Annotated in this window: 117 protein-coding genes, 4 tRNA genes, 3 pseudogenes and 1 riboswitch (2 of these 125 only partly in view); of the genes and pseudogenes, 60 read left to right on the top strand and 64 right to left on the bottom strand. The window is 67.6% G+C overall.

The window, feature by feature from the left end; translation table 11 throughout:
• Positions 1-375, bottom strand: partial view of a folate-binding protein YgfZ gene (locus C6A86_RS24505; protein WP_311100904.1) — the beginning only. It extends 705 nt beyond the left edge of the window; the window shows 375 of its 1,080 coding nt (coding positions 1-375); the start codon lies at positions 373-375; the stop codon falls past the left edge of the window.
• Between the two features lie 31 nt (positions 376-406).
• On the opposite strand from C6A86_RS24505, the gene C6A86_RS24500 reads away from it, so the two are divergent.
• The gene (locus C6A86_RS24500; protein ID WP_105364829.1) at positions 407-1,207 is read left to right on the top strand and encodes an aminodeoxychorismate lyase; all 801 of its coding nucleotides are present in this window, start codon (positions 407-409) and stop codon (positions 1,205-1,207) included.
• 264 nt (positions 1,208-1,471) lie between these two features.
• On the opposite strand, the gene C6A86_RS24495 is transcribed toward C6A86_RS24500, so the two are convergent.
• The 8 genes from C6A86_RS24495 to lmeA all read right to left on the bottom strand — a co-directional run bounded on the left by C6A86_RS24495 (position 1,472) and on the right by lmeA (position 5,785).
• Positions 1,472-1,789 (bottom strand): hypothetical protein, encoded by a 318-nt coding sequence (locus C6A86_RS24495; protein ID WP_105364830.1) that lies wholly within the window; start codon positions 1,787-1,789, stop codon positions 1,472-1,474.
• Between the two features lie 94 nt (positions 1,790-1,883).
• A complete protein-coding gene (locus C6A86_RS24490) occupies positions 1,884-2,540 on the bottom strand; it encodes an FABP family protein (protein ID WP_105364831.1) in 657 nt (218 codons plus the stop codon).
• Between the two features lie 180 nt (positions 2,541-2,720).
• Complete coding sequence (locus tag C6A86_RS24485) at positions 2,721-3,023, bottom strand: DUF1416 domain-containing protein (RefSeq protein WP_087027293.1); 303 nt, start codon at positions 3,021-3,023, stop codon at positions 2,721-2,723.
• 1 nt (position 3,024) lies between these two features.
• Positions 3,025-3,858, bottom strand: coding sequence for a sulfurtransferase (locus C6A86_RS24480; RefSeq protein WP_105364832.1), 834 nt, complete (start codon positions 3,856-3,858; stop codon positions 3,025-3,027).
• A gap of 35 nt (positions 3,859-3,893) precedes the next feature.
• A complete protein-coding gene (locus C6A86_RS24475) occupies positions 3,894-4,343 on the bottom strand; it encodes a DUF4395 domain-containing protein (protein WP_105364833.1) in 450 nt (149 codons plus the stop codon).
• An 88-nt stretch (positions 4,344-4,431) separates the two neighbouring features.
• Positions 4,432-4,551, bottom strand: a complete 120-nt coding sequence (locus tag C6A86_RS29225) for an Ms5788A family Cys-rich leader peptide (RefSeq protein ID WP_372513088.1) — start codon at positions 4,549-4,551, stop codon at positions 4,432-4,434.
• Positions 4,551-4,973, bottom strand: coding sequence for a thioredoxin family protein (locus tag C6A86_RS24470; protein WP_105364834.1), 423 nt, complete (start codon positions 4,971-4,973; stop codon positions 4,551-4,553). The genes C6A86_RS29225 and C6A86_RS24470 overlap by 1 nt, the downstream gene beginning before the upstream one ends.
• Positions 4,970-5,785 carry a mannan chain length control protein LmeA gene (gene lmeA, locus C6A86_RS24465; RefSeq protein WP_105364835.1) on the bottom strand — a complete coding sequence of 272 codons (816 nt, stop codon included), beginning with the start codon at positions 5,783-5,785 and terminating at the stop codon, positions 4,970-4,972. The genes C6A86_RS24470 and lmeA overlap by 4 nt, the downstream gene beginning before the upstream one ends.
• A 164-nt stretch (positions 5,786-5,949) precedes the next feature.
• On the opposite strand from lmeA, the gene C6A86_RS24460 reads away from it, so the two are divergent.
• Both C6A86_RS24460 and mshD read left to right on the top strand, forming a co-directional pair.
• Positions 5,950-6,753 (top strand): response regulator transcription factor, encoded by an 804-nt coding sequence (locus C6A86_RS24460; RefSeq protein ID WP_199196312.1) that lies wholly within the window; start codon positions 5,950-5,952, stop codon positions 6,751-6,753.
• A complete protein-coding gene (mshD, locus tag C6A86_RS24455; RefSeq protein WP_105364837.1) occupies positions 6,750-7,631 on the top strand; it encodes a mycothiol synthase in 882 nt (293 codons plus the stop codon). The genes C6A86_RS24460 and mshD overlap by 4 nt, the downstream gene beginning before the upstream one ends.
• Here the strand turns inward: mshD and C6A86_RS24450 are convergent.
• On the bottom strand, positions 7,596-7,955 hold the full coding sequence (locus tag C6A86_RS24450) for an Rv2640c family ArsR-like transcriptional regulator (RefSeq protein ID WP_105364838.1): 360 nt from the start codon (positions 7,953-7,955) through the stop codon (positions 7,596-7,598). The two genes, mshD and C6A86_RS24450, sit on opposite strands and share 36 nt — an antisense overlap.
• Positions 7,956-8,057: 102 nt before the next feature.
• Here C6A86_RS24450 and C6A86_RS24445 point away from each other — a divergent pair, with 102 nt between their 5' ends.
• Positions 8,058-8,543 (top strand): ArsI/CadI family heavy metal resistance metalloenzyme, encoded by a 486-nt coding sequence (locus tag C6A86_RS24445; RefSeq protein ID WP_105364839.1) that lies wholly within the window; start codon positions 8,058-8,060, stop codon positions 8,541-8,543.
• Here the strand turns inward: C6A86_RS24445 and arsA are convergent.
• From arsA to C6A86_RS24410, 6 genes and pseudogenes are all read right to left on the bottom strand, one after another.
• Positions 8,540-10,309 (bottom strand): arsenical pump-driving ATPase, encoded by a 1,770-nt coding sequence (gene arsA / locus C6A86_RS24440; protein WP_105364840.1) that lies wholly within the window; start codon positions 10,307-10,309, stop codon positions 8,540-8,542. The two genes, C6A86_RS24445 and arsA, sit on opposite strands and share 4 nt — an antisense overlap.
• Positions 10,310-10,313: 4 nt before the next feature.
• A complete protein-coding gene (arsD, locus tag C6A86_RS24435) occupies positions 10,314-10,688 on the bottom strand; it encodes an arsenite efflux transporter metallochaperone ArsD (protein ID WP_105364841.1) in 375 nt (124 codons plus the stop codon).
• Positions 10,685-12,198, bottom strand: a pseudogene (gene arsB / locus C6A86_RS24425) (ACR3 family arsenite efflux transporter). The gene arsD and the pseudogene arsB overlap by 4 nt, the downstream one beginning before the upstream one ends.
• On the bottom strand, positions 12,195-12,578 hold the full coding sequence (locus tag C6A86_RS24420; protein WP_105364843.1) for a metalloregulator ArsR/SmtB family transcription factor: 384 nt from the start codon (positions 12,576-12,578) through the stop codon (positions 12,195-12,197). Before C6A86_RS24420 ends, arsB begins: the two are co-directional and overlap by 4 nt.
• Positions 12,579-12,634: 56 nt before the next feature.
• Complete coding sequence (locus C6A86_RS24415) at positions 12,635-13,309, bottom strand: arsenate reductase ArsC (RefSeq protein ID WP_105364844.1); 675 nt, start codon at positions 13,307-13,309, stop codon at positions 12,635-12,637.
• A 14-nt stretch (positions 13,310-13,323) separates the two neighbouring features.
• Positions 13,324-13,998: a helix-turn-helix domain-containing protein gene (locus C6A86_RS24410; protein ID WP_105364845.1), complete on the bottom strand. Its 675-nt coding sequence runs from the start codon at positions 13,996-13,998 to the stop codon at positions 13,324-13,326.
• A 203-nt stretch (positions 13,999-14,201) separates the two neighbouring features.
• Here C6A86_RS24410 and pstS point away from each other — a divergent pair, with 203 nt between their 5' ends.
• The 4 genes from pstS (at position 14,202) to pstB (ending at position 18,074) form a co-directional block, all read left to right on the top strand.
• Positions 14,202-15,332 (top strand): phosphate ABC transporter substrate-binding protein PstS, encoded by a 1,131-nt coding sequence (pstS, locus tag C6A86_RS24405; RefSeq protein WP_105364846.1) that lies wholly within the window; start codon positions 14,202-14,204, stop codon positions 15,330-15,332.
• Positions 15,333-15,428: 96 nt separating this feature from the next.
• Positions 15,429-16,397 carry a phosphate ABC transporter permease subunit PstC gene (gene pstC / locus C6A86_RS24400; RefSeq protein WP_105364847.1) on the top strand — a complete coding sequence of 323 codons (969 nt, stop codon included), beginning with the start codon at positions 15,429-15,431 and terminating at the stop codon, positions 16,395-16,397.
• Positions 16,394-17,296: a phosphate ABC transporter permease PstA gene (gene pstA / locus C6A86_RS24395; RefSeq protein WP_105364848.1), complete on the top strand. Its 903-nt coding sequence runs from the start codon at positions 16,394-16,396 to the stop codon at positions 17,294-17,296. Before pstC ends, pstA begins: the two co-directional genes overlap by 4 nt.
• Before the next feature lie 7 nt (positions 17,297-17,303).
• Positions 17,304-18,074: a phosphate ABC transporter ATP-binding protein PstB gene (gene pstB, locus C6A86_RS24390; protein ID WP_105364849.1), complete on the top strand. Its 771-nt coding sequence runs from the start codon at positions 17,304-17,306 to the stop codon at positions 18,072-18,074.
• Between the two features lie 130 nt (positions 18,075-18,204).
• On the opposite strand, the gene phoU is transcribed toward pstB, so the two are convergent.
• The 5 genes from phoU to C6A86_RS24365 all read right to left on the bottom strand — a co-directional run bounded on the left by phoU (position 18,205) and on the right by C6A86_RS24365 (position 24,087).
• Positions 18,205-18,870: a phosphate signaling complex protein PhoU gene (gene phoU / locus C6A86_RS24385; protein ID WP_105364850.1), complete on the bottom strand. Its 666-nt coding sequence runs from the start codon at positions 18,868-18,870 to the stop codon at positions 18,205-18,207.
• 84 nt (positions 18,871-18,954) lie between these two features.
• Complete coding sequence (locus C6A86_RS24380; RefSeq protein WP_105364851.1) at positions 18,955-20,988, bottom strand: LCP family protein; 2,034 nt, start codon at positions 20,986-20,988, stop codon at positions 18,955-18,957.
• A gap of 212 nt (positions 20,989-21,200) precedes the next feature.
• Positions 21,201-22,286 (bottom strand): tRNA dihydrouridine synthase DusB, encoded by a 1,086-nt coding sequence (gene dusB, locus C6A86_RS24375; protein ID WP_396834217.1) that lies wholly within the window; start codon positions 22,284-22,286, stop codon positions 21,201-21,203.
• An 80-nt stretch (positions 22,287-22,366) separates the two neighbouring features.
• Positions 22,367-23,371 (bottom strand): acyl-ACP desaturase, encoded by a 1,005-nt coding sequence (locus C6A86_RS24370; protein ID WP_105364866.1) that lies wholly within the window; start codon positions 23,369-23,371, stop codon positions 22,367-22,369.
• Between the two features lie 131 nt (positions 23,372-23,502).
• Entirely contained in the window at positions 23,503-24,087 is a 585-nt protein-coding gene (locus C6A86_RS24365; protein ID WP_105364853.1) for a TetR/AcrR family transcriptional regulator, read from the bottom strand.
• Positions 24,088-24,158: 71 nt separating this feature from the next.
• Between C6A86_RS24365 and C6A86_RS24360 the strand changes: the two genes are divergently transcribed.
• Both C6A86_RS24360 and C6A86_RS24355 read left to right on the top strand, forming a co-directional pair.
• Complete coding sequence (locus C6A86_RS24360; RefSeq protein ID WP_105364854.1) at positions 24,159-25,169, top strand: oxygenase MpaB family protein; 1,011 nt, start codon at positions 24,159-24,161, stop codon at positions 25,167-25,169.
• Positions 25,170-25,192: 23 nt separating this feature from the next.
• A complete protein-coding gene (locus C6A86_RS24355) occupies positions 25,193-26,314 on the top strand; it encodes a serine/threonine-protein kinase (protein WP_105364855.1) in 1,122 nt (373 codons plus the stop codon).
• Positions 26,315-26,323: 9 nt separating this feature from the next.
• On the opposite strand, the gene C6A86_RS24350 is transcribed toward C6A86_RS24355, so the two are convergent.
• A tRNA-Lys gene (locus C6A86_RS24350) sits at positions 26,324-26,399 on the bottom strand.
• Between the two features lie 136 nt (positions 26,400-26,535).
• On the opposite strand from C6A86_RS24350, the gene C6A86_RS24345 reads away from it, so the two are divergent.
• The 3 genes from C6A86_RS24345 to C6A86_RS24335 all read left to right on the top strand — a co-directional run bounded on the left by C6A86_RS24345 (position 26,536) and on the right by C6A86_RS24335 (position 26,846).
• A tRNA-Glu gene (locus C6A86_RS24345) sits at positions 26,536-26,608 on the top strand.
• Between the two features lie 45 nt (positions 26,609-26,653).
• Positions 26,654-26,730: transfer RNA gene (locus tag C6A86_RS24340), tRNA-Asp, on the top strand.
• Between the two features lie 39 nt (positions 26,731-26,769).
• Positions 26,770-26,846, top strand: a tRNA-Phe gene (locus C6A86_RS24335).
• A 7-nt stretch (positions 26,847-26,853) separates the two neighbouring features.
• On the opposite strand, the gene C6A86_RS24330 is transcribed toward C6A86_RS24335, so the two are convergent.
• Positions 26,854-27,924, bottom strand: a complete 1,071-nt coding sequence (locus C6A86_RS24330) for an alanine/ornithine racemase family PLP-dependent enzyme (protein ID WP_105364856.1) — start codon at positions 27,922-27,924, stop codon at positions 26,854-26,856.
• A complete protein-coding gene (locus C6A86_RS24325; protein ID WP_199196310.1) occupies positions 27,921-29,084 on the bottom strand; it encodes a DUF1611 domain-containing protein in 1,164 nt (387 codons plus the stop codon). The genes C6A86_RS24330 and C6A86_RS24325 overlap by 4 nt, the downstream gene beginning before the upstream one ends.
• A 210-nt stretch (positions 29,085-29,294) precedes the next feature.
• On the opposite strand from C6A86_RS24325, the gene C6A86_RS24320 reads away from it, so the two are divergent.
• Entirely contained in the window at positions 29,295-29,885 is a 591-nt protein-coding gene (locus C6A86_RS24320) for a YdcF family protein (RefSeq protein WP_396834213.1), read from the top strand.
• A gap of 19 nt (positions 29,886-29,904) precedes the next feature.
• The gene (locus tag C6A86_RS24315; RefSeq protein WP_105364858.1) at positions 29,905-30,489 is read left to right on the top strand and encodes a TetR/AcrR family transcriptional regulator; all 585 of its coding nucleotides are present in this window, start codon (positions 29,905-29,907) and stop codon (positions 30,487-30,489) included.
• 1 nt (position 30,490) lies between these two features.
• On the opposite strand, the gene C6A86_RS24310 is transcribed toward C6A86_RS24315, so the two are convergent.
• From C6A86_RS24310 to C6A86_RS24300, 3 genes are read right to left on the bottom strand one after another with little or no spacing between them, the layout of a single operon-like run.
• Complete coding sequence (locus C6A86_RS24310) at positions 30,491-31,264, bottom strand: MBL fold metallo-hydrolase (RefSeq protein WP_105364859.1); 774 nt, start codon at positions 31,262-31,264, stop codon at positions 30,491-30,493.
• Entirely contained in the window at positions 31,261-31,884 is a 624-nt protein-coding gene (locus C6A86_RS24305; RefSeq protein WP_105364860.1) for a TetR/AcrR family transcriptional regulator, read from the bottom strand. The genes C6A86_RS24310 and C6A86_RS24305 overlap by 4 nt, the downstream gene beginning before the upstream one ends.
• Positions 31,881-32,339, bottom strand: coding sequence for an ester cyclase (locus tag C6A86_RS24300; RefSeq protein WP_105364861.1), 459 nt, complete (start codon positions 32,337-32,339; stop codon positions 31,881-31,883). Before C6A86_RS24300 ends, C6A86_RS24305 begins: the two co-directional genes overlap by 4 nt.
• Before the next feature lie 100 nt (positions 32,340-32,439).
• Between C6A86_RS24300 and C6A86_RS24295 the strand changes: the two genes are divergently transcribed.
• Both C6A86_RS24295 and C6A86_RS24290 read left to right on the top strand, forming a co-directional pair.
• Positions 32,440-33,045, top strand: a complete 606-nt coding sequence (locus C6A86_RS24295) for a TetR/AcrR family transcriptional regulator (RefSeq protein ID WP_105364862.1) — start codon at positions 32,440-32,442, stop codon at positions 33,043-33,045.
• A gap of 46 nt (positions 33,046-33,091) precedes the next feature.
• Complete coding sequence (locus C6A86_RS24290; RefSeq protein WP_105364863.1) at positions 33,092-34,657, top strand: NAD(P)/FAD-dependent oxidoreductase; 1,566 nt, start codon at positions 33,092-33,094, stop codon at positions 34,655-34,657.
• Here C6A86_RS24290 and C6A86_RS24285 read toward each other — a convergent pair.
• Genes C6A86_RS24285 through zwf form a run of 3 tightly spaced genes read right to left on the bottom strand, consistent with a single transcriptional unit; the run spans position 34,654 to position 36,711 of the window.
• Complete coding sequence (locus C6A86_RS24285; protein WP_168143342.1) at positions 34,654-34,809, bottom strand: hypothetical protein; 156 nt, start codon at positions 34,807-34,809, stop codon at positions 34,654-34,656. The two genes, C6A86_RS24290 and C6A86_RS24285, sit on opposite strands and share 4 nt — an antisense overlap.
• A gap of 53 nt (positions 34,810-34,862) precedes the next feature.
• The gene (locus tag C6A86_RS24280; RefSeq protein WP_105364864.1) at positions 34,863-35,204 is read right to left on the bottom strand and encodes a UBP-type zinc finger domain-containing protein; all 342 of its coding nucleotides are present in this window, start codon (positions 35,202-35,204) and stop codon (positions 34,863-34,865) included.
• A 10-nt stretch (positions 35,205-35,214) separates the two neighbouring features.
• Positions 35,215-36,711: a glucose-6-phosphate dehydrogenase gene (gene zwf, locus C6A86_RS24275; RefSeq protein ID WP_311100903.1), complete on the bottom strand. Its 1,497-nt coding sequence runs from the start codon at positions 36,709-36,711 to the stop codon at positions 35,215-35,217.
• Between the two features lie 56 nt (positions 36,712-36,767).
• On the opposite strand from zwf, the gene C6A86_RS24270 reads away from it, so the two are divergent.
• From C6A86_RS24270 to C6A86_RS24245, 6 genes are all read left to right on the top strand, one after another.
• Positions 36,768-37,208 (top strand): SRPBCC family protein, encoded by a 441-nt coding sequence (locus C6A86_RS24270; RefSeq protein ID WP_105361568.1) that lies wholly within the window; start codon positions 36,768-36,770, stop codon positions 37,206-37,208.
• On the top strand, positions 37,205-38,314 hold the full coding sequence (locus C6A86_RS24265) for a CaiB/BaiF CoA-transferase family protein (RefSeq protein ID WP_105361569.1): 1,110 nt from the start codon (positions 37,205-37,207) through the stop codon (positions 38,312-38,314). Before C6A86_RS24270 ends, C6A86_RS24265 begins: the two co-directional genes overlap by 4 nt.
• A gap of 91 nt (positions 38,315-38,405) precedes the next feature.
• Positions 38,406-38,843, top strand: coding sequence for an SRPBCC family protein (locus C6A86_RS24260; RefSeq protein WP_105361570.1), 438 nt, complete (start codon positions 38,406-38,408; stop codon positions 38,841-38,843).
• A 53-nt stretch (positions 38,844-38,896) separates the two neighbouring features.
• Positions 38,897-39,595 carry a GntR family transcriptional regulator gene (locus C6A86_RS24255; protein WP_105361571.1) on the top strand — a complete coding sequence of 233 codons (699 nt, stop codon included), beginning with the start codon at positions 38,897-38,899 and terminating at the stop codon, positions 39,593-39,595.
• Positions 39,596-39,674: 79 nt separating this feature from the next.
• Positions 39,675-41,222, top strand: a complete 1,548-nt coding sequence (locus C6A86_RS24250) for an NCS1 family nucleobase:cation symporter-1 (protein ID WP_311100902.1) — start codon at positions 39,675-39,677, stop codon at positions 41,220-41,222.
• On the top strand, positions 41,219-41,935 hold the full coding sequence (locus tag C6A86_RS24245) for an aspartate/glutamate racemase family protein (RefSeq protein ID WP_105363078.1): 717 nt from the start codon (positions 41,219-41,221) through the stop codon (positions 41,933-41,935). The genes C6A86_RS24250 and C6A86_RS24245 overlap by 4 nt, the downstream gene beginning before the upstream one ends.
• Before the next feature lie 96 nt (positions 41,936-42,031).
• On the opposite strand, the gene C6A86_RS24240 is transcribed toward C6A86_RS24245, so the two are convergent.
• The 6 genes from C6A86_RS24240 to C6A86_RS24215 all read right to left on the bottom strand — a co-directional run bounded on the left by C6A86_RS24240 (position 42,032) and on the right by C6A86_RS24215 (position 48,350).
• Positions 42,032-43,339 (bottom strand): HNH endonuclease signature motif containing protein, encoded by a 1,308-nt coding sequence (locus tag C6A86_RS24240; protein ID WP_105363077.1) that lies wholly within the window; start codon positions 43,337-43,339, stop codon positions 42,032-42,034.
• A gap of 267 nt (positions 43,340-43,606) precedes the next feature.
• A complete protein-coding gene (gene puuE / locus C6A86_RS24235; RefSeq protein WP_105363076.1) occupies positions 43,607-44,515 on the bottom strand; it encodes an allantoinase PuuE in 909 nt (302 codons plus the stop codon).
• Positions 44,512-45,474, bottom strand: coding sequence for an allantoicase (alc, locus tag C6A86_RS24230; protein ID WP_105363075.1), 963 nt, complete (start codon positions 45,472-45,474; stop codon positions 44,512-44,514). The genes puuE and alc overlap by 4 nt, the downstream gene beginning before the upstream one ends.
• Complete coding sequence (locus C6A86_RS24225; RefSeq protein ID WP_105363074.1) at positions 45,471-46,682, bottom strand: DUF6986 family protein; 1,212 nt, start codon at positions 46,680-46,682, stop codon at positions 45,471-45,473. Before C6A86_RS24225 ends, alc begins: the two co-directional genes overlap by 4 nt.
• A gap of 17 nt (positions 46,683-46,699) precedes the next feature.
• The gene (locus C6A86_RS24220; RefSeq protein WP_105363073.1) at positions 46,700-47,860 is read right to left on the bottom strand and encodes a pyridoxal phosphate-dependent aminotransferase; all 1,161 of its coding nucleotides are present in this window, start codon (positions 47,858-47,860) and stop codon (positions 46,700-46,702) included.
• A 10-nt stretch (positions 47,861-47,870) separates the two neighbouring features.
• Positions 47,871-48,350, bottom strand: coding sequence for a MarR family winged helix-turn-helix transcriptional regulator (locus C6A86_RS24215; protein ID WP_105363072.1), 480 nt, complete (start codon positions 48,348-48,350; stop codon positions 47,871-47,873).
• Positions 48,351-48,395: 45 nt separating this feature from the next.
• On the opposite strand from C6A86_RS24215, the gene C6A86_RS24210 reads away from it, so the two are divergent.
• A complete protein-coding gene (locus C6A86_RS24210; protein ID WP_105363071.1) occupies positions 48,396-48,824 on the top strand; it encodes a Rid family hydrolase in 429 nt (142 codons plus the stop codon).
• Positions 48,824-49,738, top strand: a complete 915-nt coding sequence (locus tag C6A86_RS24205; RefSeq protein ID WP_105363070.1) for a zinc-binding dehydrogenase — start codon at positions 48,824-48,826, stop codon at positions 49,736-49,738. The genes C6A86_RS24210 and C6A86_RS24205 overlap by 1 nt, the downstream gene beginning before the upstream one ends.
• Before the next feature lie 9 nt (positions 49,739-49,747).
• Here C6A86_RS24205 and C6A86_RS24200 read toward each other — a convergent pair whose 3' ends face one another.
• Positions 49,748-51,169, bottom strand: coding sequence for an APC family permease (locus C6A86_RS24200; RefSeq protein ID WP_105363069.1), 1,422 nt, complete (start codon positions 51,167-51,169; stop codon positions 49,748-49,750).
• 41 nt (positions 51,170-51,210) lie between these two features.
• Positions 51,211-52,308: an alcohol dehydrogenase catalytic domain-containing protein gene (locus C6A86_RS24195; RefSeq protein WP_105363068.1), complete on the bottom strand. Its 1,098-nt coding sequence runs from the start codon at positions 52,306-52,308 to the stop codon at positions 51,211-51,213.
• A 129-nt stretch (positions 52,309-52,437) separates the two neighbouring features.
• Here C6A86_RS24195 and C6A86_RS24190 point away from each other — a divergent pair, with 129 nt between their 5' ends.
• The 8 genes from C6A86_RS24190 (at position 52,438) to C6A86_RS24155 (ending at position 63,715) form a co-directional block, all read left to right on the top strand.
• Positions 52,438-53,886: a CdaR family transcriptional regulator gene (locus tag C6A86_RS24190; RefSeq protein ID WP_105363067.1), complete on the top strand. Its 1,449-nt coding sequence runs from the start codon at positions 52,438-52,440 to the stop codon at positions 53,884-53,886.
• A gap of 113 nt (positions 53,887-53,999) precedes the next feature.
• Complete coding sequence (locus tag C6A86_RS24185; RefSeq protein ID WP_105363066.1) at positions 54,000-55,115, top strand: alkene reductase; 1,116 nt, start codon at positions 54,000-54,002, stop codon at positions 55,113-55,115.
• 185 nt (positions 55,116-55,300) lie between these two features.
• Positions 55,301-56,509 (top strand): acetyl-CoA C-acetyltransferase, encoded by a 1,209-nt coding sequence (locus C6A86_RS24180; RefSeq protein ID WP_105363065.1) that lies wholly within the window; start codon positions 55,301-55,303, stop codon positions 56,507-56,509.
• 9 nt (positions 56,510-56,518) lie between these two features.
• Complete coding sequence (locus tag C6A86_RS24175; protein WP_105363064.1) at positions 56,519-58,666, top strand: 3-hydroxyacyl-CoA dehydrogenase NAD-binding domain-containing protein; 2,148 nt, start codon at positions 56,519-56,521, stop codon at positions 58,664-58,666.
• A 249-nt stretch (positions 58,667-58,915) separates the two neighbouring features.
• Positions 58,916-59,878: a GlxA family transcriptional regulator gene (locus C6A86_RS24170; protein WP_105363063.1), complete on the top strand. Its 963-nt coding sequence runs from the start codon at positions 58,916-58,918 to the stop codon at positions 59,876-59,878.
• A gap of 152 nt (positions 59,879-60,030) precedes the next feature.
• On the top strand, positions 60,031-61,248 hold the full coding sequence (locus tag C6A86_RS24165; RefSeq protein WP_311100901.1) for a hypothetical protein: 1,218 nt from the start codon (positions 60,031-60,033) through the stop codon (positions 61,246-61,248).
• A 22-nt stretch (positions 61,249-61,270) separates the two neighbouring features.
• The gene (locus C6A86_RS24160) at positions 61,271-62,728 is read left to right on the top strand and encodes a class I adenylate-forming enzyme family protein (protein WP_105361560.1); all 1,458 of its coding nucleotides are present in this window, start codon (positions 61,271-61,273) and stop codon (positions 62,726-62,728) included.
• A gap of 15 nt (positions 62,729-62,743) precedes the next feature.
• Positions 62,744-63,715 (top strand): GGDEF domain-containing protein, encoded by a 972-nt coding sequence (locus tag C6A86_RS24155; RefSeq protein ID WP_105361559.1) that lies wholly within the window; start codon positions 62,744-62,746, stop codon positions 63,713-63,715.
• Here the strand turns inward: C6A86_RS24155 and C6A86_RS24150 are convergent.
• Positions 63,701-64,909, bottom strand: a complete 1,209-nt coding sequence (locus C6A86_RS24150; RefSeq protein ID WP_105361558.1) for an FAD-dependent monooxygenase — start codon at positions 64,907-64,909, stop codon at positions 63,701-63,703. The genes C6A86_RS24155 and C6A86_RS24150 overlap by 15 nt on opposite strands.
• A 76-nt stretch (positions 64,910-64,985) precedes the next feature.
• On the opposite strand from C6A86_RS24150, the gene C6A86_RS24145 reads away from it, so the two are divergent.
• On the top strand, positions 64,986-65,525 hold the full coding sequence (locus C6A86_RS24145) for a TetR/AcrR family transcriptional regulator (RefSeq protein WP_105361557.1): 540 nt from the start codon (positions 64,986-64,988) through the stop codon (positions 65,523-65,525).
• On the opposite strand, the gene C6A86_RS24140 is transcribed toward C6A86_RS24145, so the two are convergent.
• Complete coding sequence (locus C6A86_RS24140) at positions 65,522-65,947, bottom strand: pyridoxamine 5'-phosphate oxidase family protein (protein ID WP_311100900.1); 426 nt, start codon at positions 65,945-65,947, stop codon at positions 65,522-65,524. The two genes, C6A86_RS24145 and C6A86_RS24140, sit on opposite strands and share 4 nt — an antisense overlap.
• Positions 65,948-65,950: 3 nt before the next feature.
• Positions 65,951-66,631, bottom strand: coding sequence for a hypothetical protein (locus C6A86_RS24135; protein WP_105362199.1), 681 nt, complete (start codon positions 66,629-66,631; stop codon positions 65,951-65,953).
• A gap of 88 nt (positions 66,632-66,719) precedes the next feature.
• On the opposite strand from C6A86_RS24135, the gene C6A86_RS24130 reads away from it, so the two are divergent.
• Together C6A86_RS24130 and C6A86_RS24125 are read left to right on the top strand one after the other, a co-directional pair.
• Positions 66,720-67,709, top strand: a complete 990-nt coding sequence (locus C6A86_RS24130) for an LLM class F420-dependent oxidoreductase (protein ID WP_105362200.1) — start codon at positions 66,720-66,722, stop codon at positions 67,707-67,709.
• A gap of 13 nt (positions 67,710-67,722) precedes the next feature.
• Positions 67,723-68,067: a cupin domain-containing protein gene (locus C6A86_RS24125; RefSeq protein WP_105362201.1), complete on the top strand. Its 345-nt coding sequence runs from the start codon at positions 67,723-67,725 to the stop codon at positions 68,065-68,067.
• A 15-nt stretch (positions 68,068-68,082) separates the two neighbouring features.
• Here the strand turns inward: C6A86_RS24125 and C6A86_RS24120 are convergent, their stop codons facing one another.
• On the bottom strand, positions 68,083-68,496 hold the full coding sequence (locus tag C6A86_RS24120) for a DUF5313 domain-containing protein (protein ID WP_105362202.1): 414 nt from the start codon (positions 68,494-68,496) through the stop codon (positions 68,083-68,085).
• 45 nt (positions 68,497-68,541) lie between these two features.
• Between C6A86_RS24120 and C6A86_RS24115 the strand changes: the two genes are divergently transcribed.
• The 4 genes from C6A86_RS24115 to C6A86_RS24100 all read left to right on the top strand — a co-directional run bounded on the left by C6A86_RS24115 (position 68,542) and on the right by C6A86_RS24100 (position 70,695).
• The gene (locus C6A86_RS24115; protein ID WP_105362203.1) at positions 68,542-69,021 is read left to right on the top strand and encodes a MarR family winged helix-turn-helix transcriptional regulator; all 480 of its coding nucleotides are present in this window, start codon (positions 68,542-68,544) and stop codon (positions 69,019-69,021) included.
• A 79-nt stretch (positions 69,022-69,100) separates the two neighbouring features.
• The gene (locus C6A86_RS24110) at positions 69,101-69,859 is read left to right on the top strand and encodes an EspA/EspE family type VII secretion system effector (RefSeq protein ID WP_105362204.1); all 759 of its coding nucleotides are present in this window, start codon (positions 69,101-69,103) and stop codon (positions 69,857-69,859) included.
• 2 nt (positions 69,860-69,861) lie between these two features.
• Positions 69,862-70,191 carry a type VII secretion target gene (locus C6A86_RS24105; protein ID WP_158263240.1) on the top strand — a complete coding sequence of 110 codons (330 nt, stop codon included), beginning with the start codon at positions 69,862-69,864 and terminating at the stop codon, positions 70,189-70,191.
• A gap of 18 nt (positions 70,192-70,209) precedes the next feature.
• Complete coding sequence (locus tag C6A86_RS24100) at positions 70,210-70,695, top strand: secretion protein EspD (protein WP_105362206.1); 486 nt, start codon at positions 70,210-70,212, stop codon at positions 70,693-70,695.
• Positions 70,696-70,709: 14 nt separating this feature from the next.
• On the opposite strand, the gene C6A86_RS24095 is transcribed toward C6A86_RS24100, so the two are convergent.
• From C6A86_RS24095 to C6A86_RS24080, 4 genes and pseudogenes are all read right to left on the bottom strand, one after another.
• Positions 70,710-71,225, bottom strand: coding sequence for an MmpS family transport accessory protein (locus tag C6A86_RS24095; protein ID WP_105362207.1), 516 nt, complete (start codon positions 71,223-71,225; stop codon positions 70,710-70,712).
• Between the two features lie 79 nt (positions 71,226-71,304).
• Entirely contained in the window at positions 71,305-71,652 is a 348-nt protein-coding gene (locus C6A86_RS24090; protein WP_105362208.1) for a VOC family protein, read from the bottom strand.
• Positions 71,649-73,297, bottom strand: a pseudogene (locus C6A86_RS24085) (DNA repair helicase XPB). The gene C6A86_RS24090 and the pseudogene C6A86_RS24085 overlap by 4 nt, the downstream one beginning before the upstream one ends.
• Positions 73,298-73,351: 54 nt before the next feature.
• Positions 73,352-75,628 carry a helicase-associated domain-containing protein gene (locus tag C6A86_RS24080; protein ID WP_105362210.1) on the bottom strand — a complete coding sequence of 759 codons (2,277 nt, stop codon included), beginning with the start codon at positions 75,626-75,628 and terminating at the stop codon, positions 73,352-73,354.
• A 65-nt stretch (positions 75,629-75,693) separates the two neighbouring features.
• Between C6A86_RS24080 and C6A86_RS24075 the strand changes: the two genes are divergently transcribed.
• The 4 genes from C6A86_RS24075 to C6A86_RS24060 are packed head-to-tail and all read left to right on the top strand — an operon-like array spanning position 75,694 to position 77,307.
• Positions 75,694-75,873: a hypothetical protein gene (locus C6A86_RS24075; RefSeq protein ID WP_199196088.1), complete on the top strand. Its 180-nt coding sequence runs from the start codon at positions 75,694-75,696 to the stop codon at positions 75,871-75,873.
• A gap of 45 nt (positions 75,874-75,918) precedes the next feature.
• Entirely contained in the window at positions 75,919-76,347 is a 429-nt protein-coding gene (gene moaC / locus C6A86_RS24070) for a cyclic pyranopterin monophosphate synthase MoaC (RefSeq protein WP_233212907.1), read from the top strand.
• Complete coding sequence (locus tag C6A86_RS24065) at positions 76,347-76,823, top strand: molybdenum cofactor biosynthesis protein B (RefSeq protein WP_199196089.1); 477 nt, start codon at positions 76,347-76,349, stop codon at positions 76,821-76,823. Before moaC ends, C6A86_RS24065 begins: the two co-directional genes overlap by 1 nt.
• Complete coding sequence (locus C6A86_RS24060) at positions 76,813-77,307, top strand: molybdenum cofactor biosynthesis protein MoaE (RefSeq protein WP_105362214.1); 495 nt, start codon at positions 76,813-76,815, stop codon at positions 77,305-77,307. The genes C6A86_RS24065 and C6A86_RS24060 overlap by 11 nt, the downstream gene beginning before the upstream one ends.
• A gap of 52 nt (positions 77,308-77,359) precedes the next feature.
• On the opposite strand, the gene C6A86_RS24055 is transcribed toward C6A86_RS24060, so the two are convergent.
• From C6A86_RS24055 to C6A86_RS24040, 4 genes are all read right to left on the bottom strand, one after another.
• Entirely contained in the window at positions 77,360-78,679 is a 1,320-nt protein-coding gene (locus C6A86_RS24055) for a transglycosylase family protein (RefSeq protein WP_311100899.1), read from the bottom strand.
• A gap of 9 nt (positions 78,680-78,688) precedes the next feature.
• Positions 78,689-78,904, bottom strand: a riboswitch (cyclic di-AMP (ydaO/yuaA leader).
• Between the two features lie 215 nt (positions 78,905-79,119).
• Entirely contained in the window at positions 79,120-79,377 is a 258-nt protein-coding gene (locus C6A86_RS24050) for a MoaD/ThiS family protein (RefSeq protein ID WP_105362109.1), read from the bottom strand.
• 2 nt (positions 79,378-79,379) lie between these two features.
• Positions 79,380-80,435, bottom strand: coding sequence for a GTP 3',8-cyclase MoaA (gene moaA / locus C6A86_RS24045; protein WP_105362108.1), 1,056 nt, complete (start codon positions 80,433-80,435; stop codon positions 79,380-79,382).
• The gene (locus C6A86_RS24040) at positions 80,432-80,830 is read right to left on the bottom strand and encodes a YccF domain-containing protein (protein WP_105362107.1); all 399 of its coding nucleotides are present in this window, start codon (positions 80,828-80,830) and stop codon (positions 80,432-80,434) included. The genes moaA and C6A86_RS24040 overlap by 4 nt, the downstream gene beginning before the upstream one ends.
• Before the next feature lie 120 nt (positions 80,831-80,950).
• Here C6A86_RS24040 and C6A86_RS24035 point away from each other — a divergent pair, with 120 nt between their 5' ends.
• Together C6A86_RS24035 and C6A86_RS24030 are read left to right on the top strand one after the other, a co-directional pair.
• Positions 80,951-81,361 carry a cold-shock protein gene (locus C6A86_RS24035; protein WP_105362106.1) on the top strand — a complete coding sequence of 137 codons (411 nt, stop codon included), beginning with the start codon at positions 80,951-80,953 and terminating at the stop codon, positions 81,359-81,361.
• Positions 81,362-81,449: 88 nt separating this feature from the next.
• Positions 81,450-82,454, top strand: a complete 1,005-nt coding sequence (locus C6A86_RS24030) for a glutathione S-transferase family protein (RefSeq protein ID WP_105362105.1) — start codon at positions 81,450-81,452, stop codon at positions 82,452-82,454.
• Here C6A86_RS24030 and C6A86_RS24025 read toward each other — a convergent pair.
• Both C6A86_RS24025 and C6A86_RS24020 read right to left on the bottom strand, forming a co-directional pair.
• Complete coding sequence (locus C6A86_RS24025) at positions 82,439-82,975, bottom strand: DUF2771 domain-containing protein (RefSeq protein ID WP_105362104.1); 537 nt, start codon at positions 82,973-82,975, stop codon at positions 82,439-82,441. The two genes, C6A86_RS24030 and C6A86_RS24025, sit on opposite strands and share 16 nt — an antisense overlap.
• Complete coding sequence (locus C6A86_RS24020; protein WP_105362110.1) at positions 82,972-84,576, bottom strand: MFS transporter; 1,605 nt, start codon at positions 84,574-84,576, stop codon at positions 82,972-82,974. Before C6A86_RS24020 ends, C6A86_RS24025 begins: the two co-directional genes overlap by 4 nt.
• A gap of 150 nt (positions 84,577-84,726) precedes the next feature.
• Between C6A86_RS24020 and C6A86_RS24015 the strand changes: the two genes are divergently transcribed.
• Positions 84,727-85,512, top strand: coding sequence for a DUF3027 domain-containing protein (locus C6A86_RS24015; RefSeq protein ID WP_396834192.1), 786 nt, complete (start codon positions 84,727-84,729; stop codon positions 85,510-85,512).
• 34 nt (positions 85,513-85,546) lie between these two features.
• Here C6A86_RS24015 and C6A86_RS24010 read toward each other — a convergent pair whose 3' ends face one another.
• Positions 85,547-86,002 (bottom strand): SRPBCC family protein, encoded by a 456-nt coding sequence (locus tag C6A86_RS24010; protein ID WP_105362102.1) that lies wholly within the window; start codon positions 86,000-86,002, stop codon positions 85,547-85,549.
• 16 nt (positions 86,003-86,018) lie between these two features.
• On the bottom strand, positions 86,019-86,270 hold the full coding sequence (locus C6A86_RS24005) for a DUF2530 domain-containing protein (protein ID WP_105362101.1): 252 nt from the start codon (positions 86,268-86,270) through the stop codon (positions 86,019-86,021).
• A 44-nt stretch (positions 86,271-86,314) separates the two neighbouring features.
• Between C6A86_RS24005 and C6A86_RS24000 the strand changes: the two genes are divergently transcribed.
• From C6A86_RS24000 to C6A86_RS23990, 3 genes are read left to right on the top strand one after another with little or no spacing between them, the layout of a single operon-like run.
• On the top strand, positions 86,315-86,749 hold the full coding sequence (locus C6A86_RS24000; protein ID WP_105362100.1) for a MarR family transcriptional regulator: 435 nt from the start codon (positions 86,315-86,317) through the stop codon (positions 86,747-86,749).
• Positions 86,736-87,566: an RNA methyltransferase gene (locus C6A86_RS23995; protein WP_105362099.1), complete on the top strand. Its 831-nt coding sequence runs from the start codon at positions 86,736-86,738 to the stop codon at positions 87,564-87,566. Before C6A86_RS24000 ends, C6A86_RS23995 begins: the two co-directional genes overlap by 14 nt.
• Positions 87,563-87,832, top strand: coding sequence for a DUF2537 domain-containing protein (locus tag C6A86_RS23990; protein ID WP_105362098.1), 270 nt, complete (start codon positions 87,563-87,565; stop codon positions 87,830-87,832). Before C6A86_RS23995 ends, C6A86_RS23990 begins: the two co-directional genes overlap by 4 nt.
• Here the strand turns inward: C6A86_RS23990 and C6A86_RS23985 are convergent.
• From C6A86_RS23985 to C6A86_RS23975, 3 genes are read right to left on the bottom strand one after another with little or no spacing between them, the layout of a single operon-like run.
• Complete coding sequence (locus C6A86_RS23985; protein ID WP_105362097.1) at positions 87,829-88,614, bottom strand: TIGR03620 family F420-dependent LLM class oxidoreductase; 786 nt, start codon at positions 88,612-88,614, stop codon at positions 87,829-87,831. The genes C6A86_RS23990 and C6A86_RS23985 overlap by 4 nt on opposite strands.
• A gap of 18 nt (positions 88,615-88,632) precedes the next feature.
• Positions 88,633-90,825, bottom strand: a complete 2,193-nt coding sequence (gene helR / locus C6A86_RS23980; RefSeq protein ID WP_311100898.1) for an RNA polymerase recycling motor ATPase HelR — start codon at positions 90,823-90,825, stop codon at positions 88,633-88,635.
• Positions 90,826-90,854: 29 nt separating this feature from the next.
• A complete protein-coding gene (locus C6A86_RS23975) occupies positions 90,855-92,036 on the bottom strand; it encodes a glycosyltransferase (RefSeq protein WP_105364627.1) in 1,182 nt (393 codons plus the stop codon).
• A gap of 245 nt (positions 92,037-92,281) precedes the next feature.
• Here C6A86_RS23975 and C6A86_RS23970 point away from each other — a divergent pair, with 245 nt between their 5' ends.
• The gene (locus C6A86_RS23970; RefSeq protein ID WP_105364626.1) at positions 92,282-93,979 is read left to right on the top strand and encodes an HNH endonuclease signature motif containing protein; all 1,698 of its coding nucleotides are present in this window, start codon (positions 92,282-92,284) and stop codon (positions 93,977-93,979) included.
• Positions 93,980-94,013: 34 nt separating this feature from the next.
• On the opposite strand, the gene sepH is transcribed toward C6A86_RS23970, so the two are convergent.
• The 3 genes from sepH to C6A86_RS23955 form a co-directional block, all read right to left on the bottom strand.
• Positions 94,014-94,958 carry a septation protein SepH gene (gene sepH / locus C6A86_RS23965; protein WP_105364625.1) on the bottom strand — a complete coding sequence of 315 codons (945 nt, stop codon included), beginning with the start codon at positions 94,956-94,958 and terminating at the stop codon, positions 94,014-94,016.
• Between the two features lie 78 nt (positions 94,959-95,036).
• The gene (gene serC / locus C6A86_RS23960) at positions 95,037-96,143 is read right to left on the bottom strand and encodes a phosphoserine transaminase (RefSeq protein ID WP_105364631.1); all 1,107 of its coding nucleotides are present in this window, start codon (positions 96,141-96,143) and stop codon (positions 95,037-95,039) included.
• Between the two features lie 28 nt (positions 96,144-96,171).
• Positions 96,172-97,164, bottom strand: a complete 993-nt coding sequence (locus tag C6A86_RS23955) for an SPFH domain-containing protein (RefSeq protein WP_105364624.1) — start codon at positions 97,162-97,164, stop codon at positions 96,172-96,174.
• A 243-nt stretch (positions 97,165-97,407) separates the two neighbouring features.
• Here C6A86_RS23955 and C6A86_RS23950 point away from each other — a divergent pair, with 243 nt between their 5' ends.
• Both C6A86_RS23950 and C6A86_RS23945 read left to right on the top strand, forming a co-directional pair.
• Positions 97,408-98,439: a diiron oxygenase gene (locus tag C6A86_RS23950; protein ID WP_105364623.1), complete on the top strand. Its 1,032-nt coding sequence runs from the start codon at positions 97,408-97,410 to the stop codon at positions 98,437-98,439.
• A gap of 3 nt (positions 98,440-98,442) precedes the next feature.
• Positions 98,443-100,089 (top strand): 4Fe-4S binding protein, encoded by a 1,647-nt coding sequence (locus C6A86_RS23945; RefSeq protein WP_105364622.1) that lies wholly within the window; start codon positions 98,443-98,445, stop codon positions 100,087-100,089.
• Here C6A86_RS23945 and C6A86_RS23940 read toward each other — a convergent pair.
• Complete coding sequence (locus tag C6A86_RS23940; RefSeq protein WP_233213106.1) at positions 100,086-100,511, bottom strand: nuclear transport factor 2 family protein; 426 nt, start codon at positions 100,509-100,511, stop codon at positions 100,086-100,088. The two genes, C6A86_RS23945 and C6A86_RS23940, sit on opposite strands and share 4 nt — an antisense overlap.
• Positions 100,512-100,593: 82 nt before the next feature.
• Between C6A86_RS23940 and C6A86_RS23935 the strand changes: the two are divergent.
• Positions 100,594-102,891, top strand: a pseudogene (locus tag C6A86_RS23935) (family 1 glycosylhydrolase); the annotation flags it as partial.
• A 183-nt stretch (positions 102,892-103,074) separates the two neighbouring features.
• On the opposite strand, the gene C6A86_RS23930 reads toward C6A86_RS23935, so the two are convergent.
• The 3 genes from C6A86_RS23930 to C6A86_RS23920 all read right to left on the bottom strand — a co-directional run bounded on the left by C6A86_RS23930 (position 103,075) and on the right by C6A86_RS23920 (position 105,352).
• A complete protein-coding gene (locus C6A86_RS23930; RefSeq protein ID WP_105364620.1) occupies positions 103,075-103,527 on the bottom strand; it encodes a VOC family protein in 453 nt (150 codons plus the stop codon).
• Between the two features lie 92 nt (positions 103,528-103,619).
• Positions 103,620-104,228, bottom strand: a complete 609-nt coding sequence (locus C6A86_RS23925; RefSeq protein ID WP_105364619.1) for a maleylpyruvate isomerase N-terminal domain-containing protein — start codon at positions 104,226-104,228, stop codon at positions 103,620-103,622.
• Entirely contained in the window at positions 104,225-105,352 is a 1,128-nt protein-coding gene (locus C6A86_RS23920) for a citrate synthase 2 (RefSeq protein WP_396834185.1), read from the bottom strand. The genes C6A86_RS23925 and C6A86_RS23920 overlap by 4 nt, the downstream gene beginning before the upstream one ends.
• A 54-nt stretch (positions 105,353-105,406) precedes the next feature.
• Here C6A86_RS23920 and pdxH point away from each other — a divergent pair, with 54 nt between their 5' ends.
• The 6 genes from pdxH to C6A86_RS23890 form a co-directional block, all read left to right on the top strand.
• Positions 105,407-106,066: a pyridoxamine 5'-phosphate oxidase gene (gene pdxH / locus C6A86_RS23915; protein ID WP_233213105.1), complete on the top strand. Its 660-nt coding sequence runs from the start codon at positions 105,407-105,409 to the stop codon at positions 106,064-106,066.
• Positions 106,067-106,106: 40 nt separating this feature from the next.
• Entirely contained in the window at positions 106,107-106,796 is a 690-nt protein-coding gene (locus C6A86_RS23910) for a TetR/AcrR family transcriptional regulator (protein WP_105364618.1), read from the top strand.
• Complete coding sequence (locus C6A86_RS23905) at positions 106,789-107,484, top strand: TetR/AcrR family transcriptional regulator (protein WP_105364617.1); 696 nt, start codon at positions 106,789-106,791, stop codon at positions 107,482-107,484. The genes C6A86_RS23910 and C6A86_RS23905 overlap by 8 nt, the downstream gene beginning before the upstream one ends.
• A gap of 72 nt (positions 107,485-107,556) precedes the next feature.
• A complete protein-coding gene (locus C6A86_RS23900) occupies positions 107,557-108,858 on the top strand; it encodes a citrate synthase (RefSeq protein ID WP_105364616.1) in 1,302 nt (433 codons plus the stop codon).
• 95 nt (positions 108,859-108,953) lie between these two features.
• Positions 108,954-110,375 (top strand): DHA2 family efflux MFS transporter permease subunit, encoded by a 1,422-nt coding sequence (locus C6A86_RS23895; protein WP_396835387.1) that lies wholly within the window; start codon positions 108,954-108,956, stop codon positions 110,373-110,375.
• Positions 110,368-110,489: the start of a MarR family winged helix-turn-helix transcriptional regulator gene (locus C6A86_RS23890; protein WP_105364614.1), read on the top strand. Its footprint extends 289 nt past the window's final position; only the first 122 of its 411 coding nucleotides appear in the window; the start codon lies at positions 110,368-110,370; the stop codon falls past the right edge of the window. Before C6A86_RS23895 ends, C6A86_RS23890 begins: the two co-directional genes overlap by 8 nt.

The raw sequence follows: 110,489 nt of genomic DNA, 5'->3' as shown, positions 1-110,489 counted from the left end.
GGGGTCGACGGTGACATCGGCCCAAAAGATCATCTTGCGCAGGAAGGCCAGCAGCGGCTCGCCGCGCCACGGTTCGGTGTCCAGCACGGTGACTCCGTCGAGCTCGGTCTGGATCCAGTGATCTTCGACACGACCTTGCCCGTCCAGGCTCAGATTCTGTGCGACAGCCCCGTCGGGCAGGTCACTGACGTGCTGGCTGGAGATGGTGTGCAACCAGCTGCGGCGCTCCGGGCCGGTCAGTTGCAGAACCGCGCGGTGCGAGCGGTCCACCACGACGGCGGCGCGCTGGGCGGCGCGTTGTTCGCCGAACGGGTCGCCGAAATGCCAGACGGCGCCGGCGTCGGGTCCGGTTTCAGGTGCGGGAACTGCAGACATACCGCCACCTTACGGCGGTTACGCTCGGGCCATGACTGCCCGATCCGCGGATGTGGTGGTGGATCTCGACGGCGTCCGGCATGGGCCCGCGGCCCCGCTGATACGGGCCGCCGATCCGGTGCTGACCCGAGGCGACGGTGTCTTCGAGACCATGCTGCTGCGCGCCGGTCGTCCGTGTCTGCTGGACGCCCATCTGGCGCGTCTGGAGCACTCCGCGTCGGTCACCGGGCTGCCCGGGCCGGACCCGGACCGCTGGCGTGCGGCGGTGGATATCGCGGCCGTGCAGTGGGGCCGATCCGCGGACGGTGTGCTGCGGCTGGTGCACGGGCGGGGGGCGTCGTTCGTGACCGTATCTGCGGTGCCGGCCCGCGCCGTCGCGGCCCGCCGGGGCGGGCTGGCTGCGGTGACGCTGGACCCCGGTCCGCGCGGTGCGCTGACGGGCGCGAAATCGTTGTCCTATGCGCTCAATGTCGCTGCGCTGCGCGAGGCGGCGCGCCGCGGCGCCGGCGACGCGATTTTCGTCGACCACGACGGGTGGGTGCTGGAGGGGCCGCGCTCCTCGGTGGTGATCGCGGAGAGCGAAATTCTGCTGAGCCCGCCGCCGACGCTGCCGATCCTGGCCGGCACCACGGTCGCCGCGCTGTTCGAGATCGCGCCGCGCAGCGCCTACCGGCCGCTGTGTGTGGCGGATCTCCTTGCCGCCGAGGGGGTTTGGCTACTCTCAGCGGTGACGCTCGGCGCGCGTGTGCACACCCTCGACGGGGTGGCGCTGCCGCCGGCGCCGGCCGCCGGCGAGCTGGCCCGTCTGGTGGACCTCGCGGTGTCGCGCTAAATCGGTTGTCGGGTCACGGTTTCGGGAGTACGGTCGCTCGTACACAGGAGAGGAGGTGGTCCGAGAAATTGAGTGACATACGGACAAGTGAGGTGGCTGCTAGCTAGCAGCACCAGGAGTGTGACGGAGCTCTTGGCTCTTTCGCACATGCGCATCGTGCATCCTGCGAGCGCTGGCGAATTCCAAGCAGCCACCCGGCCCCCGAGCCCTTGGTTGGTCCAACCAAGAACAACGGCTCGGGGGCTGCTCCGTGTCCGGGGCCGGTCAGCGGGTCGGCGGCGCGGGCGCCAGCGATCGGCAGGCCTGCATGGCGCCGTCCCAGGTGCTCTGATCGATTCCCGGTGGGGCCGGCGGTGTCCCGCCATTTCCGGGCGACCCGGATGGCGGCGGACCGTCCGGCTGACCACCGGGGCCCGGCGGTGCGCCGTCGGGTGGTGCGGGCACGCCGTGGTCGGACAGGCACTGCTCGAACGCGGCGTGATCGGGGGCCGCGGCGGCCTCCGACGAGCACGCCACCGCCGCGGCCAACAACGCCGCCCCGGCAACGCCGAGGACGGCGGTGCGCAGCGATGACTTGGTCATGTTCTCCTCCTCTACGGATCAGGTGCGATCGACGTTAAGGAGGCAATCTGGGCGGCAGATGGCAGCGAGCTTGGTGCCGGCTATGTCTTGACGGTCAGCCGATGAAGCGGACCAGCCGAGCCGACAGGTGCGGCACCAGGCCGCCGTCGGCGTCCACCCGCTCCTCGACATAGGCGAGGTCACCGCCCTCGACGATCCCGTAGAGCCGTTTGGCGCCGCCGACGAGCGCGCCGGACTTGCTGCGGGCCAGGGCGTCGGTGGCCAGCTCCCAGGACGCCTGGTTGAGGGGGCTGCCGTAGAACAGTTCGACGAAGCCCGCCGAATGGGCGAGCAGCAGCTCGATGGCCTGGGTTTCGTCGAGATCGGACGGGTCGTTGACGAACCGCCAATATCCGGTCTCGCGGAGGTCGGGTGCCTGGAAGTCTCCGCCCTCGGTCAACCGCCAGGACCGGGAATCCCAGTTCAGGTAGTCGCCGCCGTCGTGGGAGACGATGATCTGCTGTCCGAAGCGGTAGTCACCGTCGGCATCGTGGCCCTCGCCCTCACCGCGCCACACGCCGACGAGCGGCAACAGGGCCAGCAGGGCGGGATGCAGGTCGGCGCCCGCGCGCAGATTCGCGGTGTCCGCGGCGATCGGCAGGTCGTCGAAGGCGGGGATGTTGCGGGCCGCGGTGATCTTGGCCCGCTCCAGCGCAGAGGCGACCGCCCGGTCACCCGAGCCGGGAACGACTGCGTCGCTGTCGGAGCTCACCCCTCGTCGGTGACGAGCCGATAGACGGCGTACAGCGCAAACCAGGTGATGACGACGACGGCCACCACGAGAAGGAATTCGAAGAACAACACCACGGAAAAGATCCTAACCGCCAGAGGTCACCGCGCTCGAGTCGAGGCCCGAGCGCGGTGACCGGTGGAGTGATTGAGTGCCCTTGGCCTAGGCGACCTTGACGTCGATCTCGTGGATGCCGGCACCGGTGGGGGCGATGCTGGCATCGCCGTTGCCGGCGGGGGACAGCGCACGCAGCGTCCAGTTGCCGGGGGCGGCGAAGAACCGGAAGTCACCGGTGGCCGACGCGACGACCTCCGCGGTGAATTCGTCGGAGCCGTCCAGCAGGCGCACGAACGCACCGCCTACGGCCTGGCCGGAGCCGTCCACGACACGGCCGGTGATGACCGTTTCCTTCTCCAGGTCGACGCCGGCGGGCAACGTCAGTCCTTGCTTCGGTGCAGAGCACATATCAACTTCCCAACTCGATCGGGGCACCCACGAGGGAGCCGTATTCCGTCCAACTACCGTCGTAGTTCTTGACGTTCTTATGACCCAGCAGCTCCTGCAGCACGAACCAGGTGTGCGAGGAACGCTCACCGATGCGGCAGTAGGCGATGGTCAGCTTGTCGCCGTCCAGACCGGCCTCGGCGTACAGCTTGGCCAGGTCTTCGTCGGACTTGAAGGTGCCGTCCTCGTTGGCCGCCTTGCTCCACGGCACGCTGATGGCGGTGGGGATGTGGCCGGCGCGCTGGCTCTGCTCCTGCGGCAGATGCGCCGGGGCCAGGATCTTGCCGGAGAACTCGTCGGGGGAGCGGACGTCGACCAGGTTCTTCTCACCGATCGCGGCGATGACCTCGTCGCGGAAGGCGCGGATGTCGTTGTTGGGAGCTGCGGCACTGTACGAAGTAGCAGTACGGGCCGCGACTTCTGTCACCAGGGGGCGCCCGTCGAGCTCCCACTTCTTGCGTCCGCCGTCGAGCAGCTTGACGTCCTCGTGCCCGTACAGCTTGAAGTACCAGTAGGCGTAGGCGGCGAACCAGTTGTTGTTGCCGCCGTACAGGATGACGGTGTCGTCATTGGCGATGCCCTTGTCGGACAACAGCTTCGAGAACTGCTGCTGGTCGACGAAGTCGCGCTTCACCTGATCCTGCAGCTCGGTCTTCCAATCCAGGCGCACGGCGCCCTGGATGTGACCGCCCTCGTAGGCGGACGTGTCCTCGTCGACCTCGACGAAGACCGTTTTCGGTGCGTCGAGATTGCTCTCGGCCCAGTCGGTGGAGACCAGGACGTCGGAGCGTGCCATGAAGTGGTTCCTTTCGGTTGTGTGGTGCGTGAAGGTCAGGCGGGAACGCGGCGGAACCGCGCGACGAGCGGGTAGATCTGGCAGCCCAGGCAGATGCCGAAGGCCGCGTTGAGAAATGCGGCGAACAGTGCGAAGCCGGTGGCGATCAGGCCGGCCGGCGCAACGTTCAGCGCGAAGCCGGCGGTGCCGACGGCTCCGAAGACGAATCCGACCAGCTGCGCGAACTGCAGTGGAGCGACCGGTTCGCGCTCGGTGACCGGGCCCAGCCGCGGTGCGATGAACGTGGCGAACACCGCGCCGTAGGGGTGTCGCCGTGGACCCCGTGCGGCACCGATGGCGAAAACCACCGTCTGCAGACCCAGGATGGTGGCGGAGGCGGGCACGCTCACCGCCGAGACGAGCAGGGTGACGATCAGGACGGCCGTGGTGATCCAGGCGACGAACCGGGGTCCGCGGACGTCCACCTGGTCGGTATCGACTGACATGTGAATGCTCCTGTTGCTTGGCTGGGCTGGGCTGGCAGACCACGAAGGCGCCGGGTGAAAGCGGCGCACCAAGATGAGGGCGCGGCTATCAGCAGCTACAACAACAGCAACAACCCGCGGTGCGGCACAGATCAACTGCGCGGCGTTTGGTGAGCAGCAGCTCAAGACGGGCGGTCACGACGCACACAATACCCGTAGGGACCGGCATCAAGCCAATAGCGGTTCGAGCGCCGAGCGCAGGTCAGCGGCTTTCGGGACGCCGGTGGTCCGGTACCGCGGCCGCCCGTCGCCGCCGAAGATGACAGTGGTCGGCAGGGACAACACCGAAAGCCTGCGCGCAGCTTCGGGATTCTCGTCCATATCGATCTCGACATGGGCCACCGCCGGAAGGTCGGCACACACCTGGTCGACGACTCGGCGCACCGCCGCACACGGGCCGCACCACGTCGCGGTGAAATGCAGGATGGTCGGTCCGGTGGTGGACAGGCCGAGTCCGCTGGTGTCGATATCGGAGGCCTCGGCCGCAGCCCGCATCATCCCCGACCGCAGCGTGATCATCTTGCCCACCAGGTACCCGATGCCGAGCACCGCGATCACGATCACGATGACGAGCGTCAGCGAGGTGTTCATGACTGTCTGAACTCGTCCAGTCGCACGGTCAATCCCTCCGTGATGCCCTCGACGATGATGTCGGATCCGCGGGCGCCCGCCGTCGTGGGCGTCAGGCCGAACGGCAACCGCTGACCCGGGATGCGGGTACTGAACGCCTTCAGCACGGCGGCGGTCTTGTCCTCGGGTACCGCCTCGTCCGCGGTGCCGGGGCCGGTCAGCACCCCGGTTGCGGTCAGGACCAGCGTGCTGCCGTCGGGATCGGCGACCGTCAGGTCGACCGCGACGCTGACCCGCTCGTCCAGGTCCGCGGCCGTCGGGGTGCCGGTGAACACCAGATCCTTGCCGCTGGAGATGCCCGACTCGGTGACGCCCTTGAGGCCGTCCTCGGTCTCCCGGGTGGGTGCCTCGACCAACAGGTCCTTGATGCCCATGAACTTTCCGACGTGCGTCGAGTCGATGATGATCCGGGCCTCGGCGACGCCGACCGGCAGCGTGGCGTCCGGGCCGATCAGCCAGGTCGAGTCCACCAGGTCGATCGAGTGCAGCGTCGCCTCCAGCGACACCTTGCCGGTCACCGGGTGCGGCACGCCGTTGGCGCGGATCTCGATCTCGCGGTAGCGATGCGCGCGTGCCTGGGTGATGAACGGGAATCCCAGGATGCTGGCCCACGGGTCGAAGTGCAGCTGCGCGGCGGTGCGCACGCTGCGGGCCAGCCGGTATTCGGCGTAGATGGCCGCGCCGAAATCGGTTCCGACGGCGCCGAGAACCACCGCCAGGATCGTGGCGAGGACACCGGTCAGCAGCTTGCGCACCGCCACATTCTGTCGCACCCACCGGGGCGCCGGGCGGACACCTACCGGTTCCGGTCTGCTAACCAGCAGGTAGCACGGTATCGTGATGCGATCGTCGGTCGTAACGGCCACGTGTCAACCATGAATCTGGAAGATGACCTCCGACACCGATGTCCCGGGGATGATCCAGGACTCAGGAGGACATTTTGGAACTACTACTTCTGACCGTTGACCCGCACCCGGACACTGTGCTGCCTTCGCTGTCGCTGCTGGCGCACAACGTACGGACGGCACCGACCGAAGTATCCTCCCTGCTCGAAGCCGGAACGGCCGACATTGCGATCGTCGACGCGCGCACCGACCTGGCCGCCGCGCGTGGCCTGTGTCGCCTGTTGGGCACCACCGGGACCTCGATCCCCGTGGTGGCTGTGGTGAATGAAGGCGGCCTGGTCGCCGTCAACGTGGAATGGGGACTCGACGAGATCCTGCTGCCCGGTACCGGGCCCGCCGAGATCGACGCGCGGCTGCGGCTGTTGGTCGGTCGTCGCGGCGGGGTCGCCGACCAGGAGAGCGTGGGCAAGGTGACGCTCGGCGAGCTCGTCATCGACGAGGGCACCTACACCGCGCGGCTGCGCGGGCGCCCGCTCGATCTCACCTACAAGGAGTTCGAACTCCTCAAGTACCTGGCCCAGCACGCGGGCCGGGTGTTCACCCGGGCCCAGCTGCTGCAGGAGGTCTGGGGGTACGACTTCTTCGGCGGCACCCGCACCGTCGACGTGCACGTGCGACGGCTGCGTGCCAAGCTCGGGCCCGAGTACGAATCGTTGATCGGGACCGTCCGCAACGTCGGGTACAAAGCGGTTCGGCCGGCGCGTGGGCGCACGCCGGCCCCGGCGGCCGATGATCTCGATGACGCCGACGACTACGACGGCGAGCTCGACGGGGACCTTGGCGAATCCGACTTCGGTTCGGCCGCAGGTTCGTTCGGCCCGCTGCACAGCCAGTGATCGAATGGCGCACCGGGCTGTCCACCGAGGATAGGGCCGCGATCACCGACATCGTCACGTCGGCGACCGCACGCGACGGCGTCGCCCCGGTCGGTGATCAGGTACTGCGTGAGCTGGGCCGCGACGACACCCGGCACCTGCTCGCTCGCGACGGTGACACGGTGCTCGGCTATCTGAACCTCGCGCCGGGCATGGCCGAGGCCGTGGTCCATCCCGACGCCCGGCGCCGCGGTATCGGAACCGAGTTGGTTCGCACCGGGCTCGCCGAAGGCGGGCCGCAGACCCGGATCTGGGCGCACGGAGATCTACCGGCCGCCCGGGGCCTGGCCTCCGCGCTGGGGCTGCTCCCGGTCCGGGAGCTACTGCAGATGCGGCGAGCGCTCAACGACCTTCCACCCGTCGCTGGGACGCACGAGATCCGCACCTATGCCGGACGCGACGACGACACCGAGTTGTTGCGGGTCAACAACGCGGCCTTCTCCTGGCATCCCGAGCAGGGGGGCTGGACCGAGGCCGACATCGACGAGCGCCGCGCCGAACCGTGGTTCGATCCCGCCGGACTGTTCCTGGCCTTTGAAGGGCCGCGGCTGTTGGGTTTTCACTGGACGAAGGTCCATTCCCGGGATCTCGGCGAGGTGTACGTCGTCGGCGTGGACCCCGACGCGCAGGGACGCGGCCTCGGTGCCGAGTTGACGTTGCTGGGGCTGCATCATCTCGCCGCGCGACTGGGCCCCGAGGCCGATGTCACGCTGTACGTGGAGGGCGACAACACCGCCGCGGTGAAAACCTATCGGCGGCTGGGGTTTGTCGTCTACAGCGCCGATGTCGCCTATGCCGGCAGCTCAGGTGCAGCAGTGGGGATCGAGCACCGCGCATAGCGCGGCGACGGCGTCGCGACGGGCTGTATGAAACACATTCATGCCGCGCCGCTGGGACTCCACCAAGCCCGCCTTCCGGAGCTGGGAGAGATGATGACTGACGGTCGACTCGGCGAGCCCGAGGGCGCGGGCGAGATCGCTGCTGTTCTCCTCGTCGGCCGAACTGCTGAACAGTAGGGACATCAGCTTGACCCGCGCCGGGTCGGCGAGAGCCTTCAGGCGCAGGGCGATCTCCAGCGCCGCCTGATCGCCCATCGGGCCCGCGGCCACGGGTGCGCAACACACCGGCGCGGACATGTCGACCAGCGGTAGTGACTTCGGCATGACGTCAACTGTACCCATGGCATTGACATATGTCGAAAAGGTGGCATCCTGATGTCGGCGCGCCAATTCGATATAAGTCACACAGGTATGGAGGTATCTGAAATGTCCCGTGTTCAGCTCGCTCTCAACGTCGATGACCTCGATGAGGCCATCACGTTCTACTCCACGCTCTTCAACACCGAACCGGCCAAACGGAAGGACGGCTACGCGAACTTCGCGATCGCCGATCCGCCGCTGAAGCTGGTTCTGTTCCAGAATCCCGGTCAGGGCGGCACCATCAACCATCTCGGTGTCGAGGTGGAATCCAGTGCCACGGTGCACTCCGAGATCGCCCGACTCAGCGCTGAGGGCATGTTCACCGATGAGGAGATCGGCGCCACGTGTTGCTTTGCCAAGCAGGACAAGGTCTGGGTGACCGGCCCGGCCGGCGAGCGGTGGGAGGTCTACACCGTGCTGGCCGATTCGGAGTCGTTCGGGACCAGCCCGCAGCATTCCGACGATCGCGGTCCCGAAGGCGAAACCTGCTGCGGCAGTGTGGCCCCGGCGAGCGATGATGACAAGGTGGGGGTGACCGCGGGCTGCTGCTAGCCCACCGCGGCGGCACCGGAAGCGGTGAGCGCCTTCAGTGCGGGGATGCCGACAGGTTCGGTCGCCAGTAGCGGTACGACTGCTACCCGACCGGCCTGTTCGGCTCTCACCGTGTCGATCTCGACCAGTTCGGCAACCGCCCTGCGGCGAAGCAAGGGTGAGGTGGGGCGCGCGGCGGCAAGCGAGTTGTCGATGACCCACGCCCACGGGTGTATCTGTGCGCGTTCGAGTTCGCGCTGCAGGCCCGCTGCTTCGAGCACCGGGGTCGTCTCGGCCAGCGTGACGATGATGACCTTGGTCAGCTCAGGATCCTGCAACCGCATCAGCGGGGTGGTGAAGTGCCGGTCGCCCAATTGTCGGGCGATCTCGCGGTGGTAGGAGCCGGTGGCATCCAGCAGCAACAGCGTGTGGCCGGTCGGGGCGGTGTCGACGACCACGAATGTGTTGCGTGATTCGCCGATGGCACGCGAGAAGGCCTGGAACACGGCGACTTCCTCGGTGCAGGGCGAACGGAGATCCTCTTCGAGCAGTGCCTTTCCCCGGTCGTCGAGGGCGGCGCCTTTGGTGGCCAGCACATGATCGCGGTAGGCGCGGGTCGCCTCGACCGGGTCGATGCTGGAGACGTGCAGGTTGTCCATGCTGCCGTGCAGCATGTCGGCGAGGTGGCCGGCGGGATCCGTGGTGGTCAGATGCACGGAATGGCCACGCTCGGCCAGGGCGACGGCGATGGCGGCGGCAATGGTGGTCTTGCCGACGCCACCCTTTCCCATGCACATGATCAAGCCGTGGTCGCCACGGGCGAGTTCGTCGACCAGAGCGGCCAGCGGGGCATCGGCCACGTCCAGGGCAATGTCCTCGGCGGCGGCCGGTGCGCCCGGCTCGCGGCTGAACAGTGACGTGAGTGCGTCGAGTCCGACGATGTTCGTGGTTTTGAGATCCACCAGATCCGTGGGCAGTGAACGAAGTTCCTCGGGCAGATCGGCGATGGCGCGCTGCTCGCGGGTGCGGATCGCCTCGGCGAGCGGGTCGCCGTCGGTGGCAGCGGCGGGCAGCACCCCGTTGATCACGACGTACTGGTGGGTGAGCCCTATTGCCGCGAGTTCACGGTGTGTACGGGTGATTTCGGCCAGGGTGGACCTTTGCGCGCGAGCGACGAGCACCAAGCGGGTGCGCTGCGGGTCGGCCAGGGCCGCCACGGCCCCGGCGTAGAGCGCGCGCTGTTTGTCGAGTCCGGACAGCGGCCCCAGGCACGAGGCGTCGCCCTTGCCCTCGTTGAGAAAGTCGGTCCACGAGCCGGGCAGTTGCAGCAGCCGGATGGTGTGCCCGGTCGGCGCGGTGTCGAACAGCACATGATCGAACTGCGCCATCGGGCCGTCCGAATCGGTGAGCAGTTCGGTGAATTCGTTGAAGGAGGCGATCTCGGTGGTACACGACCCGGAGAGCTGCTCGGTGATCGATTGTATTTCCTTGTCGGGCAACAGGCCGCGCACCGGAGAGATGATGCGCTCGCGATACGCCTCGGCGGCCTGATCCGGGTCGATTTCCAGGGCCGACAGGCCTTCGATAGCGGGGATGTCGGTGACGGTGTTGCCGATGGTCAGCCCGAAGACCTGGCCCACGTTGGACGCCGGGTCCGTGCTGACCAGCAGCACCCGCCTGCCCTGGCGAGCCAGGTGGATCGCGGACGCGCAGGCGATCGAGGTCTTGCCGACCCCGCCCTTGCCGGTGAAGAACAGGAACCGCGGGGACGCCGCCAGGAACTTCACGAGTTCAGCAACAACCCGAGTCGTCGGAAGCGCTGCTGCCACAGCAGCTGTCGCCGAGCAGGTTCGGTGCGGCCACCTCGACTCCGGCCCAGGTGGCGAGCTGGTTGCGATCGGGATAGCGGCCCGTCATCGCGGTGACGCCATCGACCAGAACCAACGGTAGGCCGCCGGATCCGGCGACCTGAAGAAATGCGCGCACGGTCTCGTTCTCGGCGAAGGAGCCCGGCTCGCTGGCCAGGTTGTAGCGGGTGACATCGCCGCCGCGGCCGGCGACGAAATCCAGGTCGGCGGAGAACATCACCAGTGCTTGATCCACATCCTCGCCGCAGACACCGGTCGCACAACACAGCGCGGGTTCGAATACTTCAACCTTGCTCATCGGACTGTCTCCTTCAGTTGGGCGAGAAGCTCGTTGACCCGGATCGCGATGTCATCGCGCACCAGGCGCATGCGTTCGATGCCGTCGATACCGCGCTCGGAGGGCTCGTCGGTGTCCCAGTTCTGGAATTCGGTGCCGGGGACGGGTTCCAGCCGTGCCTCACTGCCCAGAATCACGACCACGTCGACATCTCGAACACGCTGTGGATCGACCGGTTTCGGTGTCTCGCCGCTGATGTCTATCCCGACTTCGAGCAGACTCTCCGCCGAGAGTGCGTTGACCGCCGCAGCGGGTTTGGTGCCGGCGGAATATACGTCCACGTCGTCGCCGGCGAGTTGGCGCATCAGCCCGGCGGCCATCTGCGATTTGCCACCGTTCTTCGCGCAGACGAACAGCACGGCGGGTTTCCGGGTCACTTCTTCTCCTCGGTCACGGCGGGGGCCCGGTTCGTGAATCGCCCGCGCAGCGCCAGGGACACGTACACCAGGGCGACCAGCACGGGGACTTCGATGAGGGGGCCGACGACCCCGGCCAGCGCCTGGCCGGATGTCACACCGTAGGTGGCGATGGCCACCGCGATGGCCAGCTCGAAGTTGTTGCCGGCAGCGGTGAACGCCAGCGTCGTGGTGCGCTCGTAGCCCAGGCCTATCGCGGCTCCGAGGAGGAACCCGCCGCCCCACATGATGGCGAAGTAGGCCAACAGTGGCAGCGCGATCCGGGCGACGTCCCACGGGCTGGAGATGATCTGATCACCCTGCAGCGCAAAGAGGATCACGATGGTGAACAGCAGACCGTAGAGCGCCCACGGGCCGATCTTCGGCAGGAAGCGAGATTCATACCACTCACGGCCCTTGGCCTTTTCGCCGTACCGGCGGGTGAGGAAGCCGGCCACCAGAGGGATGCCGAGGAAGATGAGCACCGACTTGGCTATCTGCCACACCGACGTATCGATGGTGGTCTGCTCCAGGCCGAGCCAGCCCGGCAGCACGGAGAGATAGAACCAGCCCAGTGCCGCGAACATGAAGACCTGGAACACCGAGTTGATCGCCACCAGCAGCGCGGCGGCCTCCCGGTCACCACAGGCCAGGTCGTTCCAGATGATCACCATGGCGATGCAGCGGGCGAGGCCGACGATGATCAGTCCGGTGCGGTACTCGGGCAGGTCCGGGAGCATCAGCCACGCCAGTGCGAACATCAACGCGGGACCGAACACCCAGTTCAGTACCAGCGAGGACAGCAGCAGTTTGCGGTCGCCGGTCACCGAGTCGAGGCGGTCGTAGCGCACCTTGGCCAGCACCGGGTACATCATCACCAGCAGGCCGATGGCGATCGGGAGCGAGACGCCGTCGAGTTCCACGGCTCCGAGCGCATTGCCCAGGCCGGGAACGAGCCTACCGAGCAGCAGGCCGGCCACCATGGCGATGCCGATCCAGACGGGCAGCATGCGATCCAGCGCGGACAGTTTCTTGACCACCGGGGACTGATCGGCGGTGGTGGGGGTGGTGCTCATTGCACGGTCTCCTCGGCACAGGCATCGGATGGTGTGGGGGTTCCGCTCTCGACCTGCAGGATGATCGAAAGCTGGTGTAGTGCTTCGGGAATGGCCCGGTAGTACACCCACGAGCCGCGCCGCTGGCTGTCCAGGATTCCGGCGGAGCGAAGCACCTTGAGATGGTGGGAGATGGTCGGCTGGGAAAGATCGAACGTGCTGGAGATGTCGCAGACGCAGGCTTCGCCGCCGGCACTGCTGGCGATCAGGCTCAGCAGGCGCAGCCGGACCGGATCGCCGAGGGCCTTGAACATCTGGGCAAGTGGCGCACATGCGCTCTCGTCGAGTGCTGCGCGTCCGATGGGCGGGCCGACCTGAATCAGTGACAGCCACTTCGACATTTATCTATATTGACATCGATCGAATCCGGACACAACACACCGGGCCCGCGGCATACCTACGCGTGCACCGGCACCTCGAGCTCGGCGAGCAGGACGCGGACCCGTCGCTCGATCTCGTCGCGGATCGGCCTGACCGCGTCGACACCCTGGCCGTGCGGGTCTTCGAGCACCCACTCCTCGTAGCGGCGGCCCGGGAAGATCGGACAGGCATCGCCGCAACCCATGGTGATGATCGCGTCGGCTGCCTGCACGATCTCGTCCGTCCACGGCTTGGGGTACTCACGGGAGATGTCGATGCCCCGTTCGGCCATGGCGGCGACCGCGGCGGGGTTCACTTCGTCGCCGGGTTCAGAACCGCCCGACCATGCGACCGCGGCATCGCCGGCGAGGTGGGTGAAGAAGCCCAGCGCCATCTGCGAGCGGCCGGCGTTGTGGGTGCACAGGAACAGCACGATCGGCTTTCCGTCGTTGGCCTTGCCCTCGACCTTGGCCAGTGCGCGCAGGCGTTGGCGGGCGAAGCGCTCGGCGAGCAGGGGAAGAAAGTTGGGCACGCTGGCGCGGCCGGCGAACTGCTCGTAGGACGTGTGCAGGAACAGCTCGATCGTCTCGGTGCCGAACATGCTCTCGAAGTCCTTCTGAAGCCGTGTTGCGGCCGTCTTCAGGGCCAGTCGCTGGTCGATCGACAGGTCGTGACGCACGTGCGGATGGCTCTCGGTGATGTTGTCGCTCATGTGCTTCTCCCGAATCAGAGGGGTTGGAGGGTGGGTGTGAGGCGGTCGATGCGGTCGGTGAGTTCGTGCACCGCGTCGTCGAAAGCGGCCGGCAGGGCGGTCCGTGCAGGATCGCGGATCGACCAGTGGATGCGGGTGAGCGCGGGCGGCAACTCTTCGTGAGCGTTGTCGCACACCGCGATCACGAGATCCGACGGAGTCAGAATCTCGTCGAGATGCCGGGGTGTGGTCGGACGCAGGTCGAGGTTGTTGCGCCGCGCCGCGTCCACGGCGCCGGGGTGTACCTGCCGGGCCGGTTGTGTGCCGGCCGAGGTGGCCGGCACTGGGCTGTGCCGGTTCCAGATGGCCGCGGCCAGCTGGCTGCGAGCGGAATTCTGGGTGCACACGAAGACCACGCGATGTGCCCGATGGCTCACCGACGGAACCAGGGTCTCGAGCGCGGCGTGATTGAGCCTGAGATACATGCGTCGGCGGTCGGCCTCCGAGCGGGACCTCTCGACGACACGAGCGCGCTCCAGCACCTTCAGGTGGTGCGCCAACAGGTTGGAGGGCATCGACAGCATTGCCTGCAGTTCGGACGGTGAGGCGTCGGCGCCGAGCAGGTGATCGACGATGGCCAGTCGTGCCGGATCGGCGAGCGCGCCGAACACGGCAACCCGGTCAATAGTCCCGTTCAACTCAGTAGACATTGACTCAATCAGTACTGAGTCAATTCGCTGGTGTCAACACCTCGGGCGTGTTCTTCCCGGTCGGCCCTTGTCGGTTCATCTCTCGTTCACCATCCATAGGGCATCGGTTCACGGGCGGCCCCTAGGTTCACAGCCGAGCGGCGAAAGATCTGCTCGACGCGACATGCGTTTCCTCCCCCCATATCCGTATCTGAAGGAGCTTCGTGAAGGCCAAACGAACTGGTGCCGCGCTGAGCATGTTGGCCGCCGGTACCCTGCTGCTGTCCGCGTGTGGAAGCGACAACAACGCCTCTTCGTCGGGGTCGGGAGACACCGGTTCTGCTCCGGCCGGCGATTGCGGCGGCAAGGAAGCACTGAAGGCCAGTGGTTCATCTGCGCAGGCCAATGCCATGACGCGCTTCATCAACGCCTACGAGAAGGACTGCCCCGGGTTCACGCTGAACTACACCTCCAGTGGTTCGGGTGCCGGTGTGTCGGAGTTCCTCGGCGGACAGACCGACTTCGGCGGCTCCGACTCGCCGCTGAGCGCGGACAAGGGTGAGTACGAAAAGGCCAAGGAGCGTTGCGGCGGCAGTGACGCCTGGAATCTGCCGGCAGTGTTCGGCCCCATCGCCATCACGTACAACGTCGAAGGCGTCGACGGCCTGGTGCTCGACGGCCCGACCGCGGCGAAGATCTTCAACGGCACCGTCAAGACCTGGGACGCCCCGGAGATCGCGGCCCTGAACGAAGGCGTGACGCTGCCCGCACAACCCATCAATGTGGTCTTCCGCAGCGATGAGTCCGGAACCACCGACAACTTCCAGAAGTACCTGGACGCGGCGTCCGCCGGTGCGTGGGGCAAGGGTGCCGGCAAGTCGTTCGCCGGTGGAGTCGGTGAAGGCGCCAAGGGCAACGAGGGCACCTCGGCCGCCATCGGCAGCACCCCGGGCTCGATCACCTACAACGAATGGTCGTTCGCCAAGGCCCAGAACCTGTCGATCGCCAAGATCATCACGTCGGCGGGTCCGGAGCCGGTTGAGCTCAGCACGGAGTCTGCCGGCGTCGCCATCGACGGCGTCAAGTTCAAGGGCGAGGGCAACGACCTGGTGCTCGACACCACGACGTTCTACACCCCGACCGAGCCGGGTTCCTACCCGATCATGCTCGCCGCGTACGAGATCGTCTGCTCGGAGTACCCCGATCCCGAGGTGGCCACCGCGGTCAAGGCGTTCATGCACTCGGCGCTCGGCAACGGGCAGACCGGGCTTGAGGACAACGGCTACATCCCGGTGCCCGAGGCGTTCAAGACCCGCCTGACCGAGGCCGTCGATGCCATCAACGCGACCAGCTAAGTAGCCACATCAGACATGGCCGTGACACCGGACTCGACCGCGGTGAGCTCGTCGGCAACCCCGACGAGCTCACCGCAGATCGGGGATAATCCCCAAATGCCCACCACACCCATGAAGGAGTCGGCGTTGAAGCGGGGTGAGGGGCGCTGGGGAGACAAGATCTTCAAGTCCATCGCCATCGCGGCCGGCGCCACCATCATCGGGGCAATCGCGTTGATGGCGCTCTTCCTCATCATCAAGGCGGTCCCGTCGCTGCAGGCCAACCAGGCCAACTTCTTGTTCAGCACCGAGTTCCTGACCAGCGATTCGGACAATCTGCGCTTCGGCATCCGTGATCTGTTCATGGTGACGGTGCTCAGCTCGGTGTTCGCCTTGGTCATCGCCGTCCCCATTGCCATCGGGATCGCGGCCTTCCTGACCAATTACGCGCCCAAGCAGCTGGCGCGGCCGTTTGCGATGCTGGTCGATCTGCTGGCGGCGGTGCCCTCGATCGTCTTCGGTCTCTGGGGCATCTTCGTGCTGGCGCCGTGGCTCACCCCGGTGGCCACGTTCCTCAACGAGAACCTCGGTTGGTTCTTCCTGTTCTCCCAGGGCAACGTGTCGCTGGCCGGAGGCGGAACCATTTTCACCGCGGGCATCGTGCTCGCAGTGATGATTCTGCCGATCATCACCTCGGTGACTCGCGAGGTTTTCGCGCTGACCCCCCGCGGTCACGTGGAGGCCGCGCAGGCCCTCGGTGCCACCAAGTGGGAAGTCATCCGGATGACGGTGTTCCCGTACGGGCGCAGCGGAATGATCGCGGCGTCCATGCTGGGCCTGGGCCGCGCGCTGGGTGAGACGATCGCCATCCTGATCATCCTGCGCACCGCCGCGCAGGCGGGCAGCTGGTCGCTGTTCGACGGCGGTTACACGTTCGCATCCAAGATCGCCTCGGCCGCAGCGGAGTTCAGCGCTCCGCTACCGACAGGTGCATATATCGCCGCCGGATTCGTGCTCTTCGCGCTGACCTTCGTGGTCAACGCGCTGGCGCGGGCCGCGGCCGGCGGAAGGGTCAGTGGAGGATGACGGTCACATTCGACGAGTCGGTGAAGGCACCCACCTTCCACCCACTCAGCGCCAGCCGCAAGATCAAGAACAACGTCGCGACAACGCTGTTCACCGCGTCGTTCGTGGTCGCCATGATCCCACTGGCGTGGCTGCTCTACACCGTGCTGTCCAAGGGTTTCACCGCGATCATCTCCTCGACCTGGTGGACCAACTCCCTTGCCGGCGTGCTGCCGGAAGAGATGGCCGGCGGCGTGTATCACGCGATCTACGGCACCGTGATCCAGGCGGCCATCGCCGCGGTGCTGTCGGTGCCGCTGGGTGTGATGGCGGCGGTGTACCTGGTCGAGTACGGCCGTGGCCGGTTCGCCAAGGTCACCACGTTCATGGTCGACATCCTGGCCGGTGTGCCATCGATCGTGGCCGCACTCTTCATCTTCGCACTGTGGATTTCCACGCTGGGCTTCGAGCAGAGCGCCTTCGCCGTCTCGCTGGCCCTGGTGCTGTTGATGCTGCCGGTGGTTGTGCGCAACACCGAGGAGATGCTGAAGCTGGTCCCCGACGAACTGCGCGAAGCGTCCTACGCGTTGGGCATTCCGAAGTGGAAGACCATCGCGCGGGTCGTGGTGCCCACGGCCTTGCCGGGCATGCTCAGTGGCATTCTGCTGGCGCTGGCCAGGGTGATGGGCGAGACGGCGCCGGTGCTGGTGCTGGTCGGTTACAGCCGTTCCATCAACATGGACGCACTGGAGGGCAACATGGCCTCGCTGCCGCTGTTGATCTTCACGGAACTGATCAACCCGGAAGCGGCTGGCGCGCTGCGGGTCTGGGGCGCGGCTCTGACCCTCATCCTGATCATCGCAGCGCTGTATCTGGGCGCCGCATTCGTCAACCGATACCTGACACGGAACCGAGTTTAGGAGCCTCATGGCCAAGCGGCTGGATCTCAAAGATCTCAATATCTACTACGGCAACTTCCATGCGGTAGCCAACGTGGGGCTCTCGGTGATGCCGCGCAGCGTGACGGCCTTCATCGGACCGTCCGGGTGTGGCAAGTCGACGGTGCTGCGCACCCTGAACCGCATGCACGAGGTCATCCCCGGCGCGCGCGTCGAGGGTTCGGTGCTGCTCGACGGGGAGGACATCTACGCCTCGGGCATCGACCCGGTGAGTGTCCGCAAGACCATCGGCATGGTGTTCCAGCGGCCGAATCCGTTCCCCACCATGTCGATTCGCGACAACGTGGTGGCAGGCCTGAAGCTGCAGGGGGTGCGCAAGAACCTCGACGAGGTCGCCGAGCGTTCGCTCAAGGGTGCCAACCTGTGGAACGAGGTCAAGGACCGCCTCGACAAGCCCGGCGGCGGGCTTTCCGGCGGCCAGCAGCAGCGTCTGTGCATCGCCCGCGCCATCGCGGTGCAGCCCGATGTGCTGCTGATGGACGAGCCGTGTTCGGCGCTGGATCCGATCTCGACGCTGGCGATCGAGGACCTGATCTCCGAGCTCAAGCAGGATTACACCATCGTGATCGTGACGCACAACATGCAGCAGGCCGCCCGGGTCAGCGATCAGACCGCGTTCTTCAACTTGGAGGCGACGGGCAAGCCGGGCATGCTCGTCGAGATCGACGAGACCGAGAAGATCTTCTCCAACCCCACCCAGAAGGCCACCGAGGACTACATCTCCGGCCGCTTCGGCTGAGCAGAATCCCGCTGCGCGGCATCGGCCAAGAGGCCGGTGCCGCGCACTGCTTTCCCGGCACCGAGTGCGCCGCAACGACAAAGGCCGATCCCCCGCGTGGGGACCGGCCTTCGTCGTATGCGGCTGCGGGCTACTGGGGTTCGGCGAGGTTGTCCTCGGGAAGTTCGCCCGTGGCGGTGAAGATCACCCGGCGGGCTACCTCGACGGCGTGGTCGGCGAAGCGCTCGTAAAAGCGGCTCAGCAACGTCACATCGACGGCTGCGGTGACGCCGTACTTCCAGTCCTTGTCCATCAGCACCGTGAACAGGTGGCGATGCAGATCGTCCATCGCGTCGTCTTCTTCGCGGATCCGGGAGGCCTTCTCCGGGTCCAGGGTCTCCAGCACCTCTTGCGCGCTGCGACTCAATTCGACTGCCACACGACCCATTTCGGCGAAGTACCCGTTGACCTCCTCGGGCAGCGCGTGCTGCGGGTGGCGGCGACGGGCGATCTTGGCGACGTGCAGGGCGAGCGCACCCATCCGGTCGACATCGGCGACGATCTGGATCCCGCTGACGATCGCGCGCAGATCTCCGGCAACCGGACCCTGCAGGGCCAGCAGCAGGAATGCGGCTTCCTCTGCGCGGGCGCTGATCTCGCTGATACGGTCGTGGTCGGTGATGACCTGTTCGGCGAGCGCCAGATCGGCCTGCAGCAGGGATTGGGTCGCACGCTCCATGGCCACGCCGGCCAGGCCGCACATCTCGCCGAGTTGATCGGTCAAGGAAGACAGCTGTTCTTGATACGCAGTACGCATGCACTTACCTTACGGTTGCCGGGCCCGAAGGTCACGATGCCACAGATGAACGAACGGTGAATGCCCTTCGTGTGCGGGACCGAACTATTCGCAGGTGGTGTCGGCGGCGTTGGTGACGGTGAGATCCTCGGGGAGTTCGGTGGTCGGCGAGCTACTGGTTCCGCGCACCATGTGCACCTGCACCGGCGATCCGCTCGGCGAAGGCGGGGTCACGGAGCTGAAATCGGAGCCGAGCACCACCCGCACCACGTCGCCCATCCCCGTCACCCGCTCGATGGTGGCGTTGTCGAATGACGATGCCACGGTCGCGGCGGCTTGCTCGTTGCCCGGCGAGAAGAACACCGTCGTCGAGCTCAGCGGGCCGGGGTAGTCGTCAGGGGTGTCGATGTTGAATCCGTGTTGCTGCAACACATCGGCCGCATTGCTGGCCAGTCCGGATTCGCCGGTCGAATTCGACACCCGCACCGTGACCGCGCCGGGTTCGGTGGCCACCGCGTCGACCAATTCGCCGTCCGCGTCGGCCGATGACGTTGAGCCGCTGCCGGATTCGTGTGTGTCGGGCACCGGGGTGTTGTCCGCGTTGCGCTCCTCGGGCAGCGGATCATCGTTGATGATCGCCTCGAACAGCGCGGCCATGTCGTCGACCCGGGGCTGCTCATTGCCGTAGTCGTCGGCGTACCCGGTGGTGGGTACCGTGACGAAGGTGATCCGGCCGGCGTTCACACCCTGCACGGACTGGCCGAGGTCGACGAGATCCTTGGTCCTGATGTTGTCGACGAAACTGTCCTCGATGAACATGTTGACGACGTTGTTGAGCTTGCTGAGGCTGAAGAACACCTCTTTGGAGATCAGGGAGCGCAGCAGCGAGGACAGGAACAGCTGCTGGCGCTTGATACGGCCGTAATCGCCGTTGACCTCGGTGGTCACCTGGCGGGCGCGCACGTAGTTCAGTGCGGTATGTCCGTCGACCATCTGCCGGCCCGGGTTGGCCAGCACGGTGCCCAGTTCGTAGTCCTCCAGCGGGGTGGTGCTGCACACCTCGACGCCGCCGAGCGCGTCGACCATCTTGGCGAAGCCGGTGAAGTCGACGGCCATGAAGCGGTTGACCGACAGGCCGGAGAGCTTCTGGATCACCTTCACCAGGCACTTGGGTCCGCCCACGGCGTAGGCGGAGTTCAGCTTGGTCTCGGTCCAGGCCTCGTCCATGCCGTACATCGGAGATTCTTCGTCGGTGATCGGCCCGTAGACCCCGGTCTCGGGATCCCACGGTTCGCACTTGATCGGTGTGATCGCCAGATCTCGCGGGAACGACACGGCGACAACACGTTTGCGGTCAGCCGGAATGTTGACCAGCATGATGGTGTCCGACCGGGCGCCTGCCGCGTCATCGGTGGTGCCCGCGCCCACCTCACTGTTCTGGCCGATGCGGGTGTCGGTGCCGACGATCAGGAAGTTCTCGTCGCCGAACTGGGCGTTGGGGTCGACGATATCGCGCGAATTGGGGTCCAGCGCGGACACCTGGTTGAGGCTGTTGTTCTTCATCGACTGCCATTGCCAGGCGCCGCCGGTGAGCGCCAGCGCACACACCGCGATCAGGGCGGCGGCCACCCGGCCGACGGTGCGGGCTCGATGATGCTGCACCGGCGCCGGGCGCGAGGTGTGCAGGGGGCGCGGCGGCCGGACCGCCGCCAGGTCGGGCAGTTCCGCGGCGTATGCCGAGGGCACGTGCATGACCTCGGTGACGGGCTCGGCCGGGTCGCGCCGGATCGGGTCATCGGACGCGGAGGGCGCGAAGATCACGGCGTCGACCGGTTCGACCGGGTCGGTGATCTCGGCGGCACTCTCGGGGGCGGGTGTTTCGTCGTCCTCGTCGGGGTCCGCCCGGCGCCGTTTACGGCCGGTGCCGGTGGGCTGGTCGGCCGCCAGTTTGGCGATCAGGTCGGCGACGGTGACGCCGTCGGTGTGATTGCCCGTCGCGGTGTCCGGCGGAGCGGACTGCTGAGCGCGTTCCCACGGCGTGGCGCCTGGTGTCGATCGTGGGGATCGGGTAAGCCATTGATTGTCCCCCCCGGGCGCGCGGTCGGGCCGGTCAGGAGTGGCGTTATCGCCGTCACTCATGTCCTACCGGCCTTTGGCTCGTGGGGTCGTGCGCGCCGTTGCACACGTTCTCATCGGTGCTTAATGAAAAGCTGCTGCTAATCCTTTTAGCAGCACTGCACGTGGCTCCGCCACCGGAGCCCGGTCAGGTGGCCTTTCATCGTACTGAGACAACCTGAGAGTCCGACAGCGCGATGACATGACGGAGCGGTCTCGGGAGCATCTCGGAAGAGTCAGCCGCCGGAGTTCATCACGTCCGCGCCGGTGGGCACCGTCAGGTCGTCGGGATCATCGAGCCAGCCCTGCGGAAGGCTGACCGATCCGGGGGAGCCTTGGCGGCCGCGTGGCCCGCCCGCGACCTCCGGGAACGGCACCTCCGCGTCGAGTTCACCGAGCAGCGCGTCGAGCTCACGCATGGTCTTGACCAGTGCCAATGCCCGACGCAGGTCGGCACCGGCGGGGAAGCCGTGCATGTACCAGGCGACATGTTTGCGGATGTCCCGCATGCCCTTGTCCTCACCGAAATGGGCCGAGAGCAACTCGCCGTGGCGGCGCACGATATGGGCGACCTCACCGAGCGTCGGTGGGGTCGCGATCGGGCGCCCGTTGAAGGCCGCCGACAGTTCGGCGAACAGCCATGGCCGGCCCAGGCAGCCGCGGCCGATGACGACTCCGTCACACCCGGTCTGTTCCATCATCGCGAGCGCGTCGGCGGCGTCGAAAATATCGCCGTTGCCGAGCACCGGGATGGTGGTCACGTGCTGCTTGAGCGCCGCGATCTGGCTCCAGTCGGCGGTCCCCGAATACCGCTGTGCGGCGGTTCGGGCGTGCAGTGCCACGGCCGCTGCACCCTCGGACTCGGCGATGCGGCCGGCGTCCAGGTGGGTGTGGTGGTCGTCGTCGATGCCGATCCGGAACTTCACCGTGACCGGGATATCGGTGCCCTGTGTCGCCCGTACGGCGGCCGCGACGATCTTGCCGAACAGCTTGCGCTTGTACGGGATCGCGGACCCGCCGCCGCGCTTGGTGACCTTGGGGACGGGGCAGCCGAAGTTCATGTCGATGTGGTCGGCCAGATTCTCGTCGACGATCATCTTGGCCGCCGCGTAGGTGGTGTCCGGGTCCACGGTGTAGAGCTGCAGCGACCGCGGCGACTCGTCGGGCGCGAAGGTCGTCATGTGCATGGTCACCGGGTGCCGCTCGACGAGGGCGCGCGCGGTCACCATCTCGCAGACGTAGAGTCCGCTGACGGTGCCGGCCCGGGCGACCTTGAGTTCACGGCACAGCGTGCGGAACGCGACATTTGTCACACCCGCCATCGGCGCCAGCACGACCGGGCTGCGCAACGCGAGCGGCCCGATCTGTAAGCCAGACCGGGCCGTTTCGCTGGGTGCTGGGGCTAGGAGGCTGCCGATGATGTCACCAACAGGTTCTTCATGGCCTTCTTCTCGGCGACCTTGCGCTCGCGTTCCAGGCGACGTTCCTTGGCCACCTCGAACTTCACGCAGGTCTCCTCGAGCTCCTTGACCAGCTCGCCGAGGTCGTCACGCAGCCGGGCGCCCTCGCCGGTGAAATCCTCACGTTCGAAGATGCGCCACTTCTTGAGCACCGGCATCACGACGTCCTCGAGGTGGATGCGCGGGTCGTACACGCCGCCGACGGCGATGGTGACGGCCTTTCGGCGGAACTCCGGCACGGTGTACCCGGGCATCTTGAAGTTGCGCAGCACCCGGTGCAGGGACTTCATCGCCTGGTTGGGCACCATGTCCAGACCGGCGGCGCTGACGTCGCGGTAGAAGATCATGTGCAGGTTCTCATCGGCGGAGATCCGGCCCAGCAACTGATCGGCGACGGTTTCTTCGCAGGCCTTGCCGGTGTTGCGGTGCGAGACGCGGGTGGCCAGTTCCTGGAAGGTCACGTAGACCACGGAGTCGAACAGCGTGGACGCGAACAGGTCGCCCTGCTGGTTCTGGCCCGGAGAGAAGCCACGGGTGACCTGCTCGACGCGCAACTCTTCGAGCTCGACGGGATCGATGGCGCGGGTGACCAGCAGGTAGTCGCGCAGCGCGATCCCGTGCCGGTTCTCCTCGGCGGTCCAGCGGTTCACCCACCAGCCCCACGGGCCGTCCATGGTGAAGTTCATCGCGATCTCGCGGTGATAGGAGGGCAGATTGTCCTCGGTCAGCAGGTTCTGCACCATCGCGGTCTGGGCGACCTCGGAGAGCTTGGACTGCTCGGGGTGCCAGTCCTGCCCGCCCAGGGCGTAGAAGTTCTTGCCGTCCGACCAGGGGATGTAGTCGTGCGGATTCCAGTCCTTGCGCATGGCGAGGTGCCGGTTGATGTTCTTCTCGACGACAGGTTCGAGCTCGCGCAGCAATTGCACGTCGGGTAGGTCTTGCGACACGTTCACTCCCAGTTATCTGTACCTGTTGGTAGCACTCAATATATCTGTGCCCCCTAGTGACATCAAGTTACGCCGCCTGTGCGTCTGGTAACGGTTCCACATCGACCCGAGGCGCTCCCGCTGGCAAAGGCTCAGCGCACGGTAGCGCGGCTGAGCAGCATGTCGGTGCAATAGTCGACGAACTGCTCGCGCGTGGCTGCCAGCCTGCCGTTCAGGTAGGCGGTGAACAACGCCGTCAGTGCTCCGACGAGGCCGGTCGCGACCATCGCCTGCAAAGCCGGATCGGTGATCTCGGTGAGCTTGTGCTGCAGCAGCGCGATGAAGTTGGGCATCCATTCCGCGCCGGACTTGGTGAGCACCGGTTCCCGCTCGGGGGCCAGCAGCAGCACCCGGCCGCGGCTCGGATCGTCGACCATCAGCGCCACGAACGCCTCGACGGCGTCACGGGGCGTCTGCGAGGACAGCAGCGCCTTCATCGCGGTGCTGCACACGTCGTCGTAGACGGCGCGCACGAATTCGTCGCGGTCGGTGAAGCTCTCGTAGAAATACCGCTCGGTGAGGCTCGCTTGGCGGCAGACCGCGCGCACCGTCAGCGCCGGGCCGGACGCCCCGCCGAGCAGGGTCACCCCGGCTGCGATGAGTTCACCGCGCCGCAGTGTCTGGCGATCCTGCAGGGGAACGCCGGACCATCGACCGCGTCGTTGACCGGACGGCACATCACTCCTAAGCTGCGTAGTGACAACGAGTGTAGTCAGAATTGTTTCTGACCGGGACGGGAAGTTCGCCAGTGACTCAAGATACGTCCGAGACGTGCCCGGTGACCAGCGCATCCGCCGAGGTGGCGGCGGGTTGCCCCGTCAGTTCCGGCGGCTACGACGCCCCCGCGATGCCGCTCGGGCCGGACTCGCTGACCTGGAAATACTTCGGCCAGTGGACGGGCCTGTTCCAGGGCACCTGGGCCGGGTCGATGCAGAACATGCACCCACAGCTCGGCGCGGCGGTCGAAGAACACTCCATCTTCTTCATCGAGCGGATCCCGCGGCTGCTGCGCTCGATCTACCCGATCGGCGGCGTGGTCTTCGACGGCGACCGCGCGCCCAAGACCGGCGCCGAGGTCCGCGACTACCACATCGGTATCAAGGGTGTGGACAAGCAGGGGCGCCGCTACAGCGCGCTGAATCCCGACGTCTTCTACTGGGCGCACGCCACGTTCTTCAAGTCCACCCTGCTGGCCGCCGAGAAGTTCGGTGGCGGGATCTCGCTGGCCGACAAGCGTCAACTGTTCGACGAGCACGTCGCCTGGTACCGGATGTACGGGATGAGCATGCGGCCGGTGCCGAACTCCTGGGAGGAGTTCGAGCAGTACTGGGATCACATGTGCCGCAACGTGTTGGAGAACAACTACGCCGCACGCGAGGTCATGGACCTGTCGACCATGCCCAAACATCCCTCGCTGCAGTGGATCCCGGACCCGCTGTGGGCGCTGAACCTGAAGGTTATGCAACGCTTCCTGACGTTCATGACCGTCGCCCTCTACGACCAGCCGGTGCGTGACCTGATGGGCTACACGTGGACGCCGCGCCAGCAGTTTTTGCACGACCGGCTCTGCGGCGTCATCACGCTGGCCACCAAGGTGCTGCCCAGGCGCTCGCTGATGCATCCGCGCAAGCGTTCCGCGGTGGACCGGGCCTCGGGCCGGCTGCCCGCGGATTCCCCGCTGGTCCAGACGCCCGCGCGCAACCTGCCGCCCATCGAGTACCGGGACAGCCCGAACTTCTACTGCCCCAAGGTCGGCTAGCCGCACGGGCTACCGTAGGGCCCATGCAGGGGCCCGTAATCCTCGGCGGCCGCTACGAACTGCGGGGGATGCTCGGCCGCGGCGGTATGGCCGAAGTCCACGAAGGCTGGGACACCCGACTCGGCCGCGCCGTCGCGATCAAGTTGATGTACCCGGCGCTGGCCGCGCAGCCCGAGAACCGCCGCCGTTTCGAGGTCGAGGCGCGGGCCGCGGCCCGGCTCAGCCACCCCCACATCGTCGCGGTGCACGACAGCGGTGAGCACGATGGCACGCCGTACATCGTCATGGAGCGCCTGAGCGGCCGCACCGTCGCCGACACGATCGCGCAGGGACCGATGCCCCTGCCACAGATCCGCACACTCCTCGACGATGTGCTCTCCGCGTTGTCGGCGGCGCACGCCGCCGGTGTCCTGCACCGCGACATCAAGCCGGCCAACATCCTGCTGACCGACGACGGTGTGCCCAAGGTCGCCGACTTCGGCATCGCGAAGAGCCCGGAATCCAGCCACACCATGACCGGTCTGGTGGTCGGCACGCTGGGCTACCTCAGTCCGGACCGACTCGCCGGGCGGCCCGCGACGGCTGCCGACGATCTGTACGCGGTCGGAGTGCTGGCCTTCGAGGCGCTCACGGGGCGCGTCCCCGGGCCGCAGGACAATCTGGCCGCGCTGCGACCGGATATCGACCAGGGGCTGGCGTCGGTCGTGCAGCGCGCCACCGCGGCGGACCCGCGGGCCCGGTTCGCCGGTGCCGACCAGATGCGGGCCGCCCTGACTGCGGCGCGGCCCCAGACGCTGTTTCTGGACCAGCCGCTGCCCGATCCGGGCACCGCGTACGTGCCGGTGCCGACGCCCCGCAGTAACCGCCGAAAGCTGATGGGTATCGCCGGGGCGCTGCTGGCAATCGTCGTGCTCGTCGTCGCCTTCGTGGTGGACACCGCGTCGCGTTCGGGGACGCCCACGCCGGTGACGACCACCACGCAGACCCCCACCACGACCACCGCGGTACCGGCGCCCACGCCCACCGCCACGACCACGCCGGTGGATCAGCAGCAGCCGGCTCCGACGCGGGGACGCGGCAACGGTGAAGAGAAAAGGGGTGAGAACGGCAAGGGGCCGAAGCCCAAGCGCGGTGATGACGGATGAGGCGCACTGTGGTGCCCCCACCAGGGCTCGAACCTGGGACCTGCGGATTAAAAGTCCGTAGCTCTACCAACTGAGCTATAGGGGCGTGGTGCAAAAGGATACTGGGCGGCCCTCCCGGACGGATGGGGGTATCCGGTTTGGGATTTCGCAGGGCCGTGTCCTAAGCTATCGAAGCTTCCAACGTCACCGGCGTTGAGAGCGGCCCGAAGAAATTCGGATAGGCCCCCATCGTTTAGCGGCCTAGGACGCCGCCCTTTCACGGCGGTAGCACGGGTTCGAATCCCGTTGGGGGTACGGCGCGACGGTGGTGACACACCGGAGCGAAGCAGTAAAGAGCAAGGCCCTGTGGCGCAGTTGGTTAGCGCGCCGCCCTGTCACGGCGGAGGTCGCGGGTTCGAGTCCCGTCAGGGTCGCCATTTCGGCGAGGTATTCCGGTCGCAAGGCCGGAGCCTTCCGGCCAGGTAGCTCAGTTGGTACGAGCGTCCGCCTGAAAAGCGGAAGGTCGCCGGTTCGATCCCGGCCCTGGCCACCACGAATTCTCACGGCACCGTTGCGCCCACCTCCACCTTGGCGACAAACGGCGACGTCATGGCCCGCACCAGTGCGCTGTAGCCGACACCGAAGTCGATCTCGTCGCCGACCACGGCCTCATGATCTCCGAGGTCGACCACCAGATGATCGCTGCTCATTCCCAGGATCGTGATGCCCGGGGGAGGCCGCAGACCGTCCGGGTCCACGTCCTGGCGACCGAGAGCCAGGATCGCCTGATGCACGGTCCCGCTGCCGGTGCGTACCGGAGCCTCTCCAAACGCCGCCTGGGCGCGCTCGCCCCAGGGCTGCGCCGGTTTCACGGCGACCTCGATGATCTCGGCGGTCAGGGTGAAGATGTCGGTGTGCAGGCCGGGGATCGGGGTCCGGTCCAGCGGATCGACACCGAGCAGGATGGCTTCGCCGAGTCGGAGCTCGTCGATCCGGCCGACATCACGGGTGTGCAGAGCCCAATTCAGGTTCGCCGAGTTGCCCCCGGACACGACGCCGAGCGAGATGCCGTGCCGTGCCTCGATCTCGTCGACGAGCCGGGTCAGGACGCCCATGTTCCGGTCATCGGGGACCACGCCGTTCTGGCAGGCGAGGTTCGCCCCGAGCCCGGCCAGGCGCAGCGACGAGTGGTCGAGGACGGCGCGCACCGCCTCCGGGACGTCGTCGAGCGAGATGCCCTCACGAAGGTCGCCGAGTTCGACCACCAGCACCACGGCGTGCATCCGCTTCTGCTCGGCCGCGGCCTGATCGAGCGCCGTCAGGACGACGGCCTCGGTGTTCAGGCTGATGTCGGCGGTCCCGACCACCGATGCCACCTGGCTGAGCATGGGTGAGCGGATCAACGTGCGCAGCGGCCATCGGTCGAGTCCGGCCAGCCGGGCCAGGTTCTCCACCCGGGAATCACCGAGGCCGCCGGCCCCGCCGCGCAGCATCGCCGCACCGACTGCCGGGGAACCCAGCACGGCCTTGGTGACCCCGGTGACCCGGATGCCCGACACGTGGAGCCGGTCGACGAGGGTCCGGGTGTTCTGTTCGACCTTGTCGAGATCGGTCTCGATGCGAAGCGTCACACGGGGGTGATCGCTGCGAGCGCGGGCAGGCCGGCCAGCACCATATCGACAAGATCGGACGCGGGGCGCGTCAGGGGATCGGTGACGGGCAGTCCGAGCTGCGAATGATGTTCGGAGATGGCGGTATTCAGCTCGTCCTCGGTCATCTGCTCGTGGTTGATCGTGACCCCGATGACGCGGGTGTCGGCGAACGCCTCGATCAGGGCGATCTCGCTCGCCGCGGTCGGCATCGCCACCATCGGGAAGTCGCCGAGCACCGCGCGCTTGGGCGCGTGCTGCACGATCACCGCGGCGGGGCGGCTGCCGCGCAGGATATGCGCCGATGTCAGGTACGCGGGATGGCTCAGTGCGCCCTGGCCCTCGACCACGATCACGTCCGGGTCTTCGCCCTCGAACGCGGCGACGACCTGGTGCTCGACCTCGCCCGAACAGAACTGGGGGACCAGCGCATCGAGTGCGACGCCGTACTTCCCGCCCTGGATCAGGGTGGTCTGACCGGTGCCGACCATGACCGCCTTGATGCCGTGCGCGTTGAGCGCCTGGACCAGCAGGGTGGCCGTGGTGCGCTTGCCGATCGCCCCGTCGGTGCCCAGGATCGCGATCCGGGGGCAGGTGACGTCGAAGATCCGGCCGGAGAACAGGTGCAGGTCACGTTTGGCTTTGGGCCGGCGCACGTCGGTGATGGTGATGCCGGCGATCACGGCTGCCGCCGCGAACTCGGGATCGTCGTTGAGGAACTCGTGCAGGCCGTTGATGATGTGCATGCCGCGGGCGATACCGTCGAGCAGCACGATTCGTTGCCGGCCGGACAGCAGGCCGTCGGCGGGTGCCAACCCACAGATCAGGTAGTCCGGCACGTGTCCGGCGTGCGCGATGGACTCGGCGAGTGAGGCCAGCACCGGGATGCCGTTCGGGGTGCCGTCGAGGAGTTTTCCGGCATCCGCACCGGCCCGAAGGCTGTCGATGACGCTGAGGATCTGGTACTTCTCCGAGTGCCGGACCAGGCCGTTGGCGGTTTTGCCGTCCTGCTCGCCGAACTGGCCCTCGCAGTAGACGATCGCCGTGTCACCGGCAGGCAGTGCGAAGGGCGGTGCGGGAAGGATGGACTCGCTCGGCTGAAACGCATCGAGAGACGGGGTTCCACTGGTACGCGAAGACATGAGTTCCTCTGAGAAGTCCCAGAGAAGGCGACGCAATCGAGGCGGGGCGTTCTAGCCCGACGTTCAACGAAGTGGTCTGCCCTGAGGGCCGGCAATATTACCGACGTGTTAACGACGATACCTGACCGGCGCTGACGCTCCTGCCGGTGCGACCGGATGCCTAATTGTCAGTTCCGTAACATTCGCCCCACTGATCACGATCAAGTTCACGTGTCGCACTCATTCGGGGATGAAAAGCGCAGTCGTCTGAAGGCCGTCATCGGCGCCGTGCTCGTCGCCTTGGCGTTCGCGTGCGCGGCGGCGCCGCACGCCGCCGCCCAGCCCGCGGGCAAGGATTTCACCAAGCCCGCCATCGTGATCCTGGGCTACGGGCTCACCCCCGACGGTTGGATGCGCCCGATCCTCTACACCCGGGTGTTGACCGGACTGGCCGTCGCACAGGCCTTTCCGCAGTCCCCGATCATCGTCACCGGTGGCAACCCGAAGAACGGTCGCACGGAGGCCGGCGAGATGCGCAACCTGCTGCGCCTGCTCGGTTTCCCGGCGAACCGGATCATCGTCGAGGACAAGGCCAACAGCACGGTCCAAAACGCCCAGTTCTCGGTACCGCTGGCCGAGAAGGCCGACACCACGGGGATCATCCTGGTGACGTCCTCGACCCATCAGGGTCGCGCCGACGGCAACTTCGCCGACGCGGGCGGCAACATGCTGGCCACCGTCAGCTTCCCGGACGGCAATCCGCAGACCAACATCACCCAGTTCATCCGCGACGTGCTCAGCCCGCTGACCCCCATCGGCTGAGCCGTTCTAAGGTGGCCGGGTGACGACGGACGCTGCCACCGGGGACTTCCGGGCCCGCCTGCTGGCGGCGTTCGAGGCCTCGATCGCCGAGGACGGCTACGCCAAGACGACGATCGCGGACATCGTGCGCCGGGCCCGGACCTCGCGCCGGACGTTCTATGAGCACTTCTCCAGCAAGGACGAATGCTTCATGGCGCTGCTCGCCGAGGCCAACGCCGAACAGGTCCGGTCCATCGCCGGTGCCGTCGACCCTGAGGCGCCCTGGCAGCAGCAGGCCCGCCAGGCCATCGAGGCGTGGATCGCCTCGGGAGAGTCCCGGCCCGACCTCACCCTGAGCTGGATCCGTGACGGCCCCTCGCTCGGGGCGGCGGGCCGCGAGCTCACCCGGGAGTCCATGGAGCATTTTGTCGACATGGTCACCGCACTGATGGACAGCGCACAGTTCCGCGCCGCCGGGATCGGCCCGGTGTCGCGGCAGCGGATCATCATGCTGCTCGGCGGCCTGCGCGAACTCACCGCCATCACCGTCGAGAACGGCGGGAAGATGAGCGATATCACCGAGGAAGCCGTCGACGCGACCATCGCGCTGTTCGCCCCGCGCTGAATCAGGCCGTCGCGCGGGCCCGCTCGTACAACTGCGGGTCGTGCGCGCTGATCACCATCAGCTCCGGGCCGCCGGCGGCCGCCAATTCGGCCAGCCGGGTGTGGTTCGCGCGCACCAGCTTCCTGTCGAAGGCGAGCATGCTCTCGCTGGCGGACAGCACCCGCGGAATCGGTCGCCCGTCGAGGGTGCCGTGGTGATAGAACGAGTCGCCGGCGTGCAGTATCCAGCGGTGGCCGGCGTCGACCGCCACGCACGCGTGTCCGCGGGTGTGCCCGGGCAGCGGCACCAGCACGACACCGTCGAGAAGCTCTGTTGCCGAAGCGAATCCGCGCCAACTCTCGCCGCCGGGTCCGTGTTCGACAAGCCGCGGGCCGTGTTCCCATTGGATGCTGCGATAGCGGATGCGTTCACGCCAGGACGGCGCGTGCACCGCACCCTGGGCCTCGGCGGCGGTGACGTGCACCAGCGCGGCCGGGAAGTCGGCAAGCCCGCCGATGTGGTCGAGATCGAAGTGGGTCAACACGATATGACGCACATCGTCACGGCGGAACCCCAGCTTCTCGATCTGCCGCGCGGCAGTCTCCGCGGCGTCCAGAACCGGAAACAGGCTGTGCCGCAACGGGCCGAGGCGTTGCCGTGGGCCGGCGCAGTCGAGCAGACCGAAGCCGGAGTCGACGAGCACCAGCCCGTCGGCGCTCTCCACCAGTAGTACGTGGCATACCAGCGGGGCCGTCGGTACCCGCATGCTGCCGCAATTGAGGTGATGGACCTTCATCGCGCATCCTCCAGTCGCGCCGCCAGCAGGGCGTGGATCTCCTTGTGGCAGGCCGCCAGATCGACGTCGCCGTCGAGCAGTGTCTGCAGTGCGACGCCGCGCAACATACCGACGATCACGGTGGCCAGTCCCTCAGGGTGTACCGAGGAGGTGAGTTCGCCGTTGTCGATGCCGCGTTGCAGGCTGTCGGCGATGGCCGCCCGGAACTCCCGGTCGGCGGCGATCATCGCTGGGCGCAGATCCGATGAGGCGCTCGCGACGGCATCCGCCCACAGTGCCAGCCGGGCCCGATTGGCCGGCTGCGGATCGGCCAGTACCGACATGTACACCTCGACCAGCCGGAGTCCCTCGTCGAGCGCCGAATGTGATTCGCCGGCAGGGGGAACCGCTTCCCTGAACTGGGTGGTGACGCTGTCGACCAGCCGCTGCATCAACGCGCCCTTGGACCCGAAATGATGGGTGGCCAGGCCGCGGCTGTAGCCGGCGCGCTCACCGACATTGGCCAGCGTCACCCCGGCGGGCCCGATCTCTCCGACCAGTTCGGCGGCTGCGAGGATGAGCCGCTGCTCGGCCTCACCGCGGCGTTCCTCCTGGGTGCGACGGCTCGTGGTGTCCGTCATGCCCCGGCGAAGGCCAGTAGTTCGGGCCGCCCGATCTGCTGAACCAGGCTCGCCGAGTCGAAGTAGATGCGCTCGTTGACGATTCGCTCATCCTCGAAGAAAAACACCGCGATGATGGGCACGCGGAACTCCTTGCCGGTGGGTGGGAGCCCGTAGAACTCGCCGAGATTGGTCCCCAGCAAATCGAATTCGACGATGACGGTGTCGTCGGCGACGTGGAATCGAGCATTGGCGTGCCGCTGGTCGGGGAACGCGGTCCGGGTGGTGCGGTAGTAGCCCATCACTTCGTCATCGCCGTCGAACACCTGGCCGGTGGCCATGATCTCGTAGTGTGGGCGGCCCTGTGATGCTGATTTGAAGGTTTGCAGGGTCTGGTCGAAGTCGTGGGTGACCTCGGTGTCCATGTGTTCCCGGATCACCGCCAGTCGGCGTTGCCGCAACTCCTCGGTGATCATGGCGTTCCTCCATTGCTACTAGCTTGTTGACCAACAAGTTAGTGGCGCGGGATCGTCGTTGTCAACGGGGGAGCCTCGACCTCTCCGGTACGTTGAGCTGATGGTTCGGCCCGCTCAGACGGCGCGCAGTGAGCGCACGCGCGACGCGCTCCGCCAGGCGGCCATGGTGCGCTTCCTTGCCCAGGGCGTGGAGGACACCTCGGCCGAACAGATCGCCGCCGACGCCGGGGTGTCGCTGCGGACCTTCTACCGGCACTTCTCGTCCAAGCATGATCTGCTGTTCGTCGACTACGACGCCGGCCTGGAATGGTTCCGCACCGCGCTGGCCAACCGCTCCCCGCAGGAGCCGATCGTCGAGGCGGTGCACTCGGCGATCCTGCAATCGCCCTACGACGTGGACGCGGTGGCCAAGATCGCCGAGCTGCGCGCCGACGAGCTCGACCCGGGCCGCATCGTTCGCCACATCCGGCAGGTCGAGGCGTCCTTCGCCGAGGTCGTCGAGGAGCACCTGCGCCATGACGATCCGCCGCGGCCGGGCTCCGATGCCGCGCTGCGGGTCACCGTTGCCGCCCGTTGCATCGCCGCGGCGGTGTTCGGCGCCATGGAGGTGTGGATGCTGGCCGAAGAGCGCTCACTGCCCGAACTGGCCAGGCTGTGCCGGATGGCGCTGGACTCGCTGGAATCCGGGGTTATCCCGACGGGATAGTTTTGTCATTATTGACAAAACATTGGCCGGGGTGGAACCTGGGCTGATGCCGGATTTCGACGCGATCGTCATCGGCGCGGGCCACAACGGCCTGGCCGCCGCCGCCCTGCTGCAACGCGCCGGGATGCGTACCCTGTGCCTGGACGCCAAGCTTTATGCCGGCGGAATGGCCTCCACCGTAGAGCTTTTCGACGGCTACAAGTTCGAGATTGCGGGCTCGCTGCAGTTCCCGACCTCGGCCGTGGTCAGCCGCGAACTGGGCCTCGACACACTGCCGTGCGTCGATGTCGACGTGATGTCGGTATCGCTGCGCGGCATCGGTGACGAACCCGTCATCTACTACACCGATCCGATGAAGCTGCTCACCCACCTCAACGAGGTGCACGGCGCCGAGGCGGTCAACGGCATGGCCGGGCTGATGGCGTGGAGCCTGGCGCCCACCCGCGCGCTCGGCCGCTTCGACGCCGACACACCGGCGAAGACGCTCGACGAGATGTATGCCTGCGCACAGAACGAATTCGAACGCTCCGCGATCACCGACATGCTGTTCGGCTCGGTCACCGATGTGCTCGACCGCTATCTGCCCGACACCGAGAAGCACGGCGCGCTGCGCGGCATGCTCAGCTTTCTGGCCGTGAACACCACCTACCGCGGACCGGCCACCCCCGGCAGTGCGGCAGCGCTGGCCTTCGGGCTGGCCGTGCCCGACGAGAACGCCGTGCTGATGAAGAAGCTGCGCGGCGGAATCGGTGCGCTCACCACGCATCTGAGTGACCTGCTGACCGCGGGCGGGGGAGAGCTGCGGCTACGGTCGCAGGTCGAGGAGATCCTCACCGCCGACGGCCGCGTCACCGGAGTGCGGTTGGCGGACGGATCCACCGTCGGGGCGCCGATCGTCATCTCGGCGCTGGCTCCCGACCTCACCGTGACGGGACTGCTGGATTCCGCGGCCGTGCCCGCCGAGCTCCGTGAGCGCTACACCCGTGTCGACCATCGTGGCAGCTATCTGCAGATGCACTTCGCGCTCGACGGCATCCCGACCTTCGCCGATCCGTACGGCATGCTCAACGACCCCGAAATGCAGTCGGCCATCGGTCTTTTCAACACACCCGAGGAACTGCAGCAGCAGTGGGAGGATTGCCGACGCGGTATCGTGCCCGTCGATCCGGCCATCGCCATGCAGATGCCGTCGGTGCAGGATCCCAGCCTCGCCCCGCCCGGCAAGCATGCGGTCTCGGCATTCTCGTTGTGGTTCCCCGTGGAGGACACCGCGCAGGCGTCCTATGGCGATATGAAGAACGAGATGGGCCAACGCGTCATTGACAAGATCACCAGGCTGGCACCGGATTTCGAGAGCCTGATCTCCCGGCACACCACCTTCACCCCGAAGCACATGGGCACCATGTTCGGGGCACCGGGCGGTGACTACTGCCATGGCCTGATCCACCCCGAACAGATGGGACCCAACCGGCCCGGCCCCAGAGGTTACGGTGATCAGGAACTGTCGGTCGCCGGACTGTACCTGGGCAGCGCGGGATGTCACGGCGGGCCGGGCATCACGTTCATCCCGGGCTACAACGCCGCCAAGGCGGCACTGGCCGAGGCGCGTTAAGCGTCGTCGACCGCGCTGCCTTCGGCGGTGGCGCCGCCCTCGTCGGACCAGTCCGCCCGGTCCCCGGCGCCCTTGGCGGGATCGCTCTGGACATCGTCCTCGGCACCCTCTGGGCCTGCGTCTGACTCGGTGGTCTTGGGATCTGCACTCACGAACGTGCAGTACCCGTTTTGTCGGGTGCGGAAACCGTCAGCGCCAAAACGGGTCAGCCGCCCTGAAGCTGGCGCATCCAGTCCCGGGGTACCCGATCACGCGGTCCCGGCGTCGGTTGGTCGGCCGGGTGCGCCTGCGGCGCAGCCAGATCGGGACCGTCGTAGTACTCGTCGGTGGCGTAATTCCAGAACCAGTCCTCGCCGGGCTCGAAGCTGCGGATGATGGGATGCCCGGTGTCACGCCAGTGCTGGGAGGCGTGTTTGGCCAGCGAATCGTCGCAGCAACCGATGTGCCCGCAGGCCGCGCATCGGCGCAGGTGTACCCACCATCCGCCGCCGGCGTCGCACTCCACACATCCGGTACCGCTCGGGGGCTTGGCGGGGTCGATGTCCACCTGGGCGAGTCTACTTCTTCTCCCGCCAGGCCCGCTCGAACGGCAGCCGCCACGCGTTGGGGGCGATCAGTTGGTGGATTGCGTTCGGCCCCCAGGTGCCGGGTTGGTAGAGCTTGACCGGCGGCGGATCGTCGAGCAGATGAGCCGAACGCTCCCAGAGGGATTCGATGCCCTCGGCGGTGGTGAACAAGGTGTGGTCACCGCGCATCGCATCCAGGATGAGGCGCTCGTAGGCCTCCAGCACATCGCCCAGTTGTGCGGTCTCCTGGGTGGAGAACTGCATCGACATCTTGTCCAGCTTCATGCCCGGGCCGGGCCGCTTGCCGTAGAAGGACAGCGACACCTTGGACGCGTCGGCCAGATCGAAGGTGAGATGGTCCGGGCCCTGTGATCCGACACCGGAGCCCGCCGGGAACATCGTGCGCGGGGCCTCCTTGAAGGCGATCGAGATGATGCGCATACCCTCGGCCATCTTCTTGCCGGTCCGCAGGTAGATCGGGACGCCCGCCCAGCGCCAGTTGTCGATACCGACCTTCAGGGCGATGAACGTCTCGGTGTCGGAATCCCTTGCCACACCAGTCTCTTCGCGATACCCGGCGTACTGGCCGCGCACCACGTCGCTGCACTGGATGGGCAGCATCGAGCGGAAGACCTTGTTCTTCTCCTCGCTGATGGCGCGGGGTTCCAGCGCGGTGGGCGGTTCCATCACCACGAATGCCATCACCTGGAACAGGTGGGTGACCACCATGTCCTTGAACGCTCCGGTGCTCTCGTAGAAGTTCGCCCGTTGGTCCAGACCGAGCGTCTCGGGGATGTCGATCTGGATGTGGTCGATGAAGTTGCGGTTCCAGATCGGCTCGAAAAGACCGTTGGCGAACCGGAACGCGAGAATATTCTGGGCGGCTTCCTTGCCCAGGAAGTGGTCGATCCGGAAGATCTGGCGCTCTCGGAAGGTCTCGTGCACGAAGTCGTTGAGCTCGATGGCACTGGAGAGATCGGTGCCGAACGGTTTCTCCATCACCACCCGGGAGCGCTCCACCAGGTTGGCGTCCTTGAGCATGGTGATCACCGCTCGGGCCGCCTTCGGTGGCACCGAAAGATAATGCAGCCGTTGCGTTTCGGGCCCGAGTTCGGCCTCGGCATCGGCGACCGCTTCGGCGAGCGCCCCGGGCCCGGCGCCTTGTGGGACGTAGGTGATGCGACCGGCGAACGCGGCCCACTGCTCATCGGTGAGCTTGTGATTGCCGAACGCATTGACCGCTTCCCTGGTCAGCGCGCGGAACTCCTCGGGAGTCAGATCCTCCAGCGAGGTGCCGACCACCCGGATCTTGGGGGCCAGCGCCGACTCCACCAGGTGCGCCATCCCGGGCAGCAGCTTGCGTTTGGCGAGATCGCCCGTCGCCCCGAACAACACGATGACGTGTGGGGCGAGCGCCTCGTCATCGTGACGGTGCGGGCGGGACCCGGGAGCCGGGTAGGCGATGGTCTGGGGGTTCTCTGCGGCCATGACGGCGATGTTGCCATCCGCACGTTAACGCTGCACGACATCGCTACTGTCAGGCCATGGCAACCAGCGTTTCCCGTGAAGTGGTGATCGAGGCGTCCCCCGAGGAGATCTTCGCCGTCGTCGCCGACGTCGAATCCACCCCGAGCTGGTCACCCCAGTACCAGAAGGCCGAGGTGGTGGACCGCGACGGCGAGGGCCGTCCACACCGGGTCATCCAGACCATCAAGACGGTCGGCATCAGCGACCAGCTGACCATCGATTACACCTGGGAGGAGCACAAGGTCAGCTGGGTACTGGTGAAGGCCAGTCAGCTGAAATCCCAGGAGTGCAGCTACACCCTCACGCCCGAGGGCGACAAGACGCGCGTCCGGTTCGACATGACCATCGACCTGGCGATCCCGCTGCCCGGGTTCGTGCTCAAGCAGGTGATGAAGGGCGCCATCGATGTCGCGACCAGCGGCCTGCGCAAGCAGGTGCTGAAGGTCAAGAAGGGATGACGCCGTCCGGCCCGCTGGCCGGTGTCCGGGTCCTCGAACTCGGTGGCATCGGGCCCGGGCCGCATGCGGCGATGATGCTGGCCGACCTCGGTGCCGACGTGGTGCGCGTGCGTCGTCCCGATCCCGGCGAGCGGAGCGACGGGAAAAAGCGCCCGCTGCAGATGCCGGCCGAGAACGCCGACCTGCTGCACCGCGGCAAGCGGATCGTCGACCTGGACGTCAAGAACGAACCCGGGAAGCTGCTCGCCCTCGCCGCGAAGGCCGACGTGCTGCTGGACTGTTTCCGGCCCGGCACCTGCGAACGGCTCGGAATCGGGCCTCAGGACTGCGCCGCGGTCAACCCGCGGCTGATCTTCGCGCGCATCACCGGCTGGGGGCAGGACGGCCCGCTGGCACAGACCGCGGGGCACGACATCAACTATCTGTCGCAGACCGGGGTGCTGAGCGCCATCGGTTACCGGGACCGGCCACCGGTCGCGCCGCTGAACCTGGTCGCCGATTTCGGCGGCGGTTCGATGCTGGTGCTGGTCGGTATCGTGACCGCCCTGTTCGAGCGCGAGAAATCCGGTGTCGGGCAGGTGATCGACGCCGCCATGGTCGACGGGGTCAGCATGCTGGCGCAGATGATGTGGACGATGAAGGCGACGGGTTCGCTTGCCGATCAACGCGAGTCGTTCCTGCTCGACGGTGGTGCCCCGTTCTACCGGGTCTACGAGACCTCCGACGGTGGGCACATGGCGGTGGGTTCCATCGAGCCGCAGTTCTTCGCGGCACTGCTCGCCGGACTCGGTGTGGACGCTGCGGAGGTGCCCGCCCAGTTCGACCGGGACCGCTGGCCAGCCATGCGTGCGATGTTCGAGGCCCGGTTCGCCGCGCGCACCCGGGCGCAGTGGACGGCGATCTTCGCGGGCACCGATGCCTGCGTCACCCCGGTGCTGAACTGGGCCGAGGCCGCCGAGAGCGAGCACCTGCTGGCCAGGGACACGCTGGTCGACGAGCACGGGGTGCGTCAGGCCGCGCCGGCGCCGCGCTTCTCCCGCACCCCGGCCGGGCCGATCGGCCGACCCCCGCAGCAGACCACGGCGCTTGACCAGGTCGGCTGGTGAGACCGATTTGCTGCCGTCGGCGGCGTAAATTAGCAACGCCCAGTTAGTCGAAATCCTTGCGTCAATCTAAGGGCAGTCTTATATTTGCCTGATGGCTGTCAGAGCGTCGAGAGAAATCCTCTTCGACGCCTCGCCGGAGGCGATCCTTGATGCGCTCGCCGACATCGACGAGGTGCCGACCTGGTCCACCCTGCACCGGTCCGCGGAGGTGGTGGACCGCCATCCCGACGGCAGGCCCCATCACGTCAGGGCGACGGTGAAGATCATGGGGATCACCGAAAAGGAGATGCTGGAGTACCACTGGGGCGACGACTGGATGGTCTGGGACGCCCAGGACACCTTCCAGCAGCGCGGCCAGCACGGCGAGTACAAGCTGATCCGTGAGGGTGACCGCACCCGAGTCCAGTTCGACCTCTTCATCGATCTGGTCGCGCCGATCCCGGAGTTCCTGTTGCGCAGGGCCAAGGCGATGGTGCTTGACGCGGCCGTGGACCGGCTTCGCACCCGGGTCACCCGCTTCCACGGCTGAGCGCCTAACGGCGCCGAAACAGCGGCGCAACACGACCGGCCTAATCTCAGCCGATGGGGGTGCGGCGCTCGGTTCTGCTCGAATGCCTGGTCGCCGAACGGGCAGGCACCTCCCAGGACGGTGTGCTCGGCGAACTGCGGCGCGCCATCCTGGACGGCGGCGTCCCGCCGGGCACGCAGATCCCGCTGGCCGAGGTCGCCGAAATCTTCGGGGTGAGTCAGATCCCGATCCGCGAGGCGCTGAAGACCCTTGTCGCCGAGGGGCTGATCTCGCACCGCCGCAACGGTGGCTACACCGTCGCGCTGCTGACCGCGCAGGAACTGCGCGAGATGTACATCGTGCGTGAGACATTGGAAGCGGCATCGCTGGCCGCAGCGGTGCATAACGCCACCGACACCGATCGCGCCACCGCGGTGATCGCCAACCAGCTCCTGGAACAGGCCATTCGGGACGGGGATGCGGCCGCATATCATCGCGGCAGCAGGCAGTTTCATGCCGCGCTGACCGGGCCCTCGCGGATGCACCGGCTGCTGCACATGCTGGAGGCCGCCTGGAACGTCACCGAACCGGTGCAGTCGATGGTGCATGTCAGTCCCGCCGATCGGGCTGATCTGCACGCCGATCACCGCGCCATGCTGGAGGCATTCCTGGCCGGCGACGTCGATGCGCTGCTGGCCATCTCCGAACAGCATGCCGCTCGCCTCAACGCCGTCATCGCCACCTTGCCGCGCGACACCGGCCTGCTGGCGTGAGCGAATATATTTCCCGTGCAACGGACCGATAAGTCCGCCGAAACGGTGGGGAAACAATCCGGTCCCATAGTCGGCAACCATGACCGATACCGTTGTACCTCCGCATGACGCGCCCCCGGGAGCCGTTGTCGGTGCTGGTGACATCGTCGAAGCCGCCGGCCATCCGGTCGGCGGCGGCGTCATCAAGCCCGGCTACGACCCCCGCCTGACGAACGAGGATCTCGCCCCGCTGGGCAAGCAGACCTGGACGTCCTACAACATCTTCGCGTTCTGGATGTCCGATGTGCACAGCGTCGGCGGCTATGTCACCGCGGGCAGCCTTTTCGCCCTCGGCCTGGCCAGCTGGCAGGTACTGATCGCGCTGCTGGTCGGCATCAGCATCGTGTACTTCTTCTGCAACCTGGTGGCAAAGCCCAGCCAGGCGACCGGGGTGCCGTATCCGGTGATCTGCCGCACCGTCTTCGGCGTGCTGGGCGCCAATATCCCGGCCATCATCCGCGGTTTGATCGCGGTGGCCTGGTACGGCATCCAGACCTTCCTGGCGTCGGCGGCACTGGACATCGTGCTGATCAAACTCTTTCCCGGCCTGGCCCCCTACGCGGTGGTCGCGGATTACGGCTTCGCCGGGTTGTCGCTGCTGGGCTGGGGTAGCTTCCTGCTGTTGTGGGTGTTGCAGGCCTGCGTGTTCTGGCGCGGTATGGAGTCGATCCGCAAGTTCATCGACTTCTGCGGGCCCGCCGTCTACGTCGTCATGTTCATGCTCTGTGGTTACCTGATCTACAAGGCCGGTTGGGCCGCCATCGACCTGAACCTCGGCGGGGTCACTTACACCGGCTGGTCATCGGTTCCGGTGATGCTGGGCGCCATCGCCCTGGTGGTCTCCTACTTCTCTGGCCCGATGCTCAACTTCGGCGACTTCTCCCGCTACGGCAAGTCGTTCGCGGCCGTCAAGAAGGGCAACTTCCTCGGCCTGCCGGTCAACTTCCTGGTCTTCTCGGTGCTGGTGGTCGTCACCGCATCGCTGACCCTGCCGGTGTTCGGTGAGCTCATCACCGACCCGGTCGAGACGGTGGCCCGCATCGATAGCACCTTCGCGATCGTGTTGGGCGCGTTGACCTTCGCCATCGCCACCATCGGTATCAACATCGTCGCCAACTTCATCTCCCCGGCGTTCGACTTCTCCAACGTCAGCCCGCAGCGCATCAGCTGGCGCGCCGGCGGCATGATCGCCGCCGTCGGGTCGGTGCTCATCACACCGTGGAACCTGTACAACAACCCCGAGGTCATCCACTACACACTGGAGACACTGGGCGCCTTCATCGGCCCGCTGTTCGGTGTGCTGATCGCCGACTACTACCTGATCCGCAAGCAGAAGGTGGTGCTGGATGATCTGTTCACCATGGATGAGTCCGGAAAATACTGGTACACCAAGGGATACAACAAAGTGGCCGTCGTCGCGACCGTCATCGGCGCCATCTTGGCCATGATCCCGGTGCTGCTCGGTGGTTCCGTGGCGGGCATGGCTGCCGCTGCCCAGTACAGCTGGTTCATCGGTTGCGGAGTCGGCTTCGCGATCTACTACCTGTGGGGCAAGCGGGACGTCCTGGTGGCAGAATCGGTGTCGTGACGCGTATTTGGGTGATCAACCCGAACACCACCCGGGCAATGACCTCGACGATCGAGGTCTGCGCCCGGGCGGTGGCGGCTCAGGGGGTGGATGTCACCGGCGTAACCTCCGAGTTCGGGCCGCCATCCATCGAGAGTCACTACGACGAGGCGATGAGTGTGCCCGGCCTGCTGGCGGCGATCCAGCGCGGTGAGGCCGAGGGCGTCGACGGTTATGTCATCGCCTGTTTCGGGGATCCAGGCCTGGACGCCGCGCGGGAACTGGCCACCGGGCCGGTGATCGGTATCGCCGAGGCCGCCATGCAGACCGCGAGCCACCTGGGCCGCGGGTTCAGCGTCGTGACGACGCTGGGGCGCACCATGGGCCGCGCCGCCGATCTCGCGGAACGTTATGGGATGCAACGGTTCTGCCTGGGTATCCACGCCTGCGATATCCCGGTGTTGGACCTGGAGTCCGATCCGATGGCACTGAAAATGGTGACCGAGGCTTGTCGGGAAGCCATCGAGCAGGACCGCTCCGATGCGGTGGTGCTGGGTTGTGCGGGGATGGCCGATATGTGCAGGCACATCTCCGAGGAGATCGGTGTGCCCGTGGTCGACGGTGTCAGCGCCGCGACGCTGATCGTGCAGTCGCTGGTGACGATGGGTCTGCGTACCGGTAAGCGCGGGGAGTTCGCCCCGCCGCCGGCCAAGGATTACGTCGACAAAGCCTAATCCGTCGTGGCGGGTCCGGCGGCGTGTTGCTCTCCGCCGGACCCGCTGTGCGGGCGGTGTTCTCTGTGGAGTTGTCAAGGTGCCGTGCGGGTTTGGTTATGCGGCGGTGGGTAGGTCGGTCATGGTGCGTCGGGCGTGGGAGCGTAGATGCGCCGGTTCTGGTTCGGCCGGGTCGTGGGGCGGGATGAACCAGGGGTGGCGGTCGGGGCCGAGGTAGACCTGCCAGCCGCCGTGGTGGATCGCGGTGTGGTGCAGTCGGCACAGCAGCACCCCGTTGTCGATGCTGGTGTGCCCGCCGCTTGCCCACGGGGTGATGTGGTGGGCGTCGCACCACGACACCGGCCGCCCGCACCCGGGGTGTGCGCAGCCCCCATCGCGGACCGCCAACCCTTTCCGGATGGCGGGTGTGAACAGTCGCTCGGCGCGCCCCACGTCCAGCGGGGCGCCGGCGGCGTCGACGATCACCGCGGTCAGGGTGCTGTCGCACATGATGAGGTCGGCGGTGCGGGTGCTGACGGGCCCGCCGAACCCCAGGTAGTCCACGCCCACCGGGGTGGGGCGGGTGAGGGTGACGTGCGGGAGCACACCACCGCTCATCGGGCGCTGCGAACTCGACAGGTAGGTGCGCATGATCTGCCCGAACGCATCCGCGCGTCGGCGCCCGGTCGGGCGGGGGTCCGGTGACCCGTCCGGTAGCGGGATGGGCCGGCACAGCGGGTCCAGCGCGGCGAGCAGTTCCTCCGCGGTGAGCGCGTCGAGATCCAGGCTGGCCGCGACCCGTCCGTCGTCGGTCTGCGTCAGGGTCATGTCGTTGAGGTCGGTGTTTTCGGCGACCGGCACCGCCCCGTCGTCGAGCGGAGCGGCGGCGGTTCTGGCGATGGCGATCTCGCGGGCCTTCTTGGCCACCCCCGTGGGGGTGGTCTGGATCATCAGCGTCGTCACCACGCCCGCCCGGTCTTCCTCGGACAACGCCACTCGATTGTGGATGTGGGCGACTCCTTTGCCGATGGCGTCGGCGAACTCGATACCGACCCCACCCAGGCGCTGGGCCCGGGTCAAGGCCGGCAGGGTGTGCGCCGCCCGGCCCACCCGCGCCGCGCGGTACGCCGCACCGGGAGCCATGCCGCAACTGGTGAGCAGATCGGCGCCCGTACGCAGGTGCTTGCGCGCCGGGATCCCGGCCCGCTCCGCGGCCGCAACCGCCTGGGCGATCACATGATCGACCAGATTGCGCACGGTCACCGCGGCCGCCAACACCGCGAGCAAGGGTGGTTCATCAACGATCCGGCGCGGAGCGTCGAGCAGATGAAACAGCGTGCGATCAGCGTCGTCCCCGGCTGCAGGCACCGGGGTGAGGTCATCAATCAACGCATCAATGAACGTGTCGAGATGAGTGGCGTCCATAGGGATACCGACTTTCACAGAAGGTGCCCAACGGGGCACGATCAGTCACAACGGTCCGCACAGCCCGAAAGGGGCATCGAACCTCGCGGCGACCGGGGTCGCGGTCTGTGCTCACCGGGTGGTGATGGGAGCAACGTCGCATTCGAACTTGTGTTCGATGCTACGCCGCATCAAGGCCCCGCGCAAGGGTTCTGCATCGGGACATCGGTGACACTGTGAAGGCTGAGGGCCGACCGCGGTGCTCATGCGCCGTACGACAAGTCCGAGCTACGCGACCGGCGCCGGATGAACCGCCCGCCAGTGCTCGGCGATCTCGATGCGCCGTGCCACCCACACCCGATCGTGTGACTGCACGTGGTCCAGGAACCGCTGCAGCGCCGCGGCCCGGGCGGGCCGGCCGACCAGCCGGCAGTGCAGACCCACGGACAACATCTTCGCCTGTCCGGCAACACCTTCGGCGTAGAGCACGTCGAAGGCATCGCGCAGGTGCGCATAGAACTCGTCACCATTGGCGAACCCGGCCGGCGACGAGAACCGCATATCGTTGGTGTCCAGGGTGTAGGGCACCACCAGATGATCGGTGTCGCGCACCTTTACCCAGTACGGCAGGTCGTCGGCATAGGAATCCGAGTCATAGGCGAACCCGCCGTGCTCCACCACCAGCTCGCGGGTGTGCGGGGAATCCCGGCCGGTGTACCAGCCCAGCGGCGCCGAGCCGGTCAGTTCGGTCAGGATCTGTATGGCCTCGGCCATATGGGCGCGTTCGGTGTCCTCGCCGATCAGCTGATAGGACTTCCAGCGCAGCCCATGACAGGCGATCTCGTGGCCCAGCTCCGAGAACGCCGCCACCGCTTCGGGATTGCGCTGCATGGCACGTGACACCGCGAAGATCGTGAGTGGCAGGCCGCGCTGCTCGAAGATCCGCAGGATCCGCCACAGCCCTGCACGTGAGCCGTACTCGTACATCGATTCCATGCTCATGTGCCGGTTGCCGAACGCTTCGGCCGGGGTGATCTCGGACAGGAACGTCTCTGACGCGGGATCGCCATCCAGGATCGAGTTCTCTGCGCCCTCTTCGTAATTCAGCACGAACTGCACGGCGATCGCGGCGCCGCCGGGCCACCGCGGATCCGGGGTATGGCGCCCGTACCCGATCAGGTCGCGGGGATACGTCACGCCAGCTCCCCGTACAGCCGCAGCCGCGCCAGCCCGCCGTCCGGGTAGATGTCCAGCCGTACCTCGGTGAGCACGTCGTCGGCGTCGATGAGGAACTTGTGCCGGGTATCGGGCAGCAGATCGGTGCGTGGCAACAATTCCACCCGGTCACCGTTGGCGCGGAACCCGGTGAGCGCGGCCGAGCCTGGGGAGTTGCCGATGAAATACGAGGTGTCGATCTCGGCCAGATTGATGCGGCCGGGACCGGCCAGCCGGAACCGCACCCAGTCGTTGGCGTCATCGCGGCGGCGTGCGGTCTCCCAGCCGTCGCCCATCACCTGGGCGTAGCCGGGGAAGATCAGGTTCTGCGGGGAACTGTAGAACCTGTTGGAGCAGTCCAGGACCAGGCCCCCGTTCTCCAGCGCGGCGAGGTCCAGCGGGCCGACACCGAAGAAGCGCTTGTCCGGCAGGCCTTCCCCGTGCACCCGCAGCCGCGCCACCCCGCCGTCGGGGTAGATGTTGAGTCGCACATGGGTCCACCGGTTTTCGGAGTTGACCTCGAAGTTGTTGCGGGTGTCCCCGTAGGCCCGGCTGCGTTCGATCAGTGGGGTCCAGTTCTCGTCGGCGGCCAGCTGTTCGGCGGTGGGGTAGCCGTCGACCTCGAGCGCGTCCAACGAGATGGCGGGTGGGTAGTTGCCCTTGAACCATGCGGTGTCCACGACCACGCCGCGGATCACTCCGGGCACCCCGAGCCGAACGATCGCGGTGTCATGGCCGGTTTCGCGGCGGCGCCGGGTCTCCCACCCGTCATACACCTGGCCCTTGTGCCCGAACGAGGCTGGCCGGTACGTCGACGGTCCCTGCGAGATCAGGTTTTCCTTCTCGGCGAACGACTCGTCATTCGCCCAGACGACGGCGCCGCCGAGAGTACGCAGCGCCAGATCCGGCAGCCAGGTGAAGTCGGGGAGAGATTCGGTCATATCAGCTTCCGGTCCTTGAGCTTTCGTAGTACATCGATGGTGGCCGCGGGGGCCAGGGTCGCGACGTCGTCGGCATCGAACGCGCCGCAGTCCAGTCCGCGCAGGACGACCGTCGACAGCGCCTCCGCGGTGGCGGGCTCATCGACGATGGCGCCGCCCCGGCGGTCCAGGTAGGCCTGCAGCCGGGGTGCGGCCGCAGCGACGGCGGCGCGGAAGAAGGTGAAGGTGGCCAGCCATCGGGTCACCAGATGCCCGGCGTGCATATCCCAGCCCTGGTAGTAACCGCGTTCCAGGGACCGGGTCACCAATCGGTGATGTCTGCGGATAGCGGCCACCACCTCATCGTCGGAGCCGACCGGGAACACCTGGGTGGATCCGTCGGCGATCCACACCCCGGTCTGGGCGGCGGCGGTCTGCATGACGGCCTTGGCGTGGTCGGCGATGGGATGGTCCAGGGACTGCTGCTGCGGTGCGATACCGCAGGCCGCGCTGTAGTCGTAGGTGCCATAGTGCAACCCGCTGCATCGGCCGTCGGCAAGATCGATGGCCCGGGCCACTGTCGCGGTGCCGTCGGGTCCGATGACCGCCTGCGGGCTCTCGATCTGCAACTCGAACTGGAGGGTGCCCGCGGGCAGACCGTGCCCCTGCTCCAAGGCCTCGCATAGCCAGACCGTGGCAGTGACCTGTTCGGCCGCACGCAGTTTCGGCACGGTGAACACGAAACCCGGTGGGACGCCGCCGTCGAGCACCAGTTCCAGGGTGCGCACCGAGCGTCGCCGGTCCGCGGCGGTCAAGCCCTTGATCCGGATCCCGGAGCTGTCCACCGCCAGCGCACGCAGGGTGTCTCCGGCCCGCACCGCGTCGGCATCCTCGGCGTCCTCGGCGCGCCGCCCGTAACCGTCCTCGAAATCCAGCCGCAGATCCGCGATGGGTGCGGTGCGCAGCCGGTCCCTGACCATCGCCAGGGTGGTCGCATCCCCGAGCTCGGCGAACACCTCGGGGTAGCGGTCCAGCAGTTCGAGCGCGTGTGCGCCCCACTCGATGACGGTGGCCGGGCCGGCGTCCGCCGCGCTGGTGTACACGGTGTGCACCGGCTGGCTGCCGGCGCGGTCCCCGGGGTAGCGGGCGGCCAGCGCGGCGTCGACACCCTCGAGCAGGGCGTCGAGACGTGTGAGCGTGTCCTCGGGGACTCGGCGCACAGTGGGCATCGGTCCATCCTGCCGTGTCAGCGCGACTTGAGCACCCCGAGGCGGCGGATCGCCTCGTTCATCGTCTCGTCGCGTTTGCAGAAAGCGAAGCGCACCAGGTGATTCCAACCATGATCGCCGCTGGTGAACGCCGACATGGGAATCGCGGCGACTCCGGCACGCTCGGGTAGTTCGGCACAGAACGTGGTGGAGTCGGCGTATCCGAGCGGCCGTGGATCCGCACACAGAAAATAGGTGCCATGGCTGTCGTGCACCCCGAAGCCGATATCGGTCAGGGCCGCGGCCAGCCGGTTCCGCCGGGCCTGCAACGTATCGCGCAGGGCCAGCGACCAGCCGTCCTCGTCGTTGAGGGCCCGGGCGACCGCGGGCTGGAATGGCGCGCCGCCCACGTAGCTCAGGTACTGCTTGGCCGCCCGCACACCCGCGATGAGGTCGGCGGGGCCACATGCCCACCCGATCTTCCAGCCGGTGACGTTGAACATCTTGGCCGCACTGGAGATCGTGACGGTCCGCTCCGCCATGCCGGGCAGCGCCGCGAGCGGCAGGTGCCGTAGCCCGTCGAACACCAGGTTCTCGTACACCTCGTCGGTGATGACCAGCAGGTCGTGGGCGATCGCCAGTTCGGCGATCGCGGCCAGCTCCTCGGACGAGGCGACGCTGCCGGTCGGGTTGTGCGGTGAATTGAGGATGAGCGCGCGGGTGTTGGGCGTCACCGCGGCCCGCAGTGCCTCGACTTCGATGGCGAATCCGCTGCCGTCGGCCACCATCGGCACGGCGACCCGGTGGCAGCCGGCCATCGCGATCACCGGCGAGTAGGAGTCGTAGAAAGGCTCGATCACCAACACCTCGGAACCGGGCTCGACCAGCCCGATGACCGATGCGGCGATGGCCTCCGTCGCCCCGACGGTGACCAGGATCTCGGTCTCCGGGTCGTAGTTGACGCCGTACAGCCGGCGGCGCTGCTCGGCGATGGCCTCACGTAGTGCAGGAATGCCCAGGCCGGGCGGGTACTGGTTGATGCCCTCGGCGATGGCGTCCTGGGCGACCTTCAGCATGCCGGCGGGGCCGTCCTCGTCGGGAAAACCCTGCCCGAGATTCACCGCACCGATGCGCGCCGCCAGTGCCGACATCTCGGCGAAGATCGTCACCGCGTACGGCTGGAGTCTGCGCACGGTCATGGCGTCGACCCTATCCGTGCTGGGATCTGAACCCGGGTGGCACCACCCGCAGCTTGGCGGCGATCCGCGTCAGCGCCGCCAGGTCGGCACCCGTGAGTGGGTCGATGATCAGTTCGCGGACCGCACGCACGTGGATCGGCGCGGCCTCGACGACCAGCCGGTGGCCGTCGTCGGTGAGCTCGGCCAGCGTGTAGCGGCCGTCGTCGGGGTCTGGGAAGCGGGTCACCCAGCCGCGCTGCTCGAAGCGTTTCACCACGTTGGACAGCCGCGACAGGGATCCGTTGGCCAGGAACGCCAACTCGCTCATCCGGATTCGCCGATCCGGGGCATCGGAGATGTGACTGAGCGTCAGGTACTCGAAAAGGGTGAGGTCGACGTGGCGCAGCGGAGCCTCAAGCTTGCCGGGCATCAGCAGGATCAGTGAGATCAGACCGGTCCAGGCCTGTTTCTCGTCGTCGGACAACCACTGGGGTGCGTCGGTGCTCGCCATCGGGATGACTTTACGCATGAAGTCATCGGGTGTACGTTTAACTTCATGCGTGAAGTGAAAAACGACATCGAGTTCTTCGTGACGCCGGGCTACGGGCAGAGCGCCCTGGCCGAGCGGCACTACCACCAAGCCGTGCGGATCGGCGACAGGGTGGAGATCTCCGGTCAGGGCGGATGGGACGACGATCTCAACTTCCCGGAGTCACTGGAGGCCGAGATCATCCGGGCATTCGAGAACGTGGAGCACACCCTCGCCGCGGCCGGCGCATCCTGGCGCGATGTCGTGCACGTGAACTCCTATCACGTGCTCAAGGAGCCGGACGAGAACTTCGACGCCCACAACGAGGTCATGTTTGCGCAGCTTCGTAGGTGGATGCCAGACCGGCCGCCCATCTGGACCGAGATCGGCGTCACCGCGCTCGGCGCACCGAAGATGCGCATCGAGATCCGCGTCACCGCAGTGGTCGAGAACTGATGCGCGCCATCGTCTTCGACCCCGATGCCCCGCGCAAGTTCGCGTTCGCCGATGCCCCCGACCCGGTGCCCACGGCGCCGAACGAACTGCTGATCGATGTCAAGGCCATCTCGCTGAACTTCGGTGAGGTGTACTACGGCGACAACGCCGAACACCCCGGCGATATCCCCGGCTGGGACAGCGCCGGCGTCGTGATGATCACCGCCGCCGACGGATCCGGTCCGCCGGTGGGCACCAGGGTGGCCGGGGCTTCCTGGTCGCAGGGTTGGGCGCAACGTCGGGTGCTGGCGTCGGAAAACGTTGCGGTGATCCCCGATTCGGTCGATTTCGACACGGCGGCCGCGCTGCCGGTCGCCGGGGTGACCGCCGTCCAGACCATCCGCCGGCTCGGTCCGGTACTCGGCAAGCGCGTGCTGGTCACCGGAGCCTCGGGTGGTGTCGGCCGACTGGCCGTCCAATTGGCCGCCCGGGCTGGTGCGCACGTGATCGCCGCGGTCGGCAGTCCCGAGCGCGGAGTGGGCCTGCGCGAACTCGGCGCCGACGAGATCGTGGTCGGCCTCGACGGGGTCGCCCCGGTGCACGGTGTGCTCGAACACGTCGGTGGCACCATGCTGGCCGACGCGTACGGTCTGCTCGAAGACGGCGGCACGGTCATCTCGGTCGGTTCGGCGTCCGGTCAGACGACGGTGATCGATCTCGAAGCGGCGCGAATGGCCAGGAAGAACAACAGGATCGAGTCGTTCATGGCGAGCTGGCCGGTGGGCGAGGAGCTGCAGTACGTGCTGGATCTCACCGGCCGCGGACTGCTGGACGCCCAGGTGGGCTACCGCGATTCCTGGGACAACCTCGATGCCGCGATCGACGCTCTGCTCGGCCGGCGGGTGGCCGGCAAGGCGGCGCTCACGGTCAGCTGAGGAGCGCTGCTAGCCAACGCCTTCCAGGGTGTCGGTCTCGGTCTGGCCGATACGGGCGATGACCTCGGGGCGGTTGCGCACCAGGTGGTAGTACCAGGCCAATGCCACCGCGACCGTCGCCAGGAACAGGTACGGCAGGATGTTCAGCGGAAAGCTTGGTACCGGGTACACGTTGGCGAAGAAGGTGTAGGCCATTGCCAGGATCGCGATGACGGCGGTGACCCACACCAGTCGGTTCGGCTGGCCGGTGCGCCGGGTGTAGACCACACAGGCGGCGGCGACCAGCGAGTAGGCGACCATGTAGCCGTAGGTGGCGTAGGTGTCGACCCACACCACGATGTCCATCGGATGCACACCGACGGCCAGCAGGACGACGTCCAGGACGATGGCCGCCGGCCCGGCGATCAGCAGCACCCGGTGCGGCGTCAGGTGGCCTTCGTGGGTGCGGCCGAACCTGTCGGCGACCACGCCCTCCTTGCCCATGACGTACACGATGCGGCCGACGACGTTCAGCGGGGCGACCACCACCGCGAAGAACGAAGCGCCGACACCGAACAGCAGGATCGGGTTGAACCAGGAGGGCATGCCGATCAGAATCGCGATGTCCTGCAACGGATTGGCGCTGTCGGCCAGCCCTTCCTGGAGCACCGCGATCTGGGTATAGGCGGCGAACACGTACAGCACGCCCACCACGAGCGCGCTCCACATGATGGCGCGGGGGATGGCGGTGTACGGGTTGCGTGCCTCGCGGCCCAGCGCATCGGCCGAGGAGAACCCGACGAATCCGAGGATGCCGAGCACCATGCCCGCGGCCACACCCTGTCCGGGGATATTGCTGAACGAGAATTGTGACGGGTCCCAGGCCGCCGGTCCCGCCCACATCAGGGCCAGCACCAGCAGGACCGTGATGATGGTGACCGAGACCAGCTCCAGGGTCAGCGATACCCGCGCCGAGAGTCGGATGCCACGGATGGTGAACAGCGTTGCCAGACCGCCCAATACGATCGCGAGCACGATCGTCGAGATGACACCGCCCGCCGGAATGCCCAGGGAGATCAGGAAATCGCTGGTGTAGGAGACCGCGCCGCCGAGTGAGCCGGCGGCGATGCCCCAGCAGCCCACCAGCAGTGCCACCCCCGCCAGGTAGGCCCCGAACGGCCCGAGGCCCTTGGACACATAGGTGTACAGCGAGCCGGCCGACGCGTTGCGGCGGGCGAACACCACCACGCAGTACCCGACCGACAAGATGACCACCGTCGCCAGCGCGAACGACACGATGGTGCCGGTGCCCGCACTCAGGTAGATGGCCGCGGCGGTGAAGGCGATGACGGCGCTGGGCGCGATGTTGGCGATGGCCTGTGCGGCCAGTTCGGGACCGGACATCACACCGTGCCGCAGGCCGGCGTCGACGGGAGGGGTTTCGGTGGCCATTCGGCTCCTTGGGATTCGAAAGTCGTTATCGACGAGGGTTTTCAGGGAATGAGCAGGGTGCGCAGCGCTTCGCCGGACTCCAGGTCGTCGAACGCTGCGGCCGCCTCCTCCAACGGCCGACTGGCCCAGACCAGCGCATCGAGTTTGAGCTGGCCGTCCATGTACCGATCGACGAGCGCGGGGATGTCGATGGAGGGACGCACCGATCCGTAGTTCGAGCCGAGGATGCGCTGGTCGGCTTCGGCCAGCACCAGCGGTTCGAACGACGCCTTGGCCCCGGTGGGCGGCAGACCGACCACGACGGCCGCCCCGCCCAGTCCGAGCATCCGGATGGCCTGCTCGGTGGTGCCGGTGTGACCGAATGCGTCGAACGCGTAGTCGACGCCGTCGGGGATCAACTCCCGCAACTGCTCCTCGGCATCGCCGGCGGCGGCGTTGATGCGGTCGGTGGCGCCGAACTGCACGGCCATCTTGGTCTTGTCGTCGCGGACGTCGATGGCGATGATCCGGCTGGCGCCGGCCAGCTTCGCGCCCTGGATGACGTTGAGACCGACCCCGCCACAGCCGATCACCGCCACGGAGGCACCCGGTTCGACAGCGGCGGTGTTGAGCACCGCGCCGACACCGGTCGCCACGGCGCAGCCGACCAGCGCGATGACGTCCAGCGGGGCATCCTCGCGCACCTTCACCGCGCCGGACGCCGGGACGACGACCTCCTCGGCGAAAGAGGACACCCCGAGGTAGTGGTGGACGACCTCGCCGTGGCGCGACAGGCGCGAGGTGCCGTCGAAAAGGGTGCCCAGCGGTGCGACCACGGTGGCGACCTTCTGGCAGCGCGCTTCGTGGCCGGACCGGCAGTAGCGGCATTCGCCGCACGGAGGCACCCAGGAGAGCACCACATGGTCACCGACCGCGAGCGTGGTGACGCCCTCGCCGAGTTCGGTCACCACGCCGGACCCTTCGTGCCCCATGACCAGGGGCGCGGGCGCGTCCCACTCGCCGCGTTTGACGTGCAGATCCGAGTGGCACACACCGGCGGCGGCGATCCGCACCCGCACCTCGCCCGGTTTGGGGCCGGCCAGGTCGACGTCCACGTACTCGATGGGCGTGGCGGGATCTCGGAAGACGATCGCTTTCACGGTGCTCCTCTACAGGCGGAATCCCTCGACGAGGGGAATCCACCGAATCGTAGGGAGCACACAGCCCCGAGGACAGCCGCAAAAAGTGTGATCGGTAGGGCTTGATCCATCATTTTGTACACTCCGGTCGTGGCCTATGACGTGCGGGCGATCGCCGAGCATTTCGGTGCCGAGCTGATCGCCGGTGCCGTCGACGGGGCGACGCCGGTGGAGGGCAGCGTGGCCCTGGCCGACCTGGTGCTGGCAAGCTCGCCCGGTTACGCCACGCTGGTGGTGGCTGCCCCGATGGACTGGGCGGCAGCACTGGCGTCCGGCGACGGGCGGACGTCGCTGGCGGGATCCGTCGCGATCATCGCCGGCGGCACCGCCGCCGACACGCTCCGCACGGTCCTCGTCGACAGGGCGATCACCGCAGTCGTGGTGCCCGAGCTGGCCGCCGACGTGCTGCATGCGCGGCTCACGGCTCTGGTCGCGGCCGACCAGGCCGCCGAGGACCGCAGGGTCACCACCGGGACCAAGGTGCTCACCCAGGTGGCCCGGCGCGGTGGGGTGGTCGCGGTGGTGGCCGAGCTGGCGCACCGGATCGACGGCTGGGCAGTGCTTCTCGACGCACACGGTGAGGTGATCACCACCGCCGGCGCGGGCAGCCTGCACGTGCGGGACGCGGGGTCGGTGGCGTTCGGTCGCCGGGTGCGGATCCGTCATCCCGGGCTGCAGGTGCATCCGGTCGGGCAGGGCGAAGATGTCAGCGCCTACCTGGTCATCGGCGCGCGCGGTTCCACCAGCCGCAGCCGTGATCTGGCCTCGCAGGTGGCTGCCCTGCTGGATCTGCTGCTGCACACCGCAGACCATCCGGCCACCGAGCGGCTGGGCCGCGAGGTGATGATGTCGACGCTGTTGCGCGGCGGCGCCGAAGCCGCAACGCTGCTGCGCCGCTGGGGAGTTCGCGAACCGGAACTGACAGCGTTCGCGGTCGCGTCGAGATCGACCGCCATCGACCCGGAACGGCAAGCCATCCGCTGGCTCGACGAGGTCGGAGCGGTTCACATGGTGTCCGCCGAGCGCGGGCAGGTGCTCGGTTTCATCGGAGCCGACCGTGCACCCGAACTCGCCGCCATGGTGGAGCGGCTGACCGCCGACGCAAGTCTGCCGCTGCGCATGGGACTGGGCTCGGCGGCCACGCCACAGTTGTTGGGCCGCAGCGCCGCCGAAGCTCGGCAGGCTCTGGAGACCGCGGTGGTCGACTCCCGCCCGGTCGTCTGGTACCGCACGCTGGCCACCGTCTCGTACGTCTTGGATCACCTCGACCACAGCGCGATGACCCGCGTTGCGGCGGTGCTGGATCCGCTGCGCGACGACGGCGGGCACCACGGCACGCTGACGCGCACGTTGGAGATCTATCTGGCCGAGCACGGCGCGTGGGGGTCCTCGGCGAGCCGGCTGGGTGTGCACCGGCAGACGCTGGCGGCGCGGATCCACCGGATCGAGGAGCTGACCGGTTTGTCGATGGCCAGCCCCGACGACCGTGCGGCCGCCTGGCTGGCCATCCGCGCCCTCAAGAGCCCGTCGCTGGGCTGAGGTCAGGTGGCGGGGTCAGTGGTGATGGCAGGCACGGTGATGGGCCGCGTGGTGATCGGATGAGGTTGCCGACCACCGGGAATGAACCGGCCGCCCGCAGCGCTTAGCCCAGGGTGACCGATCCTGCTTTCCGCCTCGCCCCCGATGCCACTCTGCTGACGCCGTTGCGCGTCGGCGCGACCGAAGCCGCCAACCGGATCTTCATGGCACCGTTGACCCGCTCGCGCGCCCAATCCGATGGCACCCCGTCGGATCTGGCCGCCGAGTACTACTCGCAGCGGGCCGGCGCCGGCATCATCATCAGCGAGGCCACCGCGGTGTGCGAGCAGGCCAACGGTGCCTATATGAACACCCCGGGCATCTACACCGACCGCCACCAGGCGGTGTGGGCCGAGATCGCGTCCGCCGTACACGCCAAGGGCGGCAAGATGTTCGTCCAGCTGTGGCACGTCGGCCGGATGGCCCATCCCGAGATCAGCGGCTTCGATGTCGTCGCCCCGTCGGCCATCGCCGCGGACGCGGTGACCCACACCCCGTCGGGTAAGCAAGAGCTGACGGTGCCGCGGGCGCTGCGCATCGACGAGATCGAGTCCATCGTCGGCCAGTTCCGCTCGGCCGCGCGGCGCGCCGTCGAGGCCGGTATGGACGGTGTGGAGATCCACTCCGCCAACGGCTACCTGCTGCACGAATTCCTCTCCGATGTCGTCAACGTGCGCACCGACGGCTACGGCGGCTCCCCGGAGAACCGGGCCCGGCTCACCGCCGAGGTCGTCGAGGCCGTCGCCGACGAGATCGGCGCCGAGCGGGTCGGGCTGCGGATCTCACCCGGAAACGCCGCGGGGGATATGCACGAGAACGACACCGTCGGCGCCTACGAGGCCCTGCTGAACCGCATCGCGGGCCTGGGCATCGCCTACCTGCACGTGTTGATCGACCCGTCCACTCAGACCTTCGGTGCGCTGCGGGCGCTGTGGAGCGGCACCCTGGTGCTCAATACCGGGCGCGATACCGGCACCGACTTCTGTCAGCTGGAGAGCCTGGCCGACTGGGGTGCCGCCAGCGCGGTCGCGGTGGGCCGGACCTGGCTGGCCAACCCCGACCTGATCGACCGACTGGTGCTCGGGGCCGAGCTCAACGAACCCGATGTGAGCACGTTCTACGCCTCCGGGCCGGCGGGGTACATCGATTACCCGACGCTCGACGAGCTGGCGGACGCCCGCCCCGCCTGAATCCCGGCGCTCGATGGCCACTTATTGCACGTTTTCTCCCCGGAGGCGTGCGATAAGTGGCCATTCGCGTATCGAGGAACAGACGCCCAACCAACAGGTTGGTTTGCGGTTTTGCTAGGCTGCGCGTCCAGTGGACTACCGTCCCGATGGACGTCCCCTGTCACCCACCCGAAAGGGAACAACACATGTCCGATGCCTTCATCTACGAGGCGATCCGCACGCCGCGCGGCAAGCAGCGCGGCGGCGCCCTCAACGAGATCAAGCCTGTGCGCCTGGTCGTCGGCCTGGTCGACGAGCTCCGCTCCCGCTTCCCCGACCTGGACGAGAACCTGATCAGCGACCTGATCCTGGGCGTCGTCTCCCCGGTCGGGGATCAAGGCGGCGATATCGCCCGCACCGCCGCGCTGGTGGCCGGACTGCCGGAGACCACCGGTGGCTTCCAGCTCAACCGCTTCTGCGCCTCCGGCCTGGAGGCCGTCAACCTGGCCGCCCAGAAGGTCGCCTCCGGCTGGGACGACCTGGTGCTCGCCGGTGGCGTCGAGTCGATGAGCCGCGTCCCGATGGGTGCCGACGGTGGCGCCTGGGCCTCTGACCCCGACACCAACTACCGCGTCGGCTTCGTCCCGCAGGGCATCGGCGCCGACCTGATCGCCACCATCGAGGGCTTCTCCCGCGAGGATGTCGACGCCTACGCCGCACGCTCGCAGGAGCGCGCCGCCGCAGCGTGGTCGGGCGGCTACTTCGCCAAGTCCGTCGTCCCGGTCAAGGACCAGAACGGCCTCGTCGTGCTGGACCATGACGAGCACATGCGTCCGGGTTCGACCGTGGAGAGCCTCGGCAAGCTGAAGACCGCGTTCGACGGTATCGGCGCCATGGGCGGGTTCGACGATGTGGCACTGCAGAAGTACCACTCGGTCGAGAAGATCAACCACATCCACACCGGCGGCAACAGCTCGGGCATCGTCGACGGCGCCGCCCTGGTGCTCATCGGCAGCGAGGCCGCAGGAAAGTCGCAGGGTCTGACCCCGCGCGCCCGCGTCGTGGCGACCGCCACCAGCGGTGCCGATCCGGTCATCATGCTGACCGGCCCCACCCCGGCCACCAAGAAGGTGCTCGACCGCGCCGGGCTGACCGTCGATGACATCGACCTCTTCGAGCTGAACGAGGCCTTCGCCTCGGTGGTGCTGAAGTTCCAGAAGGATCTGGGCATCCCGGACGAGAAGCTCAACGTCAACGGTGGCGCCATCGCGATGGGCCACCCGCTGGGCGCCACCGGCGCCATGATCACCGGAACCATGGTCGACGAGCTGGAGCGCCGCGGCGCCAAGCGTGCCCTGATCACGCTGTGTGTCGGCGGCGGCATGGGCGTGGCCACCATCATCGAGAGGGTCTAAGGAAAAGTCATGGCAGAGAACACCATTCAGTGGGACCAGGATGCCGACGGCATCGTCACGCTGACGCTGGACGACCCGACCGGCTCGGCCAACGTGATGAACGAGCACTACAAGGAATCCATGCACAATGCGGTGGCACGCCTTGTGGCCGAGAAGGATTCGATTACCGGTGTGGTCATCGCGAGCGCGAAGAAGACCTTCTTCGCCGGCGGTGACCTCAAGGGCATGATCAACATCGGCCCCGATGACGCCCAGCAGGCGTTCGACGAGGTCGAATTCATCAAGGCCGACCTGCGCAAGCTGGAGACCCTCGGCAAGCCCGTTGTCACCGCCATCAACGGCGCCGCCCTCGGTGGCGGCCTGGAGATCGCGCTGGCCACTCACCACCGCATCGCCGCCGACGTCAAGGGTGTCGTCATCGGCCTGCCCGAAGTGACCCTGGGCCTGCTGCCCGGCGGTGGCGGCGTCGCCCGCACCGTGCGGCTGTTCGGCATCCAGAAGGCGTTCATGGAGGTCCTGAGCCAGGGCACCCGCTTCAGCCCGGCCAAGGCCAAGGAGATCGGCCTGGTCGACGAGCTGGTCAAGAGTGTCGACGAGCTGGTTCCGGCCGCCAAGAAGTGGATCAAGGACAACCCCGAGGGTGGCGTGCAGCCCTGGGATGTCAAGGGCTACAAGATGCCCGGTGGCACCCCGTCCAGCCCGGGCCTGGCCGCCATCCTGCCGTCCTTCCCGGCGCTGCTGAAGAAGCAGCTCAAGGGTGCGCCGATGCCGGCGCCGCGGGCGATCCTGAACGCGGCCGTCGAGGGCGCGCAGGTCGACTTCGACACCGCCACCCGCATCGAGAGCCGCTACTTCACCCAGCTGGTCACCGGCCAGGTCGCCAAGAACATGATTCAGGCGTTCTTCCTGGATCTGCAGGCCATCAACGGCGGTGCCTCGCGGCCCGAGGGCATCGCGCCGGTGCCGATCACCAAGATCGGCGTGTTGGGTGCGGGCATGATGGGCGCCGGAATCGCCTACGTCTCGGCCAAGGCCGGTTATGACGTGGTGCTCAAGGATGTCTCGATCGAGGCAGCCCAGAAGGGCAAGGCGTACTCCGAGGCGATCGAGGCCAAGGCGCTCAAGCGTGGCAAGACCACTCAGGAGAAGTCCGACGCGCTGCTGGCCAAGATCACCCCGACGGCCGACCCCGCCGATCTGGCCGGTGTCGACTTCGTGATCGAGGCCGTCTTCGAGAGCCAGGAACTCAAGCACAAGGTGTTCCAGGAGATCGAGGACATCGTCGAGCCCAATGCGGTCCTCGGCTCGAACACCTCCACGCTGCCCATCACCGGCCTGGCCAGTGGTGTGAAGCGCCAGGAGGACTTCATCGGTATCCACTTCTTCAGCCCCGTGGACAAGATGCCGCTGGTGGAGATCATCAAGGGCGAGAAGACCTCTGACGAGGCGCTGGCCCGGGTGTTCGACTACACCCTGGCGATCAAGAAGACCCCGATCGTGGTCAACGACAGCCGTGGCTTTTTCACCAGCCGCGTCATCGGCACCTTCGTCAACGAGGCGCTGGCCATGCTGGGTGAGGGTGTCGAGCCCGCCACCATCGAGCAGGCGGGCGCGCAGGCCGGTTACCCGGCGGCACCGCTGCAGCTCTCCGATGAGCTCAACCTGGAGCTCATGCACAAGATCGCGGTCGCGACCCGCCAGGGCGTCGAAGAGGCCGGTGGCACCCACGTGCCGCACCCGGCCGAGGCCGTCGTGGAGAAGATGATCGAGATCGGCCGCCCCTCGCGACTGAAGGGCGCCGGTTTCTACGAGTACGTCGACGGCAAGCGGGTCGGGCTGTGGCCGGGACTGAAGGAGACCTTCAACTCGGGAACCACCGAGATCCCGCTGCAGGACGCGATCGACCGCATGCTGTTCGCCGAGGCGCTGGAGACCCAGAAGTGCCTTGACGAGGGTGTGCTCACCTCGACCGCCGACGCCAACATCGGCTCCATCATGGGTATCGGCTTCCCGCCGTACACCGGTGGCTCCGCGCAGTTCATCGTCGGCTACGAAGGACCCCTCGGTGTCGGCAAGGCCGCGTTCGTGGCCCGCGCCAAGGAACTGGCCGCCCGCTACGGCGACCGCTTCAACCCGCCCGCCTCGCTGGAGGCGTAGTCACGCGGTAAGACCAGAGACCCCCGGGCAGTCGTCCTCGAAGCGACGAGCCCGGGGGTTTCTTCGTGCGTGCCGCCGAGTGCGCGGACGGCTGCACCCCGTGGGCCAGGCCGTTGGCGGCGTGCAGGCCGGCGGCGAAGGCTGCGAGGGTGCGGAAAGGCGTGTGCTTTTTCGTCATGATGTCGACGATGCCGCAGCCTGGCGGGCGCGAACAGTGGCACTGGTGCCGCTATTCGTTAACATAGTGACATGCATACGGTCGCGATTCTCGCCTATGACGGCATGTCAGGCTTCGAATCGGGACTGGCCGCGGAGATTTTCGGGATGGCCGAGCTGCCAGCATTGTTCTCGGCCGGCGTCGCGCCACCCGGATACGCGGTGCGCCTGTGCTCGGAGCAACCCGAGGTCCGGATGCTGGGCGGGGCGACGGTGCGGACGTCCTATGGCATCGATGACCTGGCGGCCGCGGATACCGTGCTGATCCCCAGCGTGCGCGATGTGCGGCAACGCCCGTCGGACGGCCTCGTCGACGCCATCAGGGCGGCCGACGGCCGCGGGGCGCGGCTGGTGTCGATCTGCTCGGGTGCCTTCGCGCTGGCTGCCGCCGGGGTGCTCGACGGTCGTTCGGCCACCACCCACTGGGTCTACGCCGACATGCTCGCCCGGCAGTATCCCGAGATCGACGTCGACCCCGCGCCGCTCTACGTCGACAACGGGCGGGTGCTCACGAGTGCGGGTTGCGCGGCGGGGTTGGATCTCTGCCTGCACATCGTGCGGTCCGACCACGGGATGCGGGTCGCCAACGACGTCGCGCGGCGACTGGTGGTCTCCCCGCACCGCGCCGGTGGGCAGGCCCAGTACATCGACACCCCGATCCCCGAGCCGACGGCCGACGGGCGGATCGCCGCCGGAATGGCTTGGGCCATCGAGCATCTCGACGGTCCGATCACCCTCGATGAGCTGGCCGCGCACTCGACGATGTCGCGGCGCAGCTACTTGCGTCAGTTCGCCAGGGCCACCGGCACCACGCCCATCAAATGGCTTACCGAACAGCGCATCCAGGCCAGCCTCGCGCTGCTGGAGTCCTCCGATCTGTCGATCGAACAGATCTCGGCGCGCGTCGGATTCGAGTCCCCGGTGACCTTCCGCCACCACTTCGGCAAGCAGATGCACACCACGCCCAGCGACTACCGAAGTTGCTTCACTGGGTAGTCCGGGGTGTCTGAGGCTCCCGCGTGCCGGCTCGGGAACCCACAGTCATTTTGACGCTCCGGTTAATAATACGAGAACCCGCATCAGCAGGCTTTTCAACGGATACGTTTGTGCTTCGGGTGTGATGAGCGCGTGCCGAGCAGGGGAGACCGATGGACGCTTCAGTGCCGATGTGGTTCGGAAGAGGTATCGCGATCGCCGGCGCGAGCGCGATAGCGCTGGCCCCGATCAGTCCGATCACGCCGGTGGCCTCGGCGTCGGTATGGGAGGCGCGGGCATCGGTCAGGACGATCTCACCTGAGGTCGAGCTTGCCGCGTTGGACCTGCCGTACATCCTCACGTTGCCCGTCGTGCGGCAAGCCGTCAAGAACTGGGCCGAGAACTGGGTGGTCTACCTGGGCGGGCTTGCCAAAGCCGGCATCGGCACTGTGGAATCGCTGCTGTCGATTCCCGGTGTGACGAGAGAGATCATCCAGGAGGTCTTCGCGCTCAACTTCGTGGGAGCCTTCGAAACCTTCACGACAGCGATCCGCGACTCGGCGGTGGCCATCGGTGAGCCGCTGCTGAATTCGCTGGTGTGGCGCAACCAGAAGTACTACGTGGTGGAGGCCGCATTGCGGTCCGCGGTGCCGCAGGCATTCCTCGATGTGGCCAACGGTTTCCTGGTGGCCGGAAACGTCGTTGTCGTCTCGCTCATCCAGGGAGTCCAGGATCTGGTGGGCGCGGTGCTGAGTTTCAATCTCGGCAACATTGTGGACGCCGTGATCGACGGCACCCGGAGCTTTCTCCTCGCCATCGGCGAGGGCGCAGGCTCCATCATCGACGGGATCGAAGCCGCCCAGTTGGGTATCGCCACCGCATTGGCGACGGCGCCGCCACCGCCGCCGTTCTCGGCCCTGCGGGCACCTTCGGTCGAATCCACGGTCGGTCTGGGTGGGACCCAGTCCGCCACCGGTCCGAACACCGTGACCCTGACGTTGGGGCAGGCCGGCGACGAAGTCGCCGAATCCATTGTGGCCGAGGCAGTCCCGACTGCACCTGACGAGCTGGTCGAGTCGCCGACGGGCGAGGCGGAAGAACCCAAAGCCCAGGAGGGCGAAGGTGACAATCTTGAGCAGGAGGGAACCGAAGCGATCGGTGAGCCCGCGACCGACGGGGGTGCCGACGGCGAGGTGGGGGAAGAGGAGAACGACTCGGTGGATGCGCCGGCCGTGGCCGATGGCGTGACCCCTCCGAAGGATGATGACGAGGACGAGGAAGGCCCGGAAACTGGGCTGACCACACCGAAAGCTGGCCCCGGCGCGGACGCCGGCGTCGACTCGGGTGACAAAGAAGCCAACGGCGACGCGGAGAGGGACGCTGCCGCGTAACGTCAGGGTGCACAATGAACCAGTGACCGAAAGCTTTACCGAAAGGTTTGCGGCAGGCCTGGGGAGCTACCGTGACCGGCCGTGTATCGAATTCGAGGGGCACTGGTACTCAGGCGATGAGGTCGCTGCTTATGGTGCCGCCGTCACCGCGCTGCTCGACGCCGCCGGACTCGCCCCGGACGCACCCGTCGGGGTGGTGGTGCGCAACCGCTATCCGCATGCCGCCGCCGTCATCGCGGCACTCGCGGCCGGGCGCCCGGCAGTGATGATCTATTCGTTCCAGTCGCCCGAGGCGATCGCCGCCGATATCGAACGCCTCGATGTCGCGGCCGTACTCGCCGACCCGCAGGACTGGACCGCCCCCGTCCTGGCCGCGGTGCACCGCATCGGCGCGGCCGGGGTCTCGCTGGGCACCGAGGTGGCCGCGGTTGCCGAGGCCGACACCACCCGGCAGCGTCCGCAGGTGCACGGCGCCCTGGCCATCCTCACCAGCGGAACCACCGGCCCTCCCAAACGATTCGTGGTCCGCGCCGCGGTGCTGGAGCACACCGTGTTCAGCGTCACCGGCGGGCAGGCGGCGCCCGATGAACCCCCGGAACTGGTCTACTGGCCGCTCGGCGGGATCGGCGGTGTCTGCCAGCTGGTCACCGGTGTCTACGTCGGCAAGCGCATGGTGCTGCTGGAGCGCTTCAGTGTGGCGGCCTGGGTTGATGTGGTGAAAAGCCATGGTCTGCAACGGGTCGGCGTGCAACCGGCGGTGGTGCGCATGCTGCTGGAGGCCAACCTGCCCGCTGCGGATCTGTCCTCGCTGCAGTTCGTGATGAGCGCGTCGGGCCCACTCGATGTGCCCACCCGCGACGCCTTCGAGCAGCGATACGGCATCCCGGTGCTCACCGCCTACGGTGCAACGGAATTCGCCGGTTCGGTATGCACCTGGACGCCGGATCTCTACCGGGAGTTCGGCGCCCGCAAACGCGCCAGTTCCGGACGTGCACTGCCCGGTGTCGAGGTCCGGATCATCGACGGCGACACCGGTGCCGCGGCACCGACCGGGGAGCCGGGCATCCTGACCGCGAAGGTTCCGCTGCTGGGCCCGGACTGGGTGCGTACCACCGATATTGCGTCGATCGACGAGGACGGGTTCATCACCGTGCACGGCCGGGCGGATGGCGCGATCAACCGGGGCGGCTTCAAGATCATCCCGGAAACGGTTCGGGGCGTGCTCATCTCGCATCCCGCGGTGCGCGATGCCGGAGTGGTCGGGGTGGCCGACACCAGACTCGGGGAGGTGCCCTTCGCGGCCGTCGAGACCGTCCCGGGCGCGACCGTCACCGAAGCGGACCTGCTCTCGGCCGTGCGCGCGGCGCTGCCGGCACATCATGTTCCGGTCTCGGTCGTCTTCGTCGACGAGCTACCCCGCACCCCGTCGCTCAAGGTGAGCGTGCCCGGGGTGGCGGCGTTGTATCGGCCCGCGACCTAGAGCAGGCTGTCGGTCATGTCCCGCATCACCTCCCTCGCCGGGGCGAGAGGTCATTTCATCGGTGAGCAGCGTGTCAGATTGCTGCGTATCTACCTGGGTGCGACGACATTTCTCTTCACCTACGGCGTGGTGTTCACGCTGTTCCCGGTCCGCACCGACCTGGCCTACGGCAACCCGGTCGGCGGCATCATCGCCATCGTTCTGGGTGTTCTCGGCCTCGTGCAGCTGTCCGTCAGGCCGAACCGCGCCATGTTCGCCACTGCGGTCGCTGTCATCGCCACGCCGGTCGTGATGGCCTTTCACGTCACCCTCGCCGCCGAGTACGTCTGCCTGATCGCGCCGATGTTCCTGGCGATGTACATCCGGGCCTTCCATCCGCCCCGGCAGGCGTGGGTGCTCATCGCCGTCCTGATCCTGGCCTGCGTGGCGGCTGTCGCCATCGCGCCGGCACCGCACGTGGGTGTCATCACCCTCCTGATCATCGTGGTGGCGATCGCCGGCGCTGCCGAGTCCTTCGGGTTGCTGATGCGGGCGATGTTCACCGCGGCCTGCACCGACCCGCTCACCGGCCTGCTGAACCGGGCCGGCTGGGAGATCGCCACCACCGACCTGCTTGCCACGCTCCGTGCGCCGTCGGCGATCACCGTCGTCGCGCTCGACATCGATGATCTGAAGGGGCTCAACGACACCCAGGGACATCCCGCCGGGGACCGTCTGATCATCGAGTACGCCCGGCACTGGGCACGAGCCGCTCCCCGGGGCGCGGTGCTGGCACGACTCGGCGGCGACGAGTTCGCCGCCTGCATCGCCGGGGATGATGTCGAGAGGTTCCTCGACGACGTGCGGTCGAGCACGCCGCGGGTGAGCATCGGCACCGCCACCCGGACCTCCGGCCCGGTCGACATTGCCGATCTGTACGCGCGGGCCGACGCCGAGCTGTACCGCCGCCGGGACCGTGCCCGCCGCGACGGCTCAGACGTCGGATAGCTCGTACTCCGGCACCTCGATCGAGTCGTAGAGCCGAATGCCCTTGCTGTTCAGTCCGGCCAGCGCGGCGGTCACCCGGGTCGGCAACACCGAGATCAGCTGTCCGGCAACGATCAACGCGCGGACGCCGAGCGGCGATGACGGCAAAATGCTCTTCGCCATGGACTTGGCCAGCGCCCGGGCGCCGAGCACCGGCTCGCGCATCACCCGCTCGTAGGCGGCGTAGGCGACGGCCGGATCACCGCCGGCCCGCTGCAGTTCGCCGGCCAACACGTAGGCGCCGATCACCGCGAGGCTGGTGCTGCCGCCGACCGCGGGGCCCGGACAGTAGCCGGCATCGCCGACCAAGGTCACCCGGCCGCGCGACCAGCTGGTCAGCTGTAGCTGGGTGATGGCATCGAAATAGAACGCCGGCGTGCGCCCGAGTTCGTTCAGCCAGCGGTCCACCTCGGCGCTCATCCCGGCGAACCGGTCGGTCAGCTGGCCCTGCTGGCTCGGCGTGTCGCGGTGGTCGTAGTGGAAGTCGTTCACCGGCCGGAAGAGGAAGACCGCCCGCGCATCGTCCAGGTGATCGGCGGTGTAGATCATCGCGGTGCGGTCCACATCGATGAAGCCCGCCATTTCACCATCTCGGGCCAGCGATTTCGGCACCGAGACCACCGAGAGGTAAGCGCCCAGGAACTCCTCGTGCCCACTGTCCGCGCCGAACACCAGCTGCCGGACCCCGGAGTGCAGCCCGTCCGCGCCGATCACCAGATCGAACTGCCGTGCCGCGCCCCGTGCGAACGTCACGGTGCCGTCCGCGTCGATGCCGGTGATGTGATCTCCGAACAGATACTCGACCGCGTCGCGGCCCGCATCGTAGAAGATCTCGCTCAGGTCGTCCCGCATGATCTCGACGTGCCGGTCCGACAGCGCGGACGACAACTTGCGGTAGTCGATCTGCGCCGGGCGGCGGGCGCCCCGGCGGTGGAAGATGATCCGCTCGGTGCCGGTCGCGTGGGCCATCACGGCGTCGAGTACACCCATTTTTTCGGCGATCTCCATCGCCGGCCCGAACAGGTCGATGGCGTGCCCGCCGGTCTTGCGCAGTTGCGGCGCCCGTTCGACCACCGTGACCTCGAAGCCGCTACGGGTCAGCCAATAGGCGAGCACCGGCCCGGCGATGCTCGCACCCGAGATGAGAACCCGCATGTCCTGCTCCTTACTTAACGGTCGGTAAGTGTCTGTCGATCAGCTTACTTAACGATCGGTCAGTTAGGCTAGGTACGTGAGCGCGCCACGGTCGGACACCCGCCAACGGATCCAGGAGGTGGCGCGCGAACTCTTCGCCGAGAAGGGCGTGCAGCGCACCAGCCTGCAGGACATCGCGGCCCGGCTGGGCATCACCAAACCGGCGTTGTATCACCACTTCTCGTCGAGAGAAGACCTGGTGCGCAGCATCGTTGCGCCACTGATCGATGGCGGGGAACAGTTCGTCCTGGAATGTGAGCGGGCAGACGGCCTGACCACCACCGAGCTGCTCGAGCGCTATTTCGACTACTTCTACGCGCATCGCGCAGCTCTGGTGACCGTGGTGTCTGAGCTGAGCACGATCGCCGACCTCGGGCTGATCGACAGCATGCTGGCCTGGCGGGAACGCCTCGGGCGGGTGATCTTCGGGCCGGACCTCACACTGGAACAGGACGTGCGTGCGGTGATCGCGCTGGGCGGGTTACAGGATTGCTGCCTTCAGTTTCCCGATACGCCGACCGAAGCGTTGCGGGCCGCCGGTGTCGCGGGGGCGCTGGACGCGCTGGGGCTGAGTTAGAAGCCGCCCAGATCGGCCGACAGCCAGTGCTGGGGTTTGAGATACACCGCCACGCTGGGGCCGTGCTCACGTCGGGCCATCTCCAGATACGGCTCGACCGCCTCGGGCGGCAGGTAACGCCGGGTCATCTCGACGAGTTGCTCGTCGGTACCGTCCTCGATCCGGTCGACCGCACCGTCCACCGCGACATAGCGGACGGTGGGCTCGACGCGCTCGACCATCAGCGAGAGGTGGCCGGCGGCCTCGATCAGCCGGTGCTTTCGTGACCCGGTCCCGGTGATGAACCAGGGCTGACCACCCGGGGTGTACTGGTACCAGATCGGCACGGTCAACGGACCGCGATTCTTCCCGGCGCTCACCGACAGAGCGGCGACATGGGGCTCAGCAAGGAACGTTTCGCGTTCTTCCCGAGAGAGAGCCATCGGTCAGAGGCAGGGGGTGAAGAACAGCAGCTTCGGTCCGCAGATACCCGAGGCGCCCAGCTTCGGCATGCCGATGCGGGGCATCCCGATCTTGGGGTGTGGCGGGAAGCCGAGCTTGGGGTGCGGCGGCATGCCGATCTTCGGCAGGCCGACCTGCGGGGACGGCAGCGACCGGGCGACCTGGGCAATGTCATTGGCGGCGGAGAACGTGGCGCCGGTGGCGCTGGCTGTCCGGGCCACACCGAAGCCGCTATCCGGGATCAAGTTCAGGAAGGCGAGGGTGCTGGCGACGTCGGCGGCGGCCGAGGTGGCCAGCACGGGCCAACCGATCACGGTGTCGACCGTGCCGACGACCGAGTTCCAGACCCGGGTGCCCTCGGGGATCATCTGGGCCTGCTGGGCCAGCTGCCAGGCGCCGCCCATCTGCTCGGGGGTCAGCTTGGCGACCGCCGGGGTCTCGGCCTTCTGCAGCGCGGCCGACAACAGCGACTGGCACTTGCCGGTATCGGAGTTGCGGACCTGCGACTTGTTGCAGTTGTCCACGCAGCTGCCGTTGAACTCGGACTGGCCGGCACCGCAGGTGGTCTCTGCAACGCTCGGTGCCGCGGTGGCGATCGAGATGGCAGCCAGCGGCATCAGCGTGGCCAGCGAAGCGGCCGCGAAGCGACGTTTGATGGCGGTCATGACCAGTCCTCAGCGTTGATCCAGCGAATGATTTATCTGGAGTGTAGACGATTTAAGAATCGGGTGGGGACGCCTAGAGTTTGAACGTATGCGCTTCGGACTCTTCATCCCGCAGGGTTGGCGACTCGACCTCGTCGACATTCCCACCGATAAGCACTGGTCAGTGATGCGTGACCTGGCCACCTACGCCGATAACAGCACGTGGGACTCGGTGTGGGTCTACGACCACTTCCACACCGTTCCGGTCCCCACCGATGAGGCCACCCACGAGGCCTGGACCCTGATGTCGGCCTTCGCGGCCACCACCGAACGGGTCAAACTCGGCCAGATGTGTACCGCCATGAGCTACCGGAATCCGGCCTACCTGGCAAAAGTTGCAGCAACCGTCGACGTGATCGCCGGCGGCCGCACCCAGATGGGCATCGGCGGCGGCTGGTACGAACATGAATGGCGCGCGTACGGGTATGGCTTCCCGTCCGCGGGTGAGCGTCTGGGCCGCCTCGATGAGGGCGTGCAGATCATGCGGGACGCCTGGCGTGACGGCCGGGTCACCTTCGACGGGAAGTACTACCAGGTCGACGGTGCCATCGTTGCCCCCAGGCCGCCGCAGGAGGGCGGGCTGCCGCTGTGGGTCGCCGGCGGCGGCGAGAAGGTCACCCTCCGCATCGCCGCCAAGTACGCGCAGTACACCAACTTCAGCAGCGTCCCGGCGGAGTTCGAGCGCAAATCACAGATCCTGGCCGGCCACTGCGGCGAGGTCGGCACCGATTACGACGCGATTGTGCGGTCGGCGAACATCAACTCCGTCATCGCCGGCTCCGAATCCGAGGTCAAGGACCGGCTCAAGGCCATCCGGGACCGGCAGGTGCCCAAGGCCGGCGAGGACGCCGTCGACGCGATGCTGTCCAATGTCGCCTCACCGGACTCGGCCACCGGCACCCCCGAACAGGTCGTCGAACGGCTGACGCGGCTACGCGACCTCGGGTGTGAGTACGCCATCCTGTACTTCCCCGAGGCCGCCTACGACCGTTCCGGCATCGAGTTGTTCGAGCGTGAGGTCATCCCAGCCCTCAGTTAGGCATAGTTGTGCCATGGAGAAGATCTCGCTCACTGCCCTCGCGCGTGAGCATCTGGAAACCGCCCGGGCCGCCACCAGCGGCCGCAGCGCGCATACGGTCTATGGCGGCCATGAGCACAGCCTGCGGCAGACGCTGATGGCGCTGACCGCGGGCAACGGCCTCGACGATCACGAGAGTCCGGGGGAGGCAACGGTGCAGGTGCTTCACGGCCGGGTTCGGGTGAGTACCGCGGAGGCCGGCTGGGAAGGTTCGGCCGGTGATCACCTGGTGCTACCGCGTACCCGGCACGCGTTGGCCGCGATCGAGGATTCGGTAGTGCTGCTGACGGTGGCCAAACAGGTCGGCCCGCATGTTTAGAACGGGCCTTCGTCGTTAAAAGGGGCTCGAGTTCGACTGCCAGCGCGCGTCGTCCGGGCGGTCGCCGTAGCGCCGGGCGTAATCCTCGTGCAGTCGGGCGTTCTTCTCGCGGTTGATCGCGTCGACCAGGTTGGGGTTCAGGCCGTGCTGGGCCAGGCGGTGCCGGCGCCACACCTTGTTCAGCACGTAGCCCATGATCAGCGCCCAGGTGTAGATGGGCACCGTCATCTCCAGGTGTACGTACAGCGAGGCCGGGAGCAGCCAGAGTGGTGCGAGGATCAGCGCCGGCGGGATTGCGTAGCGGATCATGTGCCGGCGGATCGCGCCCGGGCCGGAGAGGTCGGCGGCGACCCAGTCCCGCATGGAATCGGGCAGACGCCGCCCGTACGCGTAGAGAACCCGCTGAACGAAGGTGGGAGTGTCGGCCATAATTTAGATAGTACGCTAACTATTAGTGGGCTACCATTGTTGAGCATGACCACGGTGTCCCATGAAGTCGATCCGCTCGCGTTGGAGCGTCAGGTGTGTTTCGCGCTCGCGGTGACCAACCGCGCCGTGCTGGCGGTGTACCGGCCGCTGCTGGAGCCGCTTGGGCTCACTCATCCGCAGTACCTGGTGATGCTGGCGCTGTGGGACAACGCCAATGTCGATGGAGAACCGTTGTCCGTCAAGCAGATTGCCGCACTGCTACAACTGGACCCGGCCACCACCTCGCCCATGCTCAAGCGGCTGGAGACGCTCGGTTTCATCACCCGGACCCGTAGTGCGGCCGATGAGCGCACCACCCACATCTCGCTGACCGCCGGTGGTGCGGCGCTGCGCCGCAAGGCGCTGGACATCCCGCCCGCGGTGGTGGCCCGACTCGGCGTCGACCTGGCCGAACTGGAGAATCTGCACTCGGTGCTGACCCGGATCAACGCGGCCGCGGTGGCCGCCGGCGCGCTGGACACCTGACTCCCGAACCGAGCGAATTTGGTGCAGCTGAGCCTGGTGGGGCGATGTTAGCCTCGAATGCGGCGGAGGTGATGGCAGCGTGGGGTTCTGGGGCTTTGTCGACGACGTTGTCGACGGTGTGTCCGAAGTGGCGGATAGGGCCAAAAAGACTGCCGAGTGGGTCAGAGAAATTGCTGAACAGCTCGGCCTGCCCGGTCTGCGCGATGTCGCCAAAACTACGGCTGATTCGGCCGGGAAGCTCATCATCGCCCCGACTTTCGTCTTGCAAGAGGGTCAGAAGCAGATAGATCGGATGCTGAAGTCTTGCGGTGAGGGCGACCCCGACCATGCGATCGACTTCACTGAATCCGCCGAGGCTTTCGATGCCGCGGAGCTCCCGCTTTCCGGCGCGTATCCCAGCGATCAATGGTCCGGCGGGACCGCCGCTGACCGCTACTCGGAGCGCAACAGAGAACAGCACAACCGGGTGGTGACCCTTGCCGATCTGGACCGCGAGATCCAGAGGCTGATCAGCAACGAGGCGGACCTGCTCCCGCCGGCACGCGAGGCCCTAAGGATTCATCACAATGATCTGGCGGACTTCGGCGAGCTCACCCAGTACATCGGACGCATAGGGGTAGCTGGCAAGGCCGCCCAATTCGCCATAGAGACCCTGATGGTCGCAACCACGTTGGCCGAGGCCATTCGGGATCACGAGGACATGCAGGACAAGGCCGACGCGATCGCACGGTCTGTCGCCAAGGTCGGTGACGAGTACAAGAAGATCGCGGATGCGGTCACCATTTCGGACTCCGCCAATGACTACGACCCGCGGATACCCCCGCCGGCAGGGAGATGACGATGAGCTCGCCCTTGAGTCCGTTGCAGGTCACCGCAGGGCATCTCCGCATGCTGGCCGACCAGCAGAGCCAGGCCTCCAGGGCAGTGTGGGACGCGCAGTTCAAACCGGTCGACGTCAACAAACGGGTGGAGAAGACGCACGGAACCGTTTGCGATGACACCTATAAGGCGCTCAAGCGCGCGGAGGAAGAACGCGCACGAGCTAGTCGCATGGTGCAAGCGCAGTCGGACGATCTCGCCGTCAAGCTCGAACACGCTGCCGACATGTATGACGCCATCGACGCCCAAGAAAAGGGCAACATCGATCGGCAGATGCAGCCCGGTGGCTGAGGTGCAGGTGGCACGTCCGTGAGCGGCGGGTCATGGGACGACGATGCCGAGGCCGATCTCGACTCGGAGCAGCAGGGCGGCGAACTCGCGGGCCTGGATTTCTCATGGGCCGATGATGAACCGCGAGTCGATGCCACGCCTCCGGGGCCGGCTGTCGACGACGACCCAGAGGTCCCGGTATTCACCGTCACGAACCCGTCCGGCACCGTATCGGTGACGGCGTACCTCACCGGACCGGTTCAACGGGTGGACCTGGATCCCAGTGTGGTGAAGATGACCGAACGCGAACTGGCGGAAGAGATCCGGGTGATCGCCGAGCTCGCCCAGCTCAAGGCGCGATCCGTGATGCACGCCTTCTTGCTGGAGGGGTTGGCCCGGATGGGCCATGACCGCTCGGAGTGGAGTTCCGTCCTGAGTACCGTTATCCAGCTGCCTTCGCCGGAGCAGGCTGCCGAAAATATGGCCGAGGTCTTCGCTGCCCGGTACGCCGACGACGCGCACTGACCCTTCGGTACGGATCACTGCTCGTTCAGGCGACCGCCGCAGCCCACGAACTCACCGACCGTCCGCTCCTCGGCAATCGCCTTTCCGTTGGCGATCACTCGGCACGCGAGTTCCCCGTCGGGTTCTTCTGCCGTTCGTGCGGAGACGTCGAAGTAAGCGTCCTGGCCCTCAAGTGTCACGGTCGCGCGCCATGGAAGGGGGACCGTTGTGGGGGGCTGCTGCCCCTCGGTGCCCCAATAGGAGAGCTCTACCGATCCGGCCGCACCCGTCACCTCGTAGGTGATCACGGTGCGCTGCAGAGCTTGCTCGTCACCATCGCCGCCGGCATTGATCACGACAAGGCCGAGTACGGCCACCAGAACGAGAACGAGCACGCCGGCGCCGATGATCCACGGCCACCGGCTCTTGCCTTTGGGCGGGGGCTGTTGCGGATAGCCGGGATGGGCCGGGTAGCCGGGCGGCGGTCCCTGCGGGCCACCCCAGGGCTGTCCACCTGGTGGCGGGTAGTAGCCCCCGTCGTTACTCGTCACCGTCGAACTCCTTGCGTAAGGGTCCTTTCAGTCTAAATCGCCGCCCTCAGTGGTTTGACCGCATCTTTGCGTGACGATGTCAGCCGTGCGATAGGACGTTGATGACGTTTCCGGAGCCGTCGGCGAAGAAGAACCGCCGTACGCCCCAGTCTTCGTCGGACAGCGGGTGCACGATCCGCAGCCCGGCGGCGAGCGCGGCGGTGTGCGCGGCGTCGACGTCGTCGACCTCGATCGACACCGTCGGGTTGACCGGCGCGGTGAGGTCCTTCGTCATCAAGCTGAGCTGGTGCCGGTGCTCGGCGTCGGCGAGGGTGACGATCCACCCGTGGTTCATCACCTCGGTCAGGCCGAGCGTGGCGACGTAGGCGTCGCGGGTGGTCTCGATGTCGGCGACGGTGAGGATCGGCACCACTCGCCCGACGGTCATATGGCCGGGCCCAGCAGATCGTCGGCGTCCTTGATGATGTAGCCGTAACCCTGCTCGGCCAGGAAACGCTGCCGGTGCGCGGCGTACTCCGCGTCCAGGCTGTCGCGGCTGACCACCGAATAGAACACCGCACCGCCACCGTCGGCCTTGGGCCGCAGCAACCGTCCCAGCCGCTGCGCCTCTTCCTGACGCGACCCGAAAGTGCCCGAGACCTGAACGGCGACAGAGGCTTCCGGAAGGTCGATGGAGAAGTTCGCCACCTTGGAGACCACCAGGGTGCGGATCTCACCGCGCCGGAACTGGTCGAACAGCAGCTCGCGTTCGGCGTTCTTGGTCGATCCCTGGATCACCGGGGCGTCCAGCTCCTGGCCGAGCTCGTCGAGCTGGTCGAGGTAGGCGCCGATCACCAGCGTCGGCTCCTTGGGATGGCGCTCCAGGATCGACTTCACCACGGCGATCTTCGAGCGCGCGGTGGAGCACAGTTTGTAGCGTTCCTCCGGCTCGGCGACCGCGTAGAGCATCCGCTCGTTGTCGGTCATCGTCACCCGGACCTCGATGCACTCGGCCGGCGCGATCCAGCCCTGGGCCTCGATGTCCTTCCACGGCGCGTCGTAGCGCTTCGGGCCGATGAGGGAGAACACGTCACCCTCGCGGCCGTCCTCGCGGATCAGCGTCGCGGTCAGCCCGAGCCGGCGCCGCGACTGCAGATCCGCGGTCATCCGGAACACCGGCGCCGGCAGCAGGTGCACCTCGTCGTAGATGATCAGGCCCCAGTCGCGGCTGTCGAACAGCTCCAGATGCTTGTACTCGCCCTTGGTGCGCCGGGTGATCACCTGATACGTCGCGATGGTGACCGGGCGGATCTCCTTGCGTTCACCGGAGTACTCGCCGATCTCCTCCTCGGTCAGCGAGGTCCGCGCGATCAGCTCACGCTTCCACTGCCTGCCCGCGACGGTGTTGGTGACCAGGATCAGCGTCGTCGCACCGGCCTTGGCCATCGCGGCCGCGCCGACCAGGGTCTTGCCCGCACCACAGGGCAGCACCACCACACCGGACCCACCGGCCCAGAACGAGTCGGCGGCCATCTCCTGGTAGTCGCGCAGGACCCAGCCGTCCTGGGCGAGGGTGATCGGGTGCGCCTCACCATTGACGTAGCCGGCCAGGTCCTCGGCGGGCCAGCCGATCTTCAGCAACATCTGCTTGACCCGCCCACGCTCGCTGGCGTGCACGATCACCATGTCGTCGTCGATGCGGGCGCCCAGCATCGGGGCGATCTTCTTGTTGCGCAGCACCTCTTCGAGGACCGCGCGGTCCAGGCTCACCAGCACCAGTCCGTGCACCGGACTCTTGATCAGCTGCAGCCTGCCGTAGCGGCCCATGGTGTCGACGATGTCGACCAGCAACGGCTGCGGCACCGCGTACCGGGAGAAGCTCACCAGGGCGTCGACCACCTGCTCGGCGTCGTGGCCGGCGGCGCGGGCGTTCCATAGGGCCAGTGGCGTGATGCGGTAGGTGTGGATGTGTTCGGGGGCGCGCTCAGCTCGGCGAACGGTGCGATCGCCGCCCGCGCCGCACCGGCGAGTTCGTGGTCGACTTCGAGCAGCACGGTTTTGTCGGACTGCACGATCAGGGGGCCGTCAGTCATGCGCGACGTCCCTGTTCTGCGGCGCGTTACGCGCTCTGAAGGTCATTCCGTCCATTATCCAGAGTCGGCCGACACCACGGACGTCACGCGGTGGATGGCAAACTCCCGCACCCGGCCCGAGGCCGGATCGAAGGCGGTCAACTGACCCCCGCGGATGTTGATCGGGGACACCACGCGCTGGGTGGCCACCCCCGCCGGATCCACATACCCCATGACCACCGACGTCTGTTCCAGCGCCGCCTGCTGCAGCAGCGCGATGAGCACCGCCGGATCCAGGCGCTCACCGGAGCGCGGCGAGGCCGCCACGCTGCGCATCACCGCGACGATCGCGCCCAGGGTCTGGGCTCCGGGAGCGGTCAGCGGCCGGAACACCCGGCGCCGCCCCGGTGCGGGCACCCGGGCGCCGCGGGCACGGATGTCGACAACCGCACCGGTGGAGTCCTCGGCCGCGGGCACGAACCCGCCGGTGCGCAGAGCGGCCAGCACATCGCCGATCGAGGCCTGCGACACCGCGACGGTGGGTGCCAGGATGCGCAGTTCCAGAGGTTCGGCGGCCGGCGTGGACACCGCCTGGGCCAGCAATGCCGGGTCCTCGCAGCGCACGAACGATGCCGCCATCCCGACCCGCAGCTGGCCGTGCCGGCGTGCGACATCGTCGATCAGGTATGTCAAGCCTTGTGGCACAGGTGTTTTCGAGTGCTTCTCGAAGAAAGCGTGCAGACCGCTGGCGGTGCGCCCGGCATCGAGAGCGCGGCGAATCGACGGTTCGCTGATCCGGTAGACCATCGCGGCACCGGCCGATTCCACGGTGGCCACCGCGTCCAGCTGTTCGGCGAGCTCGCGCAGCAGCGGGCCGGGCACCACGACCGTCAGATCGGCCTGCAGCAGAAAATGGTCCAGCGGTGCCGGTAGCACCTTGGCCATCGCGTTGATCACGGCCTCGGCGTCGTCCTCGCTGCGCTGGGCCAGCAACAACCGGGTCGGGCCGGCGATCGCGCCGCGCCCGACCAGCCCGACCGCGTGGGCTTCGCGCAGCAGGTTGGTCACCGGGTCGAGCTGCAGCCGGGCGGCCCAGCGCGGCCGCTGCCACACCATCGCCAGCGCCGCCGATTCAGGTTCCACGCCCGCGCCGGCGGGCAAGTCGTTCAGCACCGTCAACAGCAGGCGACGGTCCAGCGGGGCCGCGGTTGAGTACAGCGCATCCGAGAGCACACCGAACGGCTTACCGTCGGGACCGCGGCTGCCCACCAGACTTGGCCGCGCGGGCAGGTTCAGCCAGGTCCAGGCGACCAGGTGCCAGCGCGCGGCGGTCGAGATCTCGATGAATCGGTCCGCGGCGACCGTCGGCGCCCAGTACGGGGCGTTGCCGTCGGCAGGTTCGGGGTCCGGGGTACCGGGCGCGATCAGTCCCGCCGCCGCGGCCACCTCCAGAATCAGGCCGAGCCGCTGCTCGTCGATACCGGTCAGCTTGGTCAGCTTCTTGACCTCGCGGACCCCGAGCCCACCGCTGCGCAGTTCGGGCACCGGGGTGGACGACAGGGTCTGGATCAGGACGTCGAACTCGCGGAGCAGGTCGATGGCGGCGCCGGCGGCCACCGAGTCGACGTCGGCCTGCGTCGTGGTGTGCATCGTCGGGTCCGGCGTGCGCAGACCGGTCGGGCCGGGTAGATCACCGCGCATCACCTGGGCGACGACCCGCGGCAGGATGACGGTGTCTCCGGTGTCACTGCCGATGTGGTGCAGCAGCCCGGTGGCCAGCAGCCGCTGCACCGGCCGGTCGGCGGGCGTCCCGGGCAGCGCGTCGCGGGTACGTCCCACCGGTGAGCCCTCGACCAGCCGGGTCAGCAGTTCACGCGACGGGTCGTCGAGGTCCTCGAGCAGCGCCGGGATCTCCTCGGCGGGCAGATCGGGCACATCGGGTACGGCCTGGCCGGGGTACCAGGGCAGCCCGGCCGCGGTCTCGCCCACCACGCGCAGCACGTCGTCACCCCAGATCAGGGCGCGGTCGGCCAACGCGTCGAGCGCCTCCTTCAGCTGGGCGCTGTCGGCGCGGTCACCGAGATACTCCAGCAGCATGTCCCGCGGCACCGGGGCGGTGTCGGCGTGCAACACGAGAAGAGCGTCCAGCACCGCCAGGTGCAGGAAGTTCAGGGCGTCGGTGGCGGCCTTGACCGACTGGCGGGCCTGGGCGCGGGCCGCCAGCGCGGCGATGGTGCCCGGCGGTGGCTGGGTGAGGTCCGGCCGGCATTCGAGCAGCCGGACCAGGCTCTCGTCGGGCAGGTCGGCCAGCCAGACGCCGAGCGGCACGCCGGCCCCACCTACTTTGGTCATTGCTGACCAGCCTAAGCCAGCGTCCCGCTCTCGCCACCGCACGTAGTACCTGCCACAATGTGGGTGTGGCAGACAAGAAGCAGTACGTCGACAATGGCTGGCCCGAAACGGCCGAGGGCGATCACGCAGTGAGCGAGCTCACCAGCGACCGCACCGGCTCGCTGTCCCCGTTCGGTGACGTGACCTTCCCGTTGCCCGCCGAGGATCTGCCGTACATCCACCCGGTCACCGTCGTCAACAAGTAACCGGTGAGCGGGCTCTCGCACCTCGACGACACGGGCGCGGCGCACATGGTCGACGTCACGGCCAAGACCGCCACCAAGCGCACCGCCGTCGCGCAGGGTGCGGTGCACACCCGTGCCGATGTCGTCGAACTGATCGCCGGCGGCGGGCTGCCCAAAGGTGACGCACTACCCACCGCGCGGGTCGCCGGGATCATGGCGGCCAAACGCACCAGCGATCTGATCCCGCTCTGCCATCAGTTGGCGCTGACCGGGGTGGACATCGAATTCGCCATCGGCACAACCGAAGTCACCATCACTGCCACGGTGCGCACCACCGACCGCACCGGCGTCGAGATGGAGGCACTCACCGCGGTGAGCGTGGCCGCGCTGACGGTCTACGACATGATCAAGGCCGTAGACCCGGCCGCCCGGATCGAGGACCTGCACGTGGTGCGCAAAGAGGGCGGCAAGACCGGGACCTGGACACCCGCCTGATGCGCTCGGCGCGCGTCGTCATCGCCTCCACCCGTGCCGCCGCGGGCATCTACGAGGACCGCACCGGCCCCGTCATCGTCGAATGGCTCGGTGAGCGCGGATTCGACGTGCCCGCTGCCGTGGTCGTCGCCGACGGCAGCGATGTCGAGGCGGCCCTGCGGCAGGCGCTGGCGGACCGGATCTCGCTGATCATCACCTCCGGGGGCACCGGCATCTCGCCGACGGACCGCACCGCCGACATCACGGCCGAGCTGGTCGACTACCAGATTCCGGGCCTGGCCGACGCGATCCGCCGTTCCGGTCTGCCGAAGGTGCCGACCTCGGTGCTGTCCCGCGGCGTGTGCGGGGTGCGCGACGGGGTGCTGATCATCAACCTGCCGGGGTCCACCGGCGGTGTCAAAGACGGACTGGGTGTGCTCGCCGACGTGCTGGAGCATGCGCTGGACCAACTGGCCGGAGGCGACCATGCCCGCTGATGAGCGCTTGCGCGAAGAGGAGACCGGCGCTGATGAGCGCTTGCGCGAAGAGGAGACCGGCGCTGAGGTCGTTCACGTCGCGCTGTCCGAGGATCCCATCTCGCTGCCCGAGCACGAAGCGCTGGTAGCCCACGAAGCGGCCGGCGCAATCGTCGGCTTCTCCGGGGTCGTCCGCGACCACGACGGCGGGCGCTCGGTGACGCGGCTGGAGTACTCCGCGCATCCGTCGGCGTGGGAGACCCTGAACGAGGTGGTGCACGAGGTGGCCCGGGACAGCCATGGTGTGCGTGCCGTCGCCGTCAGCCACCGGATCGGCGATCTGCGCATCGGGGATGCCGCCCTCGTCGTCGCGGTGGCCGCCGACCATCGGCGCGCGGCATTCGAAACGTGCGCGCTGCTCGTCGACACCGTCAAGGACCGGCTGCCGGTGTGGAAGCACCAGCACTTCGGCGACGGTTCCGACGAATGGGTCAACTCGGCCTAGACAGCACCGAAGCCGCACTCCCATCGGGAGTGCGGCTTCGGTGTATGCGGTCTTACGGTGCCGGCAGCGGCGCGGGCGGCAGTACCGGTGCGCCGGGCGCGGGCGGCGGAACCGGAGCACCCGGCGCCGGGGCCGGCAGCACCGGTGCATTCGGCGGGGGCAGCGGGGTCTGCTGGACGCCCGCAGGGGTTCCGGTCAGCGAGCGCTGGGTGGTGACGGCGATGAGCGCGTCCTTGCCGGTGATCTGCTGGTCCTGCACGGCATTCCAGATCTGGCGCAGGTAGCTGACGTTGGGGCTCTCGTTGGGCAGCGTGTTCGGGTCGAGCGTCGCTCCCGGTGGCAGGTTCTCCGGGCTGATCAGGTGCGGGACGCCCTCGGCCGGGACCGGCGCCAGCGGATCGGCCGCGGGGGCGGCGATCACGGCGGGAGCGGCCGCCGGGGCTGGCACAGGTGCGGGTGCGACGGCAGGCGCGGGGACCGGCGCCGGAGCGGGAGGCGCGGGCAACACCGGCTCCAGGGGCAGCGGGGCATCCAGCGACCACAGCTGTGGCTGGCCTTCGGGTGCCGGGGCGACATCCCAGTCGGCAACCTGGATGGCCGGCAGGGCAGCCAGCTGATCGTGGGTCAGCGAGGCGACGGTCTCGACGGGTGCCGGGGGAGGCGGTACATCGACCGGCGGTGCGGGCGGCAGCGGGGCGTCCAGCGCCACGGCGACGAACTCGGGGGCGGGTGCCGGGGGGAGCGGGGCGTCGACCGGCGGTGCGGGCGGCAGCGGGGCGTCCAGCGCCACGGGCACCACCTCGGGTGCCGGCGGCAGCGGGGCCGGCGGGGCCGGTGGCAGCGGGGCGGGCGGCAGGGGTGCATCGATGGGCAGCGGGGCCGGGGCGGCCAGCGCATCGATCGGCGCGGGCGGCAGCGGTGCCGGCGGGGGCGGCGGCGGGAGCTCACCGTTGATCAGGGGGTTGTCGAGCGGCTGCGGTGCAGGCTCGGCGACGACGTTGCGCGGGGTGGCACCGGAGAGACCGCGTCCGCAGGTGGGCCATGCGCCCTTGCCCTGGCTGGCGAGCACGCGCTCGGCGACAGCGATCTGTTCTTCCTTGGTGGCCAGGAATGCCGAGGGGGCGAATTCGCCGCCACCGTGGCCGGACCAGGTGCTCGGCGAGAACTGCAGACCGCCGTGGTAGCCGTTGCCGGTGTTGATGGCCCAGTTGCCGCCGGACTCGCAGCTGGCGACGGTGTCCCATTCGCCGTCGGTCGCGGCGCCGGCCTGACCGGCGAGGGCGAGGCTGCCGCCGCCGATGACCGCACCGGTGAAGGCGATCTTGGCGACGCTTACAGACGAACTTGTGGGCTTACGGTGCCGACCACTCATAAAACTAGAAATTCCTCTCGTCAGCGCCCGCGAGGTCAGCTGTCGGGTTCGGGCAGGAGAGGTTGCCCGGCCTTCGTTCGTCGGAGACGATTTCTGGCTTCACCCCAAGGAACCGGTGATGGCGTTCCTGGTCTGCTTGTCGGCGGACCGGTTGGGTCCCCCGCCTCCATCCAGTGGTTCGTGGGTGTCCTTATCCCGATGGATGGAGCTCGGCGCAATCGGGGAAGGCGGGCCGATCAATGTGGGTCGAACGGCTTGGCAAGACGGTAACCGTTCTCCCACCGGGCGTCATCTCGGTGGGCGCCCGGCGTTTCCGGTGCTTAAGAACTATGAGAGGACATTAAAGGCGCAGGGAGTCCGGGCGTTTCCGCAGGTGTTTTCGCGACTCAAACCGCAGGTGGCTACTTTGTGACCATTTCGTTATGTGACACAAATCACGGCTATCCGCCGGCGAACGGGGGTAACACATCGACCGTTTCGCGCGTTTGTAGCGCGACATTTTTATCTCGCACCGCGACGCCGTCGCGCAGATACGAGCAGCGTGCAAGCACTTTCGCCAGTTCGGGTCCGCGACCCGACAGATCGGTGACCAGTCCGTCGACGGTGGTTCCCGCCGGGACCGACAACGTTTCGGTCTCGATTCCGGCAGCGGCCCGTGCAGCGGCGAAATATCGGATGGTGACCTGTACTTCGGACACGCTCAACCGCCGATGGCGCTCATCGGCCGGACCGGCTGGACGAAGCTCGGATCGTTGATCCCGTGCCCGGCCGGTTTCGCCCACATCGCCGTCCGCCAGGCCGCCTCCAGCGCGTCATCGTCGGCGCCGTCGCGCAGCGGGGCGCGCAGGTCGGTTTCGGTGGAGGAGAACAGGCAGCTGCGGATCTGACCGTCGGCGGTCAGCCGGGTGCGGTCACACGCCCCGCAGAACGACTCGGAGACCGACGCGATGACCCCGACGGTGCCCTCGCTGCCGTCCACCCGCCACAGCTGCGCGGGGGCCGATCCGCGCGGGCCCGGATCGGGGCGCAGATCGAAATGCCTGCGCAGCGTGGTCAGCACGATATCGGCGTCGATCGTCTTGTCCCGGGTCCACTCATGGCCGGCGTCCAGCGGCATCTGCTCGATGATCCGCAGCTGGTATCCGTGCTCCAGGCAGAACCGCAGCAGGGGCACGACATCGTCGAGGCCGGTGCGCGGGTCCAGCACGGCGTTGACCTTGATCGGTCCCAGCCCGGCGTCGGCGGCCGCCGCCAGCCCGGCCAGCACATCGGCCAGCCGGTCGCGCCGGGTGATCTGGGCGAAGTGCTCGGCGTTCACGGTATCCAGGGAGACGTTGACCCGGTTGAGCCCGGCCGCCTTGAGTCTCGCGGCGCGCTTGGCCAGACCCAGCCCGTTCGTGGTCACCGCGATCTCCGGGCGGGGCCGCAGGGCGGCCGCGGCAGCGATGGTCTGCTCCAGGTGCGGGGAGACCAGCGGCTCGCCGCCGGTGAACCGCACGCTGGTGATGCCGAGCCGGGTGACCGCGATCCGCAGCAGGCGGGCCAGTTCGTCGGCGTTGAGCAGCTGACTGTCGGGCAGCCAGTCCAGGCCCTCGGCCGGCATGCAGTAGGTGCAGCGCAGGTTGCACCGATCGGTCAGCGACACCCGTAGGTCGGTCGCGGCGCGGCCGTAGATATCCAGCAGTGGGCCGCTGGCCGGCATGCCCGCGGCGACCGGGCGGGTCGGCATCGGCAGTCCGAGATCGGTCAACGTCACCGTGATACCCCGGCGAACGGCTGGTCCGAGGGGACGATCTCCTTGCCCAGCGGAAGCAGCGACACCGGGATGAGCTTGATGTTCGCGATGGCCAGCGGGATACCGATGATCGTGATCGCCATCGCGATCGCCGTCAGCACGTGCCCGATCGCCAGCCAGATACCGGCGACGATGAGCCAGATGACGTTGCCGACGGCGGCACCGGGCCGCGGTCCCGGCTTGTCCACGACGGTGTAGCCGAATGGCCACAGCGCGTAGATGCCGATCCGGAAGGCAGCGAACCCGAACGGAATCGTGATGATGAGGATGAAGCAGATGATTCCGGCGAGGAAATATCCGAGCGCCAGCCACAGGCCGCCGAAGATCAACCAGATGATGTTCAGGATCAGGCGCATGGTCTCCTCCGAGGCTGTCGCTGTCAGCCTACCGAGAGGCTAGTAGGATGCCAGCAATTGCGTCCTGCGCAGGCGGGACGCATTACTTATGCGATCTATCACGACGAACGGGTGACAGCAGTGCCGACCGGCAAGGTGAAGTGGTACGACTCCGAGAAGGGCTTCGGCTTCCTCTCTCAGGAGGAAGGCGAGGACGTCTACGTGCGTTCGTCGGCGCTGCCCGCAGGTGTCGAGGGACTCAAGGCCGGGCAGAAGGTGGAGTTCGGACTGGCTGCCGGGCGTCGTGGTCCGCAGGCGCTGCAGGTCAAGCTGATCGACCCGCCGCCGAGCCTGGCCAAGACGCGCCGCGAAGCGGTGACCGTCGAACACAAGCACACCCCCGATGAGCTGCACGGCATGGTCGGCGATCTGATCACCCTGCTGGAGAACACGATTCAGCCCGACCTGCGCAAGGGTAAGTACCCCGACCGCAAGGTCGCCCGCCGGGTGTCCGAGGTCGTCAAGGCTGTCGCTGCCGAACTCGACGCCTAGGTTCTGCTGCGCCCGGCGTCGACTTTTCGTCGATGAATTTTGAGTTTGATCGACATCAACTCGACGTCGGGCGGGAACACTGGTGCCCATGACCTACGTCAACAAGCAGGGCGAGTTCAACCGGGACACCAACTACATCAGCACCCGCATCACCGCCGACGGCCGGGACGGCTACCCCGTCGAGCCCGGCCGGTACCGGCTCGTCGTTGCGCGGGCCTGCCCGTGGGCCAACCGCACCATCATCGTGCGGCGTCTGCTCGGCCTGGAAGACGTCATGTCCATCGGGTTTTGCGGGCCCACCCATGACGAGAACAGCTGGACCTTCGACCTCGACCCCGGCGGCGTCGACCCGGTCCTCAAGATCCCGCGGATCCAGGATGCCTACTTCAAGCGCGATCCGGACTACCCGAAGGGCATCACCGTGCCGGCCATCGTGGATGTGCCCACCGGCGCGGTGGCCACCAACGATTTCGCGCAGATCACCCTGGATTTCTCCACCGAGTGGACCGAGTATCACCGCGAGGGTGCGCCCCAGCTCTACCCAGAGCATCTGCGCGACGAGATCGACGAGGTCGCCAAGCGCGTCTACACCGAGGTGAACAACGGTGTGTACCGATGCGGGTTCGCCGGCTCGCAGGAGGCCTACGACAAGGCCTATGACCGGCTTTTCGCCACCCTGGACTGGCTGACCGAAAGGCTGTCCACCCAGCGGTATCTCGTCGGCGACACCATCACCGAGGCCGATGTCCGGCTGTTCACCACGCTGGCCCGGTTCGATCCCGTGTATCACGGGCACTTCAAGTGCAACCGGTCCAAGCTCGCCGAGATGCCCGTGCTGTGGGCCTATGCCCGCGACCTCTTCCAGACACCCGGGTTCGGGGACACCACCGACTTCGTGCAGATCAAGCAGCACTACTACATCGTGCACACCGACATCAATCCCACCCAAGTCGTCCCGAAGGGGCCCGACCTGGCGAACTGGCTGGCCGCGCACGGTCGGGAAGCCATGGGCGGCAGGCCTTTCGGTGACGGAACCCCGCCCGGTCCGACAAAATCCGGTGAGGAGGTCCCGGCCGCTCACTCCGCCGGGTGAAAGTCCGTCACAGATTCCGAGTACTCAGCGGCCGGGTCCCAGATCGTCCGCACCGACCACTCGGCGTGCGGCAGTGGGAACTCGTTGCCGGCTTCGTCGCGCACCAGCGTCGGCAACTGCACCACGATGCCGGTCAGCTTGCCGTACAGCGCGTCGACGCTGGGCACGGTGATTGCCTGCGCGACGCCCGGCCGGAACTCCTGGGCGACGGGAGCCTCGGCGTCCTCATAGGTGCGCAACAGCAGCCAGGGCGCGTCGGCGATGGGCGGATCCACGGCAAGCTGCACCGGACCCCGCGATGTCACCGTGAGTTCGCCGGTGGTTTCCGGGTTCTCGCAGGCGTCGAGGTTCACCACATCGCAGTAGAAATACGGCCCCACCCGCACCGTTTTGCCGTGCGAGTACGCGCTGATCTCGGGATAGCGCGGGCCGTGGTCCTTGCTCAGCTGCCACACCAGCACGCCGGTGCCCGCGGTGGAGAGCAACGCCACCACCGCGAGCAGCGCCACCGCCCGCTTCATCGTCGGCCCGCCGCGGTGCTTCCGGAGTAATTCAGGGGTCCGCCTTCGGTTTCGGCCAGGATCGGGCGGTTGCCGCCGAAGCCCGGGATGAGTGATGCGCCGTTGTAGCTGACCAGTGTCTGCGCCAGCCCGACAATGAGAATTGCGGTGATGGCGGTGAACCCCGCCCACAGTTCGGTGTAGATCAGCACTCCGGTCGCCCCGCCGATCACCCAGGCCAGCTGGAGTACCGACTCGGAACGGCCGAACGCCGACGCCCGCGACTCCTCGGGAAGATCGTCCTGCAGCGAGGCGTCCAGGGAGGCCTTCGCGATGGCGCTGGCGCCCGAGGTGATGAGGGTGGCCACCGCGACGACGATCAGGTTGCCGGTGAGCGCGGCGGCCAGGGCCGACAGCGTCACCGCGATCGCCGCGCGGACCACCAGCAGCGCCGGGCGGCCCAGTTTGAGGCGGGCCGCGGTGAAGTTTCCGGTGAAGTTGCCGATCGCCGCGGCCGCACCGATCAGGCCGAGGATGCGCAGCTGTTCCCAGCCGCCGTCGCCGTGGGCCTTCGCGACGAACGCCGGATAGAGGAACAGGAATCCGACCATCACCTTGATGGTGCAGTTACCCCACAGCGAGGTGATGATGTTGCGGCCCAGCGGCTGCCGTGCCGCCGAACGCTCCGGATGACGACGCAGCTGATCGGTACCGCCGTGGTAGCTCAGGGTGGTCGGCACCTCACCGGCGGTGACCTCGACCCACTTCGGGATCCGCATCGCCAGGAAGGCGCCGCCGACGGTCGCGGCCACCAGTACGTACAGCGCCCCGGGCAGCTCGAACATGTTGAACAGGTACTCCGCGCCGGCCGCCAGGCCGCCGCCGATCACCGTCCCGCCGAGCAGGCCGAACGTCGTCAGCCGGGAGTTCACCCGGACCAGATCGATGGTCGGCGGCAGCACCCGTGGCGTCACCGCGCTGCGTAACACGCTGAATGACTTGGAAAGCACCATCATTCCGAGCGCACACGGGTAGAGCACCCAGGACGGGAAGCTGCCGGTGGCACCGTCATAGTTGGCGATCAGCACCACCGCGAGCACGGTGCGGGCCGCAAACGACATCGCCAGTGCGATCCGGCGGCCGTGCTGCAGACGGTCCAGCGCCGGACCGATCAGCGGCGCGATCACCGCGAAGGGAGCGATGGTGATGAGCAGGTACAGCGCGACCTTGCTCTTGCTCTCCCCGGAGGCCGCGGCGAAGAACAGCGTGTTGGCCAGTGCGACGGCCATGGCGGCGTCGACGGCGAAGTTCGCGACCACCGGCCACGTCAGCGCCGTCAGCCCGGACTTGTCTGCGCCATCGGCGGTGGCGGCCCGGTGCACCAGCCCGTACATCTTGGAACCCATCTCCCGGCTGCGCTGGGCGGCCGCGCGGGTGACGGTGACGCGCTCGCCGGCGGCGGCGCCGGCCCTCGGTGGGGGATCGGTGCGGCGCCGCGCGGCGTCGTGGTCGTCAAGGGGCGGCAACCAACGGTTGGCGCTCGGTGTCTGCGAGCTGCCCTGCCCACCCCGGGGCATCTGCCCTCGGCGGGGCATTTCGCCGTCGCTCGGATAGTTCGCCATGCCGGGGTGCTCGTCGCCGGACGGAGGCCGCGGCGGGTAGTAGCGGGGATCCCGGGAAGACACGTTGTCGATTGTCCCTTAAACCGGCGGCCACGGCGTGCAGGCCACCGGTGTGGCTCTGGCGCGCATGGTCAGGCAATATGGACACCGATGGACAGCATGACGGAAGTGACCGAGCAGGCCCCGGATATCGAGCTGCCGCAAGAACGGCCGCCGGCACTGGAGGCCCTGCTGATGGGCGCCGTCGATACCGCCCGTAGCGCCGTCGAGGAACTCAGTGGCCCCGACAGCGTGGGCGAGTACCTCGGCGCGGTGTTCGACGATCAGACGGCGGCCACGCACCGCTTCCTGGCCGTGCTACCCGGTTACCAGGGCTGGCAGTGGGCCGTCGTGGTGGCCGGCTATCCGGGCACCGACCATGTGACCATCAGTGAAGCAGTGCTGGTCCCCGGCCCCACGGCGCTGCTGGCGCCGCAGTGGGTGCCCTGGGATCAGCGTGTCCAGCCGGGTGACCTCGGCCCCGGCGACCTGCTCGCCACCCCGCCCGACGACCCGCGCCTGGTGCCGGGCTACATGTCCAGTGGCGATCCCGAACTCGACGAGTTGGCCGGTGAGGTCGGACTCGGCCGCCGCCGGGTGCTCAGCCTGGAAGGCCGCCTCGACGCCGCCGAGCGCTGGCATGACGGTGAGTTCGGACCGGCGTCGGCGATGGCTCGCGCCACCCGCCGGACGTGCCGCGAATGTGGTTTCTACGTCCCGCTGTCCGGATCTCTGGGCACGCTGTTCGGGGTCTGCTGCAACGAGTTGTCCGCCGACGGGCGCGTCGTGGAGTGCGAATACGGCTGCGGCGCCCATTCGGACACCCCGGTGCCCGCGGGCACCGGTTCGCCGCTCTACGTGCCGTATGACGACGGCGTGCTCGACCTGAACACCTAGCCAGGCGCGTTCGGCGGCGGCCTGATCGATGGGCCTAGGCGCCTTCGGCAGCGGCCTTGAGCCGACTCAGCGTCTCGTTCATCCCCTCGACGAGTTCGTTCTCGAAGCTGGGCACCCCGCCCATCACGGCGTTCACCGTGACCGTGGAGAACTTCTTGATGCCGTTGGGTGCGCGGCGGCTTTCCACGACCCGGGTGCCGCCGTCGATCGGCTCGAGCTCGTAGCTCCATTCGGTGCCGTTCGCATCGACGCGGAAGGCCAGCTTGCGCTCCGGCTCGACCACGGTGATGGTGCTGCTGGTCGGCCAGACCAGCAGGCGGCGCCGGTTGAAGTTCACCGTCTTGGCGCCGACGCGCAGTGGGCCGAACATCTTCATCGCCCGGGTCTGCGGGCTCCACTGCGGCATCTTCTTCAGGTCCGAGATCAGCGCCCACACCGTGGCCGGCGGAGCGGCGATGTCGATCTGCGCCTGCAGTAGCGGGGCTCCCATTGTTCTCCTCGAGTTGTCAGGTCAGACCCTGCTGGGCACCACGGTCACCGCGACGGGCGGAGCGACGCTGCAGCAGGAAGATGGAGGTGCCGAGCAGGCCGACGCCCAGCCCGGCAATCGTGATCGGCCGCCACTCGTGCAGGCCGGGAACGGTGAAGGCCAGCGCCACGGCGATCAGCCAGCCGAGGGCGAGCACGATGATCACCGGTGCCGGTTCGAGCAACCGCGCGGGCAGCGCAGGCGGCTCGGGCGGCGGATTCGCGGTCATCGCATGTCAACCTAGCCGATGCCCGCTGGGTATTGTTCGGACCTGTGACTGACGACGTAGATGCCCGGTTACCGAGCGATCTGTCGTTGGCCGTGGTGCGGCTGGCACGTCAGCTCCGATTCCGTCGGCCCGATTCGCCGGTGTCGCTCACGCAGTTGTCGGCGCTGGCCACGGTGTTCAAGGAGGGCCCGATGACCCCCGGCGCGCTGGCCGCCCGCGAGCGGGTCCGCCCCCCGTCGATGACCCGGGTGATCGCCTCGCTGGTGGATCTCGGGTTCGTCGACCGGTCCGCGCACCCCGACGACGGCCGGCAGGTGCTGGTCTCGGTGTCCGCGGCCGGCGTCGATCTCATCGAGGCCGAGCGCCGGGCCAGCCGGGAATGGCTGACCCAGCGACTGGCCGCGTTGACCGCTGCGGAGCGGGCCACGCTGCTGGCCGCCGCGGACCTGATGCTGGCCATCGTGGATGAAGGCGCCTGAACTGGCGCACATAGTCGATATCGAGGATCCCGCCGATCCGCGCCTCGATGATTTCCGCGACCTCAACAGCGTCGACCGCCGCCCCGACCTGCCGAGCGGCAAGGGACTGGTGATCGCCGAGGGTGTGCTGGTGGTGCAGCGCATGCTGGCCTCCCGATTCCGCCCGCGCGCACTGCTGGGCACCGATCGCAGGCTGGGGGAGCTGACCGAGGACCTGACCGGTGTCGACGTCCCGTTCTACCGGGCAACCGCGGAGGTGATGGCCGCCGCGGTGGGGTTTCACCTCAACCGCGGTGTGCTGGCCGCCGCGCCACGGCCGGGCGAGCTGACCGTCGACGAGGTGATCGGGGATGCGCGCACCGTGGCGGTGCTCGAGGGCGTCAACGACCACGAGAACCTGGGCTCGATCTTCCGCAACGCCGCCGGACTGGGCGTCGACGGTGTGCTCTTCGGTGCCGGATGTGCGGACCCGCTGTACCGCCGGGCGGTGCGGGTCTCGATGGGGCATGCCCTGCTGGTGCCCTACGCGTGGGCAGCGTCCTGGCCGGAAGATCTGGAGGTGTTGCGCACCAAAGGCTTCCGGGTACTGGCGATGACACCGAATCCCGCCGCGCCGACGCTGGCATCGGCGATGACCGACCTGGCGGGGGACAAGGTGGCGATGATGGTCGGCGCCGAGGGGCCGGGCCTCAAGGAGCACACCATGCGCTCCGCCGATGTGCGGGTGCGCATCCCGATGGCGCGGGGCACCGATTCACTGAACGTCGCCACCGCCGCCGCGCTGGCCTTCTATGAGCGCGCTAGGTTGGACCCGTGACCGAAGCCGAGACTCCCTGGGGCACCGGCCTGACGGTGGCGGCCTTCGTGGCCGCGGTGGTGGGCGTGGCGATCGTGGTCCTGAGCCGCGGGTTGATCAGCATCCATCCGCTGCTGGCGGTGGGCCTCAATCTGGTCGCCGTCGGAGGTTTGGCGCCCACGGTGTGGGGCTGGCGCCGCAAGCCGGTCTTGCGGTGGTTCGTGTTGGGATCCGCGGTCGGGGTGGCGGTCGGCTGGATTGTCGCGCTGGCCCTCGCTTTCTCTTAATCGATCAGCGCCGCAGCAAGTTTCGAGCGCCACGCGACGATGTCATCCGCGCCGACGATGCGCAGCACCACCTGATCGGCGCCGGCCGCGTGGTACTCGGCAACGCGTTCGGCGATGCGCTGCGGTTCACCCCAGGCGGTGATGCCATCGAGCAGCCGGTCGCTCACCTGATCGATATCGGTTTCGGTGAACCCCTGGCGCAACAGGTTTCGGCGGTAGCCGCCGGGCTTCCACGCCAGGAACTCCAGCGGGCCGGCTGCCGCGCGGCGCGCATCGTCGCGGTCGCTCAGCGGAATCACCATCTGCAGCACCGCCAGGGTGCGGTCCGCACCGAGTTGGTTTCTGGCCTGCGCCACATACTCGGGTGTCACCAAATAGGGGTACGCGCCTCCGGCACGTTCGCGCGCCAGCGCCAGCATGTTCGGCCCGAGCGCGGCCAGCACCCCGGCGCGGATGCCGGCCGCGTCCAGTTCGTCGAGGTACCCGGTGATGGTCTGCAGTGGCCGCGGGCCATGCGCGCCACCAATTCCCGCCACGAACCGGCCGGGTCCCAGGTCGGCGTGCAGCGCGATGACGTCGGCGGCCGGCACCCGCGACACCGAGATGATCCCTGTGGCCACCGGGATGGTGGTGGTGGCCCGCACCGCCGCCGCGACCATCGGCAGATCGCCGGAACGCCACAGGGTGGCGTATCCGAGGTCTTGGGCGTGGCGTGCTTCCTCGGTGACGACGTCTGCATCGTCGGTGTAGGGATTGCTGCTGGCCAGCCCGATCGCACTCATGGATCAGACCGTAAAACCTCAAGCGTTCTTCAGGTCAAGCCCTTTCAGTGCTGGCGGGAGGTCGCCGTGGTGCAGCACGCCGAGGCGCTGCGTGGCGCGGGTCAGGGCCACGTAGAGTTCGGCCGCTCCGCGTGGACCGTCGGCGATGATCCGCTCCGGTGCCACCACCAGGACGGCGTCGAACTCCAGGCCCTTGGTCAGCGCGGCCGGCACCGTGCCGGGCACCCCGGGCGGCCCGATCACCACGCTGGTGCCCTCGCGGGCAGCCTCGTCTTCGACGAATTCCTTGATGGCCATCTCAAGTTCGTCTTCGCTCACCTTCTTCGACCACGGCTGCACACCGCATGAGCGCACCGATTCCGGTGGCTGAATGCCCGGCGCGAACTCGGACAGCACCGCGGCGGCGACGGCCATGATCTCCGCCGGGGTGCGGTAGTTCACCGTCAGCGGCCGATAGGCCCAGCGCTTTTTCACATGCGGGGCAAGCATGGCGTCCCAGGACCGCGCACCCGCTTCGGAACGACGTTGCGCCAGGTCGCCGACGATGGTGAAGGACCGGGCCGGGCAGCGCCGCATCAGCACCCGCCAGTCCATCTCGGAGAGCTCCTGGGCTTCGTCGACCACCACGTGGCGGTAGGTCCAATCCCGGTCCGCGGCAGCACGTTCGGCCAGTTCGCGGTTGTCCTGTTCGATAAACCTGTCGGCCAGTTCCTCGGCGCCGATCAGGTCGGCGGCGATCAGATGGTCCTCGTCGTCCATCAGGTCCTCGCGGGCCACCATCAGGTCCAGCACGCCGGCGGCGTACGCCGCCTCCTCCTGGCGTTCCTTCTCCGCGGCCGCATCGGGTTTGATTCCGCCCAGCAGATCCACCAGCTCGTCGAGCAGTGGGACATCCGACACCGTCCAGGCCCGCCCGTCCTGTCGCCACAACGACTCATCGGCACCAGCGGCCGCGAGCCGTCCGGGGGACTCGTAGAGCGCCCCCAGCAGCGATTCCGGTGTCAGCTCCGGCCACAGCTCGTCCAGCGCGGCCTTGAACGCGTCGTGATCTTCGAGCTCGTCGAGCAGTTCGGCGCGTAGGTGCTCCCAGGCCTGCTTGTCGTCACGGGTCAACCAGCCCTTGCCGATTCGTGCGATCGCGCGTTCGGTGAGCACCCAGGTGATCACGTCGGTGAACACCGCCCGGGCGTCGTTGTGCGGCAGACCCGCCTCGCGCGCCTCCTGGATGGCCCAGGCCGCGGCCTCGGCGTTGATCTCGACCGTGACGTCGGCCAGCTTGATGGGCAGCGGCTCCTCGGGGGTGCGCTGACGGTCGGCGACGGCGGCTTTGAGGACCTCGAGCATTTTCAACGAACCTTTGGCCCGCGCGGCATCCGGGGTGTCCTCGGCAGTGGTGTGCAGCCCGGGGACCAGATCGCCGGTGGTCATGAAGACCACATTGGTCTCGCCGAGCGAGGGCAGCACCCGGCCGACATGGTTGAGGAACGCCGGGCTGGGCCCGATGACCAGCACCCCGTGCCGCTCCATTCGTTCGCGCTGGGTGTACAGCAGGTAGGCGACGCGGTGCAGCGCGACCACCGTCTTTCCGGTGCCCGGACCGCCCTCGATGACGAGCACCCCGGATTGATCGAGCCGGATGATCTCGTCCTGCTCGGCCTGAATCGTCGCGACGATATCGCTCATGCCCTCGGTGCGCGGCGCGTTGACTGCCGCCAGCAGGGCCGCGTCACTGGACCCGTCCGGTTCATCGGGTCCTGGGCGGCCCAGTACCTCGTCGGTGAAATCGAGGACTTTGCGCCCGCGGGTGTGGAACTGGCGCCGGCGCCGCATGTTCTCCGGGCTGGCGGCGGTGGCCACGTAGAACGCCCGAGCCGCGGGTGCCCGCCAGTCCAGCAGCAGTGGCTCGTAGTCGTTCTCGTTGTCGAACAGCCCGATCCGCCCGATGTAGGACCGCTCACCCTCGATGCTCTCAAGTTGGCCGAAGCACAATCCGCTGTCGGCCACGTCGAGCCTGCTGACCTCTTTGCCCAGCGCGCGCACGTCGGCGTCGCGGCTCACCAGGGTGGAACCGTCCTGCTTGTCGATATCGCCCTTGAGTGCCGCGGAGTAGCGGTCCTTGGCGCGCGCCCGTTCGGCGTCCAGCCGGTCATACAGCGCGGCCACGTATTCGCGCTCGGCCTCTAGTTCCGCCTGATAGTCCTGAGTTGTCATGTGCCCCTTGTTATTTCGTACGGTATGTATCATGCTCCCAGCAGCGTCCCTGCGGCCATTGCCGCCCCGTCGGTGCGAATGACGCCGGCCACGGCGATCGCTCTGTTTCGGGTCTCGGGGGTCAGTACCAGCCTAAGCGCCTCCGTGAGTGAGTTGACGGTCGGCGTCGGGTCGGGATGCGCCACCCCGATGCCGAGGTCGGCGACCCGGCCTGCCCAGTAGGGCTGATCGACGATCTGCGGAATCACCACCTGGGGGGCGCCGGCCCGCGCCGCCACCGTCGTGGTGCCCGCACCGCCGTGATGCACCACCGCGGTCACCCGCGGGAACAGCGCCTGCTGGTTGACCTCGCCGATGACGAGACAGTCCGGGGCGGACGCGGTCAGGCCGGCCCAGCCGCTGCCGATCAGCACCCGCCGGCCGTGCGTCCGGATCGCCTCGATGGCCACCTCGGCGGCCCGCTCGGGGGCCGTCACACTGCCGAAGCCGACGTAGACGGGCGGCGGACCGGCATCGAGGAAGGCCTCCAGATCGGGTGCCAGCGGGCGCTCATCGGGCACGATCCAGGCGCCGGTCTGTACGACGTCGTAACCGGGATGCTCGTGCAGCGGGCTCAGCACCGGATCGGACGCCAGCCACGGGGTGTGGGTGAACGTGTGGTCGCGGACGTTGTCAACCGGTGCCAGGCCCCTCGCTTCTCGGTGTTCGTTCAGCGCCGGCCCGTAGAGCGCGTTGACCTTCTCGGCGTCCAGATCCCACAGCACCTGGTTGTCGGTCTCGTCCCCGGGCAACGGTGTACCCGGTCGCGGCAGCGGGCGGTAGTCCGGAGACGGCAGCACCTGTGGGGTGAACATCACGCACCGGTAGGGCAGGTCGAGCAGTTCGGCGACCGAGCGCATCCCGGCGGGCATCAAACCGGTCGCGACGATGGTGTCACACGTTCGTGCTGGTTCGAGCGTCCCGAACTGGGTGGCCACCAAAGCGGCGGCGAGCGCCGGAGCGTCCTTGTGTGTGGCCTTCTGGACGTGCACCAGCTCGCGCACCGACGGGCCGGTCGGCACCATCGGGACGCCCGCTGCCGTGAGCAGTTCGGTGAAGTCCGGCGGTGCGCAGACCAGGGCTTCCGCACCCTGGTTCTGTAGTTCGAGCGCCAGCGCCAGCAGCGGCTCGATGTCCCCGCGTGAACCGAATGTGTAGAGCAGAAATCGCATGGTGTAGCCCCCCTGATGTGGTGAATTGCCTTTCAGGCGAGCGATTTTCCGGCATCACCCGGGTCTTGCCGCAAGCCCGGGGGTGCGCTATAAATTGAGAGTGGGAAGGCGAGGGCCTTCCCTTTTTTGTGCCCGGTTGTTGGTTCCCGCCTCGTGTCGCTGCGGTCCGCGAGGGCGGCACAGTTATCCACAGGTCGCGAAAACTACCTTCGACTTGCGTCGGGGGCGCGAGTAGTATAGAACACATGTTCGAAGTCTTGGATCGTGGCGCACTCGCGGAGCTGAGCGATGAGGCGCTCATCTGCGCGGTCACCACCATGACCCAGGCTGAGGCCAGGGCGGCTGCGGCTCGGTTGGCGTTGATCGGCGAAGTGGTGGCCCGCCAGTGTGATGACGAGGATGACACGGTTGCCCACCAGGTCATCGATGGCTGGGCGTGGACCCAAGCCGCGGTCGCCGCGGCCTGCAACCTCAACCCCTATGCCGCCTCCAAGCAGATGCGTATCGCCCAAGCCCTGCGCGACCGGCTACCCCGCACCGCCGCCCTGTTCGCCACCGGAGTCATCTCGGCGACGGTGATCGATGCGATCACTTGGCGCACGCATTTGGTCGTCGACGAGGATGCGCTGGTGTTGATCGACACCGCCATTTCCGGTGAGGCGGGCGAGTATGGGGCGCATTCGGAGAAGCAACTGATCGGGGCGGTGGATCTGTGGGTGGAGAAATTTGACCCCGAAGCCGTGGTGCGCTCCCGGCGGGCCGCCAAGGATCTCTATGTGGAGTTCGATGACAAGGATGACCCGAACGGGGTGGCCTCGTTCTGGGGGCGGCTGCGTATTACCGACAAGAAGATCCTCGAACAGCGCCTCAACGACCTGGCCGACACCGTCTGCCCAGGTGATCCGCGTCGCCGCGGGGAGCTGCGTGCCGCGGCCCTGGCTGCACTGGGGGTGGTCGGTCCGGCGCTGGAGCGCTTGGCCTGTGAGTGCGGGGATGCCGGCTGTGCGGGCAGCGGGAAGGATCCGCGCGCCGGCGCGATCACCATCTATGCGCTCACCGACCAGGTGCCGGCCGCGGGTGAGGACAGCCCGCCGCAGAGCACGCCCGGCGCTGCGGGCACCCCGGACTCCGAGCCCGCCGCACCGCAACCCCCTGAGACTGCGGGGACTGAGCCGGCCGCACCGGAACACGAGCCGCAGACACCGGCCGCGGAGTCCAAACCCGCTGGACCATCCGAGCCCGCCGCGCCGGCTGCCAGCACCGAGTCTTCCGAGTCCGCGGCCACCGCCCAGCCTGCCAAGCCTGCGGCGTGCAATCCCAGCCCCGGGGTGATGCTCGATGGCGCCATCATCCCCGCCGCCATGCTGGCCGAGCTGGTCGCCGGCGGCGCCACCATCAAACCCCTCGCCGAGATCGCCGATCTCCCCGCCGAACCCCGATACCGGCCGTCGGCCGCGCTGACCGCGTTCGTCCGGATGCGTTCGATGACCTGCAGCTTCCCCGGTTGCAACCGGGCCGCGCACCGCTGCGACCTTGATCATCTGACCCCGTGGCCGGCGGGAGCCACGCATCCCGGCAACTTGGCGCCGCTATGCCGTCTGCATCATTTGGTCAAGACTTTCGGTGGTTGGGAACCGGCAGCGAAACCCGACGGCCGAATCCAGTGGAGCGCACCCACCGGGCACAGCTACCAGAAAGCCCCCGGAGCGGCAATTCTGTTCCCGCACTGGAACATTGACACACCCATCCCGCGAAAACGCGCGATCAGCCTCATCGACGACACCGACCGCGACACCACCGCGCCCCGTCGAAAAGCGATGCCGACCCGACAACGCACCCGCGCCCAAGACCGGGCCCAGCGCATCAACACCGAACGCGCACGCAACCAACTCGAACGCGCCCTCGAACGCGCCGACAACGACAGCGACCCACCACCCTTCTGAGGGCGATGGGCCGGCTGCTCGTGACAGTTGTCGGTCAGCGCTGGTTGCCGGACCGCACGCCCAGCAGGACGTCTTCCCACGCGGGGACAGACGGCTTGGCCTTGCGGGCACGGCGCTTCGGCGCGGTCGGCGCTGGCTCGTCGTCCACCTCGGTTTCGGTGCCGGCGGCAGCCGGAGCGGACTGCGGTGCGGGGGCCGGCGCGGGCGGAGCGGACTGCGGTGCAGGGGGAGTAACAGGGGCAGCGGCGGCCACGGGCGCGGGGGCCTGTGGGGGCAGCACCACCTGAGACGGGTGTACCGGGGCCGGGGACGGGCGCACCGGGGCGTGCACCGCAACCGGAGCCACTTCGAAGTCGAGTTGGGCGACGGCTGCCACCGGGCGCAACGGTCGGGCGAAGCTCGGGTCGATCAGCTCCGCTGCACTGTCATCGAACGCCACCACCGTGCCGCCGTGGGAACCGGGCGTGAAGCGGAAATGGGCCTGCAGATCGGACTTGCCGGCCTTCCAGGCCAGCTGCACCGTCCAACGCCCGTCCTCATTGCGCCAGGCATCCCAGTTCGTGGCGTTCGGGTCCAGGCCGCGGGAGACCAGTGCGGTGGTGATGGTCTCGAGCAGTGTCAGCACCGACGGACCGTCGGCCAGCACCGGGTGTGCCGCGGTGGCCAGTTCGGCCGCTCGCGAGCGCTCCAGCAGTACCGGGTTGGCAAACCGTCGGATCCGGTCGATGTCCTCACCGGCCAGCGCGGCGACCTGCTCCACGGAAGCACCCGCGCGGATGCGGGACTGGATTTCCTTGGGACGCAAGCCTGGGCTCACCTCGACCTCGATCTCGGTTTGATTGGAGGTGGCCTTGTCGCCGCGCACGGCGGCCCGCAGACGGTTGTCGACACGAATGGCGAAATTGTCACCGGAGTCGGGGGCCTCGCAGATGAGCCGCTTGCCGTCCACGTCGAGCCCGACGACCTTGAGTTCCCGCATAGTGCACCTCCATCGCGCACCCTACTTTGTTATCCGCCCGTTACCGCGCAGACACGCAGATTGCTGGAGGCACCGTGCTCAGATTCTCTCCACAACCCAATCCACGCACGCCGTCAGCGCACTGACATCCTCGGGATCGACCGCCGGGAACATCGCGACCCGCAGCTGGTTGCGGCCCAACTTCCGGTACGGCTCGGTATCGACGATGCCGTTGGCCCGAAGCGCCTTGGCGACCGCCGCGGCATCCACCGAATCGGCGAAATCGATGGTGCCGACAACCTGGGACCGCAGCTTCGGATCGGTCACGAACGGCGTTGCGAACGAGGAGGTCTCGGCCCACGAGTACAGCCGCGCCGACGAATCCGCCGTGCGCTTCACGGCCCAGTCCAGCCCACCGTTGGCCAGCATCCAGTCGATCTGCTCGGCCATCAGAATCAAGGTGCCGATCGCCGGGGTGTTGTAGGTCTGGTTCTTCAGGCTGTTCTCGACCGCGATGGGCAGCGAGAGGAAGTCGGGCACCCAGCGATCGGTGGCCGCGATGGCGTCGATGCGGGCCAGCGCCGCCGGGGAGAGCGCCGCGAACCACAGGCCGCCGTCGCTGGCGAAGTTCTTCTGCGGTGCGAAGTAGTAGGCGTCGGTGTCGCGGATGTCGACCGGCAGACCGCCGGCCGCGGAGGTGGCGTCGATGAGCACCAGCGCGTCACCGGGCGGGCGCTGCACCGGCACCGCGACGCCGGTGGACGTCTCGTTGTGAGCCCACGCGACGACGTCGACCGACGGATCCGAAACGGGTTCGGGGGCGCTGCCGGCGTCGGCCTTCACGATGATCGGATCGCCGACGAACGGGTTCTTCGCCACGCAGGACGCGAACTTGGCGCTGAACTCTCCGTAGGTCAGGTGCAGTGACTTCTTGTCGACGAGCCCGAACGCGGCGGCATCCCAGAATGCGGTCGATCCGCCGTTGCCCAGGATCACCTCGTAGCCGTCGGGCAGCGCGAACAGCTGGCGCAATCCGTCGCGCACCCGGCCGACCAGGTTCTTCACCGGTGCCTGCCGGTGCGAGGTGCCGAACAGTTCGCCCGCGGCGGCCAGAGCCGCCAGCTGCTCGGGGCGCACCTTGGAGGGTCCGCAGCCGAAGCGGCCGTCTTTGGGCTTGATATCGGCGGGGATCGTCAGTTCGGCCATGACCACCAGATTATCGGCCGAGCCGATGTCATCCGGCCTGGGGCACCACGTACGTCGGCTGGTACGGGTTCTGCCCACTCTCGATCGCCAGCGCCCGCAGATACGCCTCCACATTGGGGTAGCCGGCGATCTCGGCCTGTTTCTGCAGCGCGACCTGTCGGGCCAGTTCGGTCTGGGCCTGAGCGGTGACCTTGTCGGCCTCGGCCTTGGCCCGCGCGGCATTCGCATCGGCGACACCCTTGGCCTCGGCCGCGCGCGCATCGGCAATGGCCTTCTGCTCGGCGATGATGGCGTCCTTGAGGCCCTCGTCCACCGGGTCGGGTTTCATGACAGTCACCTGGAAGTTGGTGAAGAATTCCCGGCCGTCGGTGCGGGCCCGCGACGCGCCGGGCAGCGCGTCGCGCAGGGCGTTCTGGAACTCGATGCGCACCTTCTCGTCATTCCAGATTTCGCGCCAGGTGTATTTCTGCGCGACGCTGATCAGCACCTGCTCGGCCGGCTGGCCGATCACGTAGCGCAGCAGGTTCACCCAGCCGGTGGTGACCAGGCCGTCGTTGTCGAGCCAGCCCTGGTACTTGGTGCCGAAATCGCGATGGAAGTCCATCAACATGCCGCAGTCGCTGGTCAGATCGAAGGTGATGACCACCGGGACCCGCAACTCGGCGGGTGCGGTGGCGTTGGACACCACGATGGTCGGTTCCGCTTCGGAGTCGGGGCTGCCGGTCGCGTCCCAGCTGATCTGCCGCGACGGGTAGCGGTAGGCCTTGAAGCCGCCCGGCGGGTTGAACGCCGACGTCTCCGGCTCGATGCAGCCGTCGACCTTGGGATCGGCGGGGATCAGGAAATAGTCATCGACCTTGATCGCGGTCTGACCTGGGCCTATCTGGGTGGCACAGCTGGAGAGGATCACCCCACCGATCACGGCGGCGATAATCCCGAGTCCGATCAGGACGAACTTCCGCTTCCCGCCGCCGGTCTTGTTGACGGTGGCGCCTGCGCCGAACCGATTCTTGATGTTCATGGCTTCCCGCCTCCCAGCTGTCAGCTGTGACGTCGCCGACAGTGACGGCCAGATCTTAGCCAGATAGATGCCACTTTTGCCGCCCGAGCGGCGTTATCACATGATCTGCATCACATGTGACCTGGATAACGCCGGTGGCCCACACCTGAGAAAACGCCCTGGTTAGAATCTGGTACCGCGGGTACTGTTCCTAGACAGCAAGCAACCGAATGTAAATTTCACGTTAGGCATGGAGGCCCCCGAATGGCTGTCAAAGAAGCCAGGACACGCACGATCCGTCGGTGGCGCAAGAACATGGACGTCAGCGACGACACTGAGTACGTCGACATGCTGACCACCCTCTCGGAGGGGTCGGTGCGCCGGAACTTCAATCCGTATACGGATATCGACTGGGATTCGCCGGAGTTCGCCGTGATCCCCGACGACGAGCGCTGGATTCTGCCCGCGACCGATCCGATCGGTAAGCACGCCTGGTACCAGAGTCAGCCGGTGGAGCGCCAGATCGAGATCGGTATGTGGCGCCAGGCCAACGTCGCCAAGGTCGGCCTGCACTTCGAGAACATCCTGATCCGCGGGCTCATGGAGTACTCGTTCTGGGTGCCCAACGGCTCACCGGAGTACCGGTACTGCCTGCACGAGGCAGTCGAGGAGTGCAACCACACCCTGATGTTCCAGGAGATGGTGAACCACATCGGCGCCGACGTGCCGGGGATGCCAAAGCTGCTCAAGTGGATTCAGCCGACGATCCCGCTGGTCGCCGGACCGGCGCCGATTCCGTTCTGGTTCGGCATCCTCGCGGGCGAAGAGCCCATCGACCACACGCAGAAGAACGTGCTCCGCGAGGGAAAGGCGCTGCACCCGATCATGGAGCGCGTGATGGCGATCCACGTCGCCGAGGAAGCCCGGCACATCTCGTTTGCCCACGAGTACCTGCGCAAGCGTGTTCCGCATCTGTCCAGGGCGAAGCGGTTCTGGCTGTCGCTCTATGTGCCTGTCGTGATGCGCGTGCTGTGTTCGGCCATCATCGTTCCGCCGCGGGCGTTCTGGAAGAAATTCGACATTCCGCGTTCGGTGCGCAAGGAGATCTTTTTCCGATCGCCGGAGTCGCGCCAGATGCTGCGTGACATGTTCGGTGATGTACGGATGCTGGCCACCGACTCCGGACTGATGAACCCGCTGGCCAAGCTGGTGTGGAAGATGTGCCGCATCGACGGCGCACCCAGCCGCTACCGCAGCGAGCCCCAGCGCGAGCACCTGGTCTCGGTCGCGTCCTAGGTCATGCCTCATGTGATCACCCAGTCGTGTTGCAGCGACGGGTCCTGTGTCTATGCGTGCCCGGTCAACTGCATTCATCCCTCACCGGATGAGCCGGGTTTCGCGACCGCCGAGATGTTGTACATCGACCCGGACGCGTGCGTGGACTGCGGCGCGTGCGTGAGCGCCTGTCCGGTGGGTGCGATCGCTCCGGACACCAAGCTCACCGACAATCAGCTGCCGTTCATCGAATTGAACGCCGGCTTCTACCCGAAGCGGCAAGGCAAGCTGCCGCCGACGTCCAAATTGGCGCCGGTGCTGCCCGCGCCGATGGTGTCTCCGCGCCCCGGTGGACCGTTACGGGTCGCGATCGTCGGCTCGGGGCCGGCGGCGATGTACGCGGCCGACGAGTTGCTCACCCAGCGAGGGGTCCGGGTGAACGTCTTCGAGAAGCTGCCCACGCCTTATGGTTTGGTGCGGGCCGGGGTGGCCCCCGATCATCAGAGCACCAAGCGGGTCACCCGTCTTTTCGACCGGGTGTCCGAGCACGCCGGGTTCACGGCGTTCCTCAATGTGGAGGTGGGCAAGCACCTGAGCCACGTAGATCTGCTCGAGCATCATCACGCGGTGCTCTACGCCGTCGGCGCGCCCAACGACCGCCGCCTCGACATCGCGGGGATGGGACTGCCGGGTAGCGCCACCGCGACCGAGGTGGTGGCCTGGTTCAACGGGCACCCCGAGTTCGCGGACCTGCCGGTGGACCTCGGCCACGATCGTGTCGTCATCATCGGCAACGGCAACGTCGCACTCGACGTGGCGCGCATTCTCACCTCGGATCCGGATGCCTTGGCGCGCACCGATATCGCCGATCACGCGTTGGCGGCGCTGCGGGGCTCGAAGGTGCAGGAGGTGGTGATCGCGGCGCGGCGCGGACCCGAGTTCTCGGCGTTCACGCTGCCCGAGCTCATCGGCCTGACTTCCACCTGCGATGTGGTGCTCGACGCCACCGACCATCAGCGGGTCATCGCCGACCTGGCCACCGTCGGGGACCGGCTCACCCGCAACAAGTTGGAGATCCTGACCAAGCTGGGGGATGCCTCGGCGCCGATCACCCGGCCGCGAATCCGGCTGGCCTACCAGCTCACCCCGCAGCGTCTGCTCGGCGACGAGCGGGTCACCGGGGTCGAGTTCGCGGACGCCGGGACGCTCGATGCCGGCATGGTGCTGACGTCGATCGGCTACCGCGGCAGGGCAATCGCCGATCTACCGTTCGACGACGTGGCCGCGGTGGTGCCCAATGACGGCGGCCGGGTGCTCGATACCGCCGGTGCGTACGTCGCGGGCTGGATCAAGCGCGGCCCGACCGGTTTCATCGGCACCAACAAGTCGTGCGCGGCCGAGACGGTGCGCAACCTGGTCGAGGACTACAACCGAGGGCAGCTCGGTGACCCGGTCCACAAGCCGGCGGCGCTGGACAAACTGGTCCGCGGCCGCCAGCCCGCGGTCGTTGACGCCGAGGGCTGGCGAGCCATCGACGCCGCCGAGATCGCGCGGGGTGGCGGGCAGCGCCCGCGGGACAAGTTCGTCGATATCGACGACATGCTCGCGGCCGCGGCGACGGCGCCGAGTCCGCCCGCGTACAAACGGCTGTTGGCCGGCCTGCGCCGTTAGTTCAGGGCGGCGACGATCGCCGCGGTGTCCCAGTAAAAGGGCCGCACCTCGGCGATGCGTCCGTCGACCACGTGCAACGTCTGCAGGATCGGGAAGCTCAGCTCGCGCCCGGTCGACCGGGCGCGAGCATTGACCCGGGTGAGCACCACCGAGGTTTCGGCCGTGCAGAGAAACTCCTGGCCGGTCATCTCGAATTCGGACCAGGTGCGGCTCATCGCGAGGAAGAACCGATCCATGCCGCGATGTCCGCGCCACACCCCGCCGTAGGGCAGGGCCCGCGCCTGATAAAGGACGACGTCGGGGGAGAAGAACGGGGCAAGGATGTCGAAGTTCGCCTGACCAGGTCCGCCCGCGGCCAGATAGTCGCGCTCGGCGGCATACATGCCGCGTAGCAGGTGCTCGGTGTCGATCGTTGCGTTCACACCCTGTAGACGGCAAGCGTGGGCGAAACGTGAGATGTGAGTTTCGCCGATATCGCCGCTGTGCAGCGTGTATACGAAGTAAATGCGTAGTGGTCGGGTCGCGGGTGTGGCAGTGGTGGTCGGCATCTGGTCGGCGACCGGGTTGGGGTATCCGGGTCTGGCCGCGGCCGAGACCCCAGGTGCCCAGCAGGGCACGGAGCAGGGCGCCGACCAGGGCACGGCGCACGCCTCGACACCCGAGGCCGAGTCCGAGGCGAAACCCGAGGTCAAGAAGCCCGAACGCCGGGTGGCGCCGCGGACCGTCCGGCAGGCGCAGACCAGCCCGCGCGGGGGGTTGTCCACGCCGCGCCTGAGCGGCCCGACATCGGGCACCCCGGCGGTCGACGAGGGCGACGGCACCGAGCCCGAGGTCGCCGAAGCCGAGGACACCGCGACGCCCGCACCGCCGAGTGCGTCTGAGCGGGCTCAGGTGCAGACCGCAGCACCGGTGGTCGCGGCCGCCGCCCCGGTGGCGGCCACCGCAGCAGCCCCGGTGAAATGGACGTCGACGCTGCCCAACCCGGTCACCGCGATCCGCTATGTGGCCAATGTCGTCAAGAGTCTGGTCGGCGCGGTGCTCAGCCCGTTCGCCGCGGGACTGCCCGCGGGACCCGTCGGCCCGCCCTCGGTGTGGGCGGTGTTGGCCTGGGTCCGCCGTGAACTGTTCAACGGCTCACCGAAGATCGACCACTCCGGCGAGACGACGCAGACCAGCACCGGTCAGGTACTCGGCAACGTCGGCGCTTCCGATCCCGACGGCGACCCACTCACCTACACCGTGATCGGCCGCCCGATCAATGGTGGCGTGGTCCAGATCGACCAGAGCACAGGCGATTTCATCTATCGACCGACGAACGCCATGGCCACCACCGGCGGCACCGACTCGTTCACCGTCGTGGTCGACGATGAACGCGCCGGCGTGCACTGGCACGGCCCGCTCGGTTTCCTGCAGCACGTCCCCATCCTGGGCAACCTGATCCGCCCCGGCGGCGGGCACGGGGTGGCCCGCACCATCACGGTGAACATCGACCCGGTAGAGGGTGTCGACCTGTCCTTCCCCGACGATTTCCATTGGGGCGTGGCGCATGCCGGATTCCAGGCCGAAGGCGGTCCCGGATCGCCGATAGACCCGAACTCCGATTGGTACAAGTGGGTGCACCACCCGCTCAACCAGCTGCTCGGCCTGACCAACGGGGTCCCGGAAAACGGGCCCGGCACCTACGTGTCCTATGACTCCGATGCCGCGCTGGCCAAGGAAGAACTCGGCATGAACACCTTCCGGATGTCGATCGAGTGGAGCCGGATCTTCCCGAATTCGACTGCGGGCATCGACATCACGGATGAGGGCGGCGGGGTGAGCCTGGCCGATCTGCAGGCCCTGCAGGCGTTGGCCAACCCGGTCGAGGTGGCGCACTACCGGGCCGTGTTCGACGCGCTGCGCGCCCACGGGCTGGAGCCGCTGGTGACCGTCAACCACTTCACGCTGCCGCTGTGGGTGCACGACCCGATCACCGCGCGCCCGCTCATCCAGCTGGGGCTGCCCGCGCCCGCCGCGGGCTGGCTGTCGGATCAAACGCCCGTCGAGTTCGAGAAGTACGCCGCCTTCCTGGCCTATACCTTCGGCGACCAGGTGGACAACTGGGTGACGCTCAACGAACCGTTCCCGCCGGTGATGACCGAATTCCTGGCCATCCCCGGGCTGGTGCCGAGCTGGCCGCCGGGGGTGCTGCGCCCGGATCTGGCCGCCCGCTTCGTGACCAACGAGGCCAAGGGACACGTCGCCGCCTATGACGCGATCCACACGTGGGATGACACCGCGTTCGTCGGCTTCGCCAACAACATGGTGCCGGCACGGCCGGCCAACCCGCTCAACACGAACGACGTGGCCGCCGCCGACGCCTGGAACAAGGTGTTCAACCAGTGGTTCCCCAACGCGGTCATCGACGGCTGGATCGACGCGAACTTCGACGGTAAGAAGACGGCCGACGAGATCCATCCCGAGTTCGCCGACAAGGTCGACTTCCTGGGCGTGCAGTACTACGGCTCACAACCCATGGGCGGCTTCGGGTTCGCTCCGCTGCCGGGCTTCAATTTCCTGCAGGGCATCCCGTTCCGGTGTGAGCCGACGTCGCAGAGCTGCAGCGATTTCAACCAGCCCATCGACCCGGGGGGCTTCCGTGAGGTACTGGAAGTCGCTGCGTCCTACGGTAAGCCGCTGTGGATCACCGAGAACGGCGTCGCCGACGATGACGACACCAAGCGGCCGTCCTACCTCGTCAACCACATCGCCGTCGTGCAGGACCTGGTGGCGCACGGCACCGATATCCGCGGCTACACCTACTGGTCCTTCGTCGACAACCTGGAATGGTCGGAGGGATACCACCTGCAGTTCGGTCTGTACGGCTCCGACCCGGCCACACCTGAGCTCAGCGCACCCCCAAGCCCGCCAGCATCTCGGCGATCAGTCAGATCACCGGCGCGAACGCGCTGCCGACGGACCTGTTGGCGCTCTACCTGCCCGGAGCTACGACTGTGCCTGCATAGCCGCGGCGATCTCGTCCATGCTGACCTCCCGGACCGGCTGGCCCAGCGACCACTGGTGGCCGAACGGGTCGCGCACCATGCCGTAGCGGTCGCCCCAGAACTGGTCGTCCAGCGGCATGATCACCTCTGCGCCCGCCTCGACGGCCCGGGCGAACTTGGCATCCACATCGGTGACGGTGAGGTGGATGGTGACCGGGGTGCCGCCGAACGACTTCGGGGTCTGGGACTTGCCGTTGTCGAACTCGGGGAAATCGTCGTTCAGCATGATGGTGGAACCGTTGATCTGCACTGCCGCATGGATGAGCCGGCCGTCGGCCTGCGGCACCCGGCCCATCTCGGTGGCACCGAATGCCTTGACATAGAAGTCGATGGCGGCGGGGGCGTCGTCGACGCACAGGTGTGGGATGACGGCGGGGGTGACTTCGATGGCCATGGTGCTTCTCCTGATCTCGGGCGACTGACGATCTATAGACCCGGACGGTCCCCGGATCTCATCGCAGACAATCACGAGGGTGTGACACGTCGTCAGACCACCGAGTAGCCGGCTGGTAGGGCGGATCTACCGGTCAGCGCCGTCAGCACCGTCTCGCCCTGTCCCAACCGGGCGGCCACCCGGGTGGCCAGCACCGCGGACTGTTCCACGGCATCGGCGGGTAGCTCGACATCCAGGCCTGCCGCCCGTGCGATGTCCGCCCCGTGCACCGTCAGCTCGAACACCCGGGTCTGCAGGTAGTGCGACAACCGGATGCCCAGCCCGCCGATGACGCTGATGACCGGATCGCCGGCGTTCTCGACGTCGGCCAGTGCCCGGGCGACGAGGCGGTCCACGGCGGCGGCCGGGTCGGCCCCGAGATCACGCCCGGCCTGGCGGCCGCGTTCGTTGACGGCCTCGGCGCCGGCGGAACCCATGAACTCCCGGACCCACACGTAGTAGGCGACGGCGTCGTCGACATCCTCATGATCGGCCGGCGCGCGCAGGTACTCGCTGACGGTGATGAGCGAGCGTGAGGTGTGTCCGACCAACGCGCGCATGTCCCAGTCGCCCAAGCCCGGACCGTCCCAGGACGTTTCGGGTATCGCCCGCACCAGCCGCGCGAAAGCCGCAGCGGCCGAGGCGAATACCGAATAGGTCATGACGCGGCGATGCGGTCCCACCCGGTGACCGACTCCGGCGAGCGGGGGTCGGGCCCGACGTACACCGCCGACGGGCGCACCAGCTTGCCCAGCCGCTTCTGCTCCAGGATGTGCGCACACCAGCCTGCGGTCCGCCCGCAGGTGAACATCGCGGGCATCATCTTCGGCGGTACCTGGGCGAAATCCAGGATGACCGCGGCCCAGAATTCCACGTTGGTCTCGATGGCGCGGTCGGGCCGCCGCTCGCGCAGTTCGGCGAGCGCGGCCTGCTCGAAGGCCGCCGCCACCTCATACCGGGGCACGCCGAGACGTTTCGCCGTAGCGCGCAACACCCGGGCCCGGGGGTCCTCGGACCGGTACACGCGGTGGCCGAAGCCCATCAGCTTGTCGTGGCGATCCAGGATGCCCTTCACCACCGCCCGGGCGTCACCGCTGCGTTCGGCTTCGTCGAGCATCGGCAGCACCCGGGCGGGCGCGCCGCCGTGCAGCGGCCCGCTCATCGCGCCGACCGCGCCGGACAGCGCCGCCGCCACATCCGCACCGGTGGAGGCGATCACGCGGGCGGTGAAGGTGGAGGCATTCATCCCGTGCTCGGCGGCTGTCACCCAGTAGGCGTCGATGGCCTCGACGTGCCGGGGATCCGGGTCACCCTGCCAGCGGGTCATGAAACGTGCCGTGACGGTGGCGCATTCATCGATGGAGCGCTGCGGGACGGCGGGCTGGTAGATCCCGCGGGCGGACTGGGCCACGTAGGACAGCGCCATCGCGGACGCGCGGGCGAGCTGATCGCGGGCGGTGGCGTCATCGATGTCGAGGATCGGCGCGTATCCCCAGATCGGCGCCAGCATGGCCAGCCCGGCCTGGACATCCACCCGGACATCGCCGGAGTGGATCGGCAGCGGGAACGGTTCGGCCGGTGGCAGCCCGTGCTCGAAGTCGCCATCGACCAGTAGGCCCCAGACCTCGCCGAAGGTGACCCGGCGGTCCACCAGGTCCTCGATGTCGACCCCGCGGTAGCGCAGCGCGCCGCCGTCCTTGTCCGGCTCGGCGATCTCGGTGGTGAACGCCACCACCCCCGCGAGTCCGGGAACGAAATCCTTCGGCACCGACGACAGCTCCGTCATGCGCCGATTCTCGCACTCGTCCGCAACCGCCGCCGCGCGCGTACCGTTCTGCAGATGGAACCGGAACAGCTCGCGCGGATGCGGGCCGAATACGGGTCGGTCGAGAAAGACGGCAGCGCCGATCTCGACGCGGACTGGGTGGCCGACGGGTGGCTGGTGTTGTTCGACCGCTGGATGGCCGAGGCCCACGACGCCGGGCTGTCCGAACCCAACGCGATGGTGGTCGGCACCGTCGATGCCCGGGGCCGGCCGGTGACGCGCACGGTGTTGTGCAAGAGCGCCGACGAACACGGGATCTCCTTCTACACCAATTACGACTCCGCCAAGGGCGAGCAATTGGCAATACAGCCGTATGCCTCCGCGACCTTCCCGTGGTACGGACTGGGACGCCAGATTCATCTGCGCGGCCCGGTGATCCGGGTGCCGGCCGAGGCGACCGCCGACTACTGGTCCAAGCGGCCGCGCGGCTCGCAGCTGGGTGCGTGGGCTTCGCAGCAGTCCGCGCCGATCGCCTCCCGTGCGGCGCTGCTCGGCCAGCTCGCCGATGTCACGGCCCGGTTCGCCGACCTCGAAGCCGTTCCTGTGCCGCCCAATTGGGGTGGATACCTGATCGCGCCCGAAGTCGTCGAATTCTGGCAGGGCCGGGAAAACCGGGTGCATAACAGGATTCGGATCACCCCGGCAGACGGACGGGTGGAGCGCCTTCAGCCGTAACCTCCGGCGCTCTCACAGGTGGTCGGGTTAGGATTCCTCGGTGGCCGCTGCGGACAGGGAAACCGATCTCGGTTTGCGCGAACGAAAAAAGCTGCGTACCCGGGCCATCCTGATCGACGCGGCGTTGGAGCTCTGCCTGCGTCACGGCTACGAGCAGACGACCGTCGACCAGATCGCTGCGGTGGCCGAGGTGGCGCCGCGGACGTACAGCCGGTACTTCGCCAGCAAGGAAGCCGTCTTCCTCACCCTGCTGGAGGATCTGTCCCACGAGATCGCTGCCGAAGTGGCTCTGCTGCCGCGCGGTATCGGCCCGATCGAGGCGCTGCGGGCCGCCCACATCGCGGTGCTCACCAAGTCCGCCGCCGGTCAGGTCGGTGGGTTCACCAGTGACCGCGTCGTGCTCACCCTGCGGGTGATCAACAGCGCAGATGCCCTGCAGCAGAGTGCATTCCAATTCAAGTCTGCTGAGGTGCTGGCCGCGCTGGCCGAGCTGATGGGCGTCGAGAAGGATGACCGCCAGTTGTTGCTCGGGCTTTCGGTCTTCTCCGCGATCATCATCGCCGCGTGCGGCGACCTGGTCGAGGATGTCGACGGCATACCGCTGGGCCCGCTGTTGATGATCGAGCGGCTCAACCAGGCCTGTGAACAGGTCGCCGGGTTCGCCGGCCAGATCTTCGCCTCCAGCCCGGGCCAACATGCAGCCGTCGACGATATCCCGGCGAATGCCTGAGCGGCAGCCGAGCGGGCTGCGGGAGCGAAAGAAGCTCCGGACCCGGGTCACGTTGATCGAGACCGCGGCAGAACTGTGTGAGCGGCAGGGTTTCGACAACACCACCGTCGAGCAGATCGCCGCCGCCGCAGATGTCTCGCCGCGCACCTTCAGCCGGTATTTCCCGACCAAGGAAGCAGTGATCTTCGCCATCATCGAGGACACCGCTGCGTTCGTCGCCGACGAGCTGGTACGGCTGCCCACCGATATCAACGAGTTCGAGGCGATGTTGCGGGCCCACCTCAAGGCCGTGCAGCCCGGCCGGGACGGCCGGCCGACGCCGATCTTCCATCGAATGGCGGCGCTGATCCGGATCGTGAACTCCTCGGCGAGCCTCGCGGTGACCAACATCCCGTACCGCGCGCAGCAGGACCAGTTCCCCACGGTCGTCGCCGTCGCCAAGCGGATGGGTCTACCCAAAGACCATGACGCGGTGCACATGGTGCTGGAGACCTGGACCGCGTTGATGAACTCCGCGACCCGGGGCCTGGGCACGCCCGGTCACCCGCCCATCGAGCCGGAGATCGTTGCTGCCCGCATCTCGGCGGCCTACGAGACCTTGACCCGGACGTGGCGGCCGTGGACCTCGGCCCCGGAGTCGACAGATCCGCGCACCGGGGAACCCCCCGCAAGCGCGCTGGATTGTTAGCGACTACCGTCCAGTATCAAGAGACGGCTTCCGGTCGCCTCACCCATGCCGACGCCCAGAGAAGGGGTTCCAGTGGCCGACAACTCCAGCCCTGACGAGAAAGCCACCCTGTCCTATCCGGGCGGCTCCCTGGACTTGGAGATCGTCCACGCCTCTGAAGGTTCGGACGGTATCGCGCTGGGGCCGCTGCTGGCCAAGACGGGTTACACCACGTTCGACGGCGGTTTCGTCAACACCTCGTCGACCAAGAGCGCGATCACCTACATCGACGGTGACGCGGGCATCCTGCGCTACCGCGGTATCCCGATCGAGCAGCTCGCGGAGAAGTCGACCTTCATCGAGGTCAGCTACCTGCTCATCTACGGTGAGCTGCCGACCTCCGATGAGCTCGCCTCGTTCACCAACCAGATCCAGCGGCACACCCTGCTGCACGAGGATCTCAAGCGCTTCTTCGACGGGTTCCCGCGCAACGCGCACCCGATGCCGGTGCTGTCCTCGGCGGTCAACGCGCTGAGCGCCTACTACCAGGACTCGCTGGACCCACTGGACAACAAGCAGGTCGAGTTGTCGACGATCCGGCTGCTGGCCAAGTTGCCGACCATCGCCGCGTACGCCTACAAGAAGTCCGAGGGGCAGCCGTTCCTGTATCCGGACAACTCGCTGACGCTGGTGGAGAACTTCCTGCGGATGACGTTCGGCTTCCCGGCCGAGCCCTACGAGGTCGATCCCGAGATCGTCCGCGCGCTGGACATGCTGCTGATCCTGCACGCCGACCACGAGCAGAACTGCTCGACCTCGACGGTGCGCCTCGTAGGGTCCTCGCAGGCCAACCTGTTCACCTCGATCTCGGGCGGCATCAATGCGCTGTGGGGCCCGCTGCACGGCGGCGCCAACCAGGCCGTGCTGGAGATGCTCACCAAGATCCGCGACGGCGGCGACGATGTCGAGACGTTCGTCAAGAAGGTGAAGAACCGCGAGGACGGCGTGAAGCTGATGGGCTTCGGGCACCGGGTCTACAAGAATTACGATCCGCGGGCGCGCATCGTCAAGGAGCAGGCCGACAAGATCCTGGCCAAGCTCGGGGTCGACGATCCGCTGCTGGACATCGCCAAGCAGCTCGAGGAGATCGCGCTGACCGACGACTTCTTCGTCGAGCGCAAGCTTTACCCGAACGTCGACTACTACACCGGCGTCATCTACCGGGCGATGGGCTTCCCGACCCGGATGTTCACCGTGCTGTTCGCGCTCGGTCGGCTTCCCGGCTGGATCGCGCACTGGCGGGAGATGCATTCCGAGCCCGGCAAGATCGGCCGCCCGCGTCAGATCTACACCGGGTACACCGAGCGCGATTACGTCGACCTCGGCGGACGCTGACTTCTCTTTTCACGAGAGATTTCTCACCCCGGTGCCGCTTGCCGGATAAACAGTTGTAGTTTCACAATAGTTGTGTGAACGACACCATCGGCACGCTGACGCCACGACGCAAGGCGATCGTCCTCGCGTCCTGTTGTCTGAGTTTGCTGATCGTGTCGATGGACGCCACCATCGTCAACGTCGCGATCCCGTCGATCCGCGCCGATCTGGGTGCGACGGCATCCCAGCTGCAGTGGGTCATCGACGTCTACACCCTGGTGCTCGCCTCGCTGCTGATGCTCTCCGGCGCCATGGGTGACCGCTTCGGCCGGCGCCGGGTATTCCAGGCCGGACTGTTGATCTTCGCGATCGGCTCGCTGCTGTGCAGCCTGGCTCCGGGCATCGACGCCCTGATCGCCGCGCGGTTCCTGCAGGCCATCGGCGGCTCGATGCTCAATCCGGTGGCGTTGTCCATCATCTCGCAGGTGTTCACCGGCCCAGTCGAACGTGCCCGGGCGATCGGTATCTGGGGCGCGGTGGTGGGTATCTCCATGGCGCTGGGCCCCACCGTCGGCGGCCTGCTCATCCACCTGATCAGCTGGCGGGCGGTGTTCTGGATCAACCTGCCGATCTGCCTGGCGGCCATCGTGCTGACGGCGATCTTCGTGCCGGAGACCCGTTCGGCGACGATGCGCAACATCGACCCGGTCGGCCAACTGCTGGCGGTGGCGTTCCTGTTCGGCGCCGTCTTCACCCTCATCGAGGGTCCCGCGCTGGGCTGGGACAACGTGCGGGTCATCGCCGCGGGCGCGGCGTCGGTGCTGACCTTCGCGGCCTTCCTGCGTTATGAGTCGCGGCGCACCGACCCGTTCATCGATCTGCGCTTCTTCCGCAGCGTGCCGTTCGCCTCCGCGACGGTGATCGCCATCTGCGCGTTCGCCTCCTGGGGCGCGCTGCTGTTCATGATGTCGCTGTATCTGCAGGGTGCGCGCGGCTATTCGGCCGTCCAGACCGGATTGATCTACCTGCCGATCGCGGTCGGGGCGCTGGTGTTCTCGCCGTTGTCGGGTCGGCTCGTGGGCCGCTACGGGGCCCGGCCCTCCCTGCTGGTATCCGGGGTGATGATCGCGGTGGCCTCCACCGTGCTGGCGCTGCTGCCGGAGTCCGCCCCGGTGTGGGCGCTGATGACGGTGTTCGCGGTGTTCGGTATCGGCTTCTCGATGGTCAACGCGCCCATCACCAACGCGGCGGTCAGCGGGATGCCGCTGGACCGGGCCGGTGCCGCCTCCGCGGTGACCAGCACCAGCCGCCAGATCGGCGTGAGTATCGGTGTGGCCCTGTGTGGTTCGGTGGCCGGTGCGGCGCTGGCCGGCACCGGGGACTTCACCGCCGCGGCCCGTCCGCTCTGGCTGGTGTGTGTGGCGCTGGGCGTGGTCATCACCGTGCTGGGCTTCGTGTCGACATCGCCGCGAGCCATGGACTCGGCCCGCAGACTCGCCCCGCTCATCGACGCCCCGAAGGCGGCGGCCGATGCCTGATCAGCTGGCCGACGAGGTCTGGCGCCTGATGTCGTCGACGGTGATCAACAACCAGGACACCTGGAAACGCGCCGTGGTGGACCGGACCGGTCTGCCGTTCAGCAGGATTCGCAT

Origin of the sequence: Mycobacterium sp. ITM-2016-00316 (assembly GCF_002968335.2) — a bacterium.
Lineage (GTDB): Bacteria > Actinomycetota > Actinomycetes > Mycobacteriales > Mycobacteriaceae > Mycobacterium.
This window is presented reverse-complemented; position numbering and strand designations above follow the sequence as displayed.

Bases quoted from the DNA above. Each gene is read 5' to 3' on its own strand.
- C6A86_RS24225 (WP_105363074.1), bottom strand. From the start codon at position 46,682: ATGCCCACTGTGCGCCGAGTCCCCGAGGACACGCTCACACGTCTCGAC.
- C6A86_RS24030 (WP_105362105.1), top strand. From the start codon at position 81,450: ATGACCTACGTCAACAAGCAGGGCGAGTTCAACCGGGACACCAACTAC.
- C6A86_RS24025 (WP_105362104.1), bottom strand. From the start codon at position 82,975: ATGAAGCGGGCGGTGGCGCTGCTCGCGGTGGTGGCGTTGCTCTCCACC.
- C6A86_RS23970 (WP_105364626.1), top strand. From the start codon at position 92,282: ATGTTCGAAGTCTTGGATCGTGGCGCACTCGCGGAGCTGAGCGATGAG.
- C6A86_RS24500 (WP_105364829.1), top strand. From the start codon at position 407: ATGACTGCCCGATCCGCGGATGTGGTGGTGGATCTCGACGGCGTCCGG.
- C6A86_RS24170 (WP_105363063.1), top strand. From the start codon at position 58,916: ATGCATACGGTCGCGATTCTCGCCTATGACGGCATGTCAGGCTTCGAA.
- C6A86_RS23925 (WP_105364619.1), bottom strand. From the start codon at position 104,228: ATGACCTATTCGGTATTCGCCTCGGCCGCTGCGGCTTTCGCGCGGCTG.
- C6A86_RS24080 (WP_105362210.1), bottom strand. From the start codon at position 75,628: ATGACCAAAGTAGGTGGGGCCGGCGTGCCGCTCGGCGTCTGGCTGGCC.
- C6A86_RS24410 (WP_105364845.1), bottom strand. From the start codon at position 13,998: ATGTCTACTGAGTTGAACGGGACTATTGACCGGGTTGCCGTGTTCGGC.
- arsD (WP_105364841.1), bottom strand. From the start codon at position 10,688: ATGAGCAAGGTTGAAGTATTCGAACCCGCGCTGTGTTGTGCGACCGGT.
- C6A86_RS24495 (WP_105364830.1), bottom strand. From the start codon at position 1,789: ATGACCAAGTCATCGCTGCGCACCGCCGTCCTCGGCGTTGCCGGGGCG.
- C6A86_RS24260 (WP_105361570.1), top strand. From the start codon at position 38,406: ATGGCTGTCAGAGCGTCGAGAGAAATCCTCTTCGACGCCTCGCCGGAG.
- C6A86_RS24415 (WP_105364844.1), bottom strand. From the start codon at position 13,309: ATGAGCGACAACATCACCGAGAGCCATCCGCACGTGCGTCACGACCTG.
- C6A86_RS23930 (WP_105364620.1), bottom strand. From the start codon at position 103,527: ATGGCCATCGAAGTCACCCCCGCCGTCATCCCACACCTGTGCGTCGAC.
- C6A86_RS24155 (WP_105361559.1), top strand. From the start codon at position 62,744: ATGTCCCGCATCACCTCCCTCGCCGGGGCGAGAGGTCATTTCATCGGT.
- C6A86_RS24180 (WP_105363065.1), top strand. From the start codon at position 55,301: ATGTCCGATGCCTTCATCTACGAGGCGATCCGCACGCCGCGCGGCAAG.
- C6A86_RS24020 (WP_105362110.1), bottom strand. From the start codon at position 84,576: ATGGCGAACTATCCGAGCGACGGCGAAATGCCCCGCCGAGGGCAGATG.
- moaC (WP_233212907.1), top strand. From the start codon at position 75,919: ATGGTCGACGTCACGGCCAAGACCGCCACCAAGCGCACCGCCGTCGCG.
- C6A86_RS24250 (WP_311100902.1), top strand. From the start codon at position 39,675: ATGACCGATACCGTTGTACCTCCGCATGACGCGCCCCCGGGAGCCGTT.
- C6A86_RS24130 (WP_105362200.1), top strand. From the start codon at position 66,720: ATGCGCTTCGGACTCTTCATCCCGCAGGGTTGGCGACTCGACCTCGTC.
- C6A86_RS24055 (WP_311100899.1), bottom strand. From the start codon at position 78,679: ATGAGTGGTCGGCACCGTAAGCCCACAAGTTCGTCTGTAAGCGTCGCC.
- C6A86_RS23905 (WP_105364617.1), top strand. From the start codon at position 106,789: ATGCCTGAGCGGCAGCCGAGCGGGCTGCGGGAGCGAAAGAAGCTCCGG.
- C6A86_RS24015 (WP_396834192.1), top strand. From the start codon at position 84,727: ATGGACAGCATGACGGAAGTGACCGAGCAGGCCCCGGATATCGAGCTG.
- C6A86_RS24060 (WP_105362214.1), top strand. From the start codon at position 76,813: ATGCCCGCTGATGAGCGCTTGCGCGAAGAGGAGACCGGCGCTGATGAG.
- zwf (WP_311100903.1), bottom strand. From the start codon at position 36,711: ATGGCCGCAGAGAACCCCCAGACCATCGCCTACCCGGCTCCCGGGTCC.
- C6A86_RS24255 (WP_105361571.1), top strand. From the start codon at position 38,897: ATGGGGGTGCGGCGCTCGGTTCTGCTCGAATGCCTGGTCGCCGAACGG.
- C6A86_RS23950 (WP_105364623.1), top strand. From the start codon at position 97,408: ATGGCTGTCAAAGAAGCCAGGACACGCACGATCCGTCGGTGGCGCAAG.
- C6A86_RS24040 (WP_105362107.1), bottom strand. From the start codon at position 80,830: ATGCGCCTGATCCTGAACATCATCTGGTTGATCTTCGGCGGCCTGTGG.
- sepH (WP_105364625.1), bottom strand. From the start codon at position 94,958: ATGCGGGAACTCAAGGTCGTCGGGCTCGACGTGGACGGCAAGCGGCTC.
- C6A86_RS23945 (WP_105364622.1), top strand. From the start codon at position 98,443: ATGCCTCATGTGATCACCCAGTCGTGTTGCAGCGACGGGTCCTGTGTC.
- dusB (WP_396834217.1), bottom strand. From the start codon at position 22,286: ATGGCGGGTGTGACAAATGTCGCGTTCCGCACGCTGTGCCGTGAACTC.
- pdxH (WP_233213105.1), top strand. From the start codon at position 105,407: ATGGAACCGGAACAGCTCGCGCGGATGCGGGCCGAATACGGGTCGGTC.
- C6A86_RS24480 (WP_105364832.1), bottom strand. From the start codon at position 3,858: ATGGCACGCTCCGACGTCCTGGTCTCCACCGACTGGGCCGAGAGCAAT.
- C6A86_RS24200 (WP_105363069.1), bottom strand. From the start codon at position 51,169: ATGGCCACCGAAACCCCTCCCGTCGACGCCGGCCTGCGGCACGGTGTG.
- C6A86_RS24220 (WP_105363073.1), bottom strand. From the start codon at position 47,860: ATGACCGTGCGCAGACTCCAGCCGTACGCGGTGACGATCTTCGCCGAG.
- C6A86_RS24205 (WP_105363070.1), top strand. From the start codon at position 48,824: ATGCGCGCCATCGTCTTCGACCCCGATGCCCCGCGCAAGTTCGCGTTC.
- C6A86_RS24445 (WP_105364839.1), top strand. From the start codon at position 8,058: ATGTCCCGTGTTCAGCTCGCTCTCAACGTCGATGACCTCGATGAGGCC.
- C6A86_RS24485 (WP_087027293.1), bottom strand. From the start codon at position 3,023: ATGTGCTCTGCACCGAAGCAAGGACTGACGTTGCCCGCCGGCGTCGAC.
- C6A86_RS24150 (WP_105361558.1), bottom strand. From the start codon at position 64,909: ATGCGGGTTCTCATCTCGGGTGCGAGCATCGCCGGGCCGGTGCTCGCC.
- C6A86_RS24175 (WP_105363064.1), top strand. From the start codon at position 56,519: ATGGCAGAGAACACCATTCAGTGGGACCAGGATGCCGACGGCATCGTC.
- C6A86_RS24310 (WP_105364859.1), bottom strand. From the start codon at position 31,264: ATGAAGGTCCATCACCTCAATTGCGGCAGCATGCGGGTACCGACGGCC.
- C6A86_RS23985 (WP_105362097.1), bottom strand. From the start codon at position 88,614: ATGAGTGCGATCGGGCTGGCCAGCAGCAATCCCTACACCGACGATGCA.
- C6A86_RS24120 (WP_105362202.1), bottom strand. From the start codon at position 68,496: ATGGCCGACACTCCCACCTTCGTTCAGCGGGTTCTCTACGCGTACGGG.
- C6A86_RS24295 (WP_105364862.1), top strand. From the start codon at position 32,440: ATGGTTCGGCCCGCTCAGACGGCGCGCAGTGAGCGCACGCGCGACGCG.
- C6A86_RS23975 (WP_105364627.1), bottom strand. From the start codon at position 92,036: ATGCGATTTCTGCTCTACACATTCGGTTCACGCGGGGACATCGAGCCG.
- C6A86_RS24355 (WP_105364855.1), top strand. From the start codon at position 25,193: ATGCAGGGGCCCGTAATCCTCGGCGGCCGCTACGAACTGCGGGGGATG.
- C6A86_RS24215 (WP_105363072.1), bottom strand. From the start codon at position 48,350: ATGGCGAGCACCGACGCACCCCAGTGGTTGTCCGACGACGAGAAACAG.
- C6A86_RS24135 (WP_105362199.1), bottom strand. From the start codon at position 66,631: ATGACCGCCATCAAACGTCGCTTCGCGGCCGCTTCGCTGGCCACGCTG.
- helR (WP_311100898.1), bottom strand. From the start codon at position 90,825: ATGACAACTCAGGACTATCAGGCGGAACTAGAGGCCGAGCGCGAATAC.
- C6A86_RS24125 (WP_105362201.1), top strand. From the start codon at position 67,723: ATGGAGAAGATCTCGCTCACTGCCCTCGCGCGTGAGCATCTGGAAACC.
- C6A86_RS24325 (WP_199196310.1), bottom strand. From the start codon at position 29,084: ATGTCTTCGCGTACCAGTGGAACCCCGTCTCTCGATGCGTTTCAGCCG.
- C6A86_RS23920 (WP_396834185.1), bottom strand. From the start codon at position 105,352: ATGACGGAGCTGTCGTCGGTGCCGAAGGATTTCGTTCCCGGACTCGCG.
- C6A86_RS23995 (WP_105362099.1), top strand. From the start codon at position 86,736: ATGAAGGCGCCTGAACTGGCGCACATAGTCGATATCGAGGATCCCGCC.
- alc (WP_105363075.1), bottom strand. From the start codon at position 45,474: ATGACCGAATCTCTCCCCGACTTCACCTGGCTGCCGGATCTGGCGCTG.
- C6A86_RS24300 (WP_105364861.1), bottom strand. From the start codon at position 32,339: ATGATCACCGAGGAGTTGCGGCAACGCCGACTGGCGGTGATCCGGGAA.
- pstA (WP_105364848.1), top strand. From the start codon at position 16,394: ATGACGGTCACATTCGACGAGTCGGTGAAGGCACCCACCTTCCACCCA.
- C6A86_RS24450 (WP_105364838.1), bottom strand. From the start codon at position 7,955: ATGCCGAAGTCACTACCGCTGGTCGACATGTCCGCGCCGGTGTGTTGC.
- C6A86_RS24475 (WP_105364833.1), bottom strand. From the start codon at position 4,343: ATGTCAGTCGATACCGACCAGGTGGACGTCCGCGGACCCCGGTTCGTC.
- C6A86_RS24065 (WP_199196089.1), top strand. From the start codon at position 76,347: ATGCGCTCGGCGCGCGTCGTCATCGCCTCCACCCGTGCCGCCGCGGGC.
- C6A86_RS24090 (WP_105362208.1), bottom strand. From the start codon at position 71,652: ATGACCGTCGGGCGAGTGGTGCCGATCCTCACCGTCGCCGACATCGAG.
- C6A86_RS23955 (WP_105364624.1), bottom strand. From the start codon at position 97,164: ATGAACATCAAGAATCGGTTCGGCGCAGGCGCCACCGTCAACAAGACC.
- C6A86_RS24470 (WP_105364834.1), bottom strand. From the start codon at position 4,973: ATGAACACCTCGCTGACGCTCGTCATCGTGATCGTGATCGCGGTGCTC.
- C6A86_RS24305 (WP_105364860.1), bottom strand. From the start codon at position 31,884: ATGACGGACACCACGAGCCGTCGCACCCAGGAGGAACGCCGCGGTGAG.
- C6A86_RS24290 (WP_105364863.1), top strand. From the start codon at position 33,092: ATGCCGGATTTCGACGCGATCGTCATCGGCGCGGGCCACAACGGCCTG.
- phoU (WP_105364850.1), bottom strand. From the start codon at position 18,870: ATGCGTACTGCGTATCAAGAACAGCTGTCTTCCTTGACCGATCAACTC.
- C6A86_RS24010 (WP_105362102.1), bottom strand. From the start codon at position 86,002: ATGGGAGCCCCGCTACTGCAGGCGCAGATCGACATCGCCGCTCCGCCG.
- C6A86_RS24240 (WP_105363077.1), bottom strand. From the start codon at position 43,339: ATGGACGCCACTCATCTCGACACGTTCATTGATGCGTTGATTGATGAC.
- C6A86_RS24140 (WP_311100900.1), bottom strand. From the start codon at position 65,947: ATGGCTCTCTCTCGGGAAGAACGCGAAACGTTCCTTGCTGAGCCCCAT.
- serC (WP_105364631.1), bottom strand. From the start codon at position 96,143: ATGGCCGAACTGACGATCCCCGCCGATATCAAGCCCAAAGACGGCCGC.
- C6A86_RS29225 (WP_372513088.1), bottom strand. From the start codon at position 4,551: ATGCCGGTCCCTACGGGTATTGTGTGCGTCGTGACCGCCCGTCTTGAG.
- C6A86_RS24165 (WP_311100901.1), top strand. From the start codon at position 60,031: ATGGACGCTTCAGTGCCGATGTGGTTCGGAAGAGGTATCGCGATCGCC.
- pstB (WP_105364849.1), top strand. From the start codon at position 17,304: ATGGCCAAGCGGCTGGATCTCAAAGATCTCAATATCTACTACGGCAAC.
- C6A86_RS24380 (WP_105364851.1), bottom strand. From the start codon at position 20,988: ATGAGTGACGGCGATAACGCCACTCCTGACCGGCCCGACCGCGCGCCC.
- C6A86_RS24265 (WP_105361569.1), top strand. From the start codon at position 37,205: ATGACGCCGTCCGGCCCGCTGGCCGGTGTCCGGGTCCTCGAACTCGGT.
- C6A86_RS24270 (WP_105361568.1), top strand. From the start codon at position 36,768: ATGGCAACCAGCGTTTCCCGTGAAGTGGTGATCGAGGCGTCCCCCGAG.
- C6A86_RS24420 (WP_105364843.1), bottom strand. From the start codon at position 12,578: ATGTCGAAGTGGCTGTCACTGATTCAGGTCGGCCCGCCCATCGGACGC.
- C6A86_RS24105 (WP_158263240.1), top strand. From the start codon at position 69,862: ATGAGCTCGCCCTTGAGTCCGTTGCAGGTCACCGCAGGGCATCTCCGC.
- C6A86_RS24115 (WP_105362203.1), top strand. From the start codon at position 68,542: ATGACCACGGTGTCCCATGAAGTCGATCCGCTCGCGTTGGAGCGTCAG.
- pstC (WP_105364847.1), top strand. From the start codon at position 15,429: ATGCCCACCACACCCATGAAGGAGTCGGCGTTGAAGCGGGGTGAGGGG.
- C6A86_RS24005 (WP_105362101.1), bottom strand. From the start codon at position 86,270: ATGACCGCGAATCCGCCGCCCGAGCCGCCTGCGCTGCCCGCGCGGTTG.
- C6A86_RS24210 (WP_105363071.1), top strand. From the start codon at position 48,396: ATGCGTGAAGTGAAAAACGACATCGAGTTCTTCGTGACGCCGGGCTAC.